Origin of the sequence: Actinophytocola sp. NPDC049390, assembly GCF_044466355.1 — a bacterium.
Classification (GTDB): Bacteria; Actinomycetota; Actinomycetes; order Mycobacteriales; family Pseudonocardiaceae; genus Actinophytocola.
Window position 1 is genome coordinate 451,634 of sequence record NZ_JBITMQ010000003.1, and the last position, 84,860, is coordinate 536,493.

General features: G+C 70.6%; 79 protein-coding genes and 1 pseudogene (1 of these 80 cut by a window edge). 43 read left to right on the forward strand and 37 right to left on the reverse strand.

From position 1 onward, the window contains the following. Positions 1-114, forward strand: partial view of an SDR family oxidoreductase gene (locus ACIBVP_RS13120; RefSeq protein ID WP_396106293.1) — the 3' end only. The gene continues 600 nt to the left of window position 1, outside the view; only the last 114 of its 714 coding nucleotides appear in the window; the start codon falls outside the window, past its left edge; the stop codon is at positions 112-114. Next, entirely contained in the window at positions 111-644 is a 534-nt protein-coding gene (locus tag ACIBVP_RS13125) for an AAA family ATPase (RefSeq protein WP_396106294.1), read from the forward strand. Before ACIBVP_RS13120 ends, ACIBVP_RS13125 begins: the two co-directional genes overlap by 4 nt. Before the next feature lie 9 nt (positions 645-653). Here ACIBVP_RS13125 and ACIBVP_RS13130 read toward each other — a convergent pair whose 3' ends face one another. From ACIBVP_RS13130 to ACIBVP_RS13170, 9 genes and pseudogenes are all read right to left on the reverse strand, one after another. Continuing rightward, positions 654-1,181, reverse strand: a complete 528-nt coding sequence (locus ACIBVP_RS13130; RefSeq protein ID WP_396106295.1) for an AAA family ATPase — start codon at positions 1,179-1,181, stop codon at positions 654-656. Positions 1,182-1,199: 18 nt separating this feature from the next. Further along, positions 1,200-1,454, reverse strand: a complete 255-nt coding sequence (locus ACIBVP_RS13135; RefSeq protein ID WP_396106296.1) for a beta galactosidase jelly roll domain-containing protein — start codon at positions 1,452-1,454, stop codon at positions 1,200-1,202. Beyond that, positions 1,388-1,911 (reverse strand): annotated as a pseudogene (locus ACIBVP_RS13140) (beta-galactosidase). Before ACIBVP_RS13140 ends, ACIBVP_RS13135 begins: the two are co-directional and overlap by 67 nt. After that, the gene (locus ACIBVP_RS13145; RefSeq protein WP_396106297.1) at positions 1,908-4,820 is read right to left on the reverse strand and encodes a glycoside hydrolase family 3 C-terminal domain-containing protein; all 2,913 of its coding nucleotides are present in this window, start codon (positions 4,818-4,820) and stop codon (positions 1,908-1,910) included. The pseudogene ACIBVP_RS13140 and the gene ACIBVP_RS13145 overlap by 4 nt, the downstream one beginning before the upstream one ends. A 16-nt stretch (positions 4,821-4,836) precedes the next feature. After that, complete coding sequence (gene yicI, locus ACIBVP_RS13150; protein WP_396106298.1) at positions 4,837-7,080, reverse strand: alpha-xylosidase; 2,244 nt, start codon at positions 7,078-7,080, stop codon at positions 4,837-4,839. Continuing rightward, positions 7,077-7,889 (reverse strand): carbohydrate ABC transporter permease, encoded by an 813-nt coding sequence (locus ACIBVP_RS13155; RefSeq protein WP_396106299.1) that lies wholly within the window; start codon positions 7,887-7,889, stop codon positions 7,077-7,079. Before ACIBVP_RS13155 ends, yicI begins: the two co-directional genes overlap by 4 nt. After that, positions 7,886-8,833, reverse strand: coding sequence for a carbohydrate ABC transporter permease (locus ACIBVP_RS13160; protein ID WP_396106300.1), 948 nt, complete (start codon positions 8,831-8,833; stop codon positions 7,886-7,888). Before ACIBVP_RS13160 ends, ACIBVP_RS13155 begins: the two co-directional genes overlap by 4 nt. Next, complete coding sequence (locus tag ACIBVP_RS13165) at positions 8,826-10,118, reverse strand: ABC transporter substrate-binding protein (protein ID WP_396106301.1); 1,293 nt, start codon at positions 10,116-10,118, stop codon at positions 8,826-8,828. Before ACIBVP_RS13165 ends, ACIBVP_RS13160 begins: the two co-directional genes overlap by 8 nt. 71 nt (positions 10,119-10,189) lie before the next feature. Then, positions 10,190-11,194 carry a LacI family DNA-binding transcriptional regulator gene (locus ACIBVP_RS13170; RefSeq protein ID WP_396106302.1) on the reverse strand — a complete coding sequence of 335 codons (1,005 nt, stop codon included), beginning with the start codon at positions 11,192-11,194 and terminating at the stop codon, positions 10,190-10,192. Between the two features lie 112 nt (positions 11,195-11,306). On the opposite strand from ACIBVP_RS13170, the gene ACIBVP_RS13175 reads away from it, so the two are divergent. Next, positions 11,307-12,824, forward strand: a complete 1,518-nt coding sequence (locus ACIBVP_RS13175) for a glycoside hydrolase family 13 protein (protein WP_396106303.1) — start codon at positions 11,307-11,309, stop codon at positions 12,822-12,824. 25 nt (positions 12,825-12,849) lie between these two features. Further along, positions 12,850-13,869 (forward strand): LacI family DNA-binding transcriptional regulator, encoded by a 1,020-nt coding sequence (locus ACIBVP_RS13180; protein ID WP_396106304.1) that lies wholly within the window; start codon positions 12,850-12,852, stop codon positions 13,867-13,869. A gap of 445 nt (positions 13,870-14,314) precedes the next feature. On the opposite strand, the gene ACIBVP_RS13185 is transcribed toward ACIBVP_RS13180, so the two are convergent. From ACIBVP_RS13185 to ACIBVP_RS13200, 4 genes are all read right to left on the reverse strand, one after another. Continuing rightward, the gene (locus tag ACIBVP_RS13185; protein ID WP_396106305.1) at positions 14,315-14,902 is read right to left on the reverse strand and encodes an ATP-binding protein; all 588 of its coding nucleotides are present in this window, start codon (positions 14,900-14,902) and stop codon (positions 14,315-14,317) included. Further along, entirely contained in the window at positions 14,899-16,623 is a 1,725-nt protein-coding gene (locus ACIBVP_RS13190) for a carbohydrate-binding module family 20 domain-containing protein (protein ID WP_396106306.1), read from the reverse strand. The genes ACIBVP_RS13185 and ACIBVP_RS13190 overlap by 4 nt, the downstream gene beginning before the upstream one ends. A gap of 294 nt (positions 16,624-16,917) precedes the next feature. Next, complete coding sequence (gene rocD, locus ACIBVP_RS13195) at positions 16,918-18,117, reverse strand: ornithine--oxo-acid transaminase (protein WP_396106427.1); 1,200 nt, start codon at positions 18,115-18,117, stop codon at positions 16,918-16,920. Positions 18,118-18,208: 91 nt separating this feature from the next. Further along, positions 18,209-19,153, reverse strand: a complete 945-nt coding sequence (locus ACIBVP_RS13200) for a GlxA family transcriptional regulator (RefSeq protein WP_396106307.1) — start codon at positions 19,151-19,153, stop codon at positions 18,209-18,211. Between the two features lie 92 nt (positions 19,154-19,245). Here ACIBVP_RS13200 and ACIBVP_RS13205 point away from each other — a divergent pair, with 92 nt between their 5' ends. Next, the gene (locus ACIBVP_RS13205; RefSeq protein WP_396106308.1) at positions 19,246-19,680 is read left to right on the forward strand and encodes a hypothetical protein; all 435 of its coding nucleotides are present in this window, start codon (positions 19,246-19,248) and stop codon (positions 19,678-19,680) included. Positions 19,681-19,682: 2 nt separating this feature from the next. Then, positions 19,683-19,940: a hypothetical protein gene (locus ACIBVP_RS13210; RefSeq protein WP_396106309.1), complete on the forward strand. Its 258-nt coding sequence runs from the start codon at positions 19,683-19,685 to the stop codon at positions 19,938-19,940. A 228-nt stretch (positions 19,941-20,168) separates the two neighbouring features. Here the strand turns inward: ACIBVP_RS13210 and ACIBVP_RS13215 are convergent, their stop codons facing one another. The 5 genes from ACIBVP_RS13215 to ACIBVP_RS13235 all read right to left on the reverse strand — a co-directional run bounded on the left by ACIBVP_RS13215 (position 20,169) and on the right by ACIBVP_RS13235 (position 25,183). Then, positions 20,169-21,170, reverse strand: coding sequence for a TIGR03842 family LLM class F420-dependent oxidoreductase (locus tag ACIBVP_RS13215; protein WP_396106310.1), 1,002 nt, complete (start codon positions 21,168-21,170; stop codon positions 20,169-20,171). A gap of 11 nt (positions 21,171-21,181) precedes the next feature. Then, on the reverse strand, positions 21,182-22,567 hold the full coding sequence (gene hydA / locus ACIBVP_RS13220; RefSeq protein WP_396106311.1) for a dihydropyrimidinase: 1,386 nt from the start codon (positions 22,565-22,567) through the stop codon (positions 21,182-21,184). A gap of 2 nt (positions 22,568-22,569) precedes the next feature. Continuing rightward, positions 22,570-23,412 (reverse strand): nitrilase-related carbon-nitrogen hydrolase, encoded by an 843-nt coding sequence (locus ACIBVP_RS13225; RefSeq protein ID WP_396106312.1) that lies wholly within the window; start codon positions 23,410-23,412, stop codon positions 22,570-22,572. Further along, entirely contained in the window at positions 23,405-24,946 is a 1,542-nt protein-coding gene (locus tag ACIBVP_RS13230; protein ID WP_396106313.1) for an NCS1 family nucleobase:cation symporter-1, read from the reverse strand. The genes ACIBVP_RS13225 and ACIBVP_RS13230 overlap by 8 nt, the downstream gene beginning before the upstream one ends. A gap of 87 nt (positions 24,947-25,033) precedes the next feature. Beyond that, positions 25,034-25,183 (reverse strand): hypothetical protein, encoded by a 150-nt coding sequence (locus ACIBVP_RS13235; RefSeq protein WP_396106314.1) that lies wholly within the window; start codon positions 25,181-25,183, stop codon positions 25,034-25,036. 18 nt (positions 25,184-25,201) lie between these two features. Between ACIBVP_RS13235 and ACIBVP_RS13240 the strand changes: the two genes are divergently transcribed. After that, a complete protein-coding gene (locus ACIBVP_RS13240; protein ID WP_396106315.1) occupies positions 25,202-26,005 on the forward strand; it encodes a helix-turn-helix domain-containing protein in 804 nt (267 codons plus the stop codon). Between the two features lie 22 nt (positions 26,006-26,027). Continuing rightward, positions 26,028-26,195, forward strand: coding sequence for a DUF397 domain-containing protein (locus ACIBVP_RS13245; protein WP_396106316.1), 168 nt, complete (start codon positions 26,028-26,030; stop codon positions 26,193-26,195). Here ACIBVP_RS13245 and ACIBVP_RS13250 read toward each other — a convergent pair. From ACIBVP_RS13250 to ACIBVP_RS13280, 7 genes are all read right to left on the reverse strand, one after another. After that, positions 26,161-26,961 carry an LLM class flavin-dependent oxidoreductase gene (locus ACIBVP_RS13250; RefSeq protein ID WP_396106317.1) on the reverse strand — a complete coding sequence of 267 codons (801 nt, stop codon included), beginning with the start codon at positions 26,959-26,961 and terminating at the stop codon, positions 26,161-26,163. The two genes, ACIBVP_RS13245 and ACIBVP_RS13250, sit on opposite strands and share 35 nt — an antisense overlap. A gap of 7 nt (positions 26,962-26,968) precedes the next feature. Beyond that, entirely contained in the window at positions 26,969-27,841 is an 873-nt protein-coding gene (locus tag ACIBVP_RS13255; protein ID WP_396106318.1) for an alpha/beta hydrolase, read from the reverse strand. 124 nt (positions 27,842-27,965) lie between these two features. Beyond that, positions 27,966-28,694, reverse strand: coding sequence for an amino acid ABC transporter ATP-binding protein (locus ACIBVP_RS13260; RefSeq protein ID WP_396106319.1), 729 nt, complete (start codon positions 28,692-28,694; stop codon positions 27,966-27,968). After that, entirely contained in the window at positions 28,691-29,437 is a 747-nt protein-coding gene (locus tag ACIBVP_RS13265; protein WP_396106320.1) for an amino acid ABC transporter permease, read from the reverse strand. The genes ACIBVP_RS13260 and ACIBVP_RS13265 overlap by 4 nt, the downstream gene beginning before the upstream one ends. Then, a complete protein-coding gene (locus ACIBVP_RS13270; protein WP_396106321.1) occupies positions 29,438-30,214 on the reverse strand; it encodes an ABC transporter substrate-binding protein in 777 nt (258 codons plus the stop codon). It abuts the gene before it with no gap. Between the two features lie 120 nt (positions 30,215-30,334). Continuing rightward, positions 30,335-31,153 (reverse strand): ABC transporter substrate-binding protein, encoded by an 819-nt coding sequence (locus ACIBVP_RS13275; protein WP_396106322.1) that lies wholly within the window; start codon positions 31,151-31,153, stop codon positions 30,335-30,337. Between the two features lie 123 nt (positions 31,154-31,276). Further along, the gene (locus ACIBVP_RS13280; protein WP_396106323.1) at positions 31,277-32,101 is read right to left on the reverse strand and encodes an NUDIX domain-containing protein; all 825 of its coding nucleotides are present in this window, start codon (positions 32,099-32,101) and stop codon (positions 31,277-31,279) included. Between the two features lie 61 nt (positions 32,102-32,162). On the opposite strand from ACIBVP_RS13280, the gene ACIBVP_RS13285 reads away from it, so the two are divergent. From ACIBVP_RS13285 to ACIBVP_RS13295, 3 genes are read left to right on the forward strand one after another with little or no spacing between them, the layout of a single operon-like run. Continuing rightward, positions 32,163-32,729, forward strand: coding sequence for a TetR/AcrR family transcriptional regulator (locus ACIBVP_RS13285; protein ID WP_396106324.1), 567 nt, complete (start codon positions 32,163-32,165; stop codon positions 32,727-32,729). Continuing rightward, positions 32,726-33,607: an SDR family oxidoreductase gene (locus ACIBVP_RS13290; RefSeq protein ID WP_396106325.1), complete on the forward strand. Its 882-nt coding sequence runs from the start codon at positions 32,726-32,728 to the stop codon at positions 33,605-33,607. Before ACIBVP_RS13285 ends, ACIBVP_RS13290 begins: the two co-directional genes overlap by 4 nt. Next, complete coding sequence (locus tag ACIBVP_RS13295) at positions 33,604-33,948, forward strand: hypothetical protein (RefSeq protein WP_396106326.1); 345 nt, start codon at positions 33,604-33,606, stop codon at positions 33,946-33,948. The genes ACIBVP_RS13290 and ACIBVP_RS13295 overlap by 4 nt, the downstream gene beginning before the upstream one ends. Here ACIBVP_RS13295 and ACIBVP_RS13300 read toward each other — a convergent pair. Beyond that, entirely contained in the window at positions 33,945-35,561 is a 1,617-nt protein-coding gene (locus tag ACIBVP_RS13300) for a PucR family transcriptional regulator (RefSeq protein ID WP_396106327.1), read from the reverse strand. The genes ACIBVP_RS13295 and ACIBVP_RS13300 overlap by 4 nt on opposite strands. An 84-nt stretch (positions 35,562-35,645) precedes the next feature. Between ACIBVP_RS13300 and ACIBVP_RS13305 the strand changes: the two genes are divergently transcribed. The 7 genes from ACIBVP_RS13305 to ACIBVP_RS13335 all read left to right on the forward strand — a co-directional run bounded on the left by ACIBVP_RS13305 (position 35,646) and on the right by ACIBVP_RS13335 (position 42,120). Further along, complete coding sequence (locus tag ACIBVP_RS13305) at positions 35,646-36,938, forward strand: aspartate aminotransferase family protein (protein WP_396106328.1); 1,293 nt, start codon at positions 35,646-35,648, stop codon at positions 36,936-36,938. Then, the gene (locus ACIBVP_RS13310; RefSeq protein ID WP_396106329.1) at positions 36,938-38,434 is read left to right on the forward strand and encodes a CoA-acylating methylmalonate-semialdehyde dehydrogenase; all 1,497 of its coding nucleotides are present in this window, start codon (positions 36,938-36,940) and stop codon (positions 38,432-38,434) included. Before ACIBVP_RS13305 ends, ACIBVP_RS13310 begins: the two co-directional genes overlap by 1 nt. Positions 38,435-38,605: 171 nt before the next feature. Next, complete coding sequence (locus ACIBVP_RS13315; RefSeq protein WP_396106330.1) at positions 38,606-39,091, forward strand: hypothetical protein; 486 nt, start codon at positions 38,606-38,608, stop codon at positions 39,089-39,091. 17 nt (positions 39,092-39,108) lie between these two features. After that, positions 39,109-40,374, forward strand: a complete 1,266-nt coding sequence (locus ACIBVP_RS13320; RefSeq protein ID WP_396106331.1) for a hypothetical protein — start codon at positions 39,109-39,111, stop codon at positions 40,372-40,374. 6 nt (positions 40,375-40,380) lie between these two features. After that, the gene (locus ACIBVP_RS13325; protein ID WP_396106332.1) at positions 40,381-41,151 is read left to right on the forward strand and encodes an ESX secretion-associated protein EspG; all 771 of its coding nucleotides are present in this window, start codon (positions 40,381-40,383) and stop codon (positions 41,149-41,151) included. 365 nt (positions 41,152-41,516) lie between these two features. Continuing rightward, entirely contained in the window at positions 41,517-41,888 is a 372-nt protein-coding gene (locus ACIBVP_RS13330; protein ID WP_396106333.1) for a hypothetical protein, read from the forward strand. Continuing rightward, on the forward strand, positions 41,878-42,120 hold the full coding sequence (locus ACIBVP_RS13335) for a hypothetical protein (protein ID WP_396106334.1): 243 nt from the start codon (positions 41,878-41,880) through the stop codon (positions 42,118-42,120). The genes ACIBVP_RS13330 and ACIBVP_RS13335 overlap by 11 nt, the downstream gene beginning before the upstream one ends. Here the strand turns inward: ACIBVP_RS13335 and ACIBVP_RS13340 are convergent. Beyond that, the gene (locus ACIBVP_RS13340; RefSeq protein WP_396106335.1) at positions 42,049-42,951 is read right to left on the reverse strand and encodes a S1C family serine protease; all 903 of its coding nucleotides are present in this window, start codon (positions 42,949-42,951) and stop codon (positions 42,049-42,051) included. The two genes, ACIBVP_RS13335 and ACIBVP_RS13340, sit on opposite strands and share 72 nt — an antisense overlap. A gap of 88 nt (positions 42,952-43,039) precedes the next feature. Here ACIBVP_RS13340 and ACIBVP_RS13345 point away from each other — a divergent pair, with 88 nt between their 5' ends. From ACIBVP_RS13345 to ACIBVP_RS13435, 19 genes are all read left to right on the forward strand, one after another. Beyond that, a complete protein-coding gene (locus ACIBVP_RS13345) occupies positions 43,040-43,351 on the forward strand; it encodes an ArsR/SmtB family transcription factor (protein WP_396106336.1) in 312 nt (103 codons plus the stop codon). A gap of 8 nt (positions 43,352-43,359) precedes the next feature. Beyond that, positions 43,360-43,821, forward strand: a complete 462-nt coding sequence (locus ACIBVP_RS13350) for an SRPBCC family protein (RefSeq protein WP_396106337.1) — start codon at positions 43,360-43,362, stop codon at positions 43,819-43,821. Positions 43,822-43,835: 14 nt separating this feature from the next. Beyond that, positions 43,836-45,920 (forward strand): prolyl oligopeptidase family serine peptidase, encoded by a 2,085-nt coding sequence (locus tag ACIBVP_RS13355; RefSeq protein WP_396106338.1) that lies wholly within the window; start codon positions 43,836-43,838, stop codon positions 45,918-45,920. After that, positions 45,920-46,870, forward strand: coding sequence for an LLM class F420-dependent oxidoreductase (locus ACIBVP_RS13360; protein WP_396106339.1), 951 nt, complete (start codon positions 45,920-45,922; stop codon positions 46,868-46,870). Before ACIBVP_RS13355 ends, ACIBVP_RS13360 begins: the two co-directional genes overlap by 1 nt. Before the next feature lie 272 nt (positions 46,871-47,142). Further along, a complete protein-coding gene (locus ACIBVP_RS13365; RefSeq protein ID WP_396106340.1) occupies positions 47,143-48,441 on the forward strand; it encodes a pyridoxal phosphate-dependent decarboxylase family protein in 1,299 nt (432 codons plus the stop codon). Further along, a complete protein-coding gene (locus tag ACIBVP_RS13370; RefSeq protein WP_396106341.1) occupies positions 48,438-49,706 on the forward strand; it encodes a lysine N(6)-hydroxylase/L-ornithine N(5)-oxygenase family protein in 1,269 nt (422 codons plus the stop codon). Before ACIBVP_RS13365 ends, ACIBVP_RS13370 begins: the two co-directional genes overlap by 4 nt. Positions 49,707-49,759: 53 nt before the next feature. Continuing rightward, positions 49,760-51,451, forward strand: a complete 1,692-nt coding sequence (locus tag ACIBVP_RS13375; RefSeq protein ID WP_396106428.1) for an IucA/IucC family protein — start codon at positions 49,760-49,762, stop codon at positions 51,449-51,451. Then, positions 51,448-52,719, forward strand: coding sequence for a glutamine synthetase (locus tag ACIBVP_RS13380; protein WP_396106342.1), 1,272 nt, complete (start codon positions 51,448-51,450; stop codon positions 52,717-52,719). Before ACIBVP_RS13375 ends, ACIBVP_RS13380 begins: the two co-directional genes overlap by 4 nt. 48 nt (positions 52,720-52,767) lie before the next feature. Then, the gene (locus ACIBVP_RS13385) at positions 52,768-53,565 is read left to right on the forward strand and encodes a TIGR03084 family metal-binding protein (RefSeq protein ID WP_396106343.1); all 798 of its coding nucleotides are present in this window, start codon (positions 52,768-52,770) and stop codon (positions 53,563-53,565) included. A 157-nt stretch (positions 53,566-53,722) separates the two neighbouring features. Then, positions 53,723-55,375, forward strand: coding sequence for an acyclic terpene utilization AtuA family protein (locus ACIBVP_RS13390; protein WP_396106344.1), 1,653 nt, complete (start codon positions 53,723-53,725; stop codon positions 55,373-55,375). Next, positions 55,372-56,517, forward strand: a complete 1,146-nt coding sequence (locus tag ACIBVP_RS13395) for an acyl-CoA dehydrogenase family protein (protein ID WP_396106345.1) — start codon at positions 55,372-55,374, stop codon at positions 56,515-56,517. The genes ACIBVP_RS13390 and ACIBVP_RS13395 overlap by 4 nt, the downstream gene beginning before the upstream one ends. Further along, on the forward strand, positions 56,514-58,121 hold the full coding sequence (locus ACIBVP_RS13400) for an acyl-CoA carboxylase subunit beta (RefSeq protein WP_396106346.1): 1,608 nt from the start codon (positions 56,514-56,516) through the stop codon (positions 58,119-58,121). Before ACIBVP_RS13395 ends, ACIBVP_RS13400 begins: the two co-directional genes overlap by 4 nt. A gap of 5 nt (positions 58,122-58,126) precedes the next feature. After that, positions 58,127-60,091 (forward strand): biotin carboxylase N-terminal domain-containing protein, encoded by a 1,965-nt coding sequence (locus ACIBVP_RS13405; protein WP_396106347.1) that lies wholly within the window; start codon positions 58,127-58,129, stop codon positions 60,089-60,091. After that, positions 60,088-61,248: an acyl-CoA dehydrogenase family protein gene (locus tag ACIBVP_RS13410; RefSeq protein WP_396106348.1), complete on the forward strand. Its 1,161-nt coding sequence runs from the start codon at positions 60,088-60,090 to the stop codon at positions 61,246-61,248. The genes ACIBVP_RS13405 and ACIBVP_RS13410 overlap by 4 nt, the downstream gene beginning before the upstream one ends. Further along, positions 61,248-61,856 carry a TetR/AcrR family transcriptional regulator gene (locus ACIBVP_RS13415; protein WP_396106349.1) on the forward strand — a complete coding sequence of 203 codons (609 nt, stop codon included), beginning with the start codon at positions 61,248-61,250 and terminating at the stop codon, positions 61,854-61,856. Before ACIBVP_RS13410 ends, ACIBVP_RS13415 begins: the two co-directional genes overlap by 1 nt. A gap of 111 nt (positions 61,857-61,967) precedes the next feature. Continuing rightward, positions 61,968-64,151, forward strand: a complete 2,184-nt coding sequence (locus tag ACIBVP_RS13420; protein WP_396106350.1) for a helicase — start codon at positions 61,968-61,970, stop codon at positions 64,149-64,151. Beyond that, positions 64,148-64,711, forward strand: a complete 564-nt coding sequence (locus ACIBVP_RS13425) for an SRPBCC domain-containing protein (protein WP_396106351.1) — start codon at positions 64,148-64,150, stop codon at positions 64,709-64,711. Before ACIBVP_RS13420 ends, ACIBVP_RS13425 begins: the two co-directional genes overlap by 4 nt. Before the next feature lie 4 nt (positions 64,712-64,715). Next, on the forward strand, positions 64,716-65,135 hold the full coding sequence (locus ACIBVP_RS13430) for a PaaI family thioesterase (RefSeq protein ID WP_396106352.1): 420 nt from the start codon (positions 64,716-64,718) through the stop codon (positions 65,133-65,135). Between the two features lie 3 nt (positions 65,136-65,138). Next, positions 65,139-65,957, forward strand: a complete 819-nt coding sequence (locus ACIBVP_RS13435) for an NAD(P)H-dependent oxidoreductase (RefSeq protein WP_396106354.1) — start codon at positions 65,139-65,141, stop codon at positions 65,955-65,957. 162 nt (positions 65,958-66,119) lie between these two features. Here ACIBVP_RS13435 and ACIBVP_RS13440 read toward each other — a convergent pair whose 3' ends face one another. Both ACIBVP_RS13440 and ACIBVP_RS13445 read right to left on the reverse strand, forming a co-directional pair. Continuing rightward, positions 66,120-67,523, reverse strand: coding sequence for a cytochrome P450 (locus ACIBVP_RS13440; RefSeq protein WP_396106356.1), 1,404 nt, complete (start codon positions 67,521-67,523; stop codon positions 66,120-66,122). A 33-nt stretch (positions 67,524-67,556) separates the two neighbouring features. Next, positions 67,557-68,783, reverse strand: coding sequence for a TetR/AcrR family transcriptional regulator (locus ACIBVP_RS13445; protein WP_396106357.1), 1,227 nt, complete (start codon positions 68,781-68,783; stop codon positions 67,557-67,559). Between the two features lie 223 nt (positions 68,784-69,006). Between ACIBVP_RS13445 and ACIBVP_RS13450 the strand changes: the two genes are divergently transcribed. The 3 genes from ACIBVP_RS13450 (at position 69,007) to ACIBVP_RS13460 (ending at position 73,799) form a co-directional block, all read left to right on the forward strand. Then, the gene (locus tag ACIBVP_RS13450; protein WP_396106358.1) at positions 69,007-70,221 is read left to right on the forward strand and encodes an acetyl-CoA C-acetyltransferase; all 1,215 of its coding nucleotides are present in this window, start codon (positions 69,007-69,009) and stop codon (positions 70,219-70,221) included. 15 nt (positions 70,222-70,236) lie between these two features. Next, positions 70,237-72,396, forward strand: a complete 2,160-nt coding sequence (locus tag ACIBVP_RS13455; RefSeq protein WP_396106359.1) for a 3-hydroxyacyl-CoA dehydrogenase NAD-binding domain-containing protein — start codon at positions 70,237-70,239, stop codon at positions 72,394-72,396. Positions 72,397-72,572: 176 nt separating this feature from the next. After that, positions 72,573-73,799 (forward strand): S1 family peptidase, encoded by a 1,227-nt coding sequence (locus tag ACIBVP_RS13460; RefSeq protein WP_396106360.1) that lies wholly within the window; start codon positions 72,573-72,575, stop codon positions 73,797-73,799. A gap of 84 nt (positions 73,800-73,883) precedes the next feature. On the opposite strand, the gene ACIBVP_RS13465 is transcribed toward ACIBVP_RS13460, so the two are convergent. From ACIBVP_RS13465 to ACIBVP_RS13500, 8 genes are all read right to left on the reverse strand, one after another. After that, positions 73,884-75,305 carry a beta-N-acetylhexosaminidase gene (locus tag ACIBVP_RS13465; RefSeq protein WP_396106361.1) on the reverse strand — a complete coding sequence of 474 codons (1,422 nt, stop codon included), beginning with the start codon at positions 75,303-75,305 and terminating at the stop codon, positions 73,884-73,886. Further along, entirely contained in the window at positions 75,302-76,135 is an 834-nt protein-coding gene (locus tag ACIBVP_RS13470; RefSeq protein ID WP_396106362.1) for a carbohydrate ABC transporter permease, read from the reverse strand. The genes ACIBVP_RS13465 and ACIBVP_RS13470 overlap by 4 nt, the downstream gene beginning before the upstream one ends. Beyond that, a complete protein-coding gene (locus tag ACIBVP_RS13475; RefSeq protein ID WP_396106363.1) occupies positions 76,132-77,031 on the reverse strand; it encodes a carbohydrate ABC transporter permease in 900 nt (299 codons plus the stop codon). The genes ACIBVP_RS13470 and ACIBVP_RS13475 overlap by 4 nt, the downstream gene beginning before the upstream one ends. Next, on the reverse strand, positions 77,031-78,314 hold the full coding sequence (locus ACIBVP_RS13480; RefSeq protein ID WP_396106364.1) for an extracellular solute-binding protein: 1,284 nt from the start codon (positions 78,312-78,314) through the stop codon (positions 77,031-77,033). The genes ACIBVP_RS13475 and ACIBVP_RS13480 overlap by 1 nt, the downstream gene beginning before the upstream one ends. 94 nt (positions 78,315-78,408) lie before the next feature. Continuing rightward, positions 78,409-78,807: a DUF1707 domain-containing protein gene (locus tag ACIBVP_RS13485; protein WP_396106365.1), complete on the reverse strand. Its 399-nt coding sequence runs from the start codon at positions 78,805-78,807 to the stop codon at positions 78,409-78,411. A 187-nt stretch (positions 78,808-78,994) separates the two neighbouring features. Beyond that, complete coding sequence (locus tag ACIBVP_RS13490; protein ID WP_396106366.1) at positions 78,995-79,612, reverse strand: bifunctional 4-hydroxy-2-oxoglutarate aldolase/2-dehydro-3-deoxy-phosphogluconate aldolase; 618 nt, start codon at positions 79,610-79,612, stop codon at positions 78,995-78,997. A gap of 3 nt (positions 79,613-79,615) precedes the next feature. Further along, positions 79,616-81,193 carry an amidohydrolase family protein gene (locus tag ACIBVP_RS13495; RefSeq protein WP_396106367.1) on the reverse strand — a complete coding sequence of 526 codons (1,578 nt, stop codon included), beginning with the start codon at positions 81,191-81,193 and terminating at the stop codon, positions 79,616-79,618. Next, a complete protein-coding gene (locus ACIBVP_RS13500) occupies positions 81,193-82,506 on the reverse strand; it encodes an amino acid deaminase (RefSeq protein WP_396106368.1) in 1,314 nt (437 codons plus the stop codon). The genes ACIBVP_RS13495 and ACIBVP_RS13500 overlap by 1 nt, the downstream gene beginning before the upstream one ends. A gap of 139 nt (positions 82,507-82,645) precedes the next feature. Here ACIBVP_RS13500 and ACIBVP_RS13505 point away from each other — a divergent pair, with 139 nt between their 5' ends. Genes ACIBVP_RS13505 through ACIBVP_RS13515 form a run of 3 tightly spaced genes read left to right on the forward strand, consistent with a single transcriptional unit; the run spans position 82,646 to position 84,707 of the window. Next, a complete protein-coding gene (locus ACIBVP_RS13505) occupies positions 82,646-83,572 on the forward strand; it encodes a sugar kinase (protein ID WP_396106430.1) in 927 nt (308 codons plus the stop codon). Continuing rightward, positions 83,569-84,327: an IclR family transcriptional regulator gene (locus ACIBVP_RS13510; RefSeq protein ID WP_396106369.1), complete on the forward strand. Its 759-nt coding sequence runs from the start codon at positions 83,569-83,571 to the stop codon at positions 84,325-84,327. Before ACIBVP_RS13505 ends, ACIBVP_RS13510 begins: the two co-directional genes overlap by 4 nt. After that, complete coding sequence (locus ACIBVP_RS13515; protein WP_396106370.1) at positions 84,327-84,707, forward strand: RidA family protein; 381 nt, start codon at positions 84,327-84,329, stop codon at positions 84,705-84,707. The genes ACIBVP_RS13510 and ACIBVP_RS13515 overlap by 1 nt, the downstream gene beginning before the upstream one ends. Positions 84,708-84,860: the final 153 nt, after the last annotated feature.

Consider the following 84,860-nt stretch of genomic DNA (forward strand, 5'->3'; position numbering starts at 1 on the left):
CGGCGGGCCGGGCACCCGGAGGACATCGCGCACGCGGTGTCCTTCTTCACGAGCGAGGGCGCGGGCTACGTGACCGGGCAGGTCCTGTACGTGGCAGGTGCTCCGCTGGGATGAGCCCGGGACCGGCGGTGGTGGTGATCACCGGAATCATGGCGGCGGGCAAGTCGACGGTCGCGCAGCTGCTCGCCGAGCGGTTGCCGAGGGCCGCGCACGTGCGGGGCGACCTGTTCCGCCGGACGATCGTGTCCGGTCGCGCGGACATGACGCCCGGCGCGGAGGAGGAGGCGGTGGCGCAGCTGCGGTTGCGGCACCGGCTGACGGCGACGGTCGCCGACGGGTACGCCGACGCCGGGTTCACCGCGGTCGTGCAGGACGTCCTGCTCGGGGAGCACGTCGACGAGCTGCTCGACGCGGTGCGGACGCGGCCGCGCTACTTCGTGGTGCTGGCGCCGTCGCCCGCGGCGGTGGCCGCGCGTGAGGCAGCGCGGGCGAAGACGGGGTACGGGGCGTGGACGGTGGCGGACCTCGACCGGGGCCTTCGGGCGATGCCGCGGCGTGGCCTGTGGCTCGACTCGACGCACCTGACGCCCGAGGCCACAGTGGACGCGCTGCTGGCGAACCTCGACGCCGCCCGCATGCCCTGAACGACGCCGTTACGACAGGCGGGCGGTGGCGGCGAGGATCGCGTCGCCGACCTCCGCCGGAGGGCGGCTGCCGTCGACGATCGTCGCACCGAAGCGCCGGTACGTGGCCGCCATGCCGTCATTGGACGAGAGTGCCGCCGCCAGCTCCTCCGGGTGCCTGCCGTAGGAGTTCGTCGTGCGGGTCAGGAGACGATGCCGGAGCGTCGCGCTGTCCACCACCACGCAGACCACGAGGTCGAAGAGGTCCCACACCTCCACCTCGTTCTCGACGGTGCCACAGAGGAACGCGGTCGTGTCGCGGATCCGCGCCGCGAGGGCCTCGACCTGCGCGCGGTTGATCCGCCACGCGTAGCGGTCGAGCCAACCCGGTGGCACCGGGTCGGGCGGATCGGCGACGACGAGGCCGCTCGTCCGATCCACCCACTGGTTGTAGCCATCCCAGTCGGCGTCGACCGCCACTTCTCCCTTGCTCTTCAACAGCGAACAGACCGTCGACTTGCCCGCGCCGGCGCTGCCGGTCACCCACACCAGTGGCACCGGCACAGCATCGCACGGTCAGCGGACGCGGTGGTTGGCCAACGGGACCAGGCTGACCTGGCCCAGGGTGCTGTCCTCCAGTGCGATCACCGCCAGGGCGAGCGTGTTCTTCCCGTCCGGGCGCAGTACTCCGGACGGCAGGACGAACTCGCGTTGCGGGCCGAGGTCGGCCGTGAACTGGCCCATCTGCCAGCCGTTGACGAACATCAGCACGCGGTAGGCGCCCGTGCCGTCGAACCGCAGCGCCACCGGGACGTCCTGGTCACGCGGCACGTCGCCGCGGTGTAGCCGGGGTCGCTCGACCGGGCCCGGCCGTCGACCTGCTTGAGCCACGCGGGGAAACCGCCGCCGCTGACCTCGGCGTTGATGTACGGGCCGGGCCGTGCGACCACATACAGGCCCAGTTCCTCGGTGAGCCGCAGCAGCCGGTCCACGTCCCGCACGCCGGTGAAGTCGTACTCGCCGGCGCGGGCGAGTGGTACGCCCAGTTGAAGTACAGCGAGACGCCGTTGAAGCCGGCCGCCCGGATCTTCTCCAGCGCGTCCCGCCACAGCGCCGGGCTCGGCAGGCGGAAGTAGTGGAACTCGCCGCTCCACAGGACCACCCGCTCGCCGTCCACCTTCAGCGAGTACCGGTCGTAGGTCACCGTGTGGGCGGGCGCCGCCGCGGCCACGGGCGTGGCAGCGCCCGTGGCCAGCAGCAACGCCAGCAGCAGTGCCAGCCGTCTCATGACACGGTGAACGTGTCGACGCGCAGGTCACCGGTGAGCACCAGGTACACGTCGTGCCTGCCGTCCAGGTTCACCGCCGTGTCGACAGAGACATAGGTGTACTTGTCGGCCGTGCCCGGCGATGTGGCCGTGCCGACGAGCGCCCCGGTGGGTCCGCCGAGCCGGACCTCGATCGTGCCCGTGCCCGCGACCCGCCCCGCAAACGTTTTCGCCCGCCGGATTTCGCTGTCGTGGAAGGAGATCCAGCCCGGCCCGGCGACCGAGTCACCGCGTTCCTTCGACGTGTCCACGAGTGACACACCCGCGTAGTCGTCGAAGTCGACCGCCCGGGTGGTGCGGGACAGGTCGCGCGGCGGGATCGTCTCGCCCCTGACCCGCACCGAGCCGCGCTGGCGGATGTCGGTCGACGACGCGCCGACCAGCACGTCGTACGTGCCACCCTCCACCACCCAGCGGCCACGCGTCACGTCCCAGTGCGCCAGGTCCTTGACCGGCACGGAGAACCGGACCGTCTTCGTCTGCCCCGGTCGCAGGTGCACGCGCTGGAACGCCCGCAGTGTGAGCTTCGGTTGCGGGTCACGTGACTCGCGTTGGTGCGTGTAGAGCTGGACGACCTCGTCACCAGCCCGGTCAGATGTATTGGTGACCGGCACGCTCACCTTCATCGGCGACTCGATGGCCAGTCGCCCGTACCGGAACGTGCTGTACGAGAGCCCGTGCCCGAACGGGTACAGCGGCATGCCGTCGAAGTACTGGTACGTGCGGCGGGCCTTGATGATGTCGTACTCGAGGATGTCCGGCAGGTCCGTGTCAGCGCGGTACCACGTCTGCGTGAGCCGCCCGGCCGGGTTGACGTCGCCGAACAACACGTCCGCGATCGCGTGCCCGGTCTCCTGACCCGCGTGCGTGGTCCACAGGACCGCCGGGATGTTGTCCTGCTCCCACGTGAGCGTGGTCGGGTAGCTGTTCTCCACCACGACGACCGTGTTCGGGTTCGCCGCGTGCACCGCCCTGATCAGCGCGGACTGGCTCTCCGCGAGCGCCATGGTGGTGCGGTCGTGGTCCTCGCGGCCGTTGATGAACGGCATGCTGCCGACCACGACGACCGCCGCGTCCGCCCCCGCCACGGACGCGACGGCCTCGTCGATGCCACTCGACACCGTCTCTTTGATGAACCGGGTTGCCCCGGCCGCGTCCGGGGAGCCGAGGATGACCCGGCCGTCGGACGCCACCGTCAGGTAGTTGTTCGGGCCCTCCCAGTCGTTCACGGTCTCGTAGCCGACGTACTTGACGACCACCGCGCCATCGCCCGCGTCCTCGAACGTGAACTGCTGGTGCACGAACCAGTCGCGGGGTTGCGGTGCCCGGTTCACGAACGCGCTGGTCGCGCCGAAGCCGTCCCGCTCGACGTACTTGCCATTGGCGGCGCTGCGCAACGTCACCACTCCCTGCCCCCAGTCGAACACGTCGAAGTGCGTGCCCGCCGAGGTGTCCGCGATCGTGAGCGGTGCGCCGTCCGCCGCCGTGCTCGCGGTGACGTACCGGCCGTCGATCGTGCGCAAGGCGATACGGTCGACCGCTTCGCCGCCGGTCACGGTCACCCGTTCCGCGATCCCGGCCCTCGGCGTGACCACGTACGGCAGTTTCCCCGAGTACCAGTCGGTGTAGAGCGTGTCGGCCAGCGGCCCGACCACCGCGACCGTGCCGGTGGCACGCAACGGCAGGGTGCCGTCGTTCTTCAGCAGCACCACGGCCTTCCCTGCGGTCTCCCGTGCGAGCTGCCGGTGGGCCGGGCTGTTCACCACGGCCATGGTGATGTCGCCGTACGGGCCGCCGCCCGGGTCGAACTCGCCGAGCCGGAAGCGGATCGTGAGGATGTGCCGCACCGCGTTGTCCACGTCGGACTCGGCGAGCAGGCCCTGCGCCAGTGCCGCGTTGACGGCGTCGACCGTGGGCTGCGCGTTCGTGTTGTCGACGGTGAAGCTGTCCAGACCGGCCTTCAGCGTGGCCGCGTCCGCCTCCGCGAGCGTGGCGAAGTACGCCTGCGAGTTGACGAGGTTGTTGGGGTTGCCCGCGTCGGTGACGTTCAGCAGCACCTGTTCGGTCCAGGTGCGCACGACGTCGTCGAAGTCCGGGCTCACGGTCATGGGACGGCCGTTGGCCAGGTTGTACGCGGCCATCACACCGGTCGCCGCGTTCGCCGCGATCGCGGGCTTGAACGCGGCCTCGTCGTACTCCTTCTTCACCCGCGGCCGCAGGTTGGAGGACGTCCGGTCGCGGCGGATCTCGTTGTTGTTGGCGAGGTAGTGCTTGAGCGTCGGCGCCGTCTTCAGGTGGCGCGGGTCGTCTCCGGTCATGCCGCCCGCGTACGCCGTGGCGATGACGCCCGTCAGGTACGGGTCCTCGGAGTAACCCTCCTCGTTGCGGCCCCAGCGCGGGTCGCGCAGCAGGTTCACCACCGGCGCCCACGCGTTCAGGCCCCACACGACCGGGTTGTCCGAGTGGTGGCCGCGGATCTCGTCGCCGACCACCGACCCGACCCGCTTGATCAGCGCGGGGTCCCAGGTGGACGCGAGCCCGACGGCCTGCGGGAACACGGTCGCGACCGCGGTCCGCACCGCGCCGGGATCAGGGGTGGAGGTGATGTCGGTGGACCAGGCGATGCCGTGCAGGGCCTCGGTGCCGGTCTTCCACAACGCCATGCCCAGGCGGGGAATGGCGGGCTGGTACTGGTGCAGCAAAGAAACCTTCTCCGGCAGCGTGAGCCGGGCGAGCAGGTCCTCGACACGGGACCTCAGGGGGAGACGGGGGTTGCGGAACGGGTGACCTGCCATCGCTTCCGCCTGGACGGGGACCGCGAGCGCGGCCGTCGTGACACCTGCTACCGCTAAGAACGTACGTCTTCTCATGACCACTCCATCGGGTTCAGAGGCGGACGGTGAGCGAGGATCCTTCTGCGTCAACGGGTTCGGCGCCCGCGACGCGGACGCGCCAGCGGGCGGGCGGCGTGTCGGCGGACACCTCGACGGTGTCGCCGCGCCGGGTGGTGGTGAAGGTGCAGGCGACGTCACCCGACACCGTGGGGACGACGGCCGTCACGGAAGTGCCGTCGGCCAGGCCGAAGACGTGGAGCGTGACGTCGTCGGCGTAGTCGTAGTCGGGCCGGTCGTCGACCGCGCCGACCGGGAGCACCGTGCCGGGCCGGACCAGCAGGGGCACGCTGTCGACGGCGTGTGTCTCCCGCACCCAGCGCGGCCCGGTGACGGTCTCGCCGGTGAGGTAGTGGGTCCACGAACCGTCCGGGACGTAGTACTCGACCAGCCCGTCCTCGCGGAACACGGGCGCCACCAGCAGGTCCGGGCCGAGCATGTACTGCCGGTCCAGATACGTGCAGGCCGGGTCGTCGGGGAACTCCACAACCATCGCCCGCATCACCGGCACACCGGTGAGGTGCGCGGTTCTGCTCGCCTCGTACAGGTACGGCATCAGCGTCGCCTTGAGCTTCGTGAAGAGCCGCAACACGTCCACGGCCTCCTCGTCGAACGCCCACGGCACCCGGTACGAGTAGTTCGCGTGCAGCCTGCTGTGCGACGACAGCAGCCCGAACGCGATCCACCGCTTGAACAGCCACGCCTCCGGGGTGCCCTCGAAGCCGCCGATGTCGTGGCTCCAGTACCCGAAACCCGACATCGTCAGCGACAGCCCGCCACGCAGTGACTCCGCCATCGACTGCGGCGTGGACAGGTTGTCCCCGCCCCAGTGCACGGGGAACTGCTGCGTGCCCACGGTCGCCGACCGCGCGAACACGACCGCGTCCCGCTCGCCGCGCCGCTTGCGCAGCAGGTCGAACACGGTCTTGTTGTAGAGGTAGGTGTAGTAGTTGTGCATGTCCCCGGGGTCGGACCCGTCGAAATACACCACGTCGGTCGGGATCCGCTCGCCGAAGTCCGACTTGAAGCAGTCCACGCCCATGTCCAGCAGGGCGTCGAGCTTCGCCGCGTACCACTCGCGGGCCTCCGGGTTCGTGAAGTCCACGACCGCCTGCCCCGGCTGCCACAGGTCCCACTGCCACACGTCCCCGTTCGGCCGCTTCAGGAAGTAGCCGCGGGCCTGCCCTTCCTCGAACAAGGCGGACCGCTGCGCGATGTACGGGTTGATCCACACGCACACCTTCAGGCCGCGTGCCTTCAGCCGCGACAGCATGCCGCGCGGGTCGGGGAAGACCTTCGGGTCCCACTCGAAGTCGCACCACGACAGCTCCCGCATCCAGAAGCAGTCGAAGTGGAACACCGACAGCGGCAGGTCCCGCTCCGCCATGCCCTCGATGAACGAGGTGACCGTGGCCTCGTCGTAGTCGGTGTTGAACGACGTCGACAGCCACAGCCCGAACGACCACGCGGGTGGCAGCACGGGCCTGCCGGTCAGCGCGGTGTACTTCGCGAGGATCTCCTTCGGCGTGGGTCCGTGGATCACGAAGTACTGCATCGACTGCGCCTCGACGCTGAACTGCACCTTCGACACGTCCTCGGAACCCACCTCGAACGACACCAGGCCGGGGTGGTTCACGAACACGCCGTAACCCGCGTTGGTGAGGAAGAACGGCACGTTCTTGTACGCCTGCTCGCTGCTCGTGCCGCCGTCGGCGTTCCAGCTGTCGACGACCTGGCCGTTCTTCACGAGCGGCCCGAACCGCTCACCCATCCCGTACACCGCGTCGCCGACACCGAGGTTGAGCCGCTCCCGCACGTGGTGGCCGTCCGGTGTGGACATGAGGCCCAGGTCCTTCTCGCCGCTGGAGGTGAGGACCTGGCCGTCCGCCACGAACTCCAGCCGCCACGGGTTGCGGGTCACCCGTACCGACAAGGCGCCGGACGTCAGGGTGTCGCCGTCGATCGTCGGTGGCGGTCCGGACGGGAACAGCTCGAACCGCGGCGATGTGCCCGCGCCGCCCGCATGATGGGTCACCCGTACTCCGACCACGTCCGGCATGGGCGACGAGAGATCGATCGTCAGCACGGCCCCGCTCTGCAGGTCGCGTCTGCTGTGCACGGGGTACGTCGGGGCGAGGATCCGCAGCCCGTCCGGGGTCTCCGCCACGTCGAGGACCTCGACGGGGTAGGCGGGCGTGACACCCTCGCGCATCAGCCAGTGCCCGTCCGTGAACTTCATTTGACCGCTCCCACCGCGATGCCCCGCGTCAGTGTTCGTTGGAAGATCAGGAAGAACACCACCGCCGGGATGATCCCGAGCAGCGCCGACGCGCTCTGCGCGGTGGCGTCCATGAGACGTTGTCCCTGCAGCACCCCGAGTGCGACCGGGACCGTCTGGTTGTCGTTGGAGATGAGCATGACCATCGGGATGAAGAACTCGTTCCACGTCCAGATGAAGAAGAACACCAGCAGCACCGACAGCGTCGGCCACGACAGCGGCACGACCACCCGCCACAGCACCTGCCACCGGTTCGCGCCGTCGATCCGGGCCGCCTCGATGATCTCCCTCGGGAACGTCGAGAGCACCGACGTCAGCAGGTAGACGCCGAACGCGCTCTGTATCGCGGTGAAGATGATGATCACGGCGAGCTTCGTGTCGTAGAGGTCGGCCTCCTTCGCCAGGAAGTACAGCGGGTAGACCAGCGCCTCCTGCGGCAGCAGGTTCGCGAGCAGGAAGACCGCGACGATCCACAGGCGACCCTTGACCCGGCCGATGCCCAGGGCGTACGCGGTGACGATCGACACCAGCACCGCGAGCACCGCCACCGAACCCGCGATCACCGTGCTGTTGACCAGTTTCTCGCCGAAGTCGACCCGCACCCAGAAGTCGACGATGCCCTGGAGGTACAGCGCGTCCGGCAGCGCGAGCGGGCCGTTCGCGGTGTAGTCCCGCGCCGACTTGACCGCGTTCACCAGCACCAGCAGGAACGGGATCAGGGTGATGACCGCAAGTACCGCGAGGAGGGCGACCACGAGCCTTCTGGTCATGAGCCCTCCCGGTTCTGCGCACGCAGGAACAGGAACGACAGCCCGACGATGATCGCCGCCAGCACGGTCGCGATCGCCGCGCCGTAGCCGACGTTCGCCTTCTCGAAGAAGTTCTGGAACGAGAAGTACGACGGGGTCAGCGTCGACCCACCCGGGCCGCCCCTGGTGAGCACGAAGATCTTGTCGAACGACTTGAGCGACGCGATCGTGCACGTCAGCAGCACCACGTAGATCTCGGGCCGGATCTGCGGCACGGTCACCGCCCACAGCCGCTGCCACCAGCTCGCCCCGTCCAGCGCGGCGGCCTCGTACAGCTGCGGGTCCACCCGCTGCAACCCCGCCATGAAGATCACCAGCGGGAAGCCGATCTGGATCCACACGAGCACCGCCATGACCGACAGCAGCGCCGTCTTCTCGTCCCCGAGCCAGTTCTGCGTCCACGACTCCAGGCCGACCGCGCGCAGCAACGCGTTCGCCGCGCCGAACGCCGGGTGCAGGATCCAGCCCCACACCACGCCCGCCACGACCGTGGGCAGCACCTGCGGCAGGTAGAACGCCGCCCGCAACGCCGTCGTGGTACGCGGGTTGCGCTTGGACACCACGTCGAACAGCGCGGTCGCGAGCAGCAGCCCGAGGAATGTCGGGATGACGGCCATGGCGAGGATCAGCGCCGCGTTGTTCCGGAAGGAGAGCCAGAACGTCTCGTCGGCGAACAGCTTCTGGTACTGGTCGAACCCGACGACGTCCGGCTCGCCGACACCCTGCCACCGTGTGAAGCTGATGCCGACGTTCATCACCAGCGGGACCGCGATCACCGCGACGAACAGCAGCACCCCGGGCACGAGGTAGGGCAGGTACCCGCGGTCCCGCCGCGGTGCGCGCCGAGGGGCGCCTTCGGGACGGTGACTGTCCCGAAGGGCTCCATCGAGGGTCTTCTCAGCCACCGACATTGGCGAGGTTTTCCTCGTACGGGCCGGCCAGCTCGTCCAGCACCTCGTCCGGCGAGGCCGAGCCGTTGATCAGCTTCTGCGTCGCGGACACCAGCACGTCGTAGTAGCCGGGCACCGGCCAGTCCGGGTAGTAGGCGAGGCCGTCCCGGTCCACCAGCGTCTGGTAGTTCTCGATGAGCTCCTTGCTCTTCTCGTCCGTGATCGCGGCCGGGTCGGCCGCCACCGGGATGCCACCGGAGTTGCCCAGCAGGTTCTGGTTCGCCTTCTTCATCGTGATGTCGATGAAGTCGTACGCCAGCTCCTTGTTCTCCGAGCCCTCCGGCACCACCCAGATGTTGCCGCTCGACCCGAGGGCCATGTCGCTGCCGGGGAACAGCATCGTGCCCCACTCGAAGTCCTTCACCGTGGACTGCACGCGCCCGTACCACCACGAGCCCGACACCATGATCGGGAACTTGCCGCCCATGAACGCGACACCCATGCTCTCCGCGTCGATGCCGGCCGAGTCCTTGCCGATGTACCCCTTCTTCACCCAGTCGGCGAAGGTCTCGGCGCCGTAGGTCCACGCCTCGTCGTGGAAGTCGACCTTCCCCTTGTACTGCTGCAGGTCGTCCACCCACTGCTTGTCCGCCTTGGACAGTGCGAGCTGGTAGAACAGCTGCTGCGCCGGGTACTCCTTGCCGCCCACCGACAGCGGGGTGACCCCGGCGGCCACGAACTCGTCCATGGCCGCGACCAGGTCGTCGAACGTCTCGGGGATCTCGACCTTGTGCTGCGCGAACAGGTCGGCGTTGTAGTAGACCATCGTGTACTCGGCGTAGTTCGGGACGCCGAACCACTTGTCGCCGCCCATCACGCCGCGCTCGTCGTACTTGCACGTGGTCTGCAGGCTCGGCGACAGGAGCTTGTCCCAGCCGCGTTCCGTCACCTCGGCGGACATGTCGGTCAGCAGGCCCTGCTTGGACAACAGGCCCGCGGTCGCGTTGCCCTTGTTGTACTCCATGAGATCGGGCGCCTCGTCGGAGTTCAGCACCATCTGGGCGTTCTTCTGGATCTGCTCGAAGCCCTTCTCCTCGAACGTCACCGTGACGCCGGGATGCGTGTCCTCGAACTCCTTGATCGCCTCGGCCCACGCCTTGCCCATGGCGCTGTCCGGACCCTCGTAGTGCCACAGACGCAGCTCGTTCGCGCTGCCACCGCCACCGTCGTCGCCGCACGCGACCAGCAACGACGCGGTCAGCGCGAGTACCGCGAGCAAGGCCTTTCCTGGTGTGAACATCGTTGTTCCTCCCGTCTGTCGAATCGCTTCGACGACGTGCCTGCCGGATGGGTGAGGGGAGTCGGGGGTGGTTACCTGGGGACGGCGGTGCTGGCTCGGACGGTCAGGTGCGGGGGCAGCAGTGTCGCGTCGGGCACCTGACGGCCGCCCAGCTTGGCCATCAGCAGCCCGACCGCCTGACGCCCGACCTCCTGGGCCGGGATGGCCACGGAGGTCAGCGCGGGCATGGTGTACTCGGCGAGTTCGTCGGGGCAGATCGCCACCACCGACAGGTCGTCCGGCACCGACCGGCCCGCCTCGCGGAACGCGGCGAGCAGTGGCGCGACGACGGGTTCGTTGTGGACGACGACGGCGGTGAGATCGGGATGCTCGGCCAGGAGCTCCGCGGCCACCTTCTGGGCGCCCGCCTGTGTGGCCTCGCACGCGTGCACGCTGGCGGCGATGCCGTGCCGCGCCGCCGCCTCGGTGAACCCGTTCGTGGTGCGGGAGGCGAACCCGGTCTCCCGCTCGTAGACCTCCGGCGGCGACCCGATCAGCGCCACCCTGCGGTGGCCCAGCTCGGCGAGGTGGTCCACGCAGGCCGTGCCCGCCGCCGTGAAGTCGAGGTCGATGCAGGTCAGGCCGTCGGTCTCGGCGGGGAAGCCGATCAGCACGGCGGGCCGGCCGAGTTCCTTCAGCACCGGAAGCCGGGGGTCGTGCAGTTCGACGTCCATGACGATGATCGCGTCGACCATGGACGTGCCCGCCACACGCCGCAGGCCGGCCTCGCCCTCGCTCTGCGTCAGGAGCAGGACGTCGTGGTCGTGCTCGCGGGCCGCGGTGACGACCGAGGTCGCGAACTGCATGATCACCGGCACGTGGATGCCGGAGCGCAGCGGTACGACCAGCGCGACGACGTTGCTGCGGTTGGACGCGAGTGCCCGCGCGCCGGCGTGCGGCTGGTAGCCGAGCGCCTCGATGCTGGCGAGCACCCGTTCGCGGGTCTCCTGGGTGATCGACCGTTTGCCGGACAGGACGTACGACACCGTGCTGGGGGCGACCCCAGCGTGCTTGGCGACGTCCTCGATCTTGGCCACAGTGCCCTCACCCGTGTCGAATCGCTTCGACGGTGAATGCTAGGTAGCCGTCCGGTCACGTGGCAATGGTTCGGGCTTGCTGAAAGTCGATGCAAGGTTTTACATGTCACGCATGACCCATGAGTGGTGGCGAGACGCCGTCATCTACCAGGTGTACGTCCGCAGCTTCGCCGACGCGGACGGCGACGGCGTCGGCGACCTCCCCGGTGTGCGTTCCCGCCTGCCCTACCTCGCGGAACTGGGGGTCGACGCCGTCTGGCTGACCCCGTTCTACGCCTCCCCGATGGCCGACGGCGGCTACGACGTCGCCGACTACCGCGCGGTCGACCCGCTGTTCGGCACCCTCGACGACGCTCGCGGCCTCGTCACGGACGCGCACGCGCTCGGCCTGCGGGTTATCGTCGACATCGTCCCGAACCACACCAGCGACCGGCACGAGTGGTTCCAGGCCGGGCTGAAGGACCGCTACATCTTCCGCGAAGGCCGGGGTGACGGGCCGCCGAACGACTGGGAGTCGATCTTCGGCGGCGCGGCGTGGACCCGCACCGAGGACGGCGACTGGTACCTGCACCTGTTCGCGCCCGAGCAGCCGGACCTGAACTGGGACAACCCGGCGGTGCGCGCGGAGTTCCTCGACATCCTGCGGTTCTGGCTGGACCTGGGCGTCGACGGGTTCCGCGTGGACGTGGCGCACGGGATGGTGAAGGCCGAGGGCCTGCCCGACGTCGGCCGTCCCGACCAGAGCGCGCTGCTGGGGTCAGAGCCGCTCCCGTACTTCGACCAGGACGGCGTGCACGACATCTACCGCGAGTGGCGGAAGGTGCTCGACTCCTACAGCGGCTCCGGCGACGAGCGCATGGCCGTGGCGGAGGCGTGGGCCCCGACCCCGGCGCGGACCGCGCTGTACCTGCGTCCCGACGAGCTGCACCAGGCGTTCAACTTCCACTTCCTGAAGACCGACTGGGCCGCGGAGCCGATGCGTGCCGTCATCGACGCGTCGCTCGCCACCGAGTCGCCCGCGACGTGGGTGCTGTCGAACCACGACGTGGTCCGGCACGTGACCCGCTACGGCGGCGGTGAAGTGGGGCGGCGCCGGGCACGCGCGGCGGCGCTGCTGATGCTCGCGCTGCCGGGGTCCGCGTACGTCTACCAGGGTGAGGAGCTGGGGCTGCCGGAGGTGACCGACCTGCCGGAGGAGGTGCTGGCCGACCCGGTGTGGGAGCGTTCCGGCCACACCGACCGCGGCCGCGACGGCTGCCGCGTGCCGATCCCGTGGACCGCGACGGGCCCGTCGCTGGGCTTCGGGCCGGGCACGCCGTGGCTGCCGCAGCCGGAGTCGTGGGCCAAGCTCGCGGTGGCCGAGCAGGAGACGTCACCGGAGTCGATGCTGACCCTGTACCGCACGGCGCTGCGCCTGCGGCGCCGGTTGGCGTTCGGCGAGTTCGCATGGCTCCCGGCCGGGGATGACGTGCTGCACTTCCGTCGCGGCGCCTTCCGCTGTCTGGTGAACCTGAGTGAGTCGGTGCTGCGGGTGCCGGACCCGGGCCCGGTGCTGCTGGCCTCGTCCTACTACGGGCTCGACGGGGAGGTCATGCTGCCGCCCGACACCGTGTTGTGGTGGGAGGAATGAGGTGGCTCGCCTAGAGTCATCAGGTGTGACAGCCCGTCTCAGTGACATAGCGACGCAGGCGGGCGTCAGCGAGGCGACGGTCAGCCGCGTGCTGAACGGCAAGGCGGGCGTCTCGGCGGCGACACGTCAGGCGGTGGTCGCCGCCATGGACGTGCTCGGCTACGAGCGCCCACCCCGGCTTCGCGAGCGTAGCGCCGGGCTCATCGGGTTGATCACGCCGGAGCTGTCGAACCCGATCTTCCCGGCGCTCGCGCAGGTGATCGAGCAGGTGCTGACGTCCCGCGGCTACACGCCCGTGCTGTGCACCCAGACCCCCGGCGGGTCGACGGAGGACCAGCTGACGGACTTGCTGGTCGAGCGCGGGGTCACCGGGATCATCTTCGTGTCGGGCCTGCACGCCGACTCGACGGCCGACATGGACCGGTACGTCAAGCTCGCCGGCCGGGGCGTGCCGTTCGTGATGATCAACGGGTACACGGAGAAGGTGTCGGCGCCGTTCGTGTCCACGGACGACCGCGCCGCCATGCGCCTGGCGGTGTCGCACCTGGCCGAACTGGGGCACGAACGGATCGGCCTCGCGATCGGGCCGCGCCGGTTCGTGCCGGTGCTGCGGAAGATCGAGGGGTTCGTGCAGCACATGCGGACGGTGCTGCCGTACACCGCCGAGCAGGCCGAGTCGCTGGTCCAACATTCGCTGTTCACCGTGGAGGGTGGCCAGGCGGCCGCGTCCGCGCTGCTGGACAGGGACTGCACGGCGATCATCTGTGGCAGCGACCTGATGGCGTTCGGTGCCATCCGCGCGGCCCGGCAGCGTGGGCTGTCGGTGCCGGTGGACGTGTCGGTGGTCGGGTTCGACGACTCGCCGCTGATCGTGTTCGCCGACCCGCCGCTGACCACGTTGCGGCAGCCGGTGGAGGCGATGGGGCAGGCGGCGGTGAACGCGCTGCTCGAGGAGATCGGCGGCACCCCCGCCCCGCACGCGGAGTTCGTCTTCATGCCGGAACTGGTGGTCCGAGGTTCGACGGCGGCGCGAGTGCGCGGCTGAGTTGTCCACAGCCCACCCGGTTGTCCACAGTTCTGGCGGCACGCGTGGTTTTGTCGGTGCCTGCTAGTAGACTGGCATGGCGGGTGGCCCCCGGGAATGGGTGGGGGTTGAGGTTACGTACTGGGGCTGGGCTTTTCGCGGTTTTCGCTGGTCGGCGGGCCTTCTGTCTTGATCGTTTTCCCCGTTGTGGGTGGTGTCCTCGCCGGACGGCAGATCTCGGGGAGGGCAGCACGATTTCGGCTATTTGAGATTTGGCAAGGGTGGGTGGCCTGCCATCCCGTCGACCTCCCTCCGGGCTATCACACCGCGTCAAGGGGCCGTGCTTTGGCAACGGTGTGCTTCGGGCAGCGCCCCTTGACCCGGTGTGATCGGGCTTCGCCAGGTCGACGGGATGGCAGGCAGCCGACGTGTGGTGGGCTCGCGCCCGGCTGGGTGGGTGGGCCCGTCAGCGGGTCGGGAACCCGCGGAGTGCCACAGTCAGGTGCTCGCCGAAGTTTGCTGGCACCGACTCCACCGGGGCCAGGTCTGGGCTCGGCATGAAGTGGACCGTCGTGCCTGTGGTGCCGTCGGAGTCGATCGGGGTCAGGTCCGTGACCGGGATGCCGTGTTCGTAGCGCTGAGTCCACGAGCCGTTGACGCGGCGGTTCGTGTGCACCAGCCACTCGCTCAGCGCGGCCACCACCGACATGCCGCGCCTCGGGTGCCCGTCCGGCAACGACACCGACGGCTCGTCGAAGAAGCGCAGGTCCTTCGTCGCCATGACCGGCTTCTTCACCGTGCGGCCCTGGTCGTCCACGCGGGTGTCCGTGCCGCGGCCGTTGTCGGCCACCGAGATCGAGCCGTCGGCGTGGAGGGTCACGACCGCGTGACCGCCGACCCGTTCCGACGCTTCGTCGGCCGCGTAGGCCAGGACTTCCAGTACGAGATGGAGTACGCCACCCGGAGCGAACTCCGCTGGCCCTTGACGGATCAGCTCCAGGTGGCGCACGTCGATGGCACGAGCCCAGTCGTGCGTGGTGTTCTCCCAGGTCACCTACGGAACGTACCGCCGTCGATGGTCACCGCGCCGGAGCCGCCCGTGCGGTAGGTGCGGTTCGCGCCGGACTCCCAGATCACCGGCTGGCCGTCCTGTTTGATCACGAACTTGTACTCGACGTCCGTGTTCGGTGGCAGCGTGCCCGAGCCGTGCCAGCGCGGGTAGGTCGACGAGTTCGTCGTCAGCGGCACCGCGTTCGCCGGGTTCCACGAACCGAGCTGCGGCACGTTGCCCACCACGAACACGTTCTGCCCCCACGACGTCTCCGCCAGCACCGTGTACGACACGCTCACCTGGTCCGGGTTCTGCGTGCCGCCGCCGGTGTGGAACGCGACCGCCGACTTCGCGGGCACGGTCACCGTCGCCCGTCCGCCGGACACGGTCACGCGGTTCGCGCACGCCGTGATCACGTCGCAGTACGAGCCGTCCGGCATGCCGGTGGTGAACGTGCCGGTGTACGCGCCGCCGCTGTTGTTGATCGCCACGAAACCGGCCGAGCCGCGGCCGAAGCCGATCACGTTCGACGTCGGCGACTGCCAGTTCGCCACCGCCGCGTCGCCGACCGCGTTGTGGAACGCGACCATGCCGGTCACCGCCCGGTCGCGGTTCAGGCAGTACCAGCCGTTGCCGCACGTGGTGTCGGTGACGAACCCGTTCGAGTTCGGCGGCGCGCCCTCGGGGTTGGAGAACTCGAAACCGGCGTACACGGTCGGCGTCGTGTGCTTGTACGCGAGCTGGAACACGTTCGCGAGCACCGCGGTCGCGCCGTCCTTGTACGTCAGGTGCCTGCCGTTGCGTTCGGTGTCGTGGTTGGTCACGAACGACACCGAGTTCGCGGCGGGCAGCAGGCCGTTCCCGAACGACGACAACGACGCGATGTCGCCCTGGAATGCGGACTTCAGCTTGTCGCCGTGGGTGAAGTCGAGGACGTCGCCGCTGGCGAAGTAGTCGCCGGGCGACGGCGGCTCGCCGGGGAACACCTCGTGGAACACGTACGGGCGTGCGCCCGAGGTCGTGTTGTTCAGGCGCGCCACCACGTCCGCGAGTTCGCCCGCCGGGATGTGCTTGGCCGCGTCCACGCGGAAACCGTCGACGCCCAGCGCCAGCTGGGAGTTCAGGTAGCCGGCGAGCTTGCCGCGCACTCCGGGGTCGCTCGTGTCGAGGTCCGGCAGGTCCAGCAGCTCGCAGTGCTGGACCTCCCAGAGGTCGCTCCAGTTCGCGATGTCGCGGTCGCAGACGTCCACGTTGTACTCGCCGCGGTCGTACATCGGCGGGTCGTACTTGTCGCCGATCACCGTGCCGTCGTAGCCGGTGCCGGTCATCGCTCCGGTGTGGTTGACCACCGCGTCCGTGTAGACCTTGATGCCCGCCGCGTGACACGTGCCGATCATCGACGCGAACTCGGCCTGGGTGCCGAAACGGCTGTTCAGCTTGTAGGAGTAGGGCTGGTAGACGTCCCACCACACGCCGCTCGGGTGCTTGAACGACTCGGCGGGCGGGGCGACCCACACCGCCCCGTACCCGGCGGGGTCGAGGTTGTCGGTGCACTCGCGGGCCACGGAACGCCAGTTCCAGGACCACAGGTTCGCGATCACGTCACCGTTGGGGACTCCGGTGTCCGCCACCGCCGGTTGGGCCGTGGAAGTGGCGAGGCCGGTCGCGCACAGGACCGCCACAGCCGACATGGCGGCTGTGCGCAGGAGCGGTCGTCGTTCCATTTCGGGTCTCCTCGTCGAGCCGGTCATGGACCCGGCGAGCGGACGGTCACCGCTGCGCGCCCGCCCGCCGGGAGACTTTGCGCAAACTGCTGAAAGTTCTTGCAGACTAGACCCGCGAGGCGGCGCTGTAAACCGACTGTCGGAGGGTTCTATGCGTCGAGAGCCGCACCGCATGACCTGGTGCGTGGTGCGCTCATGGGAGTGCCCGCGAGCCTGGCCTTCCTCGCCACGCTCGCGGGCACTCTCGACCGCCTGCCGATCCCGCTCGCGTACGCGAGCGCAGGCGCCGCCTGGTCAGCGGGTCAGTACCGCCGCGATCGTGTCCACGCCGCGGTCCAGGTCCGCCTGCGAGATCACGAGCGGCGGCGCCACCCGCAACGTCGTGTCGTGCGTTTCCTTGCACAGCACGCCGCGTGCCATCAGTTCCTCGCTCGCCGCGCGGGCGGTGCGGCCGCCGGGTGCGATCTCGACACCGGCCCACAGGCCCCGCCCTCGGACGTCCGCGACGCCGTGCCCGATCAGCTCGGACAGCCGTCCGTGCAGGTGGGCGCCCAGTTCGACCGACCGAGCCAGGAAGTCGCCGTCGCGCAGCAGCCGGATGACCGCCCGGCCGACCGCGCAGGCGAGGGGGTTGCCGCCGAAGGTCGAGCCGTGCTCACCCGGTCGCAGGACGCCGAGCACGTCCCGCCTGCCGACCACGGCCGACACCGGCATGATCCCGCCGCCGAGCGCCTTGCCCAGCGTGTACAGGTCCGCGGTGACGTCCTCGTGCTCGCACGCGAACAGCGTCCCGGTCCGGCCGAGGCCCGCCTGGATCTCGTCGGCGATGAACAGCACGTTGTTGTCGGTGCACAGCTGGCGCACCTCGCGCAGGTAGCCGGCGGGCGGCGTCAGCACCCCGGCCTCGCCCTGCACCGGCTCGATCAGGACTGCCGCCGTGTGCGGGGTGATGGCCGCCTCGAGTGCCTGCGCGTCGCCGTACTTGACCACGACGAACCCCGGCGTGAACGGGCCGAAGTCGTTGCGGGCGGTGTCGTCGGTGGAGAAGGAGACGATCGTGGTGGTGCGGCCGTGGAAGTTCGACCCGGCGACGATGATCTCCGCCCGGCCGTCCGGCACGCCTTTCACCTGGTAGGCCCACTTGCGGGCGACCTTGAGCGCCGACTCGACGGCCTCCGCGCCGGAGTTCATCGGCAGCACCATGTCGGTGCCGGTCAGCTCGGCCAGCTCCTGGCAGAACAGGCCCATCTGGTCGTGGTGGAAGGCCCGGCTGGTCAGCGTGACCCGGCCGAGCTGTTCGACCGTCGCGGCCACCAGGTCGGGGTGGCGGTGGCCGAAGTTCAGCGCGGAGTAGCCGGCCAGGAAGTCCAGGTATCTCTTGCCGTGCACGTCGGTGACCCACGCGCCCTCCGCCTCGGCGATCACCACAGGCAACGGGTGGTAGTTGTGCGTGCTCCACTGTTCGTCGAGCGCGATGAAATCGGCAGCAGTCATCGACATGTAAACAGGTTAAGTCCGCTCAGCGGGTGTTTCATCCGCAGACCGTTGCGTAAAACGCCACTTCGTTGCGTGCTTGAGCCGATTGTCAGCCGTTCGTTGCGAAGGCGGCGCGGTACGCGTGCGGACTCGTGCCCACGACGCGCCGAAAACGTTCGCGGAACGCCGTCGGCGAGCCGAACCCGACCTCGCCCGCGATGCGGTCGACCGGATGGGCCGTGTGCTCGAGCAGGTACTGGGCCCGCCGCACGCGCGCCCTGTGCAGCCACTGGAGCGGCGTCGTGCCGGTCTGTTCACGGAAGCGGCGGTTGAGGGTTCGGGTGCTCATACCGGCCCGCGCGGCGATGTCGGCGAGCGTGAGCTCGTCGGCGACGTTGTCCTCGAGCCAGGCCAGGAGCGGTTCCAGCTCGGCGCCACGCGGTACGGGCGGCTGGTCGTGGACGATGAACTGCGCCTGCCCGCCCTCCCGTTCGAGCGGCATGACCGACCGGCGGGCCGCGTCCGCCGCGACGGCGGAACCGTGGTCGCGGCGGATCATGTGCAGGCACAGGTCGAGCCCGGCGGCCGCGCCCGCGGACGTCAGGACCTGTCCGTTGTCGACGTAGAGGACGTTCGGGTCGACGTCGATCTCCGGGTACCGCTCCGCCAGTTCCGACGCGCCCAGCCAGTGGGTGGTGGCACGCAGGCCGTCGAGCAGCCCGGCGGCGGCGAGGACGAACGCGCCGACGCAGATCGACGCGATCCGTGTGCCCCGCGCGGCCGCGGCCGTGAGCGCGTCGACGACCTCGGCCGGGACGGGTGCGTCCGGTGTCATGCGACCCGGCACGACGATCGTGTCGGCGTCGGCGAGCGCGTCGAGGCCCCACTCCGGGGTGATGCTGAAGACGTCGGTCCTGACCGTTCCCGTGCCGCAGACCAGAACCCGGTAGGCGGGGCTCCCGTCCGGCTGCCAGGCGAAGCCGAACGCCTGCACCGGGGTGGCGAGGTCGAAGGTGATCACGTCGTCCAGCGCGAGCACGGCCACGGTGTGCATGCGGTTGCTCCTGATCTCGGTGGCGAGAATCCGTCGGTGGATGGCATTCTTGCCGATTCCGGCGGGGTGTCGCCGTGGCTACCGTCCCTTCCGTGACCAAGGTCCTGTTGTCGCTGCACGTCATCGCGGCGATCCTCGCCGTCGGCCCCGTCGCCGTCGCGGCGAGCATGTTCCCTGCCGCCGTCCGTACCGGACGGACCGACCACCTGCCCCTGCTGCACCGGATCTGCCGGGTCTACGCCGCGGTCGGCGTCGCGGTCCCGCTGTTCGGCTTCGCGACGGCGAGCGCGCTCGGCGTGCTCGGCGACGCGTGGCTGATCACGTCGATAGCACTGACCGCCGCCGCGGCCGCCGTGCTCGTGTTCCAGGTGTTGCCGGGACAGGAGAAGCTGCTGGCCGACGAATCGGCCGAGGGCGCGGTCGCGACCCGCACCCGCCTCGCCGTGCAGACGGGCGTCTTCAACCTCCTGTGGGCGACCGTCACCGTGCTGATGATCGTGCGCCCCGGCTCGACGACGGGGGTGTGAGCGTGTTCCGCACCGCCGCGGCCGTGGAGTGCGTGTCGCTGGTGGTCCTGTTCGTGAACCTGGCGACGGCCCACCTTCCGGTGATCACGTCCCTCGGCGGCCCGACGCACGGCCTCGCGTACCTGGTCGTCGTGGTCGCGACCCTGCGCGACGCGGAAGCCTCCGGCACGGCGAAGGCGCTCGCGTTCGTGCCCGGGATCGGCGGGTTGCTGGTGCTCAGAGTCGCGGCACGCCGGACCGCCGAGCGTCCGTCCACGTGACTTCCTCTTCGACGAGACCCACGTGCATGGCGGCGGCGATCTCCTCGGCGTGGGCGCGAGCGGTCAGTCCGAACGGAAGGTCGCGGTAGGCGCCGTCAGCGAACCAGCCGGTCACAGCCCGGTCACGGTGGTGCCGAGCAGGCAGGAGAACGGCTCGATCACGCCGCCAGTTTCTCCTGCGCCGCCCGGCTGTCGCCACCGTGGAACGAGGTCGGCCGTGTCGGGCCGTTACGCCGTCGTCAGTTTCGGAATGATCTCCGATCCGTATGCGGCCAGGGTCTGCTCCTTCTGGTCGTGCATGAGGTACAGCGAGAACTGGTCCACACCCAGTTCGGCCAGTTCGGTCAACCGGTCCACGTGCGCCGACGCGGGCCCCACGAGGCAGAAGCGGTCGACGATCTCGTCGGGAACGAAGTCGGTCGACGGGTTGCCCGCCTTGCCGTGGTGCGCGTAGTCGTAGCCCTCGCGGCCTTTGATGTAGTCCGTCAGCTCGTGGGGGACCGGCCCCGACTCGCCGTAGCGGGCCACGAGGTCCGCGACGTGGTTGCCCACCATGCCGCCGAACCACCGCAGCTGGTCGCGCTGGTGCGCCACGTCGTCACCGACGTACGCGGGCGCCGCCACGCACATCGTGATCCCGCCGGGGTCCCGCCCGGCGGCCCGTGCCGCGGCGCGAACGGACTCGATCGTCCAGCGCGTGATCGCGGGATCGGCCGTCTGCAGGATGAAACCGTCCGCGTGCTCGCCGACGAGCTGGAGCGCCTTCGGCCCGTACGCGGCCATCCAGACTTCCAGCTTTCCGTCCCGTACCCACGGAATCCGTACCGGTGCGCCATGTAGTGAAACCTCCCGTCCTTCCGCCAGATCGCGGATCGCGTGGATGGAATCACGGAGCACCGACAACGACGCCGGCTTCTGCCCGATGACCCGTCGCGCTGAGTCACCGCGGCCGATGCCGCACACCGTTCGGTTGCCGTACATGTCGTTCAGGGTTGCGAAGAGTGACGCGGTGACCGACCAGTCGCGAGTGGCCGGATTGGTCACCATCGGGCCGACGACCAGGCGTTCTGTCGAGGCGAGGATCTGCGAGTAGATCACGAACGGTTCTTGCCACAACACGACCGAGTCAAATGTCCACCCGTACGTGAATCCTTGCTGCTCGGCCGAAACCATCAGGTCCACGACCGCCGAGGCGGGCGGGTCCGTCTGCAGCACCACACCGAAGTCCATGCCGAACCCCCTCAGACCAAGTACTGCGACAGTTCGCGCGACAGGAACTTCCCGTGGCCCTCGCGACCGTGGAACTCCCCGCCGTCGACGACGACGGACCCGCGTGACAGCACCGTCGACACCCCGCCGGTGATCGACATGCCCTCGTACGCCGAGTAGTCCACCGCCATGTGGTGCGTCTCGACGCCGAGCGTCTGCTGCTTCTCGGGGTCGTACACCACGATGTCCGCGTCCGCGCCCGCCGCGATCACGCCCTTGCGCGGGTACAGCCCGAACATCCGCGCCGGCGTCGCCGACGACACCTCGACCCACCGCCGCAGCGACAGCTCACCGGCCACCACACCCTGGTGCAGCAGGTCCATCCGGTGCTCGACGCCGGGAATCCCGTTCGGGATCTTGGAGAAGTCCCCGCGCCCCATCTCCTTCTGGTCCTTGAAGCAGAACGGGCAGTGGTCGGTCGACACCACCGACAGGTCGTTGGTGCGCAGGCCCCGCCACAGGTCCGCCTGGTGCTCCTTGGGGCGCAGCGGCGGCGACGCGACGTACTTCGACCCCTCGAAGTCCGGCTTGGCCAGGTCCTCGATGGACAGGTACAGGTACTGCGGGCACGTTTCGGCGAACACGTTCTGCCCGGTGTCGCGCGCCTCCGCGACCGCCGCGAGCGCCTGCGACGCCGACAGGTGCACGATGTAGAGCGGTGCGCCGGTCACGCGCGCGAGCTGGATGGCACGCGACGTCGCCTCGCCCTCCAGCTCCGGCGGCCTCGTCAGCCCGTGCTCCACCGGGTCGGTCCGGCCGTTGGCCAGCGCCTGCGCCACCAGCTCGTCGATCGCGATGCCGTTCTCGGCGTGCATCATGATCGTCCCGCCGATGTCGGCGGCCTTCTGCATCGCGCGCAGGATCTCGCCGTCGGTCGCGTAGAACACGCCCGGGTAGGCCATGAACATCTTGAAGCTGTTCACGCCCGCGTCGATGCAGGACTCCATCTCCTTCAACGACTGGTCGTTGACGTCGGAGACGATCATGTGGAACCCGTAGTCGACCGCGCAGTGCCCGTCGGCCTTCTCGTGCCACTTGTCCAGTGTGGACTCGAGCGACGTGCCCTTGGCCTGCACGGCGAAGTCGATGATCGTCGTCGTGCCGCCCCAGGCGGCCGCCCGTGTGCCGGTGAAGAACGTGTCGGCCGAGAAGGTCCCGCCGAACGGCATCTCCATGTGCGTGTGCGCGTCGATGCCGCCGGGGAGCACGTACTTCCCCGCTGCGTCGATGACCGTGTCGGCCTCGGTGAACACCCCGGGCGCGGCGACGGCGGCGATCTTCTCGCCTTCCACCAGCACGTCCGCCGTGAGGGTTCCGTCGGCGTTCACGACGGTCCCGTTCCTGATGAGAATTCCCATCGTCACGCTCCGGTCAGCTGGTCGTACGTGTCCGGCCTGCGGTCGCGGTAGAACTGCCACAGGTCGCGGACCTCGGTCAGCAACCCCATGTCGAGGTCACGCACGATGACCTCCTCCTCCGTGTCGGTGGCGGTCTCGCCCACGACCTGGCCACGCGGGTCCGCGAAGTACGACTGTCCGTAGAAGTCGTTGTCACCCAACGGTTCCACGCCCACCCGGTTGATGGTCCCGACGAAGTACTCGTTCGCCACCGCCGCGGCGGGCTGCTCCAGGCGCCACAGGTACTCCGACAGCCCGCGCGAGGTCGCCGACGGGTTGAACACGATCCGCGCGCCACCCAGCCCGAGCGCACGCCAGCCCTCCGGGAAGTGCCGTTCGTAGCAGATGTACACGCCGATCTTGCCGACCGCGGTGTCGAAGACCGGGTAGCCGAGGTTGCCGGGCCGGAAGTAGAACTTCTCCCAGAACCCCTTCACCTGCGGGATGTGGTTCTTGCGGTGTTTGCCGAGGTAGGTCCCGTCGGCGTCGATCACGGCCGCGGTGTTGTAGTAGACGCCCGGCTGCTCCTGTTCGTACATCGGCACGACCAGCACGACCCCGTGCTGGTCGGCCAGCTCGCACATGAGCTGTGTGGTCGGCCCGTCCGGGATCTGCTCGGTGTAGGAGTAGTAGTCGGCGTCCTGCACCTGGCAGAAGTACGGCCCGTAGAACAGTTCCTGCAGGCACACGACCTGCGCGCCCTGCGAGGCCGCGGTACCGATGTGGGTGACCGCGTTCGCGATCATCGACTCCTTGTCACCCGTCCACTTCTGCTGGACGAGCGCCGCCCTGACGATCTCAGACAACTGCCTCTCCTTCCGTCACCGGCTCGGGTGCCGGCGAACTTTCCCGCGACGTGGTCCGCGCGGTCAGCAGCAGGTACACGAGCGATGCTGCCACCAAACCGACGACCCAGCTGTAGTTGTAGAAACCCTTCAGGAACGGGATGAGCCCGTCCACCGGGAACGGGTTGCCCGACGCGCTGTGGGCGCCACCGACCGCCAGCACGGCGCCGACGAGCGTGGCGACCAGGGCGGGGATGTTCCACCCGCCCGAGAACCAGTACCGGCCGCGCTCCTTGTAGAGGTCCTCCAGGTCGAGGTGCGTGCGGGCCCGCAGCCAGTACCCGGCGACGAGCACACCGGCGACCGAGCCGAGCACGCCGCCGTAGAACCCGAGCCAGCCGTTGATGTACACGTCCGGGTTGGCGAGCAGCCGCCACGGCTGGATGACGATGCCGATGACACCGGTGATCAGGCCACCGAGCGCGAACGTGATCCGCCGGGGGAACGCGTTCGAGAAGTCGTACGACGGGCTCACGACGTTCGCCGCGAGGTTCGCCGAGATGGTGGCCAGCACGAGGCAGATCAGCGCGACGACCACGACCACGGGCGACGAGAAGCGGGCCGCCAGGGTCGCCGGGTCCCAGATGACCTCACCGAACAGTACGGCGCCACCCGAGGTGGTCAGGATGGCGACGATCGCGATGAACGTCATCGTGGTCGGCAGGCCGAGGATCTGCCCGCGGACCTGCTTGCGCTGAGAACCACCGAAACGGGTGAAGTCCGGCATGTTCAGCGACAGCGTCGCCCAGAACGCGATCATGCCCATCAGCGACGGCGCGAACACCTTCCAGAAGTCGGCGCCCCAGCCCAGCTTCGACGGCTGCGACAGGATCGGCCCGAAGCCGCCCGCCTTGATCAGCACGTACGCGAGCAGGATCAGGAACCCGACGCTCACCAGCGGCGCCGTCCAGTTCTCGAACTTCCGCACGGCCTCCATGCCCCGCCAGATGATCAGCATCTGGATCAGCCAGAACACGGCGAACGACAGCCACAGCGTGATCGGCTGCCCGCCCACCGCCGACGCGTTCATCCACCCGTCCCCGGCGAGCTTGCCGACGATCACGTAGATCGCCTGACCACCGACCCAGGTCTGGATGCCGAACCACCCGCAGGCGATGAACGCTCTGAGCAGCGCGGCCAGGTTGGCGCCGCGCACGCCGTAGAACGCGCGCGCGAACACGGGGAACGGGATGCCGAAGCGCGTCCCCGCGTGGCTGTTCAGCAGCATGGGGATCAGCACGATGATGTTGCCGAGCGTGATCGTGAACAGCGCCTGCACCCAGTCCATGCCGAGCGCGATCAGGCCGGACGCGAGCAGGTAGCTGGGGATGTTGTGGGCCATGCCCATCCACAGCGCGAAGTAGTTGTACGTGGTCCAGTTGCGCTGCGCCACAGGCACTGGGGCGAGCTCGGGGTTGTAGAAGCGGCTGTCCGCGATGCCGGAGTGGTCGGCTAAGTCGACCCGGCCATCTGAGCTGGTGGTCGTTAGTGCCATCCTGGGATGGTGGTGCGCGGCGATCTCGCGAGGCAGTGTCACTGTGTACACCGTTGACGCGGTCGGTGCGCACTTTGTCAGTTGCGCTCAGTCCCCGGGCCCTGCGGTGAGCCATGTCAGCTCCACGTCACCGATCCGTCGCAGCGTCCGCAGCACGCCCTCGGCGCTGGGGGCGCGGTGCGTGGTTCCGGAGGCCGGATCGGTGTACACCGCGCCCAGGTCGTCGGCGAACGCCATGCCCCAGCCGAGCGGCGGTTGCGGGAGGAGGCCGGGTACACGGCCGTCGAGGCCTGCGAACCGCTCAACGCGCAGGGGCCCAAGCTCAGCAAGATCGAGAACGGTCGGCAGGGCGCCACACCGGAGGAGGTGGGCGTCCTCTGCGACTTCTACCGCGCGTCGGCCGAGGAGCGGGACTACCTCGTGTCACTGGCGGAACAACGCCCCAAGCGCCGCCGCAGGCGAGCGGGGAAACGGGACGCGGTCCCGGACTGGTTCCGCCGGTTCCTTGCCCTGGAGTGGGACGCGACCGAGATCAAGAGCTACCAGATCGACATGGTGCCGGGCCTGCTGCAGACGGAGGACTACGCGCGCTCGATGATCCGCGCGTGGGAGCCGGAGGCCGACGACCGCCTGATCGACAAGCAGGTCGAGACCCGGATGCGCCGACAGGAGGTCCTGCGGCGGACGGGCAGGCCGTCCCTGCGGCTCGACGTGGTGCTCGGCGAAGCCGCGCTGCGACGCGTTCAGGGTACGAAACAGGTCATGCGTGCGCAGCTGAAGCACCTCGTCAAGGTGGCCAGGCGCCCCAACATCACCATCCGCGTGATGCCCTTCGACGTACCGGACCGCATCTCCGTGGCGTCGGCCTTCGAGTTGTTCAGGCTGACCGAGCAGAACATCTCGACTGTCTACTTGGAGGACCTGTTCGGGGCCACCTACCTGAAGGAACCCGAGGAGTATACGCAGTACAGCTCGGTTTACGGGCGTCTGCGGGATGCCGCGCTGACACCGGAAGAGTCGGTCGCCTTCGTCGATAGGATGGCAAAGGAGTACACCTGAGCGACCACCTAAGGGGTGTGTGATGACCTGGCGCAAGAGCAGCTTCAGCGGCTCGAACGGCGGCGACTGCGTCGAGGTGGCCAACACCCTGAAAGCCGTTCGGGACTCGAAGAATCCCGCCGGGCCCGTGCTCACCGGGCGTGTGGATCTGCTGATCAGCGCACTGAAAGGCGCGCCGCGTAACGGATGAGGCCCTCCAGGTCGGGCTCGTCCGGGGTCGGCTGCAGGATCACCGCGTTCGCCCCGGCTTCCGCGAGCTTCTCGACCATCACCGGGATGTCGTCGTTCGCGACGCCGTACTCGTCGGTCCGGTCGTTGTCGATGCGTTCCTGCGCGCCGTCGCCGATGGCCGCGCGGATGTAGACGGTGATCGGGGTGTCGCCGACCAGGTCGCGTGCCCGGCGCACCCCCTCCACCCCCGCACGGGCCTCGATCACCACACCGTCGGCCAGCTCGCCGCACAGCGCGACCGACTTCGGGCCGATGGCGCCCGCCCAGATCTTCGCGGCCGCGGGCCACGTGAGCCGCACCCTGTCGAGCGTGACGTACCGGCCGTCGACCGTGACCTCCTCGCCGTCGAGCAGCCGCCGCAGCGCGGTCAGGTACTCGCGCAGCAGCGTCAACGGGGACTCGACGCGTGCCCCGGCCTGGCCCATCCACTTCTGCGCGCCGTGCCCCCACGCGATCATCGACCGGCCCGGGAACATCCGCTCGATGGTCGCGACCTCCATCGCGGACAGTGCGACGTTGCGCAGCGGCACCGGCAGCAGCCCGATGCCGATGCGCACGTTCGTCGTCCATGCGAGCGCGGCCGCGGCCGGTGCGATGCCGCTCTCGAAGAAGCAGTCCTCCCACAACCACAGCTCGTCCAGGCCCGCCTCGTCCGCCGCTCTGATCACCGACTCGAACCGTTCCGGCGGGAACTGCGGACGCAACACGAACCCGAGAGTGGTCATGGTCGTTTCATACCAGGAACGGGCGCACCCACGCTGCCATCCGCGCGAGCGAGTCGTCGGCGACCTCGTCGTGGCCCGCGGCCATCTGGAACGTGTGCTGCTGCCCCGGCACGACGTCCAGGGTGGCGTCGACGCCCTGGCTCACGGCCTTCTCGTGCAGGCGAACGCTGTCGTCGAGCAGCATCTCGGCGTCGCTGACCGTGATGTAGGCCGGTGGGAGACCGGACAGGTCGGCGTTGATCGGCGACGCCTCCGGGTCGGCCGGGTCGCCGTCGGGGCCGACGTACATACCCACCAGCGCCCGCAGGTTCATCGGCCGGTCGCCGCCGAACAGGACGTCCGTCGACACGTTCGCCTTGAGCGACTCGCCGCGGAACTCCATGTCGGTCCACGCCGAGAACGGCATGATCGCGACCGGCTTCGGGTCCACCCGCAGCGTGGTGGTGAGCGTGAGCAGGCCACCGGCCGAGTCACCGGTGATCGCGATCCGGGTGACGCCCTGCGCCCGCAGCCACTCGTAGGCGGTGACGCAGTCCTCGAGCGCGGCCGGGTGCCGGAACTCGGGCGTGAGCCGGTAGTCGACGATCAGCGCACGTACACCGGCCCTCTTCGCGAGGTGGGCGAACATCTTGCGGTGCGTGTACATGGAGCCGCCGATGAAACCGCCGCCGTGCACGCACAGCAGCACCCCGTCGTCGGGAGCCCCGTGCGGGACCGCCCACAGGGCACGGACCCCGCCCGCGTCGACCTCCAGGTAGTCCACGCCGCCGGGTTCCGCGGTCACGTCGCCCCAGTGCGAGTCGACGATCCTGGCCTGCTCCAGCGGGAGGTTCCTGTGCGAGTTGGCGTTGCTCCTGCGGTAGTGCTCGATGATGTTCATGCGTGTGCAGACCGGGCGTGGCCGCGGGAGGAATCGGTACCGTGGTGTTCGCCGTGCGGGTCACGCCGGTCGGCCCGGTGACGTTCGAGGCCGACGGCACCGGGACCAGGGCTACTGCCGCTGACTACAGCACCTGTGACAGGAACTGCTTCAACCGCGGCGACTGGGGGTCGTCGAAGATGGCCTCCGGGGTGCCCTCCTCGACGATCGCGCCGTGGTCCATGAACACGACCTTGTCCGCCACGCGCCGGGCGAACCCCATCTCGTGGGTGACCACCAGCAGCGTCAGCCCGCGCCCGGCGAGCCCGGCCATCAGGTCCAGCACGCCCTTGACCAGCTCGGGGTCGAGCGCGCTCGTGGCCTCGTCGAACAGCATCACCTCGGGGTCCATGGCGAGCGCACGCGCGATCGCCACCCGCTGCTGCTGACCGCCGGACAGCGCGGCCGGGCGGAACGGCGCCTTCTCCGCCAGCCCGACCTCCGTGAGCCGCTCCCGCGCGATCGACGCGGCCGCCTCTCGGGACAGCCGCCGCACGTCCCGCAGCGGCAGCACGATGTTGTCCAGCACCGTCCGGTGCGGGAACAGGTTGAAGTGCTGGAACACCATGCCGACCCGCTGCCGCAGCTTGTCCGGGTTCGTACGGACCACGCTCGTCCCGTCGAGCAGGATATCGCCGGAGTCGGGCTCCTGCAGGCGGTTCGTCACCCGCAGCAGCGTCGACTTGCCCGACCCGGACGGGCCGATGACGCACGCCGTCTCACCGGCCGCGACCGACAGCGACACCCCGCGCAGCACCTCGAGCGTCCCGAACGACACGTGGATGTCGCGCAGCTCGACACTGGAGGAACTCATGACCGCACCGTCCCCGAGGTCACCAGGTCAGGGGTGTCGGCGGCCACCTTCTTGCCCACCCGCAACCGTTTGTCGATGTGGTTGACCAGGTGCGTCAGCGGCACCGTGATCACCAGGTACACGAACCCGGCCGCCACCAGCGGCGACAGGTTGCCCGTGTTGGCCGCGAGGTCCTGCCCGATGCGGAACAGCTCCCGCTGGCCGACCAGCAACCCGAGGAAGTACACCAGGCTGGAGTCCTTCACCAGCGCGATGAACTGGTTCACCAGCGCAGGCAGCACGCGCCGCACACCCTGGGGGATGACCACCTTCACCATCGCGTTGCGGTAGCTCATGCCCAGGGCACGGCTGGCCTCCAGCTGTCCTTTGTCGACGCTCTGGATGCCGGCCCGGAAGATCTCCCCGATGTACGCCGCGGCGATCAGGGACAGCGCGAGGATCCCCAACGGGTACGGGTTGGTGCCGACGACGTCCCGCGCGACCGTGCCGAGACCCTGGCCGATCACGAGGATCGTCAGGATCGCGGGCAGGCCGCGGAAGATGTCGGTGTACACGCGTGCGGGCCAGCGCAGCCACCGCTTGGTGGACAGCCCCATGACCGCGAGCACCATGCCCAGCACGGTGCCGATCACGGCGGACGCGCCGGCCAGGATCAGCGTGTTCAGCAACCCGGTCTTCAGCAGGTCCGGGAAGACCTGCCAGATGTACTCCCAGTTGAGGAACGTGTCGAGGAACTGGTCCATCTACTTGGCGGCGAACTCGGGTGGCGTGGGCGCGTTGGGTTCGAACCGCTTGTGCAGCTCCTCCCACGTGCCGTCCTCGATGACCTGCTTCAGGCCCGCGTTGATCTTGTCGATCAGCTCGGTGTTGCCTCTCTTGAAGGCGTACCCGTGCGGCAGGTCCGTGGTGATCGAGTGGACGACCCGCAGCTTCGCGTCCGGGTTCTCCGCCACGTACGTCTCCGCCGTCGCGAGGTCGAACACCGCGCCGTCGATGGCCTTCGTCTTCAGCGCGGACAGCGCGGCCGCGTCGTTCGGGAACCGGACCGCCTGCGCGGTCGGCGCGTTCTCGGACAGCCACGTGTCCGACACGGTGCCCTGCAGGACACCGATCCGGTTCCCGCCAAGGGTGTTCTCGTCCGTGACCGGCGAGCCCGACGGCGCCGCGATGCCCAGCGACTGGTAGTTGTACGGGTCGGAGAACGCGACCGTCCGCTTGCGTTCCTCGGTCTGGGCGATGGCGGAGCTGCCGATGTCGAACGTCCCGTTCGCGACCTGGCCGAGCAGCGCGGAGAAGTCCGTCGCCACGAACTCCAGCTTCAGGCCCTGCTTCTCCGCGATGGCCTTCAGCATCTCGTTGTCGAAACCGGTGAACTCACCGTTCTCCTGGTAGGCGTTGGGCTTCGAGTCGCTCAGCGTGCCGACGCGCAGGGTGTCCTCGCCACCCGCGTCGTCGCTGCCGCACGCCACGAGCGACGCTGCCGTCGCAAGCGCGGCCAGTGCCGCGAACAGGCGTTTCATGTCAGGCTCCTGTGTTCTCTGGGTCGCTGCGTTCCTCCGCTGAGACGCCGTCTTCCCTCGTCGCGTGCTCGGCGCTGACGCGCCTGCGCGCGCTCCTCAGTCCAGACGGCGCCCGCTCCGTCACTCCGCTCCCTGGTTCTCGACCGGCAGACCGGGCCCGCCCTCCGCCAGCTCGGCGGGCAGGGGGGTGTCCTGGTAGAACCTGGCGTGCAGCTTCGCGACCGTTCCGTCGGCGATGGCGGCGGCCAGGCCCCTGTTGAGCTTGTCTAGCAGCTCCCTGTCGTCCTTGCTCACCGCGTAGGCCGACGGCGTCTCCTTTGACTCGATCGTGTAGCCCAGCTCCAGCGGCACGGCGGCGTTCTGTTCCAGGTACTGCTGCCCGATGTCCTTCGGCACGACCCAGCCGTCGAGCGTCCCGTTGCGCAGCTGCGCGAATCCGGCGTTGTAGTCGGGGAAGCGCACGACCTCGGCACCCGGCACCCGGTTGGTCGCGAAGTCGTCCTGCACCGACGCCTGCACGACCCCGAGCCGCTTGCCGTCGAACGCCTCGACGCTGGTCAGCCCCGCGCCCTTGGCGGTGACGACCGTCGTGTACTCGGTGTTGTAGCCGTTGGAGAACGCGACGGTCTTCTTGCGCGCCTCGGTGGTGGAGATCGTCGAGCTGCCGATGTCGAACCGTCCATTCGCGACACCCGCGAGCAGGCCGGCGAACTCGGTGCCGACGAACTCGACCTCGAAGCCCTCCCGCTTCGCGATGTCGCGCAGCAGTTCGTTGTCGTAGCCGGTGAACTTGCCGTCCTCGAAGAAGATCGCGGGCGGCGCGTCGGTGAGGGTGCCGACACGCAGCACCTGGCCACCGTCGCCGGAGTCGCTGCCGCACGCGGTCAGCGTCGCGGCGAGCACTCCGGAAACGAGCACGGCGAGGAGCCTGGAACGCATTGTTTCTCCCTGGAAATCCCGTTTGCGGGCGCAACGGTAGGCATTCCGGGAGGTCGGGCTCACCTCGTCCCAGGATGTGGGCGGCGGTCGGTGCCGTCCGTCACAGTGGGAATCTCGAGGGAATTACAGCTGGTTCAGCAGCCATCGCGGGCCGAGCGTCTGCGCGCCTTCGGCTGCACAGCGGCGTTTCAGCTCCCGGTCGGCGGTCACCACATAGGTGTCGACGTCCGGCGCGGTGAGCTGTTTCACGGTCTCGACGATCGTGTCGTCCCCGTCGTGGTCGGCGCGGACGGTCCGGACGTGGTCAGCGTCACCGACCTCCCTCGCCTTGCCCTCCACGACCATGACCAACTCCGGGTACGCCACGTCGAACGGCGCCAGCGGCACGCCGTCGAGCTTGTCGACCTGATCGCGCAGGCGGGTCGCCGCGCCGTGCCGGTCCCGCCACCAGCCGTCGTTGCGGGAACCCATGACGTTGGCGGTGTCCACGACGAGCACGGTCCTGCGCATGGCGGTGCGCACCCGTGGCCAGGACGCGGCGAACGGCGAGAAGAGGTCCATGCCCTCGACGTCGTCGGCGGGCACCCAGCGGGCGTCCTTGGACTCCCAGTCGCGCGGCCCGACCTCCTGGCGCTCCGTCAGGTCCCCGACGACCGTGTCGTAGTGCCAGCCGCCGTGGTCCTCGCGCAGGTACCCGCGGACGCGCACCCTGGTCACGTCCAGAGTGGACTCCTCGGAGGTCTCCCGGAGCGCCGTCGTGACCGGCGCCTCGTCCCGGTCGCGCGCGCCGCCGAACAGCCCCCACGTCTCGGCGCCGAGCGACAGCGCGGACCGCTGCTGGAGCAGCACCATGCCCTCGTGGTGCACGAGCAGGCCCGCGGCGCCGTACGCGCCCCAGTGCCGATGACCGAGTCCACATTGGACGAACCGGTCGCCCTCCCGCAACATGGCGCCCATCGTACGCAGGCCGCCCCTGGCTGAAATATATAGACTGGTCTATTCTGGTCGCATGGCAGACACCAAGGGCGCCCGGACCAGCGCACGCCTGGTCGAGTCGATGCTCGAGCTGATCCAGACGCGCGGGTACAGCGGCACCGGCCTCAACACGGTCGTGGCGCACGCGAACGCGCCGAAGGGCTCGCTGTACTTCCACTTCCCCGGCGGCAAGGAGGCGCTGGGGGAGAAGGCCGTCGCCTTGGCCGCCGAACGGTTCCGCGCGATGGTCACGCCCGGCGGCACGCCCGGCGAGGTGGTCCGGCGTGTGCTGGACGCCCTGGCCAGGCTCCTGGAGGAGGGCGACTACCAGCTGGGCTGCCCGGTCTCGGTCGTCACCCTCGAGATGGGTGCGGAGAGCGACCGGCTGCGCGCGGCCTGTGCGGACGCGTTCGAGTCGTGGGTCGCGCCGCTGGCCGCGCTCCTGACCGCGCACGGCCGCACCCAGGCGGAGGCCCGCTCCCTCGCGACGGCCACCGTCGGCATGATCGAGGGCGCGGTGATCATGTCGCGGGCCCAGCGGTCGGTGACCCCGCTGCGCTGCGCCGCCGACACCGTCGTGCCGCTGCTGGACCGCCCGTGACCAGGCACGCGCTGGTCTTCGGCGCACGCGGCCACATCGGACGGCACGTGGTCGGCGCCCTGGGCGCCGCGGGTGTCCGGGTAACGGCGGCGCGGCGGAACGAGCCGCTTCCACCCGGCGACTTCACGGAGATCCACCACTGCGCCGGTGCGTACCGGTTCGGCATGACGGTCGAGGAGGCACGCGCGGGGAACGTCGACACCACCCGTGCCGTGGTGGAGCTGGCCGCGCGGCAGCCCGGCCTGCGGCGGCTCGTGTACGTGTCCGGGTACCGGGTCAGCGGGCTCGCGGAGTGGGACTACCGGCGGCTCGGCGCGTACGAGGCGTCGAAGGTGGAGGCCGACGCCGTGTTCCGTGCCCGGGCGGACGAGCTGGGGGTGCCGTGGACGATCGTGAACCCGGCGAGCGTGATCGGCCCGGACTCCGACCAGCAGCTCGGGCTCGCGGCGAACGTGAAGCAGCTGTGGGACGGCTCGATGAAGGCCCTGCCCGGCAACGCGTTCGTGCCGGTCGTGGCAGCCGGCCACCTCGCGGAGTTCATGGCGCTGGTGCCGACCGATCCGTCGACGGAACGCCAGGCGTACTGGCTCCTCGCCGACGACACACCGCTGCTGCCGGACCTGTTGACGCTGGTCGGGACGCACCTGGGCGTGCGGGTGCCGCGGCTGCGTGTCCCGCTCCCGCTCGTGCGGAGCCTGCCCGCGTGGATCACGAAGGCGGACCCGGAGACCCGGTCGTTCCTGTCGACCGACCGCTACCCGACGGCGTCCGCACGCGAGTTCGCCGCCCGCCACGACCTGAAGGTGCCGGACGTCCGCACCCTGCTGTGCAATTGGGCGGACAACCTGGTGGCGGGCTGGATAAGGTCCGCGTCGTGACCGAGACGACCACCCTCTGGCGCCCCACCGGCCCGCGCGAGCTGGAACTGGTGGCCGAGCTGGACTGGCGCGCGTGGCCGCCGAGGCTGCCGGAACAGCCGATCTTCTACCCGGTCATGAACGAGGACTACGCCATCAGGATCGCGCGCGACTGGAACGTCGAACACTCCGGCGCGGGCTTCGTGACCAGGTTCGAGGTGGAGACGGAGTTCCTGTCCCGCTACCCGGTCCAGCAGGCGGGTGGGCGGACGATCCTCGAGCTGTGGGTCCCGGCGGAGGAGCTGGACGAGTTCAACGCCCACATCGTCGGCAAGATCGAGGTCGTGCACGAGTTCCACTAGCCGTTGATCTCGTGCACCAGCAGTGCCACGTGCAGCGACAGCACCGACTCCGGGTCGTCCAGTGAGACGCCCAGCACCTGTTCCACCCGCGCCAGCTGCTGGTAGTACGCCGTCCGCGACATGTGCGCGGCGGAAGCGGCCGCCGACTTGTTCCCGCCATGCGCACAGAAGTGCCGCAACGCGTCCACCAGCCGGCTGCCGTGGGCGGCGTCGCGGGCCAGCAGTGGACCCAGCTCACGCGCGGCGAACGCGGTGACCCGGTCGTCGTCGGCGAGGAGGTGCAGCATGCCGCGCAGCCGCACGTCGTCCAGCCGGTGGTACTGGCGGTCGTCGGGGGTCCGCAGGGACGCCTTCGCGACGTGCGCGGCCTCGATCAGCGTGCGGCGGGCGTCGCTCGTCGAGTCGACCGTCGTGCCGACCGCGACGATCACCGGCAACGCCTTCGGGGCGCTGGACGCGGCCTGGTGGATCTCCTTGGACAGCCTGCGCAGCACGGCGTCCGCGTCCGCCTGCGGGGTCAGGGACAGCAACGCCCGCACGCTGATGTCGTCCACCACGCCCACCAGCGCGGCGACCCGGGCCCGGCGCGCGGCCAGTGCCGTGGCCTCCGCCAGGTCCCGCAGCACCTCCTGCGTCGCCATCGACGGACGCGCCGCCGTCGTCGTGGACGGGCGGACCGACACACCGACCAGCTGACGACGCTGCAGCGGCACACCCAGCGCGCTCGCCCGTGCCGTGATGTCCGCCGCCGTGGTCGTCGAACCGAGCAGCTCGGTCAGCAGGGTCCGGTGCGCGTGCCGTTCCAGGCTCTCCCGGTCGCGGGCCACGAGGCGGTGCACGGCCAGCGCCGACGCCGCCCGCTCCGCGATCACCACCTGCCGGTGCTGCGGCTCGACCGGGCACACCAGCACGAGCCTGCCCCAGTCGTTGCCCCGCGCGCCGACCACCGTGACCAGCCAGCCCGCCTCGGCGTGGTAGCTCGTGCGGGCGTCGACCGTCACCGTCCTGGACCTGGCCGCCCAGTCCGCGACCAGCTCGCGCGGGTCGGTGCCCGCCGCGTCGTAGGCCAGCACGTCGTGGCCCAGCGTCTCCAGCACCACCGGCAGGCCCGACGCCCGCGCCACCTCCCGCAGCACCTCCGCGGGCTCGGCGCCCGCGACGGTCAGCGCCGTGAACGTCTCGTGCACGCGTTCCGCCGCCCGCAGCTCCGCGACCTGCGCGGCCACGATCAGCCCGACCACCGCCTCGGTCACCGCGACGAACCGGGTCTCACGGGACAGCGTGATCAGCGGCAGCTCGTGCGCGTCGGCCGCCTCGACCAGCGCCGTCGGCAGCTCGCGGTGCCAGTGGCGGACCAGCTCGACCACCACGCCGACCACACCCGCCCCGGCCAGCTCCTCGACGTACGTCGTCAGCGCCGCCGGGTCGTCCGGCAGCGCGATACCGGTGGTGAGCACCAGCTCACCGCCGTGGAGCAGGGGCGCGATGTCCGCGATCTCGGCGATGTGCACCCAGCGGACCCGCCGGTCCAGCCCGGCAGAGCCCGCGACCACGGTCGCCATGCCCTGCCGGATCACCGGCAGGGTCAGCACGTCCGCGACGGTCGGGTACATGCACGCACACTGTACGGGCAGACGGCGTTCCGCGATACACACTGTCCATGGCGTGCCGGGGCTCCGCGTCGGCACACTCGGAGCATGGACCGTCTGATCGACCGCCACCGCGCCGTGCTCCCCAACTGGCTCGCGCTGTACTACTCCGACCCGCTGGAGATCGTGCACGCCCACGGGCGGCGGGTGACCGACTCGAACGGCAAGACCTACCTCGACTTCTTCGCGGGCATCCTCACCAACGCGCTCGGCTACGACGTGGCCGAGGTGAGCGACGCGGTCCGCAAACAGCTCGACACCGGCATCCTGCACACCTCCACGCTGTACCTGATCCGCAGCCAGGTCGAGCTGGCGGAGGAGATCGCGAAGCTGTCCGGCATCCCGGACGCCAAGGTCTTCTTCACCAACTCCGGCACGGAAGCCAACGAGACCGCGCTCATGCTCGCCACGCAGTACCGGCGCAGCAACCAGGTGCTGGCGATGCGGAACTCCTACCACGGGCGGGCTTTCGCCACCGTGGGCATCACCGGCAACCGCGGCTGGTCGGCTTCGGCACTTTCACCGGTTCGTGTTTCCTATGTGCACGGCGGGTATCCGTACCGCAGCCCGTTCAAGGGCATGTCGGACGCCGACTACATCGCCGCGTGCGTCGACGACCTCCGCGACGTGCTCCAGACCGCGACCTCCGGCGACGTGGCGTGCATGATCGCCGAGCCGATCCAGGGCGTCGGCGGGTTCAGCTCACCACCCGACGGGCTGTACGCCGCGTTCGCGGAAGTCCTTGCGGAGCACGGGATCCTGTTCATCTCCGACGAGGTGCAGACCGGGTGGGGGCGCACCGGCTCGCACTTCTGGGGCATCGAGGCGCACGGCGTGACGCCGGACATGATGACCTTCGCCAAGGGGCTCGGGAACGGGCTCGCCATCGGCGGTGTCGTGGCGCGCGGCGACATCATGGACTGCCTGTCCGCCAACTCGATCTCCACGTTCGGGGGTAACCCGGTCGCGACCGTCGGTGCACACGCCGTGCTCGACTACCTCCGCGAACACGACCTCCAGGCCAACGCCGCCGCGCTTGGCGACCGGCTTTTGTCGGGGCTGCGGGATATATCTGTCGCCAACCCGGTCGTCGGGGACGTGCGAGGCAAGGGACTGATGGTGGGAGTGGAGTTCGTCGAACCGGGCGGCACGACGCCCGCCCCTGCCGCGGCCGCGCGCGTGCTCGAGGAGACCAGGGCGCGCGGGCTGCTCGTCGGCAAGGGCGGCCTGCACAACAACGTCATCCGGCTGGCGCCGCCGATGACGTTGACGGGTGAGGAACTGGACGAGGCGCTGGGGATTCTGGGCGAGTCGATCGCCGTAGCAGGAGAGGACCGCTGATGGTCGCGAAGATCAGCCACTGGATCGACGGCAAGACGTGGGGCGGGGTGGCCGCGCGCACCGGTGAGGTGTGGAACCCGGCGACCGGCGAGGTCTCCGGGCACGTCGACTTCGCGTCACAGACGGAGGTCGACGAGGCCGTCGCGGCGGCCGCGCGGGCGTTGCCCGCCTGGCGTGACAAGTCCCTGGCGGCGCGGTCCAAGGTGCTGTTCGCGTTCCGGGAGCTGCTGGCCGCCAACCGCGACGAGCTGGCCGCGATCGTCACCGCCGAGCACGGCAAGGTCCTCGACGACGCGGCGGGCGAGGTCGGCCGCGCCATCGAGAACGTCGAGTTCGCGTGCGGCGTGCCCGCGTTGCTCAAGGGCGGGTTCAGCGAGAACGCGTCCACCAGGGTCGACGTGTACTCGATGCGCCAGCCCCTCGGCGTGGTCGGCGTGATCTCGCCGTTCAACTTCCCGGCGATGGTGCCGCTGTGGTTCGTGCCGAACGCGATCGCGTGCGGCAACACGGTGGTGCTCAAGCCGTCCGAGAAGGACCCGTCGGCGGCGAACTTCATCGCCGAGCTGTGGCAGCGGGCCGGGTTGCCGGACGGCGTGCTGAACGTGCTGCACGGCGACAAGGTGGCGGTCGACGGGCTGCTGACCCATCCCACGGTGCGCGGCATCTCGTTCGTCGGGTCCACCCCGATCGCGCGGTACGTGTACGAGACGGGCACCAGTCACGGCAAGCGCGTGCAGGCGCTGGGCGGCGCGAAGAACCACATGGTCGTGCTGCCGGACGCGGACCTGGACCTGGCGGCCGACGCGGCGGTGTCCGCGGGCTTCGGCTCTGCGGGCGAGCGGTGCATGGCCGTGTCGGTGGTGGTCGCGGTCGACCCGGTCGGCGACGAGCTGATCGAGCGGATCAAGACCCGCATGGCCGCGTTGCACGTCGGCGACGGCACGAGGTCCGGCTGCGAGATGGGCCCGCTGGTCACCGCCGCGCACCGCGACAAGGTCGCGTCCTACCTGGACACGGGCGTGTCCGAGGGCGCGTCCCTGGTGGTCGACGGCCGGGGCCACGAGATCGACGGCGCCTCGTCCGGCTTCTGGCTGGGCCCCACGCTGTTCGACCAGGTCCGCCCGGACATGTCGGTGTACCGCGACGAGATCTTCGGGCCGGTGCTGTCGGTCGTCCGGACGGACAGCTACGAGTCCGCGGTCACCGTGATCAACGACAACCCGTACGGCAACGGCACGGCGATCTTCACCAACGACGGCGGCGCCGCACGGCGTTTCCAGAACGAGATCGAGGTCGGCATGGTGGGCGTGAACGTCCCCATCCCGGTGCCGGTCGGCTACTACTCGTTCGGCGGCTGGAAGGACTCCCTGTTCGGCGACACCCACGCCTACGGCCCGGACGGCCTGCACTTCTTCACGAGGACGAAGGTCGTCACGTCCCGCTGGCTCGACCCGTCCCACGGAGGTGTGAACCTGGGCTTCCCCCGCAACGACTGACCGCACCGGACCAGGTTGGCGGGCGGGGTGCGGGGCATTCCTCCCGCGGACTTGATCCAAAGCGGAACCACGGCGCCCCGGCCCCCGTCATAATGCCCGGGTGTACTGCCTGGTCACGGGCGGTAAACTCGGGGCGATCAAGGGCGAGCATGGACGAGGGGCGTGGTGGGCGTGCCTGACGGTGCGAACACGGACAACACGGAGCAGGAGCCGGGCACGGCGGAGGAGCAGGTCGAGCAGGAGATCGCGTCGACCGAGGTGCTCAACTGGTGGCGCTCGCTGTTCGGCCTGGGCGGCGATCCGCAGCCGCACGAGTCGGGCGGCGGCGGCAGCGGCGGGCAGTTCATGTTCGCGAGCCTGGAGGAGCTCGACGGCGTCATCGCGAAGTGGGAAGAGGAACGCGAGGGCATCCTGGCGGACCGCCGGGAGATCTACGAGGCCTACGACTGCATCGCCGAACCGGCCGCGGACGACATGAGCCAGTACCAGGCGCAGGCGTCGCGGGACTCGATCGCCAACATGTTCCGGCACAACGACGCCATGCTGCGTTATGCCGAGAACTACATCGAGAAGCTGAACGCCAGCCGTGAGCAGATGGCGGTCATGGAGGACGGCAACCGCGACCGGCTGCGCAGCATCCGCGCCGTCGAGGCCTGAGGCGAGGAGATCGGGGCATGGGCTTCTGGGACACCTTCAACCCGTTCGCGGGGATGAGCGGCGCCGAGATCTACCACAACTTCCGGGGCGGCACCGGCGACAACGGCGCCGGGCTGTACGGCGCGGCGTTCCGGGTGGAGGCGCTCATCGCCAACTACGGCGAGCGCACCAAGTCGATCACCGCGCTGACCACGAAGATGGAGAGCGCCTGGGAGGGTGACGCGGGCGGCGCCGCCCGCCGTGGCGCGGGTCCGCTCGCGGTCGAGCACGGTCTCGCGGCCGACAGCATGACGACCGCGAACGACACCCTGCACAGCCAGTTCGACGCGTTCCAGACCGCGCGCCGGACGGTCACCGAGGTGCCGCCGACACCGGACAAGCCGAACGCGTGGGACAACCTGACGAGCTTCGGCGGCGCCGGTCGTGACTACGAGTCCCAGATGACGCAGGTCAGCGCCGCGAACGACCAGAACGTCGCGGTGATGACGGCCTACGAGGGCGTGTCGGAGGTCAACGCGTCGCGGATGCCGACCACCTACGGCCGGATCACCGACGACTACGCGCAGGTCGGCATCGAGCGTCCGCCGCCGCCCACGCCGCCGTCCACGTACGTGCCGCCGCCGACGACGGGCCGCTACCCGACTGGCAGCACGAACGACACCGGTGGCAGCACGGGCACGGACCAGAACGGCCCGTCGAACTCGTACAACCCGACGAACCCGCAGAACAACACGCCGAACCAGGACCTGCACGGCACGAACCCGAACGACTTCCGCCCACCGCCCACAGTGGAGCCTCCGCGCGCTCCGCTCCCGCCGGGACAGACCCCCGGCCAGAACCCGAACCACCCCGGTCTGCCCGGCATGATGCCGCCGCCGTCCTTCGGCCCGAACGGCGGCGACGGGACCGGCAGGGGCGGTCGCAACTTCGGTCCAGGCGGCAGCGGTCGCGGCTTCGGCCCGGGTGGTTCCGGGCCGGGCGGTGCGGGCGCGGGCGGCGCCGGTGGTCCCGGCGCCGGTGGCCGCGGCGGCATGGGCTCCGGCTTCGGTCCCGGCGGCGCGGCGGCAGCGGCGGAAGGCTCGGCGGCTCGCGGCGGCATCGGCGGCCCGGGCGGTGCGGCGGGCGGCCGTGGCGCCATGGGCGGCGGCATGGGTGGCGGTGGCCGACGCGGCGAAGGTGAGGACGACGCCGAGCACGAGAGGCCGTCGTTCCTGGTCGAGCCCGACCCGCACGAGACGTTCGGCACCGACGAGGTCACGGCCCCGCCGGTGATCGGCGAGTAGGACACCGTGCTCGAGAAGCCGCTGAAGCTGCACATGGAGGCACTGGCCCGGCTGGTGCGCATGGAGAACCTGGGCGACCTGCACATCACGCTGAAACCGCAACCGATGTGGCGTCGCAAGGTCGACCAGGACCGTGTGGAAACCGAGGCACGCAACGAGTTCCAGCGCCTCGGCCTCCTCGACCGCCGCGGCCGCGTGGAGGTGGAGGTCACCGCGTCGCTGGCCGTGCTGTGCCGTGCCGGTGCCGAGTTCTACGGCTGGATCAACGAAGGCGACAACACGAAGGGCGTCCTGGCGGGCGCGATCGGCCGCGAGGCGATCCTGGCCGTCCGCGACGGCGCGATGGTGACGGTCACCCAGATCCGCCCGGAGACACTGCCGAACGCGCTCGTCGGCCAAACCCCGGACGTGGGCCCACCCCGAGGCGAGGCGGTCAGCATCCTGCGCTCGGACATGCTCGCCACGGTCGGCGGCCGCCAACGCACCGCCGCGGGCGTCGGCATGCGCCCGGCACCACCCGAGGTCCGGATCGTGCAGCAGATCATGGCCCAACCCACCACGGGAACGGGCGAACTGTACGCGGCGGTCCGCGACCGCATGGGCCGCCGCGTCCCGGTCCGCGCCCCCCTCCGCTACGCGGACACCCCGAACGGCCGCTGGCTGAACTACATGACCCCCACCGGCGACGGCGACGAACGCGTCCTGGTAGCCCCGGCCACCCGCGGCGACCTGATCGGCCGCCTACAGGAAATGCACCGCAACCTGACCAGCCGCTAGCCAGACCGCAACGCCACCCGGCACTGGCCTACGGCCGGGCGCGCAGCGCCCGGCCCGCGAAGCGGGCCCCCCAGCACCAAGCAAAAGCCGGGCGCAAGCCCACAAAAACGGCCTGCCTGCCCTCCCGTCACCTGGCGAAGCCCGATCACACCGGGTCAAGGGGCCTGCAAAAGGACACCGTGCCTGAAACACCGGCCCCTTGACGCGGTGTGATAGCCCGGAGGGAGGTCGACGGGAGGGCAGGCAGCCCCATCCTTGCCAAGCCTCAACACGCCGGAATCGTGAGGCCCCCTCCCCGAGATCAGCCCCTCCGGCGAGGACACCACCCACAACGGCCGCAACCACAACAGGCTTACCGTGAGCACATGGAGACCATCGGCATGGTGCTCGTACTCGTCGGGCTGGCAGTACTGACCGCGGCGGTAACCGCGTTGCTGCGCCTGCGCCGCGAGGTGGAGACGGTCGAGACACGAGCCCGTCAGGTGGCCGAACGCATGAACGCGCTCCCCCCAGAGCTGACCGGCCGGTTCGGCACAGGAGACCGGCACGTGATCGTGGTGGAACTGCTCAACCTGTTCGAGCTCGCGCACCGCGAGAGCGCGCTGACCAGGCCGTTCACCGCACTGACGCCGCGCCTGGTGCGGGACCTGGTGCACCGCAGGCTGGTCGGCAAGGTGCGGGAGTCGCTGGCCGCAGCCGGGGTGGCGGCCGACGTGCGGGTGCGCCGTGCTCGCTGAGCTGGTGGTCGTCGGGGGAGCCGCGCTGCTGCTCGGCTCCCTCGTGTTCCTCCGCGAAGTTCACGACCTGCGCCAACAGGTCCGCCGCGCCGACTGGCTGCTCACCCGCGCGGACGCCGCGGTCAGCGAGGCGCGGCGGGCGAGCGTCACGGTCGGTGGCCTACAGCTGGTCGATCACCTGCTGGGCACGGTTGCTCGGAATGGCGAACCCGATCCCGACGCTTCCCGCTGACCCGTTCGGCCCCGACACCGGGGAGTACATGGCCGAGTTGATGCCGACGACCTCACCGGCGGTGTTGAACAGCGGCCCGCCCGAGTTGCCCTGGTTGATCGCGGCATCCGTCTGGATGGCCTGGTAGGACGTCGTGTCGCCGCTTCCTTGCCTGGTGAACGGGAACGGGCTCCGCTGCTCCTCCTCCGACACGGTCACCTTGCGGTCCAACGCCGACACGATGCCCGTCGTCACGGTGCCCTGCAGTCCGCCGGGCGAGCCGATGGCGATGACCTCGTCGCCGACCTTGACGCTGTCGGAGTCGCCGAGCGTCGCCGCGGTCAGCCCGCTGACGCCTTGTGCCTGGATCAGCGCCAGGTCGCTCGACGGGTCGGTGCCCAGCACCTCGGCGTCGACCGTGCGGCCGTCGGACAGGGTGACGGTCAGCGACGTCGCGTCCCCGACCACGTGGTTGTTGGTGAGGATCCGGCCGTCGGACGACAGGATCACGCCGGAGCCGACGCCCTCGCCGTTCGCCGTCGCCACGTTGACCTGCACGACGCTGGGCATCACCTTCGCGACGACCGCGGACACGTCGGTGCCCTCGGTGCCGGTCGTGCTGGACGTGGTGGTGGCGTTCGTCGCGGCGGTGGCGGCGTCGGCGCCGTCGGAGCCGATCACCGCGCCGAGGGTGCCGCCGAGCCCGCCCGCGACGAGGGTCGCGGCGATGACGGCGGCGACGGTGCCTCTGCGGGTGCGCCGCGGCGGCTGCGGTCGCGGTGGCACGGGCGGCGGCGGGTAGGCGGGTCCCGGGTAGGTCCACGGGGGCGTCTGGGGCGTGTTCTCGTTCATGGCTCAACGGTGCGCCCGTGCCATGAGAGAACGCTGTGAGAGCGCACAGGCTTGACTGAGAGATTCGGTAAGTTGTAGCTTACCGTTCGTGTCGACTTACCGATTGGACGCGCTCGGCGCGTTGGGCGACTCGACCAGGCGTGCGATCTTCGCGCTGCTCGCGGCCCGCCCCCGCACGGTCGGCGAGCTGGCGAACGAGCTGCCGGTGAGCCGGCCCGCGGTGTCGCAGCACCTCAAGGTGCTCAAACAGGTGTCCCTCGTGGCCGACACGGCCGAGGGCACCCGGCGGCTCTATCGCGTCGACCCGCGCGGTGTGCACGCACTGCGCGACTACCTGGACCAGCTGTGGGACACCGCGCTGGTCGAGTTCAAGGCAGCAGTCGAAAGGGAAGAGGAATGACCACCGGCATGCGGAACATGTCAGTCACCAAGTCCGTCACCGTTCGTGCGACGCGCACCCGTGCTTTCACCGTGTTCACCGAGAAGTTCTTCACATGGTGGCCCGCGACCCACCACATCGGCGAGGCCGAGCTGGCCGACGCCGTCATCGAACCGGAGGTCGGCGGCCGCTGGTACGAGCGCGGCACCGACGGGGTCGAGTGCGACTGGGGCCGCGTCCTGGCCTACGAACCACCGGACCGGGTGCTCTTGTCGTGGCACCTGCGGGGGGACTGGACCTACGACCCCGACCCGGCCAAGGCCAGCGAGGTCGAGGTCCGGTTCGTCGAGGAGGAGCCCGGCACGACCCGGGTCGAGCTGTCGCACCGGCACATCGAGCGCCACGACGCGGCCGACGACGTGGTCCGCGGCGTCGACTCCCCGAAGGGCTGGGCGAGCATCCTCGAGGCGTACGCGCTGTCGGTGCGGTGACTTAAGGTGCGGGGGTGACCAACTCATTCCTGAGACTGCAGGCCAGGACCCAGCGGTTCACCCTCGGCACGCCCCGCGGCTTCCAGGTCTCGCCGGACGGCTCGCGCGTGCTCTTCCTGCGCTCGGCCTCCGGTGAGGACCGGCAGCACATCCTGTGGCAGCTGGACGTCGCCTCGGGTGAGGAGACGCGGCTCGCGGACCCGGAGGCGCTGCTCGGCGGGGACGAGGAGCTGTCCCCGGAGGAGCGGGCGCGGCGCGAACGCAGCCGTGAGCAGGCGGGCGGCGTGGTCGGCAACGCGACCGACGCGCAGGTCCGGATCGCGGCGTTCGCGTTGTCCGGCAAGGTGTTCGTCGCCGACGCGGTGACCGGCGAGGTCCGCGAGCTGGCGACCGAGGGCCCGGTGATCGACCCGCGGCCGGACCCGACGGGCACGCACGTCGCCTACGTCGCGGGTGGCGCGCTGCGGGTCGTCGCGGTCGGTGAGAACGGGAGTGGGAGCGGGGACCGGGCGCTGGCCGAGCCGGACGGGCCGGACCAGGCCTGCGGTGTGGCCGAGTTCATCGCCGCCGAGGAGATGGGCCGGGCGCGCGGCTTCTGGTGGTCGCCGGACGGCACCCGGCTGCTGGTCGCCTTCACCGACAAGAGCGCGGTCCGCCGGTGGCACATCGCCGACCCGGCCAACCCCGGCGCCGAGCCGAACGTGGTCGCCTACCCGGCGGCGGGCACCGACAACGTGACGCTGCGGCTCGCGGTCGTCGGGCTCGACGGGTCGCGGGTGGAGGTCGACCGCGGCGACGACGAGTACTTCGTCACCGCCCACTGGAGCGCGAACGGCCCGCTCCTGATCGCGCAGCAGCCCCGTGACCAGCGGCGCATGACGGTCCGGTCGGTCGACGCGGACACCGGCGCGACGACCGTGCTCGCGGAGGACACCGACGACCGCTGGGTGGAGATCGTGCCCGGTGTGCCCGCGTGGACCGCCGACGAGCGCCTGGTCCGGGTCGCGGTGGCCGACGGCTGGAACCGGCTCGTGGTCGACGGCAAGGAGGTCACCCCACCCGGACTGCAGGTCCGCTCGGTGCTCGACGTCGGCGACGACGTGCTGTTCACCGCGTCCGCCGACGACCCGACGCAGGTGCACGTGTACCGGTGGGCCGACGACGGCGTCACGCGGGTGTCCACTTCGGACGGCGTGCACACGGCGGCGCGCGGCGGGGACGTCACGGTGCTGGCGGCCTGGTCGCTCGACCACGCGGGCCCGAAGGTGTCGGTGCTGCGGAACGGTGCCCCGGCCGGTGAGATCGCGTCGCTCGCGGTGGAGCCGCCGGTGACGCCGAACGTACGGCTGATGACCGTCGGCGAGCGGCGCCTGCGGGTCGCGCTGCTGTACCCGACGGACCACCGGCCGGGCACGAAGCTGCCGGTGCTGCTCGACCCCTACGGCGGGCCGCACGCCCAGCGCGTGCTGTCCACACGGAACTCCTACCTGGGCGCGCAGTGGCTGGCGGACCAGGGTTTCGCGGTCCTCATCGCCGACGGGCGCGGCACGCCGGGCCGTGGTTCGGAGTGGGAGCGGGAGATCGCGTTCGACTTCGCGGGCGTCACGCTGGCCGACCAGGTCGACGCGCTGCAGGCGGTCGCGGCGTCCGAGCCCGACCTCGACCTGTCCACTGTGGCCATTCGGGGCTGGTCGTACGGCGGGTACCTGTCGGCGCTCGCGGTGCTGCGGCGGCCGGACGTGTTCCACGCGGCGATCGCGGGCGCGCCGGTGACCGAGTGGCGGCTCTACGACACGCACTACACCGAGCGGTACCTGGGACACCCGGACGAGAAGGCCGACGTGTACGACCGGAACTCGCTGATCGACGACGCGCCGGGGCTGGAGCGGCCGCTGCTGATCATCCACGGCCTGGCCGACGACAACGTCGTGGTGGCGCACTCGGTGCGGCTGTCCGCGGCACTGGTCGCGGCCGGTCGGCCCCATGCCCTGCTGCCACTGCCGGGCGTCACCCACATGACGCCACAGGACGACGAGGTCGCGGAGAACTTCATGCTGATGCAGGTCCGCTGGCTGCGTGACGCGCTGGGGGTGGCGTGATGGACCGCTGGGGTCTGACGCTGCCGCTGACGGGCGTGCCGCTGCCCGCGCACCGTGACCTGGTGCGCTCGCTGCCCGACCTGGGGTACACGGACGTGTGGTCCGCGGAGACCGCGGGCACGGACGCGTTCACGCCCCTGGCGCTGGTGGCCGAGTGGGCGCCGGGCATGCGGCTGGGCACGGCCATCGCACCGGTCTACACCCGCGGCGCCGGCCTGCTCGCGATGCAGGCGGCGACGATCGCGGAGCTGGCGCCGGGCCGGTTCGTGCTGGGCATCGGCACGTCGACGCCGACGATCGTGACGAACTGGAACGCGTTGCCGTTCGAGGCGCCGTTCGCGCGGTCGCGGGACACGCTGCGGTTCCTGCGGGCGGCGCTGCGCGGCGACAAGGTGACGGATAAGTACGAGACGTTCGCCGTGTCGAAGTTCCGCCTCGAACGGCCGCCGACCCCGCCGCCGCAGGTGGTGCTGGCGGCACTGCGCCCGGGCATGCTGCGGCTGGCGGCCAGGGAGGCGGACGGCGCGATCACGAACTGGCTGGCGCCGTCGGACGTGCCGACCGTGCGGTCCGCGCTCGGCGACGAACCGGAACTGGTGGCCCGCATCTTCGTGTGCCCGACCACGGACGCCGCCGCGGCCCGCGGCCTGGGGCGGCTGCTGATCTCGAGCTACCTGACCGTGCCGGTCTACGCGGCGTTCCACGAGTGGCTGGGCCGCGGCGAGGCGCTGCGCGGCATGCACGAGGCCTGGGCGGCCGGTGACCGCCAGGCCGCGAACGCGGCGATCCCGGACGAGGTCGTGGACGAGCTGATCGTGCACGGCCCGCCGGAGAAGTGCCGGGAACGGGTCGCGGAGTACGTCGAACAGGGACTGACCACGCCGGTGATCTCGATCCTGCCGACGGGGGACGACCCGTCGGAGATGGTGCGGGCACTGGGCCGAGCCTGACGGCGCGCAGCGCGAAGACCCCAGAACTGAACATGGGCGGCCTCCGGCCCCCCGAAAACCAGCCTACCGGCGACCGCCGACATTCCCGGCCCGCCGAACCCCGCCTGTGGACAAACCCGGCACCTGTGGACAACCCGTCCGCGGCCGGGGCTCGTTGTCGGTGGTGCCCCGTACGCTGGAAACCGGGGGCCGGAGGGCACCCGTGACACCGTCGCCCACCAGGAGGTCCAGTACAGTCCTCTCGAAGTTAGGTTTGCCTAAGAAGGAGTCCCATGCTGGCCAGTTCCGAGTCGGTTCGTGACCTCGTCACGGTGGCACTCGACGCCGTGACGGCGGCCGCTCCGGCCCGGCCCGTGCCTCCCGGCGGGCCCGCCGCGGTGGCCGCGACCCTCGACGTCGACCTCCTTCCCGACGACGGGATCGGCGAGAAGGCCGCGCTCGACCAGCTCAGCAGGCTCCTCGTGCTCGGCTCCGTCGACCCGTCCCACGCCTGGTGCGCCGCCCACCTGCACGGGCCACCGCTCGCCGTCTCCGCCGCGGCCGACCTCGTCGCCAGCATGCTCAACCCCTCCATGGACTCCTGGGACCAGGCGCCCATCGCGAGCGAACTCGAGTCGGCGCTGACCGCCGCCATCGCCCGGCTCGCCGGGCACGCCGACGCCGTGATCACCAGTGGCGGCACCGAATCCAACCTCATCGGGCTCCTCCTCGCCCGCGAGGCGCACGGCACCGTCCAACCCGTCTGCGGCCGCAACGCCCACCACAGCATCGCCCGCGCGGCGTGGCTGCTCGGGCTCCCCGCGCCGGTGCTCGTCGACTGCGAACACGGGCGCCTGCGCGTCGATCACCTCCGCGACACCCTGGCCACGCTTGACCGGCCCGCCGCCGTGTTCGCCACCGCGGGCACCACCGACACCGGCGCCATCGACCCCATCGCCGACATCCGGGCAGCGGCACCGGACGCGTGGCTGCACGTCGACGCCTCCTACGGCGGTGCTGCCCTCTTCAGCGACCGGCTCGCGCCGCTGCTCGCCGGGCTCGCCGACGCCGACTCCGCCGCCATCGACCTGCACAAGTTCGGCTGGCAGCCCATCGCGGCCGGGGTGCTCGCCACCAAGCGGCCGTTGACGGCGCTGGACGTCCGCGCCGACTACCTCAACGCGGAGGACGACACCGACGCCGGGCTGCCCGACCTGCTCGGCCGGTCCCTGCGCACGTCGCGGCGGCCGGACGCGTTCAAGATCGCCGTGACGTTGCGTGCCCTGGGGCGCCGGGGGATGGGGCAGCTCGTCGAGCACTGCTGCGCGGTCGCCGCCGAGGTGGCCGACCTCGTCGAACGGCATCCGGGCCTGGAACTCTGGGCGCGCCCCGAACTGTCCACTGTGGTCTTCCGGCCGACCGGTGCGGCCGACGACGAGGTGGCCGCGATCCGGCGCCGGCTGCTCGAGGACGGCACCGCCGTGCTCGGCCGCGCCACCGTCGACGGGCAGGTGTGGCTCAAGCTGACCCTCCTGCGCCCCACCGCGACCGCCGCTGAGTACGCCGGTCTGCTCGACCTGGTCGCGCCGTGATCTCCGACGCCACCTACGACCTCGTCGGCGTCGGCATCGGTCCCGCCAACCTGTCGCTCGCCGCGCTCGCCGAACCGCTCGACGGGCTGCACACCGCGTTCTTCGAGCGGGAGAGCGCGTTCCGCTGGCATCCCGGCCTGATGATCGACGGCGCCGCGCTTCAGGTGCCGTTCCTCGCCGACCTCGTGTCCCTCGTGGACCCGACGAGCCAGCTGTCGTTCCTCGCCTACCTGCGAGACCGCGAACGGTTGTACCCGTTCTACTTCGCGGAGAAGTTCCACATCCCGCGCGCCGAGTACGCCGACTACTGCGCGTGGGTGAGCCGCCGCCTGCCCACCCTGCGGTTCGACCAGACCGCGCGCGCCATCCGCTGGTCGGCGGCCGACGAGGCGTTCGAGTTGGACGTCGCGCCGGCCGGACGGGTGCTGGCCCGCAACGTGGTGCTCGGGGTCGGGACGGAACCGAAGGTCCCGGCACCGCTCGAACCGTTCGCCGTGCACTCCGCCGACTACCTGCCCGCCCGCGACCGGCTCGTCGCCACCCCCGACGTCACCGTCGTCGGCTCGGGGCAGTCGGGTGCCGAGGTGTTCCTCGACCTGCTGCGGGCACGTCCCGCGGGCCAGGGTCGGTTGCGCTGGCTCACCAGGACCCCGGCGTTCGCGCCCATGGAGTACTCCAAGCTCGGCCTCGAACAGTTCACACCGGACTACACGCGTTTCTTCCACGGCCTCGACGAACCGGTCCGCGACCGGCTCGTGCCCGCGCAGTGGCAGCTGTACAAGGCGATCAGCGCCGAGACCATCGCCGACATCTTCGACGAGCTGTACCGGCGGACCGTCGGCGGCGGCTGGCCGGACGTCGTGCTCGCACCGGGAGTCGAGGTCACCGCCGCCGAGCAGGCCGCCGACGGCGTCGAGCTGACGCTGCGGCACGTGCACCAGGGTGGTCAGGCAACAGTCACGACCGACGCGATCGTGTGCGCGACCGGTTACCAGGAACGGGATCTGGGCGACCTGCTCGGTCCACTCGGGACGGAACTGGACCGCGACGCGGCGGGCAGGATCGTCGTCGACGCCGACTACCGCGTCGGCACCGCCACGCCGGGCGCGCTCTACGTGCAGAACGCCGAACGGCACACGCACGGCGTCGGCGCGCCCGACCTCGGGCTCATCGCGTGGCGGGCCGCGACGATCCTCAACTCGGTGTGCGGCAAGAAGGTCTATCCGCTGCCGGAGCGGACCGCGTTCACCACCTTCGGATTGTGAGGACTCCAGTGCTGACGACCTGGCGGCACGCCGGTGCCCTGATCACGCACAAGATGCTCGGCGAGCTGAGCTACGAGGGTCTGTTCGTGCCCGAGGTGGACGGTGCCGAGTACGTGCTCGCGCTGCCGGACGTGACCTACCGGTTCCGTGCGCGACGCGGGGCGTTCGAGACGTGGCACGTCGAGCCGGGCAGCGCCACCCGCGACGGCGAACCGGTGGCCGACCCCCGTCAGCTCGTGGTCGACGCGCGCAAACAACTGGGGCTCACCGGGTTGCGGCTCGCGGACGTGCTGGCCGAGCTGACCGCGACGGTCGCCAACGAGGCCGCCCGGCTGGCGCACGCGCCCACCGCGGCCGAGCTGATCGCCATGGACTACGACCACGCCGACGGCCACCTCACCGGCCACCCCCGGCTCGTGCTCAACAAGGGCCGCGTCGGGTTCTCCGCACGCGACCGCGAGGTGTACGCACCCGAGTCGGGCAAGGCGTTCGCGCTGCGGTGGTTCGCCGTGCACCGTGACTTCGCGTCGTTCCGGTGTGTGTCCGAGCTGTCCGAGGAAAAGCTGCTGACCGAGGAACTCGGCGAACTGTACGACGAGTTCCGCGCCGGTCTGCCCAACCCGGACGACTACGTGCTGGTGCCGGTGCACCCGTGGCAGGCCGACGAGATCATCGGCACGCTCTACGCCGCCGAGGTGGCGGCGGGCACCGTCGTGCCGGTCGGGTTCAGCTCGGACGCGTACCTGCCGCACCAGACCGTCCGCACGCTCGCCAACGTCACCCACCCGACGCGCCGGGACGTGAAGACCGCGGTGTCGGTGCGGAACACGCTGGTCTACAGAGGACTGGCCCAGGCGGCGACACTGGCCGCGCCTGCCGTCACGACCTGGCTGCGGTCGATCAGCGCCGCGGACCCGTTGCTGGACGAGGAGTACCGGTTCGAGCTGCTGGGCGAGGTCGCGAGCGTCTCGGTGAAACACCCGCTGTTCGGGCACATCGACGAGCTGCCCTACCGGTTCCACGAGACGCTCGGCGCGCTGTGGCGGGAGCCGCTGCGGGTCCGTGTCGGGGCCGGTGAGCGCGCGTTGTCGTTCGCCGCGCTGCCCTACCGCGGCCCGGACGGCGAGGCGGTGCTCACCCGGCTGATCCGCGAGTCCGGTGTGGACACCGCGGAGTGGCTGCGCACGTGGCTCGACCTGTTCCTCACCCCGTTGCTGCACTGGCTCCTGCGGTACGGCGTCGGTTTCTGCCCGCACGGCCAGAACCTGATCCTGGTCACCGACGAGCACGGCCTGCCGGTGCGCGTCGCGATCAAGGACTTCGCGCAGGGCGTCGACCTGATGGACGAGGAGCTGCCCGAGTACGCGACGCTCGCGCCGGAGGCGAACGCGGACATGCTGAGGTGGGCGCCGCACCTGCTCGCGCAGTCCCTGTTCAGCTCCGTTTTCGCGGGTCAGCTGCGGTTCCTGGCGGAGATCCTGCACGACGACCTCGGCTACCCGCGGGCCGCGCTGTGGGCTCAGGTCCGCGAGATCGTGCGCCGCTACCGCGACGAGCACCCGGAGAGCGCTCGCCGGTTCGACGCCTGCCTGCTGTTCGCGCCCGACGTCGAACGCGTCACCCTCAACCGCGAACACCTGGCGGGACAGGGCTTCGACAAGGTCGACCGGGACGACGAGTTCGACGTGCGCTTCGGCCGCGCCAAGAACCCGCTCCACGCCCCCGACCCGGACGGCGCCTGGTGATCGTCAGTCCCCGCCCGCGCGGGCCGCGCTCGCTGGCGGCGCGCGCGTCGACGGCCGAGTCCGTCGCGGCGGAGCTGCGGGCACGGATCGACGACGGCACGGTCCGGCGGGTGACGTTGCTGGTGCCCGACCCGCACGCCCGGTTCGCGGCCGTGGAGCTGGGTGCCCGGTTCTTCGCCGACACCGTGCCGGCGGACGGCTACGGGCTCTGCACGTACGCGTTCGCGTGGAACCCGGAACGCGAGGCGGTGGCGGCGCCGGTGTTCGAGCCGTACACCACGACCTACGGTGACCTGCGGCTGCGACCCGACCTGTGTTCGGTAGTCCTGGACGGCGACGACGGCGTGCTGGTGGTCTGCGACGCGGAGGACGTCGAGTTCGCGCCACGCACGGTGCTGCGGGGGCAGGTGGAGCTGGCCGAGGCGGCGGGCTACGTGCCGTCGGCGGGCATCGAGCACGAGGTCACGTTCACCACGCCGTCCGGCGAGCCCCTGGTGACCGAGGGTCTCGACTACGCGGCAGGCGGCCTCGACCCGCTGCGCCCGTACCTGACAGCTGTCAGGTACGCGGTGGATCACCTGGGCGTCGAGTCGCTGCGGGGCGAGTGCCACCCCGGTCAGTACGAGGTCGTCCTCGGCCACCGCGACGCACTCGCCGCCTGCGACGACGCCCTGCTGCAGCAGCTGCTGGTGCGCCGGGTCGCCGCCGAACACGGTGTGCGGGCGGGGTACCTGGCGGCGGAGCGGCCGGGCGCGGGCAGTTCGTGCCACGTGCACATCTCGCTGTCGCCGGACTTCCCGCTGGAGCACTTCATCGCTGGGGTGCTGCGGGCGGCGCCGGACCTGACCCCGTTCTGGGCGCCGACGTGGAACTCCTACGTCCGGCTGCGGACCGCGGACTTCTCGCCGCGTGTCGTGCGGTGGGGCGTCGACGACCGGACGGCGTCGGTCCGCGTGGCCGGGTCGGGCGGGTCGCGGCGCGCCGAGGTCCGGTTCGCCGGGGCCGACGCGCAGCCGCACCTGGTCGTCGCCGCGATCCTGGCGGCCGGGCTGTGGGGGATCCGCGAGGAGCTGACGCCGCCGGCCCCGACCGAGCTGCCGTCGACGCCGTGGCAGGCGCGGGCGGCGCTGGCGTCGTCGGAGCTGGCGAGGGAGTTGCTGGGGGAGTCCGTGGTCGAGGCGCAGCTGGCCCACCTGGACGAGGAGATCGAGGCGGGCCTGACCGCGGTCACCGACTGGCAACGCCGCCGGGGCGACCTCCGCCGATAAAAACAAGCATGCTTGCTTGAATGCGTCGCGCGTGCCATCGTGGACCGCGTGGTGGAGCTGAACGCCCTCGTCGCCGACCTGCGTGCCGAGGGCGACGAGATCGACGCACTGGTGCGGGACCTGGCGGCGGACGGATGGGCGCGCCCGACGCCCGCGGCGGGGTGGACGGTCGCGCACCAGATCGCGCACCTGGCCTGGACCGACGAGCGGGCGCTGCTGGCGGCCACCGACCCGGCGGGCTTCCAGGCGGAGTTCGCCGAGCACGCCGCGCAGGCCGCCGATGGGCTCGACGGAATCGTCGACGCCGAGGCGACGCGGCTGGCGCAGCGCCCGGACCTGCTGGACTGGTGGCGTGCGGGCCGGGAACGGCTCGCGGTGACGCTGCTGGACCTGCCCGAGGGGACGAAGCTGCCCTGGTACGGCCCCCCGATGTCGGCGGCGTCGATGGCGACGGCCCGGCTGATGGAGACGTGGGCACACGGCCAGGACGTGGCGGACGCCGTCGGCGCCCGGCGCACCCCGACGGCGCGGCTGCGGCACGTCGCGCACATCGGTGTGCGGACCAGGGACTTCGCGTACCTGGTGCGGGGCAAGCAGCCGCCTGCGGAGGCGTTCCGGGTGGAGCTGATGGGGCCCGGTGAGGAGCTGTGGACGTGGGGTCCGGAGGACGCGTCGCAGCGGGTGACCGGGCCTGCGCTGGAGTTCTGCCTGCTGGTGACGCAGCGTGTGCACCGCGCGGACACGGCGCTGGTGGCGGTGGGGGACGACGCCAACGCGTGGCTGGACATCGCGCAGGCGTTCGCCGGCCCGCCCGGCAAGGGCCGCGAAGTGGGGAGCCGAGGATGAGCGCGGGTATGGCCTCCGGCCCCCGGTGCCACGTTACCGGCGACGACCGACAGGGCTGGTCGCGTGCGGGCGGGTTGTCCACAGGTGCCGTTCCGGCGTGGGCCGATGTGTCGGTGTCGTGCCGTAGCGTCGAACCGGGGGCCGGAGGCCAACCCTCATGACTGTTCGTATCGGCAACGCGTCCGGGTTCTACGGGGACCGGCTCTCCGCGGTGCGGGAGATGCTCACCGGCGGCCCGCTCGACTACCTCACCGGGGACTACCTCGCCGAGCTGACCATGCTGATCCTCGGGCGGGACCGGATGAAGGACGCGTCCCGCGGCTATGCGCGGACCTTTCTCCGTCAGCTGGAGGACACCCTTGACATCGCGCTGGAGCGGGGCGTCAGGATCGTCGCCAACGCGGGTGGGCTCAACCCCGCCGGGCTCGCCGCCGCCATCCGTGAGCTGAACCCCCACGTGAAGGTCGCCCACGTCGAAGGTGACGACCTCCTCGACCGCGGCTTCGACGGCGCGCTCACCGCCAACGCCTACCTCGGGTGCTGGGGCATCGTCGAGTGCCTCGACGCCGGGGCGGACGTCGTCGTCACGGGCCGGGTCACCGACGCCTCGCTCGTCGTCGCGCCCGCCGCGCACCACTTCGGGTGGGGCCGGGACGACGTCGACCGGCTCGCCGGGGCCACCGTCGCGGGCCACGTCATCGAGTGCGGGACCCAGGCCACCGGCGGCAACTTCGCCTTCTTCACCGAGATCGCCGACCTCACCCACCCCGGGTTCCCCATCGCGGAGATCGACGAGGACGGCTCCTCCGTCATCACCAAGCACGACGGGACCGGTGGCGCTGTCACCGTCGACACGGTCAGGGCGCAGCTCCTCTACGAGATCGCGGGACCCCGCTACCTCGGACCCGACGTCACCAGCCGCTTCGACTCGATCCGGCTCACCCAGGACGGGCCCGACCGGGTCCGCATCGACGGGGTCACCGGCGAGGCACCGCCCGACACGTTGAAGGTCTGCGTCAACACCCTCGACGGGTTCCGCAACTCGATGACCTTCGTCCTGTGTGGACTCGACGTCGACGCCAAGGCGGCGCTCGTGCGGCGGCAGCTGGAGAACACCCTCGGCGCTGACGGTCTGGAGTGGACGCTCGCGCGCACCGACCACCCGGACGCCGACACCGAGGAGGCCGCGTCCGCGCTGCTCCACGTCACCATCCGGACCCCGGATCCCAAGCGGGCCAAGGCGTTCTCCCGTGCTGCCGTCGAGCTGGCGCTCGCGTCCTACCCCGGCTTCACTCTCACCTCCCCGCCAGGGGACGGCTCACCCGTCGGCGTCTACCGGCCGGAGTACGTGCCGCAGGACGCCGTCGAGCACGTCGCCGTCCTGCCCGACGGCACCCGCACCACCATCGCACCACCGGCTGTGACCGCGGTGGCGCCCGTCGACACCCCCGGCGACGACAGCCCGATCCCCGGTGGGCCGACCAAGCGGGTGCCACTCGGCACGATCGTCGGGGCCCGCTCCGGGGACAAGGGCGGCGGCGCCAACCTCGGGGTCTGGGTCCGGGACCCGGCCGCCTACCCGTGGCTCGCCGCCGAGCTGACCGTCGACCGGGTGCGGGAGTTGTTGCCCGAAGCCAAGGACCTCGACATCGAGCGGTTCCCGCTGCCCAACCTGACGGCTGTCAACTTCGTGTTCCACGGGCTCCTCGGCAAGGGGGTCGCCGCCTCCAGCCGGTTCGACCCGCAGGCCAAGTCGCTGGGCGAGTGGCTCCGGTCCCGTCACGTCGACATCCCGGAGGACCTCCTGTGAACCCCTTCGACACACCCGAGCGGCGCCAACTCCGGGAGACGACACGGCGCTTTGTCGAGAAAGAGGTACGGCCACATCTCGACCAGTGGGAGCGGGACGGCGAACTGCCCCGCGACCTGCACCGCAAGGCCGGTGAGCTGGGCCTGCTTGGCGTCGCCTTCCCGGCGAGCGTCGGCGGCGGAGGTGGCGACGTCATCGACGCGACCGTCGTCACCGAGGAGGTCCACTACGCGGGTGGCTCGGGTGGGCTCGTCGCCTCGTTGTTCACCTCCGGCATCGCCCTGCCGCACATCGTCACCGCCGGGGATCCCGACCACGTCGAGCGCTGGGTGAAGCCGACGCTCGCCGGGGAGAAGATCGGGTCGCTCGCGGTCACCGAACCCGACGGCGGTTCGGATGTCGCGAACGTGCGCACCACGGCCAAGCGGGACGGTGACCACTACGTCGTCAACGGCGCGAAGACGTTCATCACCTCCGGGGTCCGCGCCGACTTCGTCACCACCGTCGTCCGGACCGGTGACGAAGGCGCCCACGGGCTGTCACTCCTGGTCGTGGAACGCGGCACGCCCGGGTTCACCGTCACCCGCAGGCTCGACAAGATGGGCTGGCACTGTTCCGACACGGCCGAGCTGTCCTACACCGACGTCCGCGTCCCGGCGGCGAACCTCGTCGGCGCGGAAGGTCAGGGGTTCGCCCAGGTCGCGACTCACTTCGTCACCGAGCGGCTCGCGCTCGCCGTGCAGGGGTACGCCACCGCGCAGCGGGCGCTCGACCTCACCGTCGAGTGGTGCCGGATGCGCGAGACGTTCGGCCGCCCACTGATCAGCCGTCAGGTCGTGCAGCACAAGCTCACCGAGATGGCCCGGCGGGTGGACGTCGCCCGCACCTACACCCGGCACGTCGCGCTCCGGCACGCCGCCGGTGAGCACGTCATCGCCGAGGCGTGCTTCGCGAAGAACACCGCCGTCGAGACCGGCGAATGGGTCGTCAACGAGGCCGTGCAGCTGCACGGTGGGCTCGGCTACATGCGCGAGTCCGAAGTGGAACGCCACTACCGCGACGTCCGCATCCTCGGCATCGGCGGTGGCACCAACGAGATCCTGACCGGCTTGGCCGCGAAAGTGCTGGGTTACCACCCATGACAACGATCAACTCCACCGTGGACACCACGTCCACCGAACACAAGGCCAACCGCGAGGCCATGCTCGACAAGCTCGCCGAGATCGAGGCCGAGCACGCCAAGGCCGTCGCGGGCGGTGGCGACAAGTACATCGAGCGGCACCGCAAGCGGGGCAAGCTGCTCGTCCGCGAACGCATCGAGCTGCTGCTCGACCCCGACTCGCCGTTCCTGGAGCTGTCGCCGCTCGCCGCGTGGGGCACCGACTACAAGGTCGGCGCCAGCGTGGTCACCGGCATCGGGGTGGTCGAGGGTGTCGAGTGCATGATCAGCGGCAGCGACCCGACGGTCAAGGGCGGCGCGAGCAACCCCTGGACCACCAAGAAGTCGTTCCGCGCCGCGGACATCGCCGCGCAGAACCGGCTGCCCACGATCAACCTCGTCGAGTCCGGCGGCGCGGACCTCCCCACGCAGAAGGAGATCTTCATCCCGGGCGGCCGGATCTTCCGCGACATCACCCGCGCCTCCGCGGCGGGCTGTCCGACCGTCGCGCTCGTGTTCGGCAACTCGACGGCCGGTGGCGCGTACCTGCCCGGGATGTCCGACTACGTGGTGATGGTCAAGGAGCGCGCGAAGGTGTTCCTCGGCGGGCCGCCGCTGGTCAAGATGGCCACCGGTGAGGAGTCCGACGACGAGTCGCTCGGCGGCGCCGAGATGCACGCCCGCACGTCCGGTCTAGCCGACTACCTCGCCGTCGACGAGGAGGACGCCATCCGGATCGGGCGCCGCATCGTCGCCCGGCTCAACTGGCGCAAACAGGGACCGGCGCCCGCCAGTGTCTACAGTGAACCGCTCTACGACGCGGAGGACCTGCTCAGCATCGTGCCGACCGACCTCAAGGTGCCGTTCGACCCGCGTGACGTGATCGCCCGCGTGGTCGACGGCTCGGACTTCGACGAGTTCAAGCCCCTGTACGGTACGAGCCTCGTCACCGGCTGGGCGCGGGTGCACGGTTACCCGGTCGGCGTTCTCGCCAACGCGCGCGGCGTGCTGTTCAGCGAGGAGTCGCAGAAGGCGGCCCAGTTCATCCAGCTGGCCAACCAGATCGACACGCCGCTGATCTTCCTGCACAACACCACCGGCTACATGGTCGGCAGGGAGTACGAGCAGGGCGGCATCATCAAGCACGGCGCCATGATGATCAACGCGGTGTCGAACTCGAAGGTGCCGCACATCTCGATCCTCATGGGCGCCTCCTACGGTGCCGGGCACTACGGCATGTGCGGCCGTGCCTACGACCCGCGGTTCCTGTTCGCGTGGCCCAGCGCGAAGTCCGCGGTCATGGGTCCGCAGCAGCTCGCCGGCGTGCTGTCCATCGTGGCTCGCCAGGCGGCCGCGGGCCGCGGCCAGGAGTACAACGAGGAGCACGACGCCGCCATGCGGACCATGGTGGAGAACCAGATCGAGGCCGAGTCGCTGCCGATGTTCCTGTCCGGCATGCTCTACGACGACGGGATCATCGACCCGCGCGACACCCGCACGGTGCTCGGCATGAGCCTGTCCACGATCCACAACGGACCTGTCCACGGTACTTCAGGCGCTGCCGGCTTCGGCGTCTTCCGGATGTGAGCGGGATGATCACGACACTGCTCGTCGCGAACCGGGGCGAGATCGCCCGCCGGGTCTTTCGAACCTGCCGCACGTCAGGCATCTCGACCGTCGCGGTGTTCTCCGACGCCGACGAAGGAGCACCGCACGTCCGCGAGGCCGACGCCGCGGTCCGGTTGCCCGGTGTGTCACCGGCCGACACCTACCTGCGGGCCGAGCTGATCATCGACGCCGCGCGCGAGTCGGGTGCCGACGCCGTGCACCCCGGCTACGGCTTCCTGTCGGAGAACGCGGCGTTCGCCCGTGTCGTCATCGACGCCGGTCTGACGTGGGTCGGGCCGTCGCCGGAGGCCATCGAGCAGATGGGCTCCAAGATCGAGTCCAAGCGGCTGATGGCCGAGGCCGGTGTGCCCGTCCTGTCCGAACTGGACCCGGACGCGATCACCGAGGCCGACCTGCCGGTGCTGGTCAAGGCGTCCGCGGGCGGTGGCGGGCGCGGCATGCGTGTCGTCCGGTCGCTGGCCGAGCTGGCGGACCAGGTCCAGGGTGCGCGTTCGGAGGCCGCGTCGGCGTTCGGCGACGACACGGTGTTCGTCGAGCCGTACCTGACAACCGGCAGGCACATCGAGGTCCAGGTGATGTGCGACCGGTACGGCACCGTCTGGGCCGTCGGCGAGCGCGAGTGCTCGATCCAGCGCCGCCACCAGAAGATCGTCGAGGAGTCGCCGTCACCGCTGGTCGAGCGGGTCGCGGGGATGCGGGACGAGCTGTTCGCCGCCGCTCGCAACGCCGCCAAGGCCATCGGGTACGTCGGCGCGGGCACGGTCGAGTTCCTCGCCGACGAGACCGGCCGGTTCTACTTCCTCGAGATGAACACGCGCCTGCAGGTAGAGCACCCCGTCACCGAATGCGTGTCGGGGTTGGACCTGGTCGGCCTGCAGATCGGGGTCGCGGAGGGCAGGCCGCTCCCGGCCGGGCCGCCGCCGTCGCAGGGGCACGCCATCGAGGTGCGGCTCTACGCCGAGGACCCGGCCGCCGACTGGCGCCCGCACAGCGGCACGCTGCACCGGTTCGAGGTGCCCGGCGTGGCCGCGGAGTTCACCGTCCCGCTCGGCACCGGCATCCGGCTCGACTCCGGTGTGGACAGTGGCTCGGTGGTGAGCCCGCACTACGACCCGATGCTCGCCAAGGTCATCTCGGTGGCCCCGTCGCGGGACGTGGCCGCCCGCGCGCTGGCCGTCGCGCTGACGAAGTCGAAGGTCCACGGCATCACCACCAACCGCGACCTGCTCGTGAACATCCTGTGCCACCCCGCCTTCCTGGCGGGGGACACGGACACGGCGTTCTTCGAGCGTCACGGCCTCGACGCGCTCGCCACGCCACTCGCGACGGAGCCGACCGTCCGGCTGTCGGCGCTGGCGGCGGCGCTGGCGGACGCGGCCGCTAACCGGGCCGCCGCCACGGTGCTCGGCCGCATCCCCAGCGGGTGGCGCAACGTGGTCTCCGGGCCGCAGCGCAAACGCTTCACCATCGGGGACACCGAGCACGAGGTCACCTACCGGCTCGGCCGCGACGGGCTGATCGGCCACGACGGCGTGCGGCTGATCGAGGCGACGCCGACGACGGTCGTCCTCGACCTGGAGGGGCTGCGCCGCCGCTTCGACGTGGCCGCCTACCCCGGGCTGTCCGTTGTGGACTCGCCGTTCGGGTCGGTCGCGCTGGTGCCGGTGGAGCGCTTCCCCGACCCGGCGGCGCAGGTCGCGGCGGGTTCGCTGCTCGCGCCGATGCCCGGCACGGTCGTGCGGGTCGCGGTCGAGCAGGGCGAGACGGTCACCGAGGGCCAGCCGCTGCTGTGGCTGGAGGCCATGAAGATGCAGCACCGGATCAACGCCCCCACCGACGGTGTGGTCACCGAGCTCGGTGTCACGGCGGGGGACCAAGTCGAGGTCGGCCGTGTTCTGGCCGTCGTCAGCGCTGAGGAGGCACAATGACCGGGTTCAACGAGTCCGACGAACGGCGGGCGCTGCGGGCGGCGGTCGCCGACCTGGGTGGACGCTACGGCGGCGACTGGTTCCTGAAGAAGGCCCGCGCGGGCGAGAAGTCCACCGAACTGTGGGACGAGGCGGGCAAGCTCGGCTACCTCGGCGTGAACGTGCCCGAGGAGTACGGCGGCGGTGGCGGCAACATCGGCGACCTCGCCGCGGTGGCGGAGGAACTCTCGGCGCAGGGCTGTGGCCTGCTGCTGATGGTGGTGTCCCCGGCGATCTGCGCGACGATCATCACCCGCTTCGGCACCGACGCGCAGAAGCAGGAGTGGCTGCCCCGGTTCGCCGACGGGTCGCTGCGCATGGCGTTCGCGATCACCGAACCGGACGCCGGCTCCAACTCGCACAAGATCACCACGACGGCCCGCCGCGACGGCGACGAGTGGGTGCTGAACGGTCGCAAGGTGTTCATCTCCGGCGTCGACGAGGCGGCCGCCGTGATGGTCGTGGGCCGGACCGAGGACGCGAAGACCGGCAAGCTCAAGCCCGCCCTGTTCATCGTGCCGACGGACACGCCCGGCTTCGAGTGGCAGCCGATCGAGATGGACATCGTCTCGCCGGACAAGCAGTTCATGCTGTTCCTCGACGACGTGCGCCTGCCCGCCGACGCGCTGGTCGGCTCCCAGGACGCGGCGCTGCTGCAGCTGTTCGCGGGCCTGAACCCGGAGCGGATCATGGCCGCGTCGTTCGCGATCGGCATGGGCCGGTACGCGCTGGACAAGGCCGTCGACTACGTCAAGTCGCGCCAGGTGTGGAGCACCCCGATCGGCGCCCACCAGGGCGTCGCGCACCCGCTCGCCGAGGCGAAGATCCAGCTGGAGCTGGCCAAGGTGATGACGCAGAAGGCGGCGGCGCTCTACGACGCGGGCGACGACATGGGCGCGGGCGAGGCCGCGAACATGGCGAAGTACGCGGCCGCGGAGGCGTCGATCAAGGCGGTCGACACGGCCGTCCAGGTGCACGGCGGCAACGGCCTGACCGCCGAGTACGGCCTCGGCGCGCTGGTCTCGGCGGCGCGGGTGAACCGGATCGCGCCGGTGAGCCGTGAGATGATCCTCAACTTCGTCGCCCAGAACACCCTCGGACTCCCGAAATCGTATTGATGACAGAAGTACTGCGTGAACCGCGCCAGGACCGCAGCCGGGCCACCCGGCAGCGGCTCCTGGAGGCGGCCATCGAATGCCTGGCCGAGGTGGGCTGGTCGGGTAGCACGGTGTCGGTGGTGGCGGAACGGGCCGGCGTCTCGCGCGGCGCCGCCCAGCACCACTTCCCGACCCGCGAGGACCTGTTCACCTCGGCCGTCGAGTACGTGGCGTCGGAGCGCCTCGCGGTGCTCCGCTCCAGATCGGTCGACCTGCCCGCCGGGCCGGACCGCACGCGGGCCGTGGTCGGCATGGTCGAGCTGATGTACACCGGGCCGCTGTTCCGTGCCGCGATCCACCTGTGGGTCGCGGCGTCGTCGGACGAGCGGCTCCGGGAGAGCGTGGTGCAGCTGGAGGAGCGGGTCGGGCGGGAGACGCACCGGACCGCTCTGGAGCTGCTCGGCGTCGACGAGTCGCGCGTGGGCGTGCGTGCGGCGGTGCAGGCGACGCTCGACATGGCCCGCGGGCTCGGGCTCGCCAACCTGCTGACCGATGACAGCAAGCGACGGCAGCGGGTGCTGGACCAGTGGTCGACCATGCTCGCGGAGGCACTGCACGCCGAGCCCTGACCGGCTCGTTTGGCAAATGGTCCACGTCAAGCCATAATCAATGGCTGGCTTTTGTTCGAAAAATTCGGCGAATGCCAGAAAGTGCGTTGATTATAGTTGATGAGGGGCCCTTTGTCAAAGAGCGATTACGACGCGGAATTGCAGGCCGAACGGGAACACATCGCGTCGTTGTACGCGCACCTGGACGCCGAGCGGTCGACCGCGTCGGGCAAGCTCGACGGCGTGCTGATCGACAGCACCGCGGAGACCACCGAGGCGCTATGGGAGCGTGACGTCGCCGCGACCACGCTGACCAGCCAGATCTCCCGGCTGAAGGTGGCGGACAACGGCCTGTGCTTCGGTCGGCTCGACCACACCGACACCACGACGACCTACATCGGCCGCATCGGGCTCTTCGACGAGGAGAACGACTACGAACCGCTGCTGACCGACTGGCGGGCGCCGATCGCGCGGCCGTTTTACGTGGCCACCTCCGCCAATCCGGAAGGGGTCACACGGAGGCGCCATTTCCGGGTACGCGGCCGCCGGGTGCTCGCATTTCACGACGACGTGCTCGAACACGGTGTCGCGGACAGCGACGAGGTGCTCCTCACCGCGCTCAACGCGCCCCGTTCGGACACGATGGGTGACATCGTCGCGACGATCCAGGCCGAGCAGGACGAGATCATCCGTCTCGGCCGCACCGGCGTGGTCGTCATCGACGGCGGCCCCGGCACCGGCAAGACGGTCGTGGCGCTGCACCGGGTCGCCTACCTGCTCTACACGCACCGCGAGCGCATGTCGCGGCGCGGTGTGCTGATCATCGGCCCGAACACCGGCTTCCTCCGCTACATCGGCGGCGTGCTGCCCTCGCTCGGCGAGACCGACGTGGTGTTCGCCACGACCGGGCAGCTGATGCCCGGGGTGCGCACCCGCGCCGCCGACCCGGACCGCGAGGTCAAGGGCAGCCTCGCGATGGTCGACCTGGTGCGGGCGGCCGTCGCGAACCGGCAGGAGGTGCCGGAGACCCCGATCGAGGTCGAGCTGGACGACGTGACCGTCGAGATCGACGTCTCGGTGGCCGGCCGGGCGCGGGAGCGGGCCCGCGGGTCCGGCCGGCTGCACAACCGGGCGCAGGAGATCTTCCGCGACGCGCTGATCCTGGAGCTGGCCGAGCAGGCCGTCGACCGGATCGGCGCGGGCTGGCTGGACGTCCGCGACACGCCCGACCTGGCGAAGGACCTGGCCGCGGACGTGCGCCGCGAGCTGATCTCCAGCGAGGCGCTGGCCGAGGCGGTCGAGCTGCTCTGGCCACGGTTGACGCCGCAGAAGCTGTTCGCCGACCTCTACACCCGCCCGGAGCGGCTCGCCGCGATTCACGCGCCGAAGTCGTTCCACCGGGAGCGCGGCGACGCGTGGACCGTGTCCGACGTGCCGCTGCTCGACGAGGCGGCCGAGCTGCTCGGCCCGTACGAGTCGGACGAGGAGGCCGAGCGGACGCGCCTGGAGCAGGAGGCGTACGCGCGGGGCGTGCTCGACATCCTCGACACCGACGAGGACCCGGACGAGGAGATGCTGCGGGCCGTCGACCTGATCGACCCGACGGCCCTGGCGGAACGGCAGGAGGAGCGCGACCACCGGTCGCTGGCCGAGCGGGCGGCGGCCGATCGCGAGTGGACGTACGGGCACGTGGTGGTCGACGAGGCGCAGGAGCTGTCCGAGATGGACTGGCGGGTGCTGATGCGGCGTTGCCCGACCCGGTCGATGACGATCGTCGGCGACCTCGCGCAGCGCGAGTCGCCGGCCGGCGCGCGGTCGTGGTCGGCCATGCTCGACGAGTACGTGCCGAACCGGTGGACCTACCGGCAGCTGACCGTCAACTACCGCATGCCCGCGGAGATCATGGACGTCGCGGCGTCCCTGCTGTCCACGATGGACACCGCGGCGCAGCCACCGAAGTCCGTGCGGTCGACCGGGGCGCAACCGTGGTCGCGGTGGACCACCGAGGACCGGCTCGCGGCCGCGGTGACGGAGATGGTCGCGCGCATGGAGGCGGAGATCGGCGAGGGCACGGTCGCGGTGATCGCGCCGGACGGCTCGACGCTCAACGTGGACGCGCTGGTGCTGCCGCCGCGCTCGACCAAGGGCCTCGAGTTCGACGGGGTGATCGTGGTCGAGCCGACGGCGATCATGGCGGGCGACGCGGGCGCCGCCGAGCTGTACGTGGCGCTGACGAGGGCGACGCAGCGGCTGGGGGTCGTGCACACGGCCCCGTTGCCGGACTGCCTGTTGCTGCTCGATGATGTGACCCCGTGAAGATCCTCGCCAGGACGGTGGCACCGGCCGCCGACGCCCGCGCCCTGCTGCCGTACGCCACGGTCACCGACGACGGTCTCATCGAGGCCGAGGTGCGGGACCGCGAGTTCACCCAGCGCTGCCTGGAGATCTCGAACGCGGTCGACGAGCTGGAGGGCCGCCCGGTCCTGCGGTACGACGAGACGAGCACGACGGTGGACATCGCCGCGGCACCGTCCGCGGTGTTCGCGTCGCTCACCGAGCGGGAGCTGTTCGCGCGCTGGTTCGGCCTGCCGCTGGCGATCGAGCCGCACCCGGGTGGCCGCTGGGAGATCGAGGGCGGCGGTCCGGTCGGGACGGTCGTCGAGGTGGTGGCGGACCGTCGCCTCGTGCTGTCCGAGGACACCGGCGTCAGCACGTGGGAACTGTCCGAAGTGGATGCCGGCACCCGGTTGTCGGTCAGCATGAGCCTGCGCGGTGGCCCGCCGCCGCCCAGGAGCTGGTGCGGGTGGCTGAGTGGCGTCAACCAGCTGCGCCGGTTCCACGAGGTGCCGGAGCGTTGCCCGATCTGGGTAACCTGACCCGGTGGAGCTGACAATCGACGACGCCCGGCAGGCGCTGGCGGCACAACCGTTCAGCGTCCTGCTCGGGGCGCGCATCGTCGCGTTCGGCGGCGGGGGTACCACCCTGGAGATCGACATCCGCGACGAACACAAGCAGCAGAACGGTTTCGTGCACGGCGGTGTGCTCGCGTACGCGGCCGACAACACGATCACCTTCGCGGCGGGCTCGGTCCTCGGGCCGTCGGTGCTGACCGGGCGGGTCGCCGTCGAGTACCTGCGTCCCGCGGTCGGCCGGGTGCTGGTGGCACGGGCCGACGTCACCGAGTCGTCCGCGCGGCGGGCGGAGGTCCGCTGCGAGCTGTTCGCACAGGACGACTCGGGAACGCGGAAGGTGGTGGCGACCGCGGCGGGGACCGTGGTGGTCGTGAACAGGCGAGGGTGAGGTATGCGGGTGCTGTGGCTCTACGCCCATCCCGACCCGCGGTCGCTGAACGGGGCGCTGCGGGACCACGGGATCGCGGTGCTGCGCGAGCACGGCCACGAGGTGCGCGAGTCGGATCTCTACGCGATGGGCTGGGACCCGGTGGTGCGCGCGGCGGACTTCGCGCACGATCCCGCCGAGCGGATGGACGTGCTCACGGAGTCCGAACGTGCGCTGAACGACGGGACGCTGCACCCGGACATCCGCGCCGAGCAGGAGAAACTGCTGTGGTCGGACACCGTGGTCGTGCAGTTCCCGTTGTGGTGGTTCGGCATGCCCGCGATCCTGAAGGGCTGGTTCGACCGGCTGTTCGTGCAGGGCTTCGCGCAGGGCGTGCTCGACCCGGTCACCGGCCGCGCGCGCCGGTACGGGGACGGCGGGCTGGTCGGCCGCCGCGCGCTGGTGATCACCACCGTCGGCGCGAACGCGGCCACGACCGGACCGCGCGGCATCCACGGTGACCTGGACGAGGTCCTGTTCCCGCTCACGCACGGCACGCTCTGGTACTCCGGCATGACCCCGGTGGCGCCGTTCGTGGTCAACGGCGCGGTCGCGCTCTCCGACGACGAGTACACCGACGCCGCCACCCGCCTGACCGAACGGCTGGTCACCCTGCCGGACGCGGACCCGATCCCGTTCCGCCACCAGAACGGCGGCGACTACGACCCGCACCTCGTGCTGCGGGACGACCACGCGCCGGGGGAGACCGGTGTCGGCATCCACCAGGCGACCGACGGCGTCCACTGCGGCCGCACCGGCGGGGACACGGAGGCACCCCGTTAGCAACCGGGACCAGCGGCCGGGCGTCAGGAGGAACATGGGGACGACGCGGCACGGGTACCGGCGGACAGGACCGGAGCGCAGGCCGACATCGGGCCGGGGCGCACGACGACGGCTACTTCCTCCGCGTCTTCCCCGGGATGCCGCGGTTCGTGGGCGACCGGATCAGCGGCGCGTGAGCGAGATCGGCAGGCCGTCCTTCGGCAGCGGCAACGCGGTCGGGTCCCAGCGGACGTCGTAGTCGGCCGGCACCGTCCACTCGAAACGGCGGACCAGCTCGTGCGCGATCGTCTTGACCTCCTGGGTGCCGAAGTGCATGCCGATGCACTTGTGCACGCCGCCACCGAAGGGCATGTAGGCGAAGCGGTGCGACTTGTCCTCGCGGCGGTCCTCGGAGAAGCGTTCGGGGTCGAAGCGCAGCGGGTCGGTCCAGTACTCCGGCAGCAGGTGGTTCAGCCATGACAACGTCGTCACGAACACGCCCTCCGGCACGTGGTGGCCGAGCAGCTCGGTGTCCTTCACCGTCCTGCGGACCATCCACGGCACCGGGGCCACCAGGCGCATCGACTCCTTGAGCACCAGGTCCAGCGTCGGCAGCTTCTCCAACGTGGACACCGTCAGCGGCTCGTCGCCCAGTGCGAGGGACTCCGCGCGCACCTGGGCCTGCCACTCCGGGTTCTTGCCGAGGTAGTACACGAGTGCGGAGGTCGCGATGGTCGACGTGTCGTGCGCGGCCATCATCAGGAAGATCATGTGGTTGACGACGTCGTCGTCGGTGAACGTCTCGCCGTCGTCGGTGCGGGCGTGGCACAGGGCGGCGAAGAGGTCGTCGGAGTCCGACGCGCGCTTGGCGGGCAAGCTGCGGCGGAAGTAGTCCTCCAGCACCTTGCGCCCGGCGAGACCGGCGCCCCAGCGGCCGATCGGCAGGCGGACCAGCGCCGTGCCGGCGCGCACGGTGTCCACGAACGCCTTCGTCAGCTTCGTGGCCTCGCCGCCGAGCGTGGTGGCCATGAAGATCTTCGTGGCCACGTCCAGCGTCAGCTGCTTGAGCGCCGGGTAGACCAGGAACCCGTCCTTCGGCGACCACGACGACACGCTGTCCCGCACCACGTCGCCGACCTGCACCATGTACCCGGACAGCCGGTCGGCGGTGAACGCCAGCTGCATGAGCCGCCGGTGGTAGATGTGCTCGTCGAAGTCCAGCAGCATCAGCCCGCGGTTGAAGAACGGGCCGATGAAGTACTCCCAGCCCTTCTGCGAGTACGCCTTGTCCCTGTTGGCGAGCACGACCTGCGTGGCCTCCGGGCCGGACGCCGACACGACGTTCACGCCGAACGCACGCACCCACGACACCGGCCCGTACTGGTCGTAGCGCTTCATCGCGTAGTTGAGCCCGAGCCGCAGCATCTCCAGGCTGTGCCCGAGCAGGGGCAGGCCGGGGTCACCGGGAACGGGCTTGAGGCCGGCGGGTGCCTTCGCCAGGTCCTTCCTGGGCCACGCACGGTCCATCAGCCAGCGGTCGAACGCGTTCTTGTCGACGTCGTAGGGTGCGCGCAGCGCGGTGGACATGACTACCTCCCGGCATCGATGGGTCGCTCACGCTCAGGTGTCGATGGGTCGCTCCGCTCCGGTGCTGATGGGTCGCTCCGCTCCCGTGCCGAGAACCGTCACCGCCAGCTCGGTCAGTTCGGCCGCGATCCTCGGCCGACGCAGCAGCCGGGGCGTGCGGGCGAGGTCGTTGACGATCGTCAGGGCCACGTGCACGACGACCTTCGCGTCCGGTTCACCCAGCTCCGGCGCGACCGTGCGCAGCAGCCGGTACCAGTGGCCGACGTAGTGCCGTTGCAGCCGCACCAGGTCCTTGCGGTCGCGTTCGGGCAGGTTGCGCAGCTCGTTCGCGAACGTGGCCATGATGTTGTCCGACCGCAGCACGGTGTCCACATAGGACGTGGCGAGGTGGTTCAGCGCCTCGTCCGGCGGCAGCGTCATCGCGTGCGCGGCCGTGCGGGCCAGCTGGTCGGCCATCCGGTAGCCACCGGCGACGAGGATCGCGGCCTTGCCGGGGAAGTACCGGTAGATGCTCGGGCCCGCCATGCCCGCGCGGGCGCCGATGTCCTCCATGCTCACCGCGGCGTACCCGCGTTCGCGGAACAGCGAGATCGCGGCGGTCAGCAGCTCCTCGCGCCGCGAGCCGGGCGTGCTCGGCGTCGGTTCGGGTAGCGGAACGGGGTCGCCGGCAGACACCTCCCACGAGGTGACCGCCGACGCGAGCGTGGTCAACAGCTCCTCGAAGCGACGTCGCGGCGGGCTCGTGTGGTGGTCGGAGAGGCTCCCGTACACCGACAGGGTCGCCCAGCAGAGCAGCTCGGAGTCGGCCTTGGACAGCTCCGGCCGCACGTCCCGCAGCGCGATGCCCCACTGCGCCATCAGCTCGGCACCCCGGTGGCGGATCTTGGTGCGGTCGGCCTCGGCGAGGTGGCGGCCCTCCCAGCGCCAGAGCGCGGTGATCTCGCGCCGGTCGACGGCGAGCGCCGCGACCGCGCGCAGCAGCGCGTCGAGCTGGTCGGCCGGGGTGCCGGGGGTGGCCAGCGCACCCTCGGTGACCAGGCCGAACGTGTCCAGCCCGGACAGCAGGACGTGGGCCAGGATGTCCTGTTTGCCCCGGAAGTGCCGGTAGACGGCCGGGCCGGTGACGCCCGCGGCCTGGGCGATGTCGTTGACGCTGACCTGGTGGTACCCGTGCTTGCGGAACAGTTCGGCCGCCGCGTCGGCGAGTTGTGCCTTGCGGTTGCGTGGCCGCCTGACCGGCGGCCGGGATGTCTCCGCCACGGTTCCTCCACGGTGCGGTGCTCATCCAAGCTAACCGACGAGCGTGTTGTTGGCAAACCGTCAACGAGGCGCCAAGTGAACTCAGATTAGCGCGATGACGTCGGCCTCGCGTTCTGGTGAGAGCTGAGTGTGGTCCACACCCCAAATCGGGTGGGGGGCGTTGACAACGGCGGGGACAGTGCCAACATGTTAATCAGTATTAGCCCTCGAGAGGACCCCTAGCGTGGCTACCGAAGCATTCGTCTACGACGCGATCCGCACCCCGCGCGGCCGGGGCAAGAAGACCGGGTCGCTGCACGGAACCAAGCCGATCTCCCTCGTCGTCGGCCTGATCGACGAGCTCCGCAAGCGCAACCCCACGCTCGACGTCGACCGGGTCTCCGACCTGCTGCTCGGCGTGGTCACCCCCATCGGTGACCAGGGCAGTGACATCGCCAAGACCGCCGCGATCGCGGCCGGGCTGCCCGACACCGTCGGGGGCGTGCAGCTCAACCGCTTCTGCGCCTCGGGCCTCGAGGCCGTCAACATCGCCGCCCAGAAGGTCGCGTCCGGGTGGGACGAGGTCGTCATCGGCGGCGGCGTCGAGTCCATGTCGCGGGTCGCGATGGGGACCGACGGCGGCGCGTGGGCCATGGACCCGGCCACCGCGTACGACACCTACTTCGTGCCGCAGGGCATCGGCGCCGACCTGATCGCGACGATCGAGGGCTTCTCCCGCGAGGACGTCGACGCCTACGCGCTGCGCTCCCAGCAGCTCGCGGCCAAGGCGGCGAGCAACGGCTACTTCGCGAACTCGATCATCCCGGTGGTGGACCAGAACGGCATCACGGTCCTCGACCACGACGAGCACATGCGTGCCGACACCACCGTGGAGGGCCTGGCCAAGCTGAAGCCGTCCTTCGAGGCGATCGGCGAGATGGGCGGCTTCGACGCCGTGGCGCTGCAGAAGTACCACTACGTCGAGAAGATCGACCACGTCCACCACGCGGGCAACAGCTCCGGCATCGTCGACGGCGCCGCGCTGGTGCTCGTCGGCTCCGAGCAGGCGGGCAAGGACATGGGCCTGACCCCGCGCGCCCGCATCGTCGCCACCGCCACCTCCGGCGCCGACTCGACGATCATGCTGACCGGCCCGATCCCGGCGACGGAAAAGCTGCTCGCCAAGACCGGCCTGACCGTCGACGACATCGACCTGTTCGAGCTGAACGAGGCGTTCGCGTCGGTGGTGCTGAACTACCAGAAGAAGCTTTCCATCCCGGACGAGAAGCTCAACGTCAACGGCGGCGCCATCGCGATGGGCCACCCGCTCGGCGCGACCGGGGCCATGATCCTCGGCACCATGGTCGACGAGCTGGAGCGCCGCCAGGCGCGCCGGGCCGTGATCACCCTCTGCATCGGCGGCGGCATGGGCGTCGCGACCCTCATCGAGCGCGTGTAAGGACTACGAGACTCAATGACTGAGACCATTCGCTGGGAGAAGGACGCCGACGGCATCGTCGTCCTCACGTTGGACGACCCGAACCAGTCGGCCAACACGATGAACCGCGACTACGCGGCGTCCATGCACGCCACGGTCGAGCGCCTGCACGCCGAGGCCGGCGACATCACCGGTGTGGTGATCACCTCGGCCAAGAAGACCTTCTTCGCGGGCGGCGACCTCAAGGACATGATCGAGGCCAAGGCCGACCAGGCCAAGGAGGGCTTCGAGTTCATCGAGGGCATCAAGGCCGACCTGCGCCGCCTGGAGACGCTGGGCAAGCCGGTCGTGGCGGCCATCAACGGCGCCGCGCTGGGCGGTGGCCTGGAGATCGCGCTCGCGACCCACCACCGGATCGCCGCGGACGTCAAGGGTTCGAAGATCGGTCTGCCGGAGGTCACGCTCGGCCTCCTGCCGGGTGGCGGCGGTGTCACCCGCACCGTGCGGCTGCTGGGCATCCAGAACGCGCTGCTGTCGGTGCTGCTGCAGGGCCAGCAGTACGCCCCGGCCAAGGCCAAGGACGTCGGCCTGGTGAACGAGGTCGTCGGCTCGATCGACGAGCTGCTGCCCAAGGCCAAGGAGTGGATCAAGGCCAACCCCGAGGCCGCGCAGCCGTGGGACGTCAAGGGCTTCAAGATCCCCGGCGGCACCCCGTCGCACCCGGCGTTCGCGGCGAACCTGCCCGCGTTCCCGGCCAACCTGCGCAAGCAGCTCAAGGGCGCCAACATGCCGGCGCCGCGCGCGATCCTGTCCGCCGCGATCGAGGGCGCGCAGGTCGACATCGACACCGCGCTGACCATCGAGTCCCGGTACCTGCTGTCGCTGCTGTCCGGCCAGGTCGCGAAGAACATGATCAAGGCGTTCTTCTTCGACCTGCAGCACATCAACTCCGGCGGCTCCCGCCCCGACGGCTACGAGAAGTACACGGCACGCAAGGTCGCCGTGCTCGGCGCGGGCATGATGGGCGCGGGCATCGCGTACGTCTGCGCCCGCGGCGGCATGGAGGTCGTGCTCAAGGACGTCTCGCAGGAGGCGGCCGAGAAGGGCAAGGACTACTCGGTCAAGCTCTTTGACAAGGCCGTCTCGCGCGGCAAGGTCACCCGTGAGAAGGCGGACGAGACGCTGGCGCGGATCACGCCGACCGCCAACGTCGAGGACCTGGCCGGTGCGGACCTCGTCATCGAGGCCGTGTTCGAGAGCACCGAGCTGAAGCACAAGGTGTTCGCCGAGATCGAGAACGTCGTCGCGCCGGACGCCGTGCTGGGCTCCAACACCTCCACGCTGCCGATCACCGGTCTCGCCGAGGGCGTGAAGCGGCAGGAGGACTTCATCGGCCTGCACTTCTTCTCGCCGGTCGACAAGATGCCGCTGCTGGAGATCATCGTCGGGGAGAAGACCTCCGACGCGACGCTCGCCAAGGCGTTCGACGTGGCGCAGCAGATCCGCAAGACCCCGATCGTGGTCAACGACTCGCGCGGCTTCTTCACCTCGCGCGTGATCGGCACGTTCATCAACGAGGCGGTCGCGATGGTCGCCGAGGGCGTGCACCCGGCGTCGGTCGAGCAGGCGGGTTCGCAGGCCGGCTACCCGGCGCCGCCGCTGCAGCTGCTGGACGAGCTGACGCTGACGCTGCCGCTGAAGATCCGCCGCGAGACCCAGGCGGCGGTCGAGGCCGCCGGTGGCACCTGGAACTCGCACGCCTCCGAGCCGATCATGGACCGGATGGTGGAGGAGTTCGACCGCAAGGGCCGCTCGTCCGGCGCGGGCTTCTACGAGTACGCGGACGGCAAGCGCACCGGGCTGTGGAAGGGCCTCTACGAGAACTTCACCAAGGAGGGGCACCAGATCCCGTTCGAGGACATGAAGGAGCGCATGCTCTTCGCGGAGGCCCTCGAGACGGTCAAGTGCTTCGACGAGGGCGTGCTGCGGTCGGTGCCGGACGCCAACATCGGCTCGATCATGGGCATCGGCTTCCCGCCGTGGACCGGTGGTGTCATCCAGTACATCAACGGCTACGAGGGTGGCGTCGCCGGCTTCGTCGCGCGGGCCCGTGAGCTCGCCGAGCGCTACGGCGACCACTTCCTCCCGCCAGCCTCGCTGGTCGAGAAGGCCGAGAAGGGCGAGAAGTTCGAGTAATCCGTTGTATCTCCGGTGCCGCCGCGCCCTCGTGGGTGCGGCGGCACCGGTGTTTGTGAGCGAGGTCTATCCCGTTCTGCCCTTTCGGGGTGTATCCCCGTGTGCCGCTCACGGCGGTGTGGGGCCGCGACGACTCACCGGTCGTTGTTGCAACCCACAACAAGGGGATTCAAGGGATGAACAAGTTCGTTCGCGTCATCGTCACCGCGGCGGCGGTCGCCACCGCCGCCGTGGCGGTGCAGTCGGCGGCGGCCGCCGCACCGGGCCGGTCCGCCGTGGCCGACGAGGTGCTCGCCGCCATGCAGCGGGACCTCGGCCTCACCGCGGCACAGGCCACGACCCTGCGGGCGCAGCAGGACCGCGCCGTCGACCTCGACGCCTCGCTGCGGAGCAGGCTCGGCGCCGACTTCGGCGGCTCGTGGTTCGACGCGGCCACCGGCAGGCTGACCGTCGCCGTCACCGACGAGGCACGCGTGGCGCAGGTGCGGAAGGCGGGCGCCGACGCGAAGGTCGTGCGGCACAGCGCCGCGGAGCTGGACGCCATCCGCGCCGAGCTGGACTCGTTGTCCGGCAAGGCATCCGGGACGTCCCGCGGGAAGCCGGGGGCGTCGTCGCTGCACGGCCTCGCGAGCTGGCGCGTCGACCCGAAGACCAACAGCGTCGTCGTCACCACCGTCAAGGGGCAGCAGGCCACGCTGTCGTCGCTCGCGAAGTTCGGTGACGCGGTGCGGTTCGAGCAGGTCGACCGCGCACCGGTGCCGACCGCGAACTGGCTCGACGGCGGCGACGCCATCAACGGGGGCAGCTGCTCGGCGGGCTTCAACCTGCGCAACCACTCGACCGGCCAGGGCTACCTGCTGACCGCGGGCCACTGCGTGTCCACCGGCTCCACGGTCACCGGCCAGGACGGCACCTTCCTCGGCACCACCGTGTCGAGCTGGTTCCCGAGCTACGACGACGCCCTGATCCGCAACGACAACCCGTCGTACTGGATCCAGGGCCGGTGGGTCGACACGAACCCGTCCAACGGCGGGATCGTCACGGTCAGCGGCTACAGCGACTCGCCGGTCGGTACGTACATGTGCAAGTCCGGCATCACGACGAAGTGGACCTGCGGCTACATCACCGGCAAGGACGAGACGGTGAACTACAGCCAGGGCGCCGTGTACGGCATGACCCGCCACTCGGCGTGCGTCGAGCCGGGTGACTCCGGTGGCGCCAACGTGGCGGCGCTGTCGACCTGGACGCCCGAGGGCGTGACGTCCGGTGCGCAGCTGCACTGGGACGGCAGCCGGTACCGGTGCGCGTCGGCCGTCGGTGCGGGGGAGAGCGTGTCGTGGTACTTCCCGATCGCCGACAGCCTCGCGTTCTACGGATCCGCGTACGGCGTGTCGATGTGGTGATCTTTCCGTGGTAGGCCACGGTCCCGGCAGCATGGGCTGACCGGGACCGTGTGCGTTGTGCCGCTCGACGCCCCCGTGGCTTGCTCAGCGCGGACGTCCTGGCGCGCCCGGCCGCGTCTGCCAGGGGTGCGGGCCCGCCAGCGGGCGGTACTCCACACCCAGCGCGTCCAGTCGCGGCAGGTGGTGCCTGGTCAGCCGCTGCTCGAACTCCGCGTACGAACCGCCCGGTCCGCTCCACACCACCTCCGCGAACGCCGCCAGCCGCGGAAACGCCGCGTAGTCCACGCGCCGCGGCGAGTCCAGGTGCTCGGACCACACCTGCGCCTGCGCTCCCAACGCCGACGGCAACGGCTCGTACGCGTACACGTTCGCCAGCGTTCGCAGATACCCCACCGGGATCGGCTCGTCCGGGTGGTCCGACTGGCGGTGATCGAGGTACACGTGCTCCTCCGGGCACAGCACCACGTCATGGCCCCCAGTGTCGACCCCGGTGTGCCACGCGCCGATCACCGTGTCCTCCGGCAGCAGCGGCGACAGCGCCTCGTCCCACGCCAGTGCCCTGCGGCCCAGCGTCGCGAGGTGGGTGGCCATCTCCCCGACGAACCACCCGTTCAGCTCGTCCACACTGGACAGACCGAGCGCCTCCGCGCGCGCCACGGAGGCCGGGTCCGCCGTCCACTGCGTCGTCGGGACCTCGTCGCCGCCCACGCAGATCACCTCCGACGGGAAGATGTCCGCCACGTGGGTCAGCACGCGGCGGTAGAAGTCCACGACCTCGTCCGTCATCGCCAGCACGTTGTCGTTGACGCCCCAGCGCGTCAGGACCGCCAGGGGCCGACCGGTGACCCCCAGCCACGGGTACGCGGCGATCGCGGCCTGGCTGTGGCCAGGCACGTCGATCTCCGGCACCACCGTGATGTGCCGCTCCGCCGCGTACGCCACGATCTCCCGCAGGTCGTCCACCGTGTAGAACCCGCCGTGCGGGCGGCCGTCGTGGCCGGGGGTGCCGTCCGGCGGACGGCCGACCCAGGAACCGGCTCGCCACGCGCCGACCTCCGTCAGGCGCGGGAACTCCGGGACCTCGACCCGCCAGCCCTGGTCGTCGGTCAGGTGCAGGTGCAGCACGTTCAACCGGTGCGCCGCCATCAGGTCCAGGAACCGCAGCACGCCGTACTTCGGCATGAAGTGCCGCGCCACGTCCAGCAGGCAGCCGCGCCAGCCGAACCTTGGCCAGTCCTCCACCACGCCGCACGGCAGCGGGTCGCCCGGCAGGTCGACCGCCCGGAACGCCGCCGGGCCACGCAGCTGCTTCAACGCCTGCAGGCCGTAGAACTCGCCGGCCGCGTCCGGGGCCTCGATCCGCACCGCCGAGTCGACGGTCAGCCGGAAACCCGACGGTGGCAGGGACGCGTCGGGGACGAACACCGGATCGGGCGGGTCCGCCAGCGTCCCACCCGTCGGGGATACCCGCACCGGGCGCGGCAGCAGTTCTTCGAACACGGTCACCCCTTCACCGCCCCGGCCATGCCGGACACCAGATGTCGTTGCACTGTCAGGAAGAACGCCAGCACCGGCAGCGTCATCAACGTGGAACCCGCCATGATCGCACCCCAGTCCTGTTCCTCCGGCTTGAAGAACACCAGCAGTCCCAGGGGGAGCGTCCGGTTGTCCGTGCCGGAGATCAGGAACGTCTTCGCGAACAGGAAGTCGTTCCACGCGTGGATGAACGACACCACGCTCGCCGCCACCAGACCGGGCGCCACCAGCGGGAACAGCACCTGCCACGTGAAGCGGAACCGGGACGCGCCGTCGAGTGCCGCAGCCTCAGCCAGGTCGTCGGGCACGGTCGCCACGAACCCGCGCAGCAGCCAGATCGCGAACGGCAGGCTGAACGCCAGGTGCACCACCACGAGCGACCCGAGCTGGTTCAACCCGATCGCGGGCACCACGTCACCGAACGAGCGCATCAGGAAGAACAGCGGGATGGTCAGGGCCTCCACCGGCACCATCTGCGCCACCAGCAACATCACCACGAGCACGGTGCGGCCGCGGAACCGGAACCTGGTCAGCGCCACCGCCGACAGGAACGACGCCACCAGCGACAGTGCGACCACCAGCACCGCGACCACGAGGCTGTTCACGAAGTACAGCCCGAAGTTCTCCACGTCGAGCACGCGCCGGAAACTGTCCACAGTGGGCGCCGCGGTCCATGGACGCGTCGACCGCAGCTCACCCGCGGGTTTGAGCGCTGAGAGCACCATCCAGTACAACGGGAACGCGACGACCACGGCGACCACCACGCACACCACATCGACGACGAGCTGCCCGCGCCTCACCGCACACCCCGTTGTGCCCGCACGTACAGGCCGGTGATCGCCAGCAACAGGACGGTCATGACGACGCCGATCGCCGCGCCGAGACCGTACTGCTCACCGGCGAACGCCTTCTGGTACGCGAACACGTTGAGCACCAGGTTCTGCCCGGCCACGCCACCGCCGTTCGTCATCACGTAGATCTGCGTGAACACCTTGAAGTCCCAGATGATCGACTGGATGGTCGCGATCACCAGCAGTGGCCGCAGGATCGGCAGGATCACCGACGTCGCCGTGCGGCGGACCGACGCGCCGTCGAGCGCCGCCGCCTCCAGCACCTCGCCCGGGATGGCCCTGATGCCCGCGTACATGGTCACGAGCACGAACGGGAACGAGCACCAGATGATCTCCGCGGCGACGAGCCCGAACGCCGAGAACCGCTCGAACGTCCAGGAATGGCCGCGCATCCCGTCGAACCCGAGCCCCGCGAGGACCTCGTTGACCAACCCGAAGTCCTGGTCGAACAGGAACAGCCACACGTACGAGCCCGCCATGGTCGGCGTCGCCCACGCACCCAGCGCGGCGACGAACAGCAGCGTCCTCGGTACCGCACGGGCCCGGCTCGCGAGCACGGCCAGCGCGGTGCCGACGAACAGCGTGCCGGCCACGCAGAACGCGGCGAACCCGATCGTCGTGACCAGCACGTCCCAGAACCGTGGATCGGACAGGAGCGTCGTGTAGTTCTCCAGGCCGAGGAACCGCAGGGGTGCCGCGCCGCTGGCCTGCGGCTGCCCGTAGTCGTACAGCGAGATGACGACCAGCTGGTAGATCGGGTACGCCATCAGCGCCAGCAGCACGACCGCGGCGGGCAGCAGGTACAGGAGCGCGGCGCGCCCGTCCCGCCGGTGCGTGAACGCCATCAGCTGCCGAAGGCTGCGTTCATCTCGGCGGCCGCGGCTCTGGTCGCGGTGTGCACGTCCGCCCGCCCGGTGGCGACCTGCTGGACCATGGTGGGCAGCACACTGGCCGCGTCGATCTTCGTCCACGCCGGGGTCGACGGAACGAAACGGGTCCCGCTCTGGACGGTCTCGATGAACGGCGCGAGGAACTGGTCGTCGGCCGCGACGCGGTCCTGCACGTCGGTGAACGTGGGCATGTTGCCCATCGCGCCGTACATCTTCTCCTGGTACTCCTTGCCGCCGAGGAGCCGCGTGAACTCCAGCGCGAGCGCACGCTTGGTGCTGGAGCGGAACACGCCGAGCAGGTTGCCACCCGCGAACGCGGGTGCGATCGAGCCGGGTTCCTCGCCGGGCAACGGAACCACCGCGTACTTGCCCTTGACCGCGCCGGCGTCGACCGCGGCACGGTTGAAGTCGCCGCCGATCGTCATCGCGGCCTTGCCGCCGGCGAACGCGGCGACGGACTGGCTGCCGGTCAGCTGCGCGCACGCCGAGGGCGGGCAGATGTCGTCGCTGAGCAGCTCGGCGTACTGGGCCAGGCCATCCTTGGCCGCGGGGGAGTCGATGGCGGACTTCCATGCGTCACCCACCTGTTCGGCCACGTCGCCGCCGTTGGCCCAGATGTAGGGCAGGAGCGCGAACTGGTACTTGCCGCCGACCGCGATGCCGTACAGGCCGGGCTTGGCCCTGCGTATCGCGCGGGCGGTCTCGGTCAGCTCGGCGAGGGTGGTCGGCGGCGTCAGGTTCAGCTCGGTGAAGACGTCCGTGCGGTAGTAGAGCGCACGGGTGCCGGTGAACCAGGGGATGCCGTAGGTCTTGCCGTCCACCTTGGCGGTGTCGAGGACCTCGGGCACCAGGTCCTTGCTCTCGGGCCATTTCCCGAGGTCGGCGGTCAGGTCCGCGAACCCGTTGGACGCGGTGTACCCGGCGAGGTCGGTGTTGCCGAACTCGGCGACGTCGGGCGCGCTGGCCTTGTCGTTGAAGGCGCCGTTGAAGCGGGTGGCGCGGCCGTCGACCGGCAGGTACTCGACGTTGACGGTGACGCCCTCGTGCGCCGCCTCGAACTCGGCCTTGGCCTCGTCGACGACCTTTTCCTTGGCCGCGTTGGACGCTTCCTGGAACAGCCAGACCCGGAGCTCGCCGGTGGTCTCCTGCGTGCCGGCGCCGTCGGATGCCTGCGGTGGCGCGCACCCGATGGCGAGCGCACCGAGAGCGGCGATGACCAGCGTCCGTCGGAACATCATGGTGGACCCCCGTTGCACTATGCGCAATGGACGTTCTGCTCTCTGCAACGGATGCTAGAGAGAAGCCACCACCGGACACAAGGGTCTGGACCAATCAGTGCGCAGCGACCAACACGGTCACGACCACGACGACACACGCGAGGAGGATCGCGGGCACCCACCACCCGGCGAGCAGCGCGCCGAGCACGACTACCCCGCCACTGCCGAGCACGAGCCCGGTGCCGTTGCTGCGCCCGTCGGGGGTGTCGGCCACGGGCCGCGAGCCCGGCGTCGCCTCCCACGCGTCCCGCTCCTCCCCGATGAGCGGATGCGGCGACGGCAGGTCGGCGAACAACGCGCGAAGGTCGGCCCGCGTCTGCGCGCCCTGCACCAGGTCCTGGCGGCGGTCGTGTTCGGTCGTGGTCAGGTGCTCGGCCTCCCGGTGCTCGGCCAGCGCACGCAGCGCCACCTTCCGGTCGGCGCTGTCCACCCACAACTCGTCGTCGTCGTTCATGACCGCGCCGACGATACGCTGGTCTCGTGATGGGCGTGCCGGTACTGCCGTCTCCCCTGGTGGAGCTGGACGACGACCGGAGGAGGGCGTGTTCGCGTCCGGGGACGACCATCGTGGCGGTGCTGAGCTGAACGGCTCCCCGGCGTGGAGTGGTGCGGCCAGTCGACCAACCCCGACATTGGTCTCCTCATGCGATGGCCGAGAGGAATTCCTTCGCGCGCTGCCCGATCTCGCCGAGTTTGGACTCCGCCGCCAGCTTCGGTCCGACGACACCACTTCCCGCGGTCACCGCGATCGCGCCCGCGGCCAGGTAGTCCGCCGCGTTCTCCGCGTTCAGTCCACCGGTCGCGACCAGCTGCGTGTCCGGGTAAGGGCCGTGCAGGTCGGAGAAGTACGCCGGGCCCAGCCGGGCCGCCGGGAACACCTTCACCGCCGTGGCGCCGAGGTCGACCGCGGTCGCCACCTCGGTCGGGGTCATCGCGCCCAGCACGATCGGGATCCGTTGCCGCACCGCCTCTTCCGCCACCGCGGGCCGCAGGCCCGGGGTGAGCAGGAACGTGGCACCGGCGTTGATCGCGTCGCGGGCGTCCTGTTCGGACATCACGGTGCCCGCGCCCAGGACCAGACCGTCCACCCGCGACGCCTGCTCGATCAGACGCGGCGCGTCGGGTGTGGTCAGCGCGAACTCGACGATCGGCATCCCCGCCGCCACGAGCGTCCGCGCCAGCCCGACCGGGTCGGGGATCATCGGTGCGCGGATGATGCACAACGCGCGCCGTGTGGCCAGTTCGGCGAGCAGGTCCATGTCTCAGACTCCCTCGTTGCGGATCGAGTGCCCGGCGAGTGCGCCGGTGTGCCTGCCGTCGTCGATGACGGGGACGCCGTTCACCAGCACGTACGGGATACCGGTCGCGGGTCGGCGCGGTTCGTCGAACGTCGCGGTGTCCGCGACGGTGTCCGGGTCGAACAGCACCAGGTCGGCCGCGTACCCCTCGCGCACGAGCCCGCGGTCGGTCAGGCGCAGCCGTCGCGCCGCCCGCCCCGTCAGGTGCGCGACGCAGTCCTCCAGGGTCAGCACGCCCAGCTCGCGCACGTACCGGGCCAGGTAGCGCGGGAACGTGCCCCACGCCCTCGGGTGCGGCCGTTCGCCGACCAGCAGCCCGTCGCTGCCGCCGGTGTGCGCGGGGTGACGCATGATCGCGCGGACGTTGTCCTCGTGCCCGACGTGCATGAGGCACGACGTGCCGAGCCGTTCGGAGACGAGCGTGGCGAAGTACAGGTCGGCCGGTGCGATCCCGGCCGTACTGGCCGACGCCGCGACGGATTTCCCTACCAGGTGGGCGTTCTCGGCGCGGCGGACGCCGTTGATCTCGATCGACGACCAGTCGACGGGCACGCCGTGGCAGCCGTCCGAGCCGTGTTCCTCGATGTCGGCGCGGATCCGCTCACGGGTGTCCGGGTCGGACAGCCGGGCCAGTGTCGCGTCGAGCCCGCCCTCGGTGGCCCAGCTCGGCAGCAGCGCCGACAGGTACGTGGCGCCCGGCAGGTACGGGTAGGTGTCGAGCGAGATGTCGCAGCCGTCCGCGATCGCGTTGTCCAGCAACGACAACAGCTCGCCTGCGCGGCCCTCGTTGACCGGGAAGTTCATGGTCGCGTGCGCGAGGTGCAGCGGGCAGCCGGACCGCCGGGACACCTCGACCACCTCCGCGTACGCCTCGACCGCGCCCGCGCCGTAGCTGCGGTGGTGCGGGCTGTAGTAGCCGCCGCCCCTGCCGACGACCTCGCACAGTGCCACCAGTTCGTCGGTGTCGGCGTACATGCCGGGCGTGTAGGTGAGGCCGGACGACATGCCCACCGCGCCTTCGGCGAGCCCGGTCGCGACCAGCGCCCGCATCCGGTCCACTTCGGACTCCGTGGCGGGCCGCGCCGCCCAGCCGACCACGAGCATCCGCACCGTGCCCTGCGGCACCAGGTAGGCGGCGTTGACGGCGATGCCGCGGTCCAGCCGGTCCAGGTACTCGCCGACGCCGCGCCAGTCCCAGTCGAAGCCCGGTGGGTCGTCGTTCCACCCGGCGAGCTGCGCGCGCAGCCCGGCGAGCGTCTCGTCGTCGACCGGCGCGTACGACAGGCCGTCCTGGCCGAGCACCTCGAGCGTGACGCCCTGCGAGACCTTCGCCGTGTGGTCCGGGTTCGCGAGGATCTGCAGGTCGGAGTGCGCGTGCATGTCGATGAACCCGGGCGCCAGCACGAGCCCGTCCGCGTCCACGACCCGGCCGCCGCCCCCGCCGCCGATCGCCGTGATCCGTCCACTGTCGACGGTCACGTCCGCCCGGTACGACGGACCGCCCGTGCCGTCGACGACCGTCGCGCCGCGGAAGGTCGGCATCAGAAGAACGTGCGGATCAGATCGACGACGGTCTCGCCGTCCGCGCCGACCATCGGCAGGAGCGGGACCTTGTCGAACGTCGTGCACGGGTGGGAGAGCCCCAGCCCGACCCAGTCGCCGACCTCCACCGCCGCGTCCGCGCCGAGCTGGACGAACCCGTGCTGGTCGTTGACCTTCGTGACCGCGCACCCGGTCAGCGCGGTGGTCACCCCGCCCGCGCGGCGCAGCTCCGGCAACGGCAGGTCGATGTCGTACGGCACGTCCCGCTTGCCCGCGTTGATGAACGCCAGACGCGGTTCCGGTCGCGAGGTCACCTGCGCCCACGTCCGGACCGCGGGCCGCAGCGGCGTCCCGTCGAGGCGGGGGCTGGCGCCGAGCGGCGAGTTGCGTGCGTAGTACCCCTCGTCGTGCGTGAGGTACGCGCCGCTGCGCAGCACCGGCAGCACGGGTAGCCCGTCCGGCCACGGCGCGCCGAGCACGTCGACCACGAGGTCGAAGAACGAGCTGCCGCCCGCGGTCACGACGACCTGGTCCGACTCGGCGAAGTACCCGCGTTCGGCGAGGTCGAGCGCGAGCGCGCGCAGTTCGCTCAGGTGCGTGCGCACGGCCGCGAGCCCGTCCGCCGTGGCGTCGCCCGCGACCGCGCCCTCGTAGCTCGCGACACCGGCGAGCCGCAGCACCGGGCTCGCCGCGACGGCCTCGGCGATCCCGAGCGCGGCGGCCCGGTCGCGGCAGCCCGTGCGTCCGCCCGGCACGCCCAGCTCGACGAGCACGTCCACCGGGCGGGACGGCGCGGCCTCGCGCAGCGCGTCGGTCATCAGCTCGACGCCTCGCTCGGTGTCGGCCCAGCACCAGAACTCGAAACCCGGGTCGTGGTCCAACTCGTCGGCGACCCAGCGCAGCGCGGTCGCGTCGACCAGTTCGTTCGCGAGGATCACCCGGCTCACCCCGAACGCGCGGTAGATCCGCAGCTGGCTCGCGTTGGCCGCGGTCTGGCCCCACGCGCCGTGCTCGAACTGGCGCGCGAACAGCTGCGGCGCCATGGTCGTCTTGCCGTGCGGGGCGTGCGCGAAGCCGTGGCGTGCGCACAGGTCGGCCATCGTGGTGAGGTTGTGGGTGAGCGCGGGCTCGTCGAGAACCGTGACGGGCGGGAGGAACCCGTCGCGGAAGAGGTTCAGGCCGCGGTCCCGGCCGTCCCGGATGGACAATCCGGACAACGAGGTCGGGATCCCCTTGAACCGCCAGTCGAGCCGCTCGGCGAGAAGCGCGTCGAGCGCGGCGGGGTCCATCCGGCCCGGGGTGATCTCCGGCATCCGCTCTCCTCAGGTTGCGTATTTTGCAACGACTATTGCGCTATGTGCCACGAAGGTGTGTAGCATCTCCTCGGCCGGCCAGTCAACGGCGGAGGAGGGGCGGCGCGTGCGCACCGACGTGTTGTGCCTGGGCGAGACCATGGCCATGTTCGTGCCCGCGGAACCGGGTCCGCCGGCCGAGGCGACCACGTGGCACCGGACCGTCGGTGGCGCCGAGTCCAATGTGGCCTGTCACGTCGCCGCGCTCGGGCTGCGGTCGGCGTGGGTGAGCGCGGTCGGCGACGACGCGCTCGGCACGGCCGTCGTGTCGGCGGTCGCCTCGTTCGGGGTCGACGTGTCCGCCGTCGCGGTCGACGCGGACCGGCCGACCGGGGTGTACGTCAAGGAGCGGGACGCGTCCGGCAGCCCGGTGCGCTACTACCGGCGCGGGTCGGCCGCGTCGGGCATGGGGCCGTCGCTGGTCGACACGCTGCCGCTCGACGCGGTGCGGGTCGTGCACACCAGCGGGATCACGCCCGCGCTGTCGGACAGCTGCCACGCCCTGATGGTCCGCCTGCTGCACCTGCCCCGCGACTTCACGCTGTCGTTCGACCTCAACTGGCGGCCCCGGCTGTGGACCGACCGTGACCCGGCCGTGCTGCGCGACCTCGCCGCCGCGGCGGACATCGTGTTCGTCGGCGCGGACGAGGCGAAGCTCGTGTGGGACGTCGACGAACCGGCGGCGATCCGCGCGCTGCTGCCGGAACCGGCGACGCTCGTGATCAAGCAGGGCGCGGCGGGCGCGACGCTGGTCGAGGGCGACGACGTGCTGTTCCAGCCCGCGTTGAAGGTCGACGTGGTCGAGCCGGTCGGCGCCGGTGACGCGTTCGCCGCCGGGTTCCTGTGGGCGACGCTCGCGGGGGAGCCGCCGCTGCGCCGGTTGCGGGCCGGTCACCTGCGGGCCGCGACCGCGCTGCGCACCCACCACGACGTGGGCCCGTCGCTGCCGCCGTCGTACGTGTCGGCGATGCTGGCCGCGTCCGAGGCCGAGTGGGCCGCGGCGTTCGTGACCGAGGGGGCGTCGTGAGTCAGAGCTTGGACCGTGCGCTCGTCGTGCTCGACGAGCTGGCGGACGGGCAGCGGACCCTCGACCAGCTGGCCGAGCGGCTCGACGTGCACAAGTCGACCGTGTTGCGGTTGCTGCGCACGTTGGAGTCGCACCGGTTCGTGCAGCGTGTCGGGGTGCGGTACTACCGGCTGGGCACGTCGCTGTTCGAGCTGGCGTTCCGGGCGCTCGACGAGCGGGACGTGCGGCGCAGCGTGGAGCCCGCGCTGCGTGCGCTGAACGCGGAGACCGGGCACACCGTGCACCTCGCGTCCTACGAGGACGGTGAGGTGATCTACGTCGACAAGTACGAGAGCCGCCACAACGTGCGGATGTACTCCCGCATCGGCAGGCGCGCCCCGCTGCACTGCACGGCCGTGGCGAAGGTGTTGGTCGCCGCGTTGCCGGAGGACCAGCGCGCGGAGGTGGCGGCGTCGATCAGGTACGAGAAGATGGCGCGGAACACGATCACCACGCCGCGCGCGTACCTGGCGGAGCTGGACCGGGTGGCCGCGCGGGGCTACGCGATCGACGACGAGGAGCACGAGGAGCACATCCACTGCGTCGCCGCGCCGGTGCGCGGCGCGCGGGGCGAGGTGCTCGCGGCGGTGTCGCTGTCGGTGCCGCAGGTCGTGCTCGACCTGGACGGCCTGCTGGAGCTGGTGCCGGCACTGCTGGCCGCGGCGTCGGCGGCGTCCGCCGAGTGTGGTTACCAGGAAACGAAGAGGAGAGACTGATGGCGAAGGTCGCGATCCACCCGGAGGGCACCAAGATCCCGACGGTGCCGCTCACGCACGGCATCCGCAAGGGCAACATCCTGCAGGTGGCCGGCCAGGTGGCCTTCGACCCGTCGACGAACGAGATCGTCGGCGACACCGTCACCGAACAGACCCGCCAGGTCATGCAGAACGTGCGCCGGGTCCTGGAGGCGGGCGGCGCCACCCTCGACGACGTGGTCATGTGCCGCATCTACCTCACCGACACCGCCCACTTCGGCGAGATGAACGACGCCTACCGCGAGTTCTTCGAGGAGTCCTTCCCGGCCCGCACCACGGTCTACGTAGGCCTCCCGGCAGGCCTCCTGGTAGAGATCGACGCCATGGCCGTCCTGGACTAACCCCGCGAGTCGCGCCCCCAGACATAGCGAGTCGCGCCCCCAGACATAGCGAGTCGCGTTCTCAGGCATAGCGAGTTGTCGGTTTCGTGCAGGTGGTGATCGTGGCGACGTGGCCGTTGCGCACCATGGTGCAGAAGGACCGCCTCTTCACCG

Coding starts and splice junctions, on each gene's coding strand:
- ACIBVP_RS13125 (WP_396106294.1), top strand. CDS start 111: ATGAGCCCGGGACCGGCGGTGGTGGTGATCACCGGAATCATGGCGGCG.
- ACIBVP_RS13145 (WP_396106297.1), bottom strand. CDS start 4,820: ATGAGAAGACGTACGTTCTTAGCGGTAGCAGGTGTCACGACGGCCGCG.
- yicI (WP_396106298.1), bottom strand. CDS start 7,080: ATGAAGTTCACGGACGGGCACTGGCTGATGCGCGAGGGTGTCACGCCC.
- ACIBVP_RS13155 (WP_396106299.1), bottom strand. CDS start 7,889: ATGACCAGAAGGCTCGTGGTCGCCCTCCTCGCGGTACTTGCGGTCATC.
- ACIBVP_RS13165 (WP_396106301.1), bottom strand. CDS start 10,118: ATGTTCACACCAGGAAAGGCCTTGCTCGCGGTACTCGCGCTGACCGCG.
- ACIBVP_RS13175 (WP_396106303.1), top strand. CDS start 11,307: ATGACCCATGAGTGGTGGCGAGACGCCGTCATCTACCAGGTGTACGTC.
- ACIBVP_RS13190 (WP_396106306.1), bottom strand. CDS start 16,623: ATGGAACGACGACCGCTCCTGCGCACAGCCGCCATGTCGGCTGTGGCG.
- rocD (WP_396106427.1), bottom strand. CDS start 18,117: ATGACTGCTGCCGATTTCATCGCGCTCGACGAACAGTGGAGCACGCAC.
- ACIBVP_RS13200 (WP_396106307.1), bottom strand. CDS start 19,153: ATGCACACCGTGGCCGTGCTCGCGCTGGACGACGTGATCACCTTCGAC.
- ACIBVP_RS13215 (WP_396106310.1), bottom strand. CDS start 21,170: ATGGACTTCGGTGTGGTGCTGCAGACGGACCCGCCCGCCTCGGCGGTC.
- hydA (WP_396106311.1), bottom strand. CDS start 22,567: ATGGGAATTCTCATCAGGAACGGGACCGTCGTGAACGCCGACGGAACC.
- ACIBVP_RS13230 (WP_396106313.1), bottom strand. CDS start 24,946: ATGGCACTAACGACCACCAGCTCAGATGGCCGGGTCGACTTAGCCGAC.
- ACIBVP_RS13235 (WP_396106314.1), bottom strand. CDS start 25,183: ATGGCGTTCGCCGACGACCTGGGCGCGGTGTACACCGATCCGGCCTCC.
- ACIBVP_RS13245 (WP_396106316.1), top strand. CDS start 26,028: ATGACCTGGCGCAAGAGCAGCTTCAGCGGCTCGAACGGCGGCGACTGC.
- ACIBVP_RS13250 (WP_396106317.1), bottom strand. CDS start 26,961: ATGACCACTCTCGGGTTCGTGTTGCGTCCGCAGTTCCCGCCGGAACGG.
- ACIBVP_RS13255 (WP_396106318.1), bottom strand. CDS start 27,841: ATGAACATCATCGAGCACTACCGCAGGAGCAACGCCAACTCGCACAGG.
- ACIBVP_RS13260 (WP_396106319.1), bottom strand. CDS start 28,694: ATGAGTTCCTCCAGTGTCGAGCTGCGCGACATCCACGTGTCGTTCGGG.
- ACIBVP_RS13265 (WP_396106320.1), bottom strand. CDS start 29,437: ATGGACCAGTTCCTCGACACGTTCCTCAACTGGGAGTACATCTGGCAG.
- ACIBVP_RS13270 (WP_396106321.1), bottom strand. CDS start 30,214: ATGAAACGCCTGTTCGCGGCACTGGCCGCGCTTGCGACGGCAGCGTCG.
- ACIBVP_RS13275 (WP_396106322.1), bottom strand. CDS start 31,153: ATGCGTTCCAGGCTCCTCGCCGTGCTCGTTTCCGGAGTGCTCGCCGCG.
- ACIBVP_RS13280 (WP_396106323.1), bottom strand. CDS start 32,101: ATGTTGCGGGAGGGCGACCGGTTCGTCCAATGTGGACTCGGTCATCGG.
- ACIBVP_RS13285 (WP_396106324.1), top strand. CDS start 32,163: ATGGCAGACACCAAGGGCGCCCGGACCAGCGCACGCCTGGTCGAGTCG.
- ACIBVP_RS13300 (WP_396106327.1), bottom strand. CDS start 35,561: ATGTACCCGACCGTCGCGGACGTGCTGACCCTGCCGGTGATCCGGCAG.
- ACIBVP_RS13305 (WP_396106328.1), top strand. CDS start 35,646: ATGGACCGTCTGATCGACCGCCACCGCGCCGTGCTCCCCAACTGGCTC.
- ACIBVP_RS13310 (WP_396106329.1), top strand. CDS start 36,938: ATGGTCGCGAAGATCAGCCACTGGATCGACGGCAAGACGTGGGGCGGG.
- ACIBVP_RS13320 (WP_396106331.1), top strand. CDS start 39,109: ATGGGCTTCTGGGACACCTTCAACCCGTTCGCGGGGATGAGCGGCGCC.
- ACIBVP_RS13330 (WP_396106333.1), top strand. CDS start 41,517: ATGGAGACCATCGGCATGGTGCTCGTACTCGTCGGGCTGGCAGTACTG.
- ACIBVP_RS13340 (WP_396106335.1), bottom strand. CDS start 42,951: ATGAACGAGAACACGCCCCAGACGCCCCCGTGGACCTACCCGGGACCC.
- ACIBVP_RS13350 (WP_396106337.1), top strand. CDS start 43,360: ATGCGGAACATGTCAGTCACCAAGTCCGTCACCGTTCGTGCGACGCGC.
- ACIBVP_RS13360 (WP_396106339.1), top strand. CDS start 45,920: ATGGACCGCTGGGGTCTGACGCTGCCGCTGACGGGCGTGCCGCTGCCC.
- ACIBVP_RS13365 (WP_396106340.1), top strand. CDS start 47,143: ATGCTGGCCAGTTCCGAGTCGGTTCGTGACCTCGTCACGGTGGCACTC.
- ACIBVP_RS13375 (WP_396106428.1), top strand. CDS start 49,760: ATGCTCGGCGAGCTGAGCTACGAGGGTCTGTTCGTGCCCGAGGTGGAC.
- ACIBVP_RS13390 (WP_396106344.1), top strand. CDS start 53,723: ATGACTGTTCGTATCGGCAACGCGTCCGGGTTCTACGGGGACCGGCTC.
- ACIBVP_RS13400 (WP_396106346.1), top strand. CDS start 56,514: ATGACAACGATCAACTCCACCGTGGACACCACGTCCACCGAACACAAG.
- ACIBVP_RS13405 (WP_396106347.1), top strand. CDS start 58,127: ATGATCACGACACTGCTCGTCGCGAACCGGGGCGAGATCGCCCGCCGG.
- ACIBVP_RS13410 (WP_396106348.1), top strand. CDS start 60,088: ATGACCGGGTTCAACGAGTCCGACGAACGGCGGGCGCTGCGGGCGGCG.
- ACIBVP_RS13415 (WP_396106349.1), top strand. CDS start 61,248: ATGACAGAAGTACTGCGTGAACCGCGCCAGGACCGCAGCCGGGCCACC.
- ACIBVP_RS13435 (WP_396106354.1), top strand. CDS start 65,139: ATGCGGGTGCTGTGGCTCTACGCCCATCCCGACCCGCGGTCGCTGAAC.
- ACIBVP_RS13440 (WP_396106356.1), bottom strand. CDS start 67,523: ATGTCCACCGCGCTGCGCGCACCCTACGACGTCGACAAGAACGCGTTC.
- ACIBVP_RS13455 (WP_396106359.1), top strand. CDS start 70,237: ATGACTGAGACCATTCGCTGGGAGAAGGACGCCGACGGCATCGTCGTC.
- ACIBVP_RS13460 (WP_396106360.1), top strand. CDS start 72,573: ATGAACAAGTTCGTTCGCGTCATCGTCACCGCGGCGGCGGTCGCCACC.
- ACIBVP_RS13475 (WP_396106363.1), bottom strand. CDS start 77,031: ATGGCGTTCACGCACCGGCGGGACGGGCGCGCCGCGCTCCTGTACCTG.
- ACIBVP_RS13480 (WP_396106364.1), bottom strand. CDS start 78,314: ATGATGTTCCGACGGACGCTGGTCATCGCCGCTCTCGGTGCGCTCGCC.
- ACIBVP_RS13485 (WP_396106365.1), bottom strand. CDS start 78,807: ATGAACGACGACGACGAGTTGTGGGTGGACAGCGCCGACCGGAAGGTG.
- ACIBVP_RS13490 (WP_396106366.1), bottom strand. CDS start 79,612: ATGGACCTGCTCGCCGAACTGGCCACACGGCGCGCGTTGTGCATCATC.
- ACIBVP_RS13495 (WP_396106367.1), bottom strand. CDS start 81,193: ATGCCGACCTTCCGCGGCGCGACGGTCGTCGACGGCACGGGCGGTCCG.
- ACIBVP_RS13500 (WP_396106368.1), bottom strand. CDS start 82,506: ATGCCGGAGATCACCCCGGGCCGGATGGACCCCGCCGCGCTCGACGCG.
- ACIBVP_RS13505 (WP_396106430.1), top strand. CDS start 82,646: ATGGCCATGTTCGTGCCCGCGGAACCGGGTCCGCCGGCCGAGGCGACC.
- ACIBVP_RS13515 (WP_396106370.1), top strand. CDS start 84,327: ATGGCGAAGGTCGCGATCCACCCGGAGGGCACCAAGATCCCGACGGTG.